This window comes from Burkholderia sp. HI4860 (assembly GCF_002223045.2).
Lineage (GTDB): Bacteria > Pseudomonadota > Gammaproteobacteria > Burkholderiales > Burkholderiaceae > Burkholderia.
Map to the genome: position 1 here is coordinate 1,860,956 of NZ_NKFO02000003.1, position 114,952 is coordinate 1,975,907.

Annotated in this window: 100 protein-coding genes, 2 tRNA genes, 3 rRNA genes and 3 pseudogenes (2 of these 108 cut by a window edge); 64 read left to right on the top strand and 44 right to left on the bottom strand. The window is 63.7% G+C overall.

Translation table 11 applies throughout. The annotated features are described in order from the left end of the window. A protein-coding gene (locus CFB34_RS23885) for a type II secretion system protein N (RefSeq protein ID WP_089438889.1) crosses the window boundary here: on the top strand, positions 1–554 show its 3' portion. Its footprint begins 235 nt before the window's first position; only the last 554 of its 789 coding nucleotides appear in the window; its start codon lies beyond the left edge, outside the window; it ends in the stop codon at positions 552–554. Positions 555–576: 22 nt separating this feature from the next. Here the strand turns inward: CFB34_RS23885 and CFB34_RS23890 are convergent, their stop codons facing one another. Together CFB34_RS23890 and CFB34_RS23895 are read right to left on the bottom strand one after the other, a co-directional pair. Then, the gene (locus tag CFB34_RS23890; protein WP_089438888.1) at positions 577–2,124 is read right to left on the bottom strand and encodes an efflux transporter outer membrane subunit; all 1,548 of its coding nucleotides are present in this window, start codon (positions 2,122–2,124) and stop codon (positions 577–579) included. A 276-nt stretch (positions 2,125–2,400) separates the two neighbouring features. After that, positions 2,401–2,685, bottom strand: a complete 285-nt coding sequence (locus CFB34_RS23895; protein WP_089439027.1) for a multidrug ABC transporter ATPase — start codon at positions 2,683–2,685, stop codon at positions 2,401–2,403. 173 nt (positions 2,686–2,858) lie between these two features. Here CFB34_RS23895 and CFB34_RS23900 point away from each other — a divergent pair, with 173 nt between their 5' ends. Beyond that, a complete protein-coding gene (locus tag CFB34_RS23900) occupies positions 2,859–3,350 on the top strand; it encodes a MarR family transcriptional regulator (RefSeq protein WP_089438887.1) in 492 nt (163 codons plus the stop codon). Between the two features lie 177 nt (positions 3,351–3,527). Then, complete coding sequence (locus CFB34_RS23905; RefSeq protein WP_089438886.1) at positions 3,528–5,087, top strand: DHA2 family efflux MFS transporter permease subunit; 1,560 nt, start codon at positions 3,528–3,530, stop codon at positions 5,085–5,087. A gap of 39 nt (positions 5,088–5,126) precedes the next feature. Here the strand turns inward: CFB34_RS23905 and CFB34_RS23910 are convergent, their stop codons facing one another. Further along, positions 5,127–6,053, bottom strand: coding sequence for a LysR family transcriptional regulator (locus CFB34_RS23910; protein WP_089438885.1), 927 nt, complete (start codon positions 6,051–6,053; stop codon positions 5,127–5,129). Between the two features lie 140 nt (positions 6,054–6,193). Between CFB34_RS23910 and CFB34_RS23915 the strand changes: the two genes are divergently transcribed. The 17 genes from CFB34_RS23915 to CFB34_RS23995 all read left to right on the top strand — a co-directional run bounded on the left by CFB34_RS23915 (position 6,194) and on the right by CFB34_RS23995 (position 24,080). Beyond that, entirely contained in the window at positions 6,194–6,670 is a 477-nt protein-coding gene (locus CFB34_RS23915; protein WP_089438884.1) for a CidA/LrgA family protein, read from the top strand. A gap of 13 nt (positions 6,671–6,683) precedes the next feature. Then, the gene (locus CFB34_RS23920) at positions 6,684–7,406 is read left to right on the top strand and encodes an LrgB family protein (RefSeq protein ID WP_039351943.1); all 723 of its coding nucleotides are present in this window, start codon (positions 6,684–6,686) and stop codon (positions 7,404–7,406) included. A gap of 249 nt (positions 7,407–7,655) precedes the next feature. Beyond that, positions 7,656–8,192, top strand: a complete 537-nt coding sequence (gene fliL, locus CFB34_RS23925) for a flagellar basal body-associated protein FliL (protein WP_089424119.1) — start codon at positions 7,656–7,658, stop codon at positions 8,190–8,192. Positions 8,193–8,214: 22 nt separating this feature from the next. Continuing rightward, the gene (fliM, locus tag CFB34_RS23930) at positions 8,215–9,213 is read left to right on the top strand and encodes a flagellar motor switch protein FliM (RefSeq protein WP_089438883.1); all 999 of its coding nucleotides are present in this window, start codon (positions 8,215–8,217) and stop codon (positions 9,211–9,213) included. Continuing rightward, positions 9,206–9,697, top strand: coding sequence for a flagellar motor switch protein FliN (gene fliN / locus CFB34_RS23935; RefSeq protein ID WP_069246732.1), 492 nt, complete (start codon positions 9,206–9,208; stop codon positions 9,695–9,697). The genes fliM and fliN overlap by 8 nt, the downstream gene beginning before the upstream one ends. Next, the gene (fliO, locus tag CFB34_RS23940; RefSeq protein WP_089438882.1) at positions 9,694–10,257 is read left to right on the top strand and encodes a flagellar biosynthetic protein FliO; all 564 of its coding nucleotides are present in this window, start codon (positions 9,694–9,696) and stop codon (positions 10,255–10,257) included. Before fliN ends, fliO begins: the two co-directional genes overlap by 4 nt. A gap of 36 nt (positions 10,258–10,293) precedes the next feature. Then, positions 10,294–11,055, top strand: coding sequence for a flagellar type III secretion system pore protein FliP (fliP, locus tag CFB34_RS23945; RefSeq protein ID WP_046550042.1), 762 nt, complete (start codon positions 10,294–10,296; stop codon positions 11,053–11,055). Between the two features lie 20 nt (positions 11,056–11,075). Beyond that, positions 11,076–11,348 (top strand): flagellar biosynthesis protein FliQ, encoded by a 273-nt coding sequence (fliQ, locus tag CFB34_RS23950; RefSeq protein ID WP_039351961.1) that lies wholly within the window; start codon positions 11,076–11,078, stop codon positions 11,346–11,348. A 23-nt stretch (positions 11,349–11,371) separates the two neighbouring features. Continuing rightward, positions 11,372–12,154 carry a flagellar biosynthetic protein FliR gene (gene fliR, locus CFB34_RS23955; protein ID WP_089438881.1) on the top strand — a complete coding sequence of 261 codons (783 nt, stop codon included), beginning with the start codon at positions 11,372–11,374 and terminating at the stop codon, positions 12,152–12,154. A 166-nt stretch (positions 12,155–12,320) separates the two neighbouring features. Then, on the top strand, positions 12,321–13,325 hold the full coding sequence (locus CFB34_RS23960; RefSeq protein WP_089438880.1) for an ABC transporter substrate-binding protein: 1,005 nt from the start codon (positions 12,321–12,323) through the stop codon (positions 13,323–13,325). A gap of 121 nt (positions 13,326–13,446) precedes the next feature. Next, positions 13,447–14,244, top strand: a complete 798-nt coding sequence (locus CFB34_RS23965) for an ABC transporter ATP-binding protein (RefSeq protein ID WP_039351969.1) — start codon at positions 13,447–13,449, stop codon at positions 14,242–14,244. Positions 14,245–14,281: 37 nt separating this feature from the next. Beyond that, on the top strand, positions 14,282–15,139 hold the full coding sequence (locus CFB34_RS23970; protein ID WP_089438879.1) for an ABC transporter permease: 858 nt from the start codon (positions 14,282–14,284) through the stop codon (positions 15,137–15,139). 88 nt (positions 15,140–15,227) lie between these two features. Next, the gene (locus tag CFB34_RS23975; RefSeq protein ID WP_089439026.1) at positions 15,228–16,595 is read left to right on the top strand and encodes a sensor histidine kinase; all 1,368 of its coding nucleotides are present in this window, start codon (positions 15,228–15,230) and stop codon (positions 16,593–16,595) included. Between the two features lie 13 nt (positions 16,596–16,608). Further along, positions 16,609–17,286 (top strand): response regulator, encoded by a 678-nt coding sequence (locus CFB34_RS23980; protein ID WP_069246727.1) that lies wholly within the window; start codon positions 16,609–16,611, stop codon positions 17,284–17,286. Positions 17,287–17,567: 281 nt separating this feature from the next. Continuing rightward, positions 17,568–18,698: a porin gene (locus tag CFB34_RS23985; RefSeq protein ID WP_089438878.1), complete on the top strand. Its 1,131-nt coding sequence runs from the start codon at positions 17,568–17,570 to the stop codon at positions 18,696–18,698. A 337-nt stretch (positions 18,699–19,035) separates the two neighbouring features. After that, complete coding sequence (locus tag CFB34_RS23990) at positions 19,036–21,054, top strand: site-specific DNA-methyltransferase (protein ID WP_089438877.1); 2,019 nt, start codon at positions 19,036–19,038, stop codon at positions 21,052–21,054. Beyond that, the gene (locus tag CFB34_RS23995) at positions 21,054–24,080 is read left to right on the top strand and encodes a DEAD/DEAH box helicase family protein (RefSeq protein WP_089438876.1); all 3,027 of its coding nucleotides are present in this window, start codon (positions 21,054–21,056) and stop codon (positions 24,078–24,080) included. Before CFB34_RS23990 ends, CFB34_RS23995 begins: the two co-directional genes overlap by 1 nt. A 105-nt stretch (positions 24,081–24,185) precedes the next feature. Here CFB34_RS23995 and CFB34_RS24000 read toward each other — a convergent pair whose 3' ends face one another. From CFB34_RS24000 to egtB, 4 genes are all read right to left on the bottom strand, one after another. Continuing rightward, positions 24,186–24,440, bottom strand: a complete 255-nt coding sequence (locus tag CFB34_RS24000) for a hypothetical protein (RefSeq protein ID WP_089438875.1) — start codon at positions 24,438–24,440, stop codon at positions 24,186–24,188. 43 nt (positions 24,441–24,483) lie between these two features. Further along, on the bottom strand, positions 24,484–24,786 hold the full coding sequence (locus tag CFB34_RS24005) for a hypothetical protein (protein WP_089438874.1): 303 nt from the start codon (positions 24,784–24,786) through the stop codon (positions 24,484–24,486). A gap of 296 nt (positions 24,787–25,082) precedes the next feature. Further along, positions 25,083–26,096: an L-histidine N(alpha)-methyltransferase gene (egtD, locus tag CFB34_RS24010; RefSeq protein ID WP_089438873.1), complete on the bottom strand. Its 1,014-nt coding sequence runs from the start codon at positions 26,094–26,096 to the stop codon at positions 25,083–25,085. Beyond that, positions 26,080–27,303, bottom strand: coding sequence for an ergothioneine biosynthesis protein EgtB (gene egtB, locus CFB34_RS24015; protein ID WP_089438872.1), 1,224 nt, complete (start codon positions 27,301–27,303; stop codon positions 26,080–26,082). Before egtB ends, egtD begins: the two co-directional genes overlap by 17 nt. Before the next feature lie 563 nt (positions 27,304–27,866). On the opposite strand from egtB, the gene CFB34_RS24020 reads away from it, so the two are divergent. Together CFB34_RS24020 and CFB34_RS24025 are read left to right on the top strand one after the other, a co-directional pair. Further along, entirely contained in the window at positions 27,867–28,343 is a 477-nt protein-coding gene (locus tag CFB34_RS24020) for a carboxymuconolactone decarboxylase family protein (RefSeq protein WP_089438871.1), read from the top strand. Further along, the gene (locus tag CFB34_RS24025; RefSeq protein ID WP_089438870.1) at positions 28,343–29,224 is read left to right on the top strand and encodes a sigma-70 family RNA polymerase sigma factor; all 882 of its coding nucleotides are present in this window, start codon (positions 28,343–28,345) and stop codon (positions 29,222–29,224) included. Before CFB34_RS24020 ends, CFB34_RS24025 begins: the two co-directional genes overlap by 1 nt. A 108-nt stretch (positions 29,225–29,332) precedes the next feature. Here CFB34_RS24025 and CFB34_RS24030 read toward each other — a convergent pair whose 3' ends face one another. Both CFB34_RS24030 and CFB34_RS24035 read right to left on the bottom strand, forming a co-directional pair. Continuing rightward, the gene (locus tag CFB34_RS24030) at positions 29,333–29,836 is read right to left on the bottom strand and encodes a DUF2628 domain-containing protein (protein ID WP_089438869.1); all 504 of its coding nucleotides are present in this window, start codon (positions 29,834–29,836) and stop codon (positions 29,333–29,335) included. Positions 29,837–30,144: 308 nt separating this feature from the next. Next, positions 30,145–30,221: transfer RNA gene (locus CFB34_RS24035), tRNA-Val, on the bottom strand. A gap of 587 nt (positions 30,222–30,808) precedes the next feature. Here CFB34_RS24035 and CFB34_RS24040 point away from each other — a divergent pair. The 4 genes from CFB34_RS24040 to CFB34_RS24055 all read left to right on the top strand — a co-directional run bounded on the left by CFB34_RS24040 (position 30,809) and on the right by CFB34_RS24055 (position 33,417). Next, positions 30,809–30,958: a hypothetical protein gene (locus CFB34_RS24040; RefSeq protein ID WP_179243599.1), complete on the top strand. Its 150-nt coding sequence runs from the start codon at positions 30,809–30,811 to the stop codon at positions 30,956–30,958. Positions 30,959–31,064: 106 nt separating this feature from the next. Then, on the top strand, positions 31,065–31,781 hold the full coding sequence (locus CFB34_RS24045; RefSeq protein ID WP_089438868.1) for a hypothetical protein: 717 nt from the start codon (positions 31,065–31,067) through the stop codon (positions 31,779–31,781). Between the two features lie 76 nt (positions 31,782–31,857). Then, on the top strand, positions 31,858–32,175 hold the full coding sequence (locus CFB34_RS24050) for a hypothetical protein (RefSeq protein ID WP_089438867.1): 318 nt from the start codon (positions 31,858–31,860) through the stop codon (positions 32,173–32,175). A 681-nt stretch (positions 32,176–32,856) separates the two neighbouring features. Further along, complete coding sequence (locus CFB34_RS24055) at positions 32,857–33,417, top strand: hypothetical protein (protein ID WP_242808698.1); 561 nt, start codon at positions 32,857–32,859, stop codon at positions 33,415–33,417. Between the two features lie 247 nt (positions 33,418–33,664). On the opposite strand, the gene CFB34_RS24060 is transcribed toward CFB34_RS24055, so the two are convergent. Together CFB34_RS24060 and CFB34_RS24065 are read right to left on the bottom strand one after the other, a co-directional pair. After that, on the bottom strand, positions 33,665–34,423 hold the full coding sequence (locus CFB34_RS24060) for an anti-sigma factor (protein ID WP_089438865.1): 759 nt from the start codon (positions 34,421–34,423) through the stop codon (positions 33,665–33,667). Further along, positions 34,420–34,941: a sigma-70 family RNA polymerase sigma factor gene (locus CFB34_RS24065; RefSeq protein ID WP_089438864.1), complete on the bottom strand. Its 522-nt coding sequence runs from the start codon at positions 34,939–34,941 to the stop codon at positions 34,420–34,422. Before CFB34_RS24065 ends, CFB34_RS24060 begins: the two co-directional genes overlap by 4 nt. Positions 34,942–35,097: 156 nt before the next feature. On the opposite strand from CFB34_RS24065, the gene CFB34_RS24070 reads away from it, so the two are divergent. From CFB34_RS24070 to rrf, 5 genes are all read left to right on the top strand, one after another. Beyond that, positions 35,098–36,192 carry a catalase family peroxidase gene (locus tag CFB34_RS24070; protein WP_089438863.1) on the top strand — a complete coding sequence of 365 codons (1,095 nt, stop codon included), beginning with the start codon at positions 35,098–35,100 and terminating at the stop codon, positions 36,190–36,192. After that, a complete protein-coding gene (locus CFB34_RS24075; protein WP_171026769.1) occupies positions 36,192–36,722 on the top strand; it encodes a cytochrome b in 531 nt (176 codons plus the stop codon). Before CFB34_RS24070 ends, CFB34_RS24075 begins: the two co-directional genes overlap by 1 nt. A gap of 573 nt (positions 36,723–37,295) precedes the next feature. Next, positions 37,296–38,828, top strand: a 16S ribosomal RNA gene (locus tag CFB34_RS24080). A gap of 397 nt (positions 38,829–39,225) precedes the next feature. After that, a 23S ribosomal RNA gene (locus CFB34_RS24085) occupies positions 39,226–42,107 on the top strand. A gap of 154 nt (positions 42,108–42,261) precedes the next feature. Next, positions 42,262–42,374, top strand: a 5S ribosomal RNA gene (gene rrf / locus CFB34_RS24090). The 16S, 23S and 5S rRNA genes sit together here, the layout of an rRNA operon. A gap of 242 nt (positions 42,375–42,616) precedes the next feature. On the opposite strand, the gene CFB34_RS24095 is transcribed toward rrf, so the two are convergent. Further along, positions 42,617–42,949: a hypothetical protein gene (locus tag CFB34_RS24095; RefSeq protein WP_089438861.1), complete on the bottom strand. Its 333-nt coding sequence runs from the start codon at positions 42,947–42,949 to the stop codon at positions 42,617–42,619. A 328-nt stretch (positions 42,950–43,277) separates the two neighbouring features. On the opposite strand from CFB34_RS24095, the gene CFB34_RS24100 reads away from it, so the two are divergent. Genes CFB34_RS24100 through CFB34_RS24120 form a run of 5 tightly spaced genes read left to right on the top strand, consistent with a single transcriptional unit; the run spans position 43,278 to position 51,147 of the window. After that, positions 43,278–45,668 (top strand): type I restriction-modification system subunit M, encoded by a 2,391-nt coding sequence (locus CFB34_RS24100; RefSeq protein WP_089438860.1) that lies wholly within the window; start codon positions 43,278–43,280, stop codon positions 45,666–45,668. Beyond that, a complete protein-coding gene (locus CFB34_RS24105; RefSeq protein WP_089438859.1) occupies positions 45,659–46,918 on the top strand; it encodes a restriction endonuclease subunit S in 1,260 nt (419 codons plus the stop codon). Before CFB34_RS24100 ends, CFB34_RS24105 begins: the two co-directional genes overlap by 10 nt. Further along, positions 46,915–49,971: an HsdR family type I site-specific deoxyribonuclease gene (locus tag CFB34_RS24110; protein WP_089438858.1), complete on the top strand. Its 3,057-nt coding sequence runs from the start codon at positions 46,915–46,917 to the stop codon at positions 49,969–49,971. The genes CFB34_RS24105 and CFB34_RS24110 overlap by 4 nt, the downstream gene beginning before the upstream one ends. Then, on the top strand, positions 49,961–50,692 hold the full coding sequence (locus tag CFB34_RS24115) for a SprT family zinc-dependent metalloprotease (protein ID WP_089438857.1): 732 nt from the start codon (positions 49,961–49,963) through the stop codon (positions 50,690–50,692). The genes CFB34_RS24110 and CFB34_RS24115 overlap by 11 nt, the downstream gene beginning before the upstream one ends. A 29-nt stretch (positions 50,693–50,721) precedes the next feature. Beyond that, complete coding sequence (locus tag CFB34_RS24120) at positions 50,722–51,147, top strand: DUF3293 domain-containing protein (protein WP_242808699.1); 426 nt, start codon at positions 50,722–50,724, stop codon at positions 51,145–51,147. 327 nt (positions 51,148–51,474) lie between these two features. Here CFB34_RS24120 and CFB34_RS24125 read toward each other — a convergent pair. From CFB34_RS24125 to istB (CFB34_RS24140), 4 genes and pseudogenes are all read right to left on the bottom strand, one after another. Continuing rightward, a pseudogene (locus CFB34_RS24125) lies at positions 51,475–52,020 on the bottom strand (IS66 family transposase); the annotation flags it as partial. A 10-nt stretch (positions 52,021–52,030) separates the two neighbouring features. Continuing rightward, positions 52,031–53,020: a restriction endonuclease gene (locus CFB34_RS24130; protein WP_089438855.1), complete on the bottom strand. Its 990-nt coding sequence runs from the start codon at positions 53,018–53,020 to the stop codon at positions 52,031–52,033. Positions 53,021–53,207: 187 nt separating this feature from the next. Continuing rightward, a complete protein-coding gene (locus CFB34_RS24135; protein WP_218828654.1) occupies positions 53,208–53,732 on the bottom strand; it encodes a hypothetical protein in 525 nt (174 codons plus the stop codon). 117 nt (positions 53,733–53,849) lie between these two features. Further along, positions 53,850–54,296, bottom strand: a pseudogene (istB, locus tag CFB34_RS24140) (IS21-like element IS408 family helper ATPase IstB); the annotation flags it as partial. 217 nt (positions 54,297–54,513) lie between these two features. On the opposite strand from istB (CFB34_RS24140), the gene istA (CFB34_RS24145) reads away from it, so the two are divergent. After that, the gene (istA, locus tag CFB34_RS24145; protein ID WP_027809980.1) at positions 54,514–56,025 is read left to right on the top strand and encodes an IS21 family transposase; all 1,512 of its coding nucleotides are present in this window, start codon (positions 54,514–54,516) and stop codon (positions 56,023–56,025) included. A gap of 4 nt (positions 56,026–56,029) precedes the next feature. After that, positions 56,030–56,818, top strand: a complete 789-nt coding sequence (gene istB, locus CFB34_RS24150) for an IS21-like element ISBmu1 family helper ATPase IstB (RefSeq protein ID WP_012213993.1) — start codon at positions 56,030–56,032, stop codon at positions 56,816–56,818. An 83-nt stretch (positions 56,819–56,901) separates the two neighbouring features. Here the strand turns inward: istB (CFB34_RS24150) and istB (CFB34_RS24155) are convergent. From istB (CFB34_RS24155) to dnaA, 8 genes and pseudogenes are all read right to left on the bottom strand, one after another. Further along, positions 56,902–57,213 (bottom strand): annotated as a pseudogene (gene istB, locus CFB34_RS24155) (IS21-like element IS408 family helper ATPase IstB); the annotation flags it as partial. 16 nt (positions 57,214–57,229) lie between these two features. Then, positions 57,230–58,786 carry an IS21-like element IS408 family transposase gene (gene istA, locus CFB34_RS24160; protein WP_011875599.1) on the bottom strand — a complete coding sequence of 519 codons (1,557 nt, stop codon included), beginning with the start codon at positions 58,784–58,786 and terminating at the stop codon, positions 57,230–57,232. A gap of 220 nt (positions 58,787–59,006) precedes the next feature. Then, a complete protein-coding gene (locus CFB34_RS24165; RefSeq protein ID WP_089441309.1) occupies positions 59,007–60,191 on the bottom strand; it encodes an RNA-binding domain-containing protein in 1,185 nt (394 codons plus the stop codon). 320 nt (positions 60,192–60,511) lie between these two features. Next, positions 60,512–62,206 (bottom strand): restriction endonuclease subunit S, encoded by a 1,695-nt coding sequence (locus CFB34_RS24170; protein WP_089441308.1) that lies wholly within the window; start codon positions 62,204–62,206, stop codon positions 60,512–60,514. Next, entirely contained in the window at positions 62,206–62,388 is a 183-nt protein-coding gene (locus tag CFB34_RS24175) for a hypothetical protein (protein ID WP_143329476.1), read from the bottom strand. The genes CFB34_RS24170 and CFB34_RS24175 overlap by 1 nt, the downstream gene beginning before the upstream one ends. A 144-nt stretch (positions 62,389–62,532) precedes the next feature. Continuing rightward, the gene (gyrB, locus tag CFB34_RS24180) at positions 62,533–65,007 is read right to left on the bottom strand and encodes a DNA topoisomerase (ATP-hydrolyzing) subunit B (RefSeq protein ID WP_039364634.1); all 2,475 of its coding nucleotides are present in this window, start codon (positions 65,005–65,007) and stop codon (positions 62,533–62,535) included. A 193-nt stretch (positions 65,008–65,200) separates the two neighbouring features. Then, entirely contained in the window at positions 65,201–66,307 is a 1,107-nt protein-coding gene (gene dnaN, locus CFB34_RS24185; RefSeq protein WP_039364632.1) for a DNA polymerase III subunit beta, read from the bottom strand. A gap of 168 nt (positions 66,308–66,475) precedes the next feature. Beyond that, complete coding sequence (dnaA, locus tag CFB34_RS24190; protein ID WP_089460201.1) at positions 66,476–68,053, bottom strand: chromosomal replication initiator protein DnaA; 1,578 nt, start codon at positions 68,051–68,053, stop codon at positions 66,476–66,478. 421 nt (positions 68,054–68,474) lie between these two features. Here dnaA and rpmH point away from each other — a divergent pair, with 421 nt between their 5' ends. The 4 genes from rpmH (at position 68,475) to yidC (ending at position 71,101) form a co-directional block, all read left to right on the top strand. Further along, on the top strand, positions 68,475–68,609 hold the full coding sequence (rpmH, locus tag CFB34_RS24195) for a 50S ribosomal protein L34 (RefSeq protein ID WP_004198824.1): 135 nt from the start codon (positions 68,475–68,477) through the stop codon (positions 68,607–68,609). Between the two features lie 15 nt (positions 68,610–68,624). Beyond that, positions 68,625–69,086: a ribonuclease P protein component gene (rnpA, locus tag CFB34_RS24200; protein WP_039364627.1), complete on the top strand. Its 462-nt coding sequence runs from the start codon at positions 68,625–68,627 to the stop codon at positions 69,084–69,086. Positions 69,087–69,161: 75 nt separating this feature from the next. After that, on the top strand, positions 69,162–69,428 hold the full coding sequence (yidD, locus tag CFB34_RS24205) for a membrane protein insertion efficiency factor YidD (protein ID WP_006750110.1): 267 nt from the start codon (positions 69,162–69,164) through the stop codon (positions 69,426–69,428). 8 nt (positions 69,429–69,436) lie between these two features. Beyond that, the gene (gene yidC / locus CFB34_RS24210) at positions 69,437–71,101 is read left to right on the top strand and encodes a membrane protein insertase YidC (protein ID WP_047852381.1); all 1,665 of its coding nucleotides are present in this window, start codon (positions 69,437–69,439) and stop codon (positions 71,099–71,101) included. A gap of 105 nt (positions 71,102–71,206) precedes the next feature. On the opposite strand, the gene CFB34_RS24215 is transcribed toward yidC, so the two are convergent. Further along, on the bottom strand, positions 71,207–71,638 hold the full coding sequence (locus CFB34_RS24215; protein WP_089426622.1) for a transcriptional regulator: 432 nt from the start codon (positions 71,636–71,638) through the stop codon (positions 71,207–71,209). A gap of 343 nt (positions 71,639–71,981) precedes the next feature. On the opposite strand from CFB34_RS24215, the gene mnmE reads away from it, so the two are divergent. Beyond that, complete coding sequence (gene mnmE, locus CFB34_RS24220; protein WP_089441305.1) at positions 71,982–73,376, top strand: tRNA uridine-5-carboxymethylaminomethyl(34) synthesis GTPase MnmE; 1,395 nt, start codon at positions 71,982–71,984, stop codon at positions 73,374–73,376. Between the two features lie 495 nt (positions 73,377–73,871). Here mnmE and CFB34_RS24225 read toward each other — a convergent pair whose 3' ends face one another. Then, a complete protein-coding gene (locus CFB34_RS24225) occupies positions 73,872–75,089 on the bottom strand; it encodes a DUF6402 family protein (protein ID WP_089441304.1) in 1,218 nt (405 codons plus the stop codon). A gap of 472 nt (positions 75,090–75,561) precedes the next feature. Here CFB34_RS24225 and CFB34_RS24230 point away from each other — a divergent pair, with 472 nt between their 5' ends. Continuing rightward, entirely contained in the window at positions 75,562–76,089 is a 528-nt protein-coding gene (locus tag CFB34_RS24230; RefSeq protein ID WP_143329475.1) for a hypothetical protein, read from the top strand. A 217-nt stretch (positions 76,090–76,306) separates the two neighbouring features. Here the strand turns inward: CFB34_RS24230 and CFB34_RS39080 are convergent, their stop codons facing one another. The 4 genes from CFB34_RS39080 to CFB34_RS24245 form a co-directional block, all read right to left on the bottom strand. Beyond that, positions 76,307–76,429 carry a hypothetical protein gene (locus tag CFB34_RS39080; RefSeq protein WP_256976788.1) on the bottom strand — a complete coding sequence of 41 codons (123 nt, stop codon included), beginning with the start codon at positions 76,427–76,429 and terminating at the stop codon, positions 76,307–76,309. Positions 76,430–76,591: 162 nt separating this feature from the next. Next, the gene (locus CFB34_RS24235) at positions 76,592–77,950 is read right to left on the bottom strand and encodes a sensor domain-containing diguanylate cyclase (protein WP_089441303.1); all 1,359 of its coding nucleotides are present in this window, start codon (positions 77,948–77,950) and stop codon (positions 76,592–76,594) included. Between the two features lie 109 nt (positions 77,951–78,059). Continuing rightward, positions 78,060–78,308, bottom strand: coding sequence for a DUF2795 domain-containing protein (locus tag CFB34_RS24240; RefSeq protein ID WP_089441302.1), 249 nt, complete (start codon positions 78,306–78,308; stop codon positions 78,060–78,062). Positions 78,309–78,443: 135 nt separating this feature from the next. Then, complete coding sequence (locus tag CFB34_RS24245; protein ID WP_039364617.1) at positions 78,444–78,614, bottom strand: hypothetical protein; 171 nt, start codon at positions 78,612–78,614, stop codon at positions 78,444–78,446. Between the two features lie 139 nt (positions 78,615–78,753). On the opposite strand from CFB34_RS24245, the gene speG reads away from it, so the two are divergent. The 3 genes from speG (at position 78,754) to CFB34_RS24260 (ending at position 80,891) form a co-directional block, all read left to right on the top strand. After that, a complete protein-coding gene (gene speG, locus CFB34_RS24250; protein ID WP_089426678.1) occupies positions 78,754–79,311 on the top strand; it encodes a spermidine N1-acetyltransferase in 558 nt (185 codons plus the stop codon). A gap of 488 nt (positions 79,312–79,799) precedes the next feature. After that, the gene (locus tag CFB34_RS24255) at positions 79,800–80,147 is read left to right on the top strand and encodes a hypothetical protein (RefSeq protein WP_011353606.1); all 348 of its coding nucleotides are present in this window, start codon (positions 79,800–79,802) and stop codon (positions 80,145–80,147) included. 189 nt (positions 80,148–80,336) lie between these two features. Then, entirely contained in the window at positions 80,337–80,891 is a 555-nt protein-coding gene (locus CFB34_RS24260) for a YaeQ family protein (RefSeq protein ID WP_089441301.1), read from the top strand. Between the two features lie 21 nt (positions 80,892–80,912). Here the strand turns inward: CFB34_RS24260 and CFB34_RS24265 are convergent, their stop codons facing one another. Continuing rightward, positions 80,913–81,326: a VOC family protein gene (locus CFB34_RS24265; RefSeq protein WP_011353604.1), complete on the bottom strand. Its 414-nt coding sequence runs from the start codon at positions 81,324–81,326 to the stop codon at positions 80,913–80,915. A 261-nt stretch (positions 81,327–81,587) separates the two neighbouring features. On the opposite strand from CFB34_RS24265, the gene CFB34_RS39085 reads away from it, so the two are divergent. The 4 genes from CFB34_RS39085 (at position 81,588) to gshA (ending at position 85,907) form a co-directional block, all read left to right on the top strand. Continuing rightward, positions 81,588–81,722 (top strand): hypothetical protein, encoded by a 135-nt coding sequence (locus tag CFB34_RS39085; protein WP_261317643.1) that lies wholly within the window; start codon positions 81,588–81,590, stop codon positions 81,720–81,722. A gap of 37 nt (positions 81,723–81,759) precedes the next feature. Next, entirely contained in the window at positions 81,760–82,851 is a 1,092-nt protein-coding gene (gene ada / locus CFB34_RS24270; RefSeq protein ID WP_089441299.1) for a bifunctional DNA-binding transcriptional regulator/O6-methylguanine-DNA methyltransferase Ada, read from the top strand. Then, positions 82,848–83,807 carry an AlkA N-terminal domain-containing protein gene (locus tag CFB34_RS24275; RefSeq protein ID WP_089441298.1) on the top strand — a complete coding sequence of 320 codons (960 nt, stop codon included), beginning with the start codon at positions 82,848–82,850 and terminating at the stop codon, positions 83,805–83,807. The genes ada and CFB34_RS24275 overlap by 4 nt, the downstream gene beginning before the upstream one ends. A gap of 486 nt (positions 83,808–84,293) precedes the next feature. Then, entirely contained in the window at positions 84,294–85,907 is a 1,614-nt protein-coding gene (gene gshA / locus CFB34_RS24280; RefSeq protein WP_179243666.1) for a glutamate--cysteine ligase, read from the top strand. Positions 85,908–86,009: 102 nt separating this feature from the next. Here gshA and CFB34_RS24285 read toward each other — a convergent pair whose 3' ends face one another. Continuing rightward, entirely contained in the window at positions 86,010–86,321 is a 312-nt protein-coding gene (locus CFB34_RS24285) for a DUF4148 domain-containing protein (protein WP_089441347.1), read from the bottom strand. A 472-nt stretch (positions 86,322–86,793) separates the two neighbouring features. On the opposite strand from CFB34_RS24285, the gene CFB34_RS24290 reads away from it, so the two are divergent. Continuing rightward, positions 86,794–88,434 carry an L-lactate permease gene (locus CFB34_RS24290; RefSeq protein WP_089441294.1) on the top strand — a complete coding sequence of 547 codons (1,641 nt, stop codon included), beginning with the start codon at positions 86,794–86,796 and terminating at the stop codon, positions 88,432–88,434. A 96-nt stretch (positions 88,435–88,530) separates the two neighbouring features. On the opposite strand, the gene CFB34_RS24295 is transcribed toward CFB34_RS24290, so the two are convergent. Then, positions 88,531–89,448 carry a LysR family transcriptional regulator gene (locus CFB34_RS24295; protein ID WP_089441293.1) on the bottom strand — a complete coding sequence of 306 codons (918 nt, stop codon included), beginning with the start codon at positions 89,446–89,448 and terminating at the stop codon, positions 88,531–88,533. Between the two features lie 228 nt (positions 89,449–89,676). Here CFB34_RS24295 and CFB34_RS24300 point away from each other — a divergent pair, with 228 nt between their 5' ends. Then, entirely contained in the window at positions 89,677–91,851 is a 2,175-nt protein-coding gene (locus tag CFB34_RS24300; RefSeq protein ID WP_089431859.1) for a phospholipase C, phosphocholine-specific, read from the top strand. Positions 91,852–92,024: 173 nt separating this feature from the next. Next, positions 92,025–92,750, top strand: coding sequence for a phosphonate utilization associated transcriptional regulator (locus CFB34_RS24305; RefSeq protein ID WP_089441292.1), 726 nt, complete (start codon positions 92,025–92,027; stop codon positions 92,748–92,750). 55 nt (positions 92,751–92,805) lie between these two features. On the opposite strand, the gene CFB34_RS24310 is transcribed toward CFB34_RS24305, so the two are convergent. Next, positions 92,806–93,078 (bottom strand): hypothetical protein, encoded by a 273-nt coding sequence (locus CFB34_RS24310; protein ID WP_089441291.1) that lies wholly within the window; start codon positions 93,076–93,078, stop codon positions 92,806–92,808. Positions 93,079–93,116: 38 nt separating this feature from the next. Between CFB34_RS24310 and CFB34_RS24315 the strand changes: the two genes are divergently transcribed. Continuing rightward, complete coding sequence (locus CFB34_RS24315; protein WP_222153352.1) at positions 93,117–93,461, top strand: hypothetical protein; 345 nt, start codon at positions 93,117–93,119, stop codon at positions 93,459–93,461. A 392-nt stretch (positions 93,462–93,853) separates the two neighbouring features. On the opposite strand, the gene CFB34_RS24320 is transcribed toward CFB34_RS24315, so the two are convergent. The 5 genes from CFB34_RS24320 to CFB34_RS24340 all read right to left on the bottom strand — a co-directional run bounded on the left by CFB34_RS24320 (position 93,854) and on the right by CFB34_RS24340 (position 100,498). Then, positions 93,854–95,242, bottom strand: a complete 1,389-nt coding sequence (locus CFB34_RS24320) for an FAD-dependent oxidoreductase (RefSeq protein WP_089441290.1) — start codon at positions 95,240–95,242, stop codon at positions 93,854–93,856. Between the two features lie 107 nt (positions 95,243–95,349). Continuing rightward, complete coding sequence (locus tag CFB34_RS24325) at positions 95,350–96,480, bottom strand: 2-aminoethylphosphonate--pyruvate transaminase (protein WP_089441289.1); 1,131 nt, start codon at positions 96,478–96,480, stop codon at positions 95,350–95,352. A gap of 49 nt (positions 96,481–96,529) precedes the next feature. Further along, positions 96,530–98,257, bottom strand: a complete 1,728-nt coding sequence (locus CFB34_RS24330; protein ID WP_089441288.1) for a putative 2-aminoethylphosphonate ABC transporter permease subunit — start codon at positions 98,255–98,257, stop codon at positions 96,530–96,532. Next, a complete protein-coding gene (locus CFB34_RS24335) occupies positions 98,254–99,345 on the bottom strand; it encodes a putative 2-aminoethylphosphonate ABC transporter ATP-binding protein (protein ID WP_089426675.1) in 1,092 nt (363 codons plus the stop codon). Before CFB34_RS24335 ends, CFB34_RS24330 begins: the two co-directional genes overlap by 4 nt. 97 nt (positions 99,346–99,442) lie before the next feature. Then, positions 99,443–100,498 (bottom strand): putative 2-aminoethylphosphonate ABC transporter substrate-binding protein, encoded by a 1,056-nt coding sequence (locus CFB34_RS24340; RefSeq protein ID WP_089441287.1) that lies wholly within the window; start codon positions 100,496–100,498, stop codon positions 99,443–99,445. Positions 100,499–100,706: 208 nt separating this feature from the next. Here CFB34_RS24340 and phnA point away from each other — a divergent pair, with 208 nt between their 5' ends. The 5 genes from phnA to CFB34_RS24365 all read left to right on the top strand — a co-directional run bounded on the left by phnA (position 100,707) and on the right by CFB34_RS24365 (position 105,841). Then, entirely contained in the window at positions 100,707–101,945 is a 1,239-nt protein-coding gene (gene phnA, locus CFB34_RS24345) for a phosphonoacetate hydrolase (RefSeq protein WP_047852694.1), read from the top strand. 29 nt (positions 101,946–101,974) lie between these two features. Further along, a complete protein-coding gene (gene phnY / locus CFB34_RS24350) occupies positions 101,975–103,429 on the top strand; it encodes a phosphonoacetaldehyde dehydrogenase (protein ID WP_089441286.1) in 1,455 nt (484 codons plus the stop codon). A gap of 179 nt (positions 103,430–103,608) precedes the next feature. Continuing rightward, on the top strand, positions 103,609–104,391 hold the full coding sequence (locus tag CFB34_RS24355) for an amino acid ABC transporter substrate-binding protein (RefSeq protein WP_089441346.1): 783 nt from the start codon (positions 103,609–103,611) through the stop codon (positions 104,389–104,391). Between the two features lie 14 nt (positions 104,392–104,405). Next, positions 104,406–105,086 (top strand): amino acid ABC transporter permease, encoded by a 681-nt coding sequence (locus CFB34_RS24360; RefSeq protein WP_071335259.1) that lies wholly within the window; start codon positions 104,406–104,408, stop codon positions 105,084–105,086. Further along, complete coding sequence (locus CFB34_RS24365; RefSeq protein ID WP_089441285.1) at positions 105,083–105,841, top strand: amino acid ABC transporter ATP-binding protein; 759 nt, start codon at positions 105,083–105,085, stop codon at positions 105,839–105,841. Before CFB34_RS24360 ends, CFB34_RS24365 begins: the two co-directional genes overlap by 4 nt. Before the next feature lie 37 nt (positions 105,842–105,878). Here the strand turns inward: CFB34_RS24365 and CFB34_RS24370 are convergent, their stop codons facing one another. Then, complete coding sequence (locus tag CFB34_RS24370) at positions 105,879–106,694, bottom strand: alpha/beta fold hydrolase (RefSeq protein WP_089441345.1); 816 nt, start codon at positions 106,692–106,694, stop codon at positions 105,879–105,881. 81 nt (positions 106,695–106,775) lie between these two features. Here CFB34_RS24370 and CFB34_RS24375 point away from each other — a divergent pair, with 81 nt between their 5' ends. Next, the gene (locus tag CFB34_RS24375) at positions 106,776–107,390 is read left to right on the top strand and encodes a CGNR zinc finger domain-containing protein (protein WP_089441284.1); all 615 of its coding nucleotides are present in this window, start codon (positions 106,776–106,778) and stop codon (positions 107,388–107,390) included. A 54-nt stretch (positions 107,391–107,444) separates the two neighbouring features. Here the strand turns inward: CFB34_RS24375 and CFB34_RS24380 are convergent, their stop codons facing one another. Further along, positions 107,445–108,494, bottom strand: a complete 1,050-nt coding sequence (locus CFB34_RS24380) for a DUF3592 domain-containing protein (RefSeq protein ID WP_089441283.1) — start codon at positions 108,492–108,494, stop codon at positions 107,445–107,447. Between the two features lie 189 nt (positions 108,495–108,683). Further along, positions 108,684–108,759 (bottom strand) — tRNA-Lys (locus tag CFB34_RS24385). A gap of 190 nt (positions 108,760–108,949) precedes the next feature. Here CFB34_RS24385 and CFB34_RS24390 point away from each other — a divergent pair. Then, a complete protein-coding gene (locus CFB34_RS24390; protein WP_006477449.1) occupies positions 108,950–109,354 on the top strand; it encodes a PaaI family thioesterase in 405 nt (134 codons plus the stop codon). Between the two features lie 8 nt (positions 109,355–109,362). After that, positions 109,363–110,229, top strand: coding sequence for a patatin-like phospholipase family protein (locus CFB34_RS24395; protein WP_089441282.1), 867 nt, complete (start codon positions 109,363–109,365; stop codon positions 110,227–110,229). Positions 110,230–110,279: 50 nt separating this feature from the next. On the opposite strand, the gene CFB34_RS24400 is transcribed toward CFB34_RS24395, so the two are convergent. After that, the gene (locus tag CFB34_RS24400) at positions 110,280–111,293 is read right to left on the bottom strand and encodes a D-2-hydroxyacid dehydrogenase family protein (protein ID WP_089426599.1); all 1,014 of its coding nucleotides are present in this window, start codon (positions 111,291–111,293) and stop codon (positions 110,280–110,282) included. A 426-nt stretch (positions 111,294–111,719) separates the two neighbouring features. Here CFB34_RS24400 and CFB34_RS24405 point away from each other — a divergent pair, with 426 nt between their 5' ends. Continuing rightward, positions 111,720–112,769, top strand: a complete 1,050-nt coding sequence (locus CFB34_RS24405; RefSeq protein ID WP_089426598.1) for a LysR family transcriptional regulator — start codon at positions 111,720–111,722, stop codon at positions 112,767–112,769. Between the two features lie 136 nt (positions 112,770–112,905). Here the strand turns inward: CFB34_RS24405 and CFB34_RS24410 are convergent, their stop codons facing one another. Continuing rightward, positions 112,906–114,952, bottom strand: the 3' portion of a protein-coding gene (locus CFB34_RS24410) for a DNA topoisomerase III (protein WP_089441281.1). Its footprint extends 551 nt past the window's final position; 2,047 of the gene's 2,598 nt are visible here — the last part of the coding sequence; its start codon lies beyond the right edge, outside the window — the gene reads right to left on this strand; it ends in the stop codon at positions 112,906–112,908.

Sequence of the window (114,952 nt, forward strand, 5' to 3'; positions counted from 1 at the left end):
GCCGGGTCGAATGGACCACGCGCTTCTGGCCGCTGCTGACCGGGCGCGTGCAGATGCGCATGCGGCAGACCGAGGCGATGCCCGACGCGGTCACGCTCGATGCGACGTGGCGCGGCGCGGTGCTGTCGGCGGGGACGATGGCCGTGCCGGCGTCGCTGCTCGCCGGGCTCGGCACGCCGTTCAACACGCTTGACCTGCAGGGCGACGTGCGGCTCGGCTGGAGCGACTGGCGCCTGATCGGCAACAACGCGTTCGGGCAACTGACGGTGACGATCGACTCGATGAGTTCGCGCGTCTCGCGCGTGAAGCCGCTCGGTTCGTACCGCGCGGTGCTGCAGGCGAAGGGGGCCGGCGCCGATCTCGACCTGTCGACGACGCAAGGCCCGCTGTTCCTCGATGGCCACGGCACCTTCGGCCCGGGCCAGGGCTCGTTCCGTGGCACCGCGCACTCGGCGCCCGAGCAGCAGGCGAACCTCGCGGGGCTGCTGAACCTGCTCGGCCATCCGATCGGCAACAACGAGGTGTCGCTGATCTTCGGCGACGCGCAGCGCTGACGCGCGCGTCGCCCTTTCCTTCCTACTTCTGCGCGAGCGGTGCGGTGGCCGCGGGCGCGGCCGCACCGGACGCCGGCACGGGCGCCGCGACGTCGCCGTTCTCGCGCGTCATCTCAGCCACGTTCCAGCCGCCGCCGAGCGCCTTCACGAGCCCGACCGACGACGTCATCCGCTGCCCCGCGATCGTCGCGAGCTTCTGCTGCGCGGTGAACGCGGTGGTCTGCGCGGTCAGCACGTTCAGGTAGGCGACCGTGCCGGCCTTGTACTGGTTCGTGACGATCGCGAGCGAATGCTGGGCGCTGTCGACCGCCTGCCGCTGCACGTCGATTTCCTGCGCGAGGATGCGTTGCGACGCGAGGTTGTCCTCGACGTCCTGGAACGCGGTGAGCACCGCGAGGCGATACGCGGCGACGTCCTGGTCGTAGGTCGCGCGCGCGGCGTCGGTTTGCGCGGCGCGCAGCCCGGCGTCGAACAGCGTGGCCGCGAGCTGCGGGCCGACCGTCCAGAAGCGCGCCGGCAGCGTGAACAGCTGCGACCACACCGAGCTCTGGAAGCCGCCGGTGGCCGACAGCGTGAGCGTCGGGAAGAACGCGGCGATCGCGACGCCGATCTGCTCGTTCGCCGCCGCCGCACGGCGCTCGGCCGCGGCGACGTCGGGCCGGCGCTCGAGGATCGCGGACGGCACGTCGACCGGCGTGACCGGCGGCTCGGCCGTGAGCGGATTCGGCGGCAGCGAGAAGGTGGACGCCGGTTCGCCGATCAGCGTCGCAATCGCGTGCTCGTACTGCGCGCGGGCCACGCCGTTGTCGATCGACGCGGCCTGCGCGCTCTGCAGCTGGGTTTGCGCCTGGATCACGTCCGCGCGCGCGGCGACGCCTTGCGCGTACTGGTTCTGCGTGAGTTTCAGCGACTGTTCGTACGACTTCACGGTGTCGTCGAGCAGCTTCTGCAGCGCATCGGACGTGCGCAGCTGGAAATAGGTTTGCGCGAGCAGCGCCTGCTGCGACAGCCGCGCGTTCGCGAGATCGGCCGCGGCGGCCGCTTCGCTGGCGCGCTGCGCGCTGACGGTGCGACTCACCTTGCCCCACAGGTCCGGTTCCCAGCTCGCGTCGAGGCCGACGCTGTAGCTGTTGTTGATCGAGCCGGACGAACCGCTGCCGAAGCTCGACGAACCCGACGACACCGACGTGCGCGGCGTGCGGGCGCGCGAGCCCGACGCGGTCAGCCCGACGGTCGGGAAATACGCGGCACGCGCCTCGGTGACGAGCGCGCGCGCCTGCCGGTACGCGGCCGCCGATTGCGCGATGGTCTGGTTCGACGCGTTGAGCCTGCCGATCAGCGCATCGAGCTGCGGATCGTTGTAGACCGTCCACCACGCGCCGCGGTCGGTGCGGTCGGCGGGCTGCGCGACCTTCCAGCCGGCCGGCGCTTCCTTGTAGGCGGCGGGGATCGACGTGTCGGGCCGGTGATAGTCGGGCCCGACGGCGCAGCCGGCGAGCAGCACGGCCGTCGCGACGGCGACGGCGGCGCTCAGCGGGCGAAGGGCGCGCGGGAGGGAGGCGTACGGCATGGTGGTTTTCCTGTCTGGGCGCGACGTCCGGCGAGCGGCGTCGCGCGATGCGGTCGTCGTGCCGCTGGCGGACAAATGGTAACTGACGGCGGGAAAGCTGCGCAGCCCCAAGGGTACGGCGCGCGGCGACAGGAATGTGTTACCGGCGCGAGCGGCCGGTTTACCGGCCATTACGGCCAGCTGACGGGAAGACGGGGATGCGACGCCGGCCGTGCGGGGCGCGGCCGGCGCTCAGCCGGAGCAGCCAGGCAGGCGGGAGACGCGCGCGGTCAGCGGTCAGTGGCAGCGCGCGGGCAGCGGCAGCGGTTCGGCGGCGGACCGCCATGTCGACGGCTCCGTCGCGGCCGGCTGGCCCGCGCGGCGAGCGCCGTCTTTCGCGTTGCGCTGCCGGCGATGATCGAACCAGGCGAACCCGAGCGCCGCGAGCGAGCCGCCCGGGACCACCAGCATCGTCACGTACAGCGCGATCTTCCAGCCGCGGTGCGGCCCGGAAAACGCATGATGAGCGGTATCGGTCAGGTTGCGGCGCAGCGCGCCGGCGGCATTTTTCAGGAACAGCATCGCGAACATCCTCGGGTGCCCGCAGCGCGGGCGCATCGGTCAGAACATAGTCTCCGGCAGTGCAACATGCACGTCGTAACTGGTTGCTTCAAATAATATTGACTATGCAATCAATTTTCAAGATACTGGGCGCGTCCAAATCTGAAACGCACTATTGCTGCGCGCGCAATCGCATGACCGGCGGCCTCTACGATCCCGAGAACATCGCGCTGGAAACGAGCCTCGGCTACTACCTGTCGAAGGCGAAGCAGGCGCTCGTCGAGCGGATGGACCGTGCGCTCGAGCCGCACGACCTCACCGCGCAGCAGATCGGCGTGATCCTGCTGCTGTCGCGCGGCTATGCGCGCACGCCGTTCGAGCTGTCCCGCAAGATGTCGTACGACAGCGGGTCGATGACGCGGATGCTCGACCGCCTCGAACGCAAGGGGCTGGTCGCCCGCTCGCGCAGCGAGCAGGACCGCCGGATGATCGAGCTGACGCTGACCGAACGCGGCGCCGAAGCCGCGCGTGCGCTGCCGTCGCTGATCGCGAACGCGCTCAACGCGCAACTCGACGGTTTCTCGGCCGACGAGCTCGTGACGCTTACCGGCCTGCTGCAACGCTTCATCGCCAACGGGCCCGGTTCGACCGGTTGCCCGAAACCCGACGAAGAAGCGGACGGCTGATGTGCGCGGAGACCCCATGTCTAGGTTAAGCACTCGCTTATTTCTCTGTCTGGGCAGAAGATGACAGGGCACGCGCTCCCCTTTTCCCTTTATCCGTTCCACCCGGCCGGGCGGCGCTGCGGCGCACACCCGCGCTTTGTGCCGGCGCGTCGCGCGCGCCGCGTCTAGGAGATTCCGATGTCCGCCACCACGGCATCCGCCGCCCCCGCCGCCGAACCCGCGCCGTTGTCCGGCGGTGCGCTCGCGTTGCTCACCGTCGGGCTTGCGCTCGGCACCTTCATGGAAGTGCTCGACACGTCGATCGCGAACGTCGCGGTGCCGACCATTTCCGGCAGCCTCGGCGTCGCGACGAGCGAAGGCACCTGGGTGATCTCGTCGTACTCGGTGGCGTCCGCGATCGCGGTGCCGCTCACCGGCTGGCTCGCGCGGCGGGTCGGCGAGGTGCGGCTGTTTACGCTGTCGGTGCTCGCGTTCACGATCGCATCGGCGCTGTGCGGCCTCGCGACCAACTTCGAGACGCTGATCGCGTTCCGGCTGCTGCAGGGCCTCGTGTCGGGGCCGATGGTGCCGCTGTCGCAGACGATCCTGATGCGAAGCTACCCGCCCGCGAAGCGCGGGCTCGCGCTCGGGCTATGGGCGATGACGGTGATCGTCGCACCGATCTTCGGCCCGTTGCTGGGCGGCTGGATCAGCGACAACTACACGTGGCCGTGGATCTTCTACATCAACCTGCCGATCGGCATCTTCTCGGCGACCTGCGCGTATTTCCTGCTGCGCGGGCGCGAGACGAAGACGTCGAAGCAGCGGATCGACGCGATCGGCCTCGCGCTGCTCGTGATCGGCGTGTCGTGCCTGCAGATGATGCTCGACCTCGGCAAGGACCGCGACTGGTTCAACTCGACGTTCATCGTCGCGCTCGCGCTGATCGCGGTCGTGTCGCTCGCGTTCATGCTCGTGTGGGAGGCGACCGAGAAGGAGCCGGTGGTCGACCTGTCGCTGTTCAAGGACCGCAACTTCGCGCTCGGCGCGATGATCATCTCGTTCGGCTTCATGGCGTTCTTCGGCTCGGTCGTGATCTTCCCGCTGTGGCTGCAGACGGTGATGGGCTACACGGCCGGCAAGGCCGGCCTCGCGACCGCGCCGGTCGGGCTGCTCGCGCTCGTGCTGTCGCCGCTGATCGGCCGCAACATGCACCGGCTCGACCTGCGGATGGTCGCGAGCTTCGCGTTCATCGTGTTCGCCGGCGTGTCGATCTGGAATTCGACGTTTACGCTCGACGTGCCGTTCAACCACGTGATCCTGCCGCGGCTCGTGCAGGGGATCGGCGTCGCGTGCTTCTTCGTGCCGATGACGACGATCACGCTGTCGAGCATCTCCGACGACCGGCTCGCGAGCGCATCGGGGCTGTCGAACTTCCTGCGCACGCTGTCCGGCGCGATCGGCACGGCGGCCAGCTCGACGTTCTGGGAGAACGACGCGATCTACCACCACGCGCGGCTGTCGGAATCGGTGAGCGTGTATGCGCAGAGCACGACCGACTACCAGGGCGCGCTGTCGCAGCTCGGCATCGTCGGCCAGACGGCCAATGCGCAGCTCAACCAGCTCGTCACGCAACAGGGCTTCATGATGGCGACCAACGACTTTTTCCTGCTGTCGGCGTTCATGTTCGGCGCGCTCGCGGCGCTCGTGTGGGTCACCAAGCCGAGGAAGGGCGCGGGGCCGGCGATGGGGCATTGACGGCGCGGCGGGCGGCTGTTGAGCCCGCCTCGGCAGACGTCACTCCCTCGCCCGCAACCCGCCGAACGCCAGATCGTCACCCGGCGCGATCGGCAGCGTCGCTCGCGCCACGTCGAGCCACGCACGCGCCGCGTGCGACAGATACCCCTTCTTCAGCCACCCAAGTGCGATCGCCCACGTGATCTCCGGCTCGACGATCGGCCGGCACGTGAACTGGCCCGCGTCGAGCCGCCGGCAATAGGGCTCGGGCAGCAACGCGATGCCGACCCCCGCATGCACGAGCGCGGCCATGAAATCCCAGTGGCCGCTGCGGCTCACGATCGACGGCGTGAAGCCCGCCTTTCGGCATGCGTCCAGCACCGCATCGTGCAGCGCGAGGCTTTCCGCGTAGAACACGAACGACTCGCGCGCGAGATCCGCGAGCGGCACGGCTGCGTGATCCTCCCAGCGCGACTCGCGCGGCGCGACGAGCCACAGCGGCGCGCGCACCATCGGCAGCCGTTCGAAGGTGCCGGGATCGACCGGCTCCAGCAGCCCGCCGAGCTCCAGTTCTCCCGACGTCAGCGCGGCCTCGATCATCCGCGCGCCCTGCTCGAACAGCTTCAGCTCGATGTTCGGATAGCGCTGCTTGTACGCGGCGATGATCGGCGTGAACAGCGAGCCGCCGAGCGGCGGGATGCCGATCGTCAGCTCGCCCCGCCCGAGCGTGCCGAGATCGTTCAGCTCCGACTGCAGCTGCGCCTGCGCGGCGAGCACGTCCTGGCCGCGCTGGAACACGATCCGCCCCGCGTCGGTCAGCACCATCTGCCGGCCGTCGCGCAGCAGCAGCGGCGAACCGATCTCGTCTTCCAGCGCCTTCACCATCTTGCTGATGGTCGGCTGGGTCACGAACAGCTTGTCGGCGGCCGCCGTGAAGCTCTGCTGGCGAACCACCTCGACGAAGTACCGCAACGCGCGCAATTCCATCGATGACTCCCCAAAGTGGTGCGGCGATCAGAAAGCGAATTCCGAATTGGAATGATAAGGATAGAGACAAGTCATTTTATTTATGGTTAGGGGAAACCCTATACTCCCACCATCAACGGAATATCTGTAGGGAGCCTGCCATGACCAAGCCGACCGCCGCACTCGTCGCCCGCCCCGCCGCTTCGGGCAGCCTGGCCCGCACGGGCCGGATCGCGCTGCAGGCCGCCGCGCTCGGCGTGCTGTGGATGGCGGTCGACTGGGCCGTGCGCAAGATCGGGCTGCCGATTCCGTCCGGCGTGATCGGCCTCGCGGTGCTCCTCGTGCTGCTGTTCTCGGGCCGCGTCGCGCCCGCCTGGGTGAAGGACGGCGCGAACTGGCTGCTGTCCGACATGCTGCTGTTCTTCGTGCCGGCCGCCGTCGCGGCCGTGCAGTACGGCGGGCTGTTTCGCGAGGACGGCTGGCGCATCGCGCTGGTGATGCTCGCCGGCACCGCGTTCGTGATGGTCGCGGTGGCCGTCGCGGTCGATCTCGCCGCGAAGCTCGAGCGCCGGCTCGCCGCGCAGCGCGTGTTCGCCGAACGCCGCCGCACGCGTCTCACCGCCGCGTCCGCCCACTGAGCCGGAGCCTGCCATGCTTGCCGCATTGTCGAACCTGTCCGCCGACCAGGCGAACACCGCGATCTCGTTCGGCTGCTTCGTGCTGACGGTCGTGCTGTATTTCGCGTCGAAGCGGCTCTACGCATACAAGAAGACGCTGCTGTTCTCGCCGCTCGTGTTCGTGCCGGGCGTGCTGGTGCTGCTCGTCCTGCTGACCGGCATCCCGTATTCGGTCTACTTCCACGACACGCGCTGGCTGATGTGGCTGCTCGGCCCGGCGACGATCGCGTTCGCGGTGCCGATCTACGACTATCGCGACCTGATCCGCCGCCACTGGCTGTCGCTGTCGGTCGGCGTCGCGGTCGGGATCTGTGCAGGCGTGTGCGGGTCGCTGCTGCTCGCGAAGCTGCTGCACCTGTCGCCAGAGCTGCAGCGCTCGCTGATGACGCGCTCGGTGTCGACGCCGTTCGCGCTCGCCGTGTCGGACAAGATCCACGCGCCGAAGGATCTCACCGCGCTGTTCGTGATCGCGACCGGCATCTGCGGGATGCTGCTCGGCGAGCTGGTGCTCGCGCTGGTGCCGATGCGCACGCGGCTCGCGCGCGGCGCGCTGTTCGGCGCGGCCGCCCACGGCGTGGGCACCGCGAAGGCGCGCGAGATCGGCAGCGAGGAAGGCGTCGTGTCGAGCCTGACGATGATGATCGCGGGCGTCGCGATGGTGCTGATCGCGCCGCTCCTGACGCTGCTGCCGATCTGACCGGGCGGCGGCGGCCCGCCAAACGCCGGCCCGGCCTGGCGCGATCGTGCCTGCCGCCATCGGCGCGGCAGGCTCCGCGAGGCAAAAACGACGCCCTCTCCCGGCCACGCCCGCCTCAACCGCCCGCCCCGGCGGCCCTTTCCGCCCCCACTTACCCTGCATCGAGCCGACACCCGGCCGACAATCGGCTGAGATAGCCGCAAATCCCCCCTCTTTTCCGCCCATCGGCCACGGCCCGGATGCCGAACAATGCATGCTACGAGACATCACGCACGCATTCACATGGCCTCCACGACCGCAAACCCGACCGCCGACAAGCCGGCTTCCTCCGGCAAGTTCAAGCGCATCGCGCTGATCGCCGTCATCGCGCTGGGCGCGGCAGCCGCCGCAGCCGGCGGCATGTACGTGTTCCTGAGCAAGGAAGGCGTCGGCCATGCGAGCAAGCCCGCCGAGCCGGCGCCGCTGGCCGCGCCGGTGTTCTTCCCGCTCGACCCGCTGACCGTGAACCTGCAGTCCGACGACGGCGCGCAGCACTACCTGCGCGTCGGCCTGTCGCTGAAGCTCACCGACTCGAAGGCCCAGGAGCAACTGACCGCGCGGATGCCGGAGATCCGCAGCCGGATCCTGCTCGCGCTGTCGAACAAGCATCCCGAGGAGCTCGCGACCCCGGACGGCAAACGTTCGCTCGCGAAGGAACTGCGGGAGCTGATCGAGCAGCCGACGCAGCCGGGCAACCAGCGCGCGAAGGTCGACGACGTGTTGTTCACCGAGTTCGTCGTCCAGTAACGCGGCCGCGAAAGGAGCGCGTATGGGTCACCAGGAGTTCATGTCCCAGGAGGAGGTCGATGCCCTCCTCAAGGGCGTCACGGGCGAAGCCGATTCAGTCGACGAACAGCGCGACACATCGGGCGTCCGCCCCTACAACATTGCGACGCAGGAGCGGATCGTCCGCGGCCGGATGCCCGGCCTCGAGATCATCAACGACCGCTTCGCGCGCCTGCTGCGGATCGGCATCTTCAACTTCATGCGGCGCACGGCGGAAATCTCCGTCAGCCAGGTGAAGGTGCAGAAGTACAGCGAGTTCACCCGCAACCTGCCGATCCCGACGAACCTGAACCTGGTGCACGTGAAGCCGCTGCGCGGCACGTCGCTGTTCGTGTTCGACCCGAACCTCGTGTTCTTCGTCGTCGACAACCTGTTCGGCGGCGACGGGCGCTTTCACACGCGCGTCGAGGGCCGCGATTTCACGGCCACCGAGCAGCGAATCATCGGCAAGCTGCTGAACCTCGTGTTCGAGCACTACACGACCGCATGGAAGAGCGTGCGGCCGCTGCAGTTCGAATTCGTGCGCTCGGAAATGCACACGCAGTTCGCGAACGTCGCGACGCCGAACGAGATCGTCATCGTCACGCAGTTCTCGATCGAGTTCGGGCCGACGGGCGGCACGCTGCACATCTGCATGCCGTACTCGATGGTCGAGCCGATCCGCGACGTGCTCGCGTCGCCGATCCAGGGCGAGGCGCTCGAAGTCGACCGCCGCTGGGTGCGCGTGCTGTCGCAGCAGGTGCAGGCCGCCGAAGTCGAGCTGACCGCGAACCTCGCCGAGATCTCGTCGAACTTCGAGAAGATCCTGAACCTGCGCGCGGGCGACGTGCTGCCGCTGGAAATCGAGGACACGATCACCGCGAAGGTCGACGGCGTGCCGGTGATGGAATGCGGCTACGGAATTTTCAATGGTCAATATGCGTTGCGCGTGCAGAAGATGATCAGCGCGGGCGATTCGATGAAGGAAGGTGGATATGAGTGAGCTGAACCAGACGCCCGAGGACGACGCACAAGCGATGGCCGACGCGGCCCTCGCGGCCTCGGCCGCCGCCGCGCAGGCGGCACCGGCCGCGGCGGAAGAAGATCCGGGCATGGACGACTGGGCGGCCGCGCTCGCCGAGCAAAACGAGCAGCCGGTGCCGGCCGGTGCGACGGGCGCCGGCGTGTTCCAGCCGCTGTCGAAAGCCGCGGCAAACACGACGCACAACGACATCGAGATGATCCTCGACATCCCGGTCAAGATGACCGTGGAGCTCGGCCGCACGAAGATCGCGATCCGCAACCTGCTGCAGCTCGCGCAGGGTTCGGTCGTCGAGCTGGACGGCATGGCCGGCGAGCCGATGGACGTGCTCGTGAACGGCTGCCTGATCGCGCAGGGCGAGGTCGTGGTGGTCAACGACAAGTTCGGTATCCGCCTGACCGACATCATCACGCCGGCCGAACGCATCCGGAAGCTGAATCGATGAACGTAGTAAAGCCCGGCCGCCGCGTGCGCGTCGCAAGCGTGGCAGCGGCTGCCGCGGCCATTGCGGCGGCGCTCGCCACCGCACCGGCCGGCGCCGCCGACATGAACGCGGTGAACCACCCCGGGTCGATCGCATCGAGCGTGATGGTCGGCTCGGCCGCACCGTCGCTCGGCGTCGGCGCGGTGCTGCAGACGCTGGTCGGGCTCGCGGTCGTGATCGGTCTCGTGTTCGCGTGCGCGTGGCTCGCGCGCCGCTTCGGCTTCCAGCATGCACGCCGCGGCGGCCCGCTGAAGGTCGTGTCGAGCGTCGCGGTCGGCGCGAAGGAAAGCGCGACGATCGTCGAGATCGGCGATACCTGGCTCGTGCTCGGCGTCGCGCCGGGCAACGTGCGATTGCTGCACACGCTGCCGGCCGGTGCGGCGGCGGCCCCGGTTTCCGCCGACGCGCCCGCCGGCGCTGCACCGTCCGAAGGCGGCCTGCCCGGCACGTTCGGCTCGCGGTTTCGCGACGCGCTCGCGGGCGAAGCCGCGAAGCGCCTCGGTCGCGGCAAGGACCGCTGACATGGCGCCGCGCCCTCTTTCCGACCCCGCATTCCAATGAAACACGCCTTCCTGCATCGCGCGGCGCGCTTCGCGCCCGTGCTGATCCTCTGCCTCGCCCCCGCGCTCGCGTATGCGCAGGCGAACGGCCTGCCCGCGTTCAACGCGAGCCCGGGCCCGCATGGCGGCACCACGTATTCGCTGAGCGTGCAGACGATGCTGCTGCTCACGATGCTGTCGTTCCTGCCGGCGATGCTGCTGATGATGACGAGCTTCACGCGCATCATCATCGTGCTGTCGCTGCTGCGTCAGGCGCTCGGCACCGCGACGACGCCGCCGAACCAGGTGCTCGTCGGCCTCGCGATGTTCCTCACCTTCTTCGTGATGTCGCCGGTGCTCGACCGGGCGTACAACGACGGCTACAAGCCGTTCTCCGACGGCTCGATGCCGATGGAGCAGGCGGTGCAGCGCGGCGTCGCGCCGTTCAAGACCTTCATGCTGAAGCAGACCCGCGAGACCGATCTCGCGCTGTTCGCGAAGATCTCGAAGGCCGCGCCGATGCAGGGGCCCGAGGACGTGCCGCTGTCGCTGCTGGTGCCGGCGTTCGTCACGAGCGAGCTGAAGACCGGCTTCCAGATCGGCTTCACGGTGTTCATCCCGTTCCTGATCATCGACATGGTCGTCGCGAGCGTGCTGATGTCGATGGGGATGATGATGGTGTCGCCGTCCACCGTGTCGCTGCCGTTCAAGCTGATGCTGTTCGTGCTGGTCGACGGCTGGCAGCTGCTGATCGGCTCGCTCGCGCAGAGCTTTACGTAAGCCGCGGAGGAACACGCACGATGACGCCCGAACAAGTGATGACGCTCGCGCACCACGCGATGATGGTCGGCCTGCTGCTCGCGGCCCCGCTGCTGCTGGTCGCGCTCGCGGTCGGCCTGGTCGTGAGCCTGTTCCAGGCCGCGACGCAGATCAACGAAGCGACGCTGTCGTTCATCCCGAAGCTGCTCGCGGTCGCCGCGACGCTCGTGATCGCCGGCCCGTGGATGATGACGACGATGCTCGACTACCTGCGGCAGACGCTGCTGCACGTCGCGACGCTCGGCGTCGGCTGAGCCACGCGCACCACCCGGCGGCGATGTTCTCGGTTACCTACGCGCAGCTCAACGGCTGGCTCACGGCGTTCCTGTGGCCGTTCGTGCGGATGCTCGCGCTCGTCGCGACCGCGCCCGTCGTCGGCCATGCGTCGGTGCCCATCCGCGTGAAGATCGGCCTCGCCGCGTTCATGGCGCTCGTCGTGGCGCCTACGCTCGGCGCGATGCCAGACGTCACCGTGTTCTCCGCGCAGGGCATCTGGATCGTCGTCATGCAGTTCCTGATCGGCGTCGCGATGGGCTTCACGATGCAGATCGTGTTCGCGGCCGTCCAGGCGGCCGGCGACTTCATCGGGCTGTCGATGGGGCTCGGCTTCGCCACCTTCTTCGATCCGCACACGAGCGGCGCGACACCCGCGATGGGCCGCTTCCTGAACGCGATCGCGATGCTCGCGTTCCTCGCGGTGGACGGCCACCTGCAGGTGTTCGCCGCGCTCGCCGCGTCGTTCCAGTCGCTGCCGGTGTCGGCCGACCTGCTGCACGCGCCCGGCTGGCGCACGCTCGCGTCGTTCGGCACGACGGTGTTCGAGATGGGGCTGCTGCTCGCGCTGCCGGTGATCGCGGCGCTCCTGATCGCGAACCTTGCGCTCGGCATCCTCAACCGCGCGGCGCCGCAGATCGGCGTGTTCCAGGTCGGCTTTCCCGTGACGATGCTCGTCGGGCTGTTGCTCGTGCAACTGATGATCCCGAACCTCGTGCCGTTCGTGGCGCACCTGTTCGACATGGGGCTCGACGCGATGGGGCGCGTGCTGACCGGCTGGCGCTGAGCGCCTGCCGCCCCCGTTTCCCGCCTGTTCCGGCCCGCCGTTGCTGGAAAACCCCTAAAGGAACCGCCAACCCGCGAAAGGTTGCAGAAGGTTTCGCCTCCCTATACTCGTCGTGACGATGCAGCAAGCATCGCGCCACATGAATACAACGAACGGAGACGACCCGATGCGACCCATCCTGCGCACCCTCGCCGTTGCAGCCAGCCTGAGCTGCGCGCTTGCCGCTCAACCCGCTTTCGCCGACGACGGCGGCAAGATCACGATCATGGTCGGCGGGATCGCGAAGCTCATCTACCTGCCCGCGCGGCTCACGCAGGAGCTCGGCAACTTCAAGGCCGAAGGGCTCGACGTCGAGCTGCTGTCGCAGCCGGCCGGCGTCGACGCCGAGAACGAACTGCTGGCAGGCGCCGTGCAGGGCGTGGTCGGCTTCTACGACCACACGGTCGACCTGCAGAGCAAGGGCAAGGACGTGAAGGCGATCGCCGTGCTCTGCCAGGTGCCGGGCGAAGTCGAGATGGTGTCGACCAAGGCCGCGCCGACCTTCAAGTCGATGGCCGACTCGAAGGGCAAGACGCTCGGCGTGACGGGCCTCGGCTCGTCGACGAGCTTCCTCACGCAATACCTCGCGCTGCAGCACGGCGTGCAGTCGACCCAGTACACGATGCTGCCGGTCGGCGCCGACGCGAGCTTCATCGCCGCGATCAAGCAGGGCCGCATCGATGCCGGGATGACGACCGAGCCGACGGTCTCCGCGCTCGAGAAGATGGGTGACGCGAAGGTGCTGGTCGACCTGCGCACGCTGGAAGGCACGCGCGCCGCGCTCGGCGGCACCTATCCGGCCGCGAGCCTGTACGTGCAGTCGGCCTGGGCCGATGCGCACAAGGATCAGGCGACCAAGCTCGCGCATGCGTTCGCGAAGACGATGCAGTTCATCCACACGCACAGCGCCGATGAAATCGCCGCGAAGATGCCGGCCGACTACCAGAAGGACAAGGCGCTGTACGTGAGCGCGCTGAAGGCGTCGCTGCCGATGTATACGGCCGACGGCAAGATGCCGGCCGACGGCCCGGCGACCGTGCTGAAGGTGCTGTCGGCGTTCAACCCGTCGGTGAAAGGCAAGCACATCGACCTGGCGCGCACCTACACGAACGATTTCGTGAACGCGAAGTAAGCGAACCCGGCAGTCGCGCCGGCAGCGGCGATCCCGCCGCCGTGCGCGCCCCGTTCCGGCCCGGTTGACCGGCCCGGCGTCGCCACGATGCGACGCCCTCCTCACCCGCAGGATCAATGCGATGAACCAGGCAGTCTCCCCGAGCACACCGGCGATCGAGTTTCGCAATGTGTCGTGCCGCTTCATTTCGCCGGAAGGCAAGGCCACCGTCGCGCTGCGCGACTTCAGCATGAGCGTCGCGCGCGGCGAGTTCATCGCGATCGTCGGCCCGACCGGCTGCGGCAAGTCGACCACGCTGAACCTGATCACCGGGCTGCTCAAGCCCGCAACGGGCGAAGTCCGCGTGATGGGCCGCCCGGTCGACGGGATCGACCCGCGCATCGGCTTCGTGTTCCAGGCCGACGCCGTATTTCCGTGGCGCAACGTGATCGACAACGTCGCGGCCGGCCCGCTGTTTCGCGGCCGCTCGAAGGACGTCGCGTACACGCAGGCCGAGGAATGGATCCGCAAGGTCGGCCTCGACAAGTTCACGAAGCACTACCCGCACCAGCTGTCCGGCGGGATGAGGAAGCGCGTCGCGCTCGCGCAGACCTTCATCAACCAGCCGGAAATCCTGCTGATGGACGAGCCGTTCTCCGCGCTCGACATGCAGACGCGCACGCTGATGCAGGACGAGCTGCTGCAGCTCTGGTCCGCGAACAAGGGCTCGGTCGTGTTCGTCACGCATGATCTGGAAGAGGCGATCGCGCTGGCCGACCGCGTGTTCGTGCTGACCGCACGCCCCGCCACGCTCAAGCGCGTGTACGAGATCGACCTGCCGCGCCCGCGCGTCACGTCGGAGATCCGCTACGACACGCGCTTCATCGAAATTTCCAAGGACATCTGGCACGACCTGCGCGAAGAAGTGCAGATCGGCTGACGCATACGCTCAAGGCAAGGACCGCAAGGACAGGAGCATGACCGACATGACGCTTCCCCCCACCGCCATTCCGGCGACGTCGCTCGAGGACGAGTCGCGCGCCGCTCAAACCCGCCTGCGCCGCCGCCGGCAACTGATCATCGGCCTGCGGATCGCCGTGCTCGTGATCGTGCTGGGCGGGTGGGAACTCGCCGCACGGCTGAAGTGGATCGATCCGTTCTTCTTCTCGCAGCCGACGCTGATCTTCGCGCAGATCCAGGACTGGTTCGTCAACGGCACGTCGCAAGGCCCGCTGCTCACACAGGTGTGGGTCACGCTCGAGGAAACCGGCATCGGCTTCGTGATCGGCTCGGTGGCCGGCGTGATCTGCGGGATCGTGCTCGGCCGCAACAAGCTGATGGCCGACGTGTTCGGCCTGTACATCCAGATCGCGAACTCGATTCCGCGCGTCGTGCTCGGCTCGATCTTCGTGATCGCGCTGGGCCTCGGGATGGCGTCGAAGATCGCGCTGGCCGTCGTGATGGTGTTCTTCGTCGTGTTCGGCAACGCGTTTCAGGGCGTGCGCGAAGCCGACCGCTACCTGATCGCGAATGCGCAGATCCTCGGTGCGTCGCGCCGGCAGATCACCACGTCGGTCGTGATCCCGTCCGCGCTGAGCTGGATTCTCGCCAGCCTGCACGTGAGCTTCGGTTTCGCGCTGGTCGGTGCGGTCGTCGGCGAATTCCTGGGTTCCAAGCAGGGCATCGGCCTGCTAATCTCCACCGCCCAGGGCGCGTTCAACGCGAGCGGCGTGTTCGCGGCGATGATCGTGCTGGCGGTGGTTGCGCTGGCCGCCGACTACCTGCTGACGTGGCTCGAGAAGCGGCTGCTGAAGTGGCGCCCCGCGGCGTTCTGAACGCCTCGGACGGACGCCTGACATGACACACCCGACCGCGCCGGCGACCCCGGCGCGGTTCGGCATTTCGGAGAAGGAGCGCAACGGGATGGCGCACAGCCTGCGCGGACGGCTGCTGTGGTGGCTGCTGCTGCCGCTCGCGGTGTTCGTGCTGATCGCCGGCGCGATGTCGTACGACACCGCGCGGACCACGGCCGCGCTCGTGCAGGACAGCGCGCTCGTCGCGTCGGCGCGCACGATCGGCGAGGACGTCGAGTGGCGCGACGGGCGGCCGGCGGCCGACGTGCCGCCCGCCGCGCTGGAGATCTTCGAATCGCCGTCGCGCGACTCGGTGTTCTACAAGGTGATCGACGGCCACGACGGCCTGCTCGCCGGCAATCCTGCGCTCGACCTGCCGGCGCGGCACGGCGTCGAGCCGACGCTGTACGACACGTCGCTCGACGGCGTGCCGCTGCGCGCGGTGGCCTACGACCGTCAGTTGTACGACGAGGGGCAGATCGAGACGGTGACGGTGGTCGTCGCGAAGACGACGCGTTCTTACGGCGCGATGGTCGCGACGATCTGGCGGCCGCAGCTCGTGCGCCTGTCGCTGATGCTGGTGCTCGCGGTGGTGCTCGTCTATCTCGGCCTCACGCTCGAGCTGCGCCCGCTGATGAAGCTGAAGGACGACGTGGCCGACCGCGGGCCGATGGAGCTGGAGCCGATCCGCCCCGAGCGGCTGCAGCACGAGTTGCGACCGATCGTCGACGCGATCAACCAGTGCATCGCGCGGCTGAACACGCACACGGCCACGCAGCGCCGTTTCATCGCGGATGCCGCGCATCAGCTGCGCACGCCGATCGCGGTGCTCGATACGCAGATCCAGTACGCGCAGCAGCGCGGCAACGACGATCGTGAACTCGCGTCGGTGCTCGACAGCATGCAGCGCAGCAGCCGCAAGATGGCCGACGTGACCGACAAGCTGCTGCTGCTCGCGCATGCGGAAGCGACGCCGTCGACGCTGCTGACCCATCGCGTCGATCTCGCGGCCGTGGTGTCGAGCGTGCTGGAAGAGACGATCGTGCTCGCGCAGCAGCGCAATATCGATCTCGGCGCCGATCTCGGCGAACGGCTCGACGTCGCCGGCAGCGACAGCCTGCTGACCGCGCTGGTGATGAACCTCGTCGACAACGCGGTGCGCTATACGCAGCCGGGCGGCTGCGTGACGGTCTGCGCCCGCCGCGACGGCGACGCAATCGTGCTCGACGTGGTCGACAACGGCCCCGGCATCCCGGCCGAAGCGCGGCCGCACGTGTTCAAGCGGTTCTACCGCGTGTCGGCCGACACCGAAGGCTCGGGCCTCGGGCTCGCGATCGTCCGCGAGATCGCACAGGCGCACGGTGGCAGCGTGTCGCTCGCGCCGGGCGCCGGCAATCGCGGTATCGTCGTAACCGTACGGCTGCCCGCCTACGAATGAAGAGAAGGCCGTCATGAAACTCCTGCTGGTCGAAGACAACGCCGAACTCGCGCACTGGATCGTGAACCTGCTGCGCGGCGAGGATTTCGCGGTCGATGCCGTCGGCGACGGCGAGCGCGCCGATACGGTACTGAAAACCGAACGCTACGACGCGGTGCTGCTCGACATGCGCCTGCCCGGCATCAGCGGCAAGGAAGTGCTCGCGCGGCTGCGCCGCCGCAACGACAACGTGCCGGTGCTGATGCTGACCGCGCACGGCTCGGTCGACGACAAGGTCGACTGCTTCGGCGCGGGCGCCGACGACTACGTCGTGAAGCCGTTCGAATCGCGCGAGCTGGTCGCGCGGATCCGCGCGCTGATCCGCCGGCAGGCCGGCGTCGGCACGACGCAGCTCGTGTGCGGCGATCTCGTCTACGCATTCGGCACGCGCGAATTCCGCTGCGGCGAAACGGTGCTCGCGCTGCGCCGCCGCGAGCATGCGATCCTCGAAACGCTGATGCTGCAGCAGAACAAGACGGTGTCGAAGGCCCGCCTGATGGACAGCGTGTTCGCGCTCGACGACGAGCCGAGCGCCGACGCGATCGACATCTACATCCACCGGCTGCGCAAGCATCTCGCGGGCAGCACGGCCGAGATCATCACGCTGCGCGGGCTCGGCTACATCCTGCGCATGAAGAGCACGCAGGACTGACGGGCCGCTTTGCGCGCCCTGAATACCGATTCGTAGCACGAAACGTCATCGATGCATGCCGGCGCCCCCGGCTTGCCTGCTTCCGTCCGCCTGCCCGATCCGCGATTGTTGCGCGTTCGGTGTTTTCACCGATCCGATTCTTGCGGCCGGGAAAGCGTCGTGAAGGATTGCACCCTCTACGATGCTACGCGTCGGCCCTCTCGCTGTGGCCGGCAAGAGTCGGCATACATTGCGTACTGCCAACGACCAGATTCCAATGCGGCAGCTCGGAGGAGACGATCTTGAGACGAAAAACCATTGCCCTTTCCATCGCGGCGGCTGGCCTGTGCGCCGGCACCCAGGCGCATGCGCAGTCGAGCGTGCAGCTCTACGGCCTGATGGACCTGAGCTTTCCGACCTACCGGACCCACGCCGACGCGAACGGCAATCACGTGATCGGGATGGGCAACGCAGGCGAGCCGTGGTTCAGCGGCAGCCGCTGGGGCCTGAAGGGCGCTGAAGACATCGGCGGCGGCACGAAGATCATCTTCCGCCTCGAAAGCGAATTCGTGGTCGCGAACGGCCAGATGGAAGACGAAGGCCAGATCTTCGACCGCGACGCGTGGGTGGGCGTCGAGGACGAACGCTTCGGCAAGCTGACGGCCGGCTTCCAGAACACGATTGCCCGCGATGCGTCCACGATCTACGGCGATGCGTACGGTTCCTCGAAGCTGTCGACCGAGGAAGGCGGCTGGACCAACTCGAACAACTTCAAGCAGATGATCTTCTACGCGGCCGGCCCGACCGGCACGCGCTACAACAACGGCGTCGCGTGGAAGAAGCTGTTCAGCAACGGCATCTTCGCGAGCGCCGGCTACCAGTTCAGCAACTCGACCGCGTTCGCGACCGGCTCCGCGTACCAGGTCGCGCTCGGCTACAACGGCGGGCCGTTCAACGTGTCGGGCTTCTACAACCACGTGAACCACGACGGTTACCGGAACCAGACGTTCTCGGTCGGCGGCAACTACACGTTCGACATCGTGCGCCTGAACGCCGGCTACTTCCGCTACAACGGCGACCAGGGCTCGCTCGGCCAGCGTCACGACGATTCGTGGACGGTGTCGATGAAGATCGCGCCGAAGGGCGCGCTCGACTATGAGCTCGGCTACCAGCAGATGCGCATCAAGAACGCCGCGAACAACGCCGACGGCTTCACGCCGAACGCCAACCTCGGCGCGTTCAGCCTGACCAACGGCGTCGCCAACGGCTTCAAGGAGACGATCTACGGGTCGGTGTTCTACCACCTGAGCAAGCGCACCGAGGTCTACCTGGCCGGCGACTATATGAAGCTGCATGGCGGCTACACGGTGTCGTCGACGTTCGGCGCAAAGAACCAGCTCGAACTGACGTCGGGCATCCGCACGCGCTTCTGACCCGAAACGGGGCCCGACGGGCCCCGCCCCACCCTCCGTCCGGGGTTCTCCATGCGGGCACGCCGGCGCCGGGCGTCGACCGTGCCCTTTTTTTCGTCCTTTCCGGCGGGCTCCGGCGGATGCCCTCCAGGCGGCCGCCGGCCGACCTTGCGACAACCCGCCCGAAGCCGCTTGCGGCCCGTCCGGCGGGCAATCGCGGCCGATGCCCGCACGATCGCCTCACATCGGCGCTTGACCTCGGCCGGGTGACTCGATAGCGTTTCGGGTTTGCCCGGGTGGCCGTTGCCGCCGCTGCCGTGAGTGCGCCCGATGTCCTGGCGCGCGCGGCCGGGCTCCGATGGAAAAGACGATGCAGAAACTCGATGCGGCCAGCCCGCAGGCGATGTCGACGGATTTCACCGCCGACAACGTCGCGCGCCTGAAGGCGCTGTTCCCCGAACTCGTGACCGAAGGCCCCGACGGCGCGTCGGTCGACGTCGACGTGCTGAAGGCGCTGGTCGGCGACCGCACGGTCGGCGACGCCGACGAGCGCTACGGCTTCCACTGGCACGGCAAGCGCAGCGCGCGCCAGGCCGCGCTCACGCCGTCGACGGGCACGCTGCGGCCCTGCCCCGACGACAGCGTCGCGTGGGACGACACGCGCCATCTCGTGATCGAGGGCGACAACCTCGACGTGATGAAGCTGCTGCACAAGAGCTACGCGGGCAAGGTGAAGCTCGTCTACATCGACCCGCCGTACAACACCGGCAGCGATTTCGTCTATCCGGACGACTTCAGCGACAGCATCCGCCACTACCTGGCGATGACCGGGCAGACCCAGGGCGGCGCGAAGCGCAGCACCAACACCGAGGCGAACGGCCGGTTCCACACCGACTGGCTGAACATGATGTATCCGCGCCTGAAGCTCGCGCACGCGCTGCTGTCCGACGAAGGGCTGATCGCCGTGCACATCGACGAGCATGAGGTGCACGCACTGGTGCTGATGCTGCGCGAGATCTTCGGCGAGGAGAACGAGCTCGGCGTGGCCGTGTGGGACAAGCGCAACCCGAAGGGCGACGCGCGCGGCGTCGCGTACCAGCACGAATCGCTGGTGCTGTTCGCGCGCAATGCCGAGACGCTGCTCGAACAGGCGCCGCTGAAGCGCCCGAAGCGCAATGCGCAGCGCATGCTCGATGCCGCGCACGACGCCGTGTACCGCAGCGGCAACCCGAAGGACGCGCAGAAGGCGTACCGCGCATGGATGAAGGCGCAGACCAACCTGTCCGGCGGCGAGGTGATGTACGACCGGCTGTCGCCGGAAGGCCGCGTGTACCGCCTCGTGTCGATGGCCTGGCCGAACAAGAAGAAGGCGCCGGACGAGTATTTCACGCCGCTGATCCACCCGGTCACCGGCAAGCCGTGCGCGATGCCGGCGCGTGGCTGGCGCAACCCGCCCGCGACGATGCAGGCGCTGCTCGAGCGCGGCCAGATCGAATTCGGCCCGGATGAAACCACGCAGCCGCAGCGGATCTACTACCTCGACGAAAACATGTACGAGAACGTGCCGTCGGTGCTGCCGTTCGCGGGCTCCGACGACGCGCTGCTGAAGACGCTCGGCATCCCGTTCGACCTGCCGAAGCCGGTCGATTTCGCGGCGGCCGTGATCGGCTGGTGCACGCGCGGCGACGACATCGTGCTCGACTGCTTCGCCGGTTCCGGCTCGACCGGCCACGCGGTGATGCAGGTGAACGCGACCGACGGCGGCGCGCGCCGCTACATCCTCGTGCAGCTGCCCGAGGCGCTCGACCGCCGCGACAAGACGCAGACGGCGGCCGCCGATTTCTGCGCGAAGCTGAAGAAGCCGCTGACGCTCGCCGAAATCACGAAGGAACGCCTGCGCCGCGCCGCGCAGCAGGTCGCGCGCGACTATCCGGAAAGCTATGGCGACCTCGGCTTTCGCGTGTACCGGCTCGACACGACCAACGTGATCGAGTGGGACCCGCGCCGCGACGACTTCGACCACGCGCTCTTCGCGTCCGTCGAGCACGTGAAGACCGGCCGCACCGAGGACGACCTGCTCGCCGAGCTGACGCTGAAGCTCGGCCTCGACCTGTGCACGCCGGTCGAGCATCACCAGGTGGCGGGCAAGACCGTGCACCTGATCGGCCGCGCGATCGTCGCGTGCTTCGATGCACGCATTTCGCGCGACGACGCGGGGCCGCTCGCCGACGGCATCGTCGACCTGCTCGATGCGACCGGCACGACGCACGACGTCACGTGCCTGTTCCGCGACAGCGGCTTCGTCGACGACGTCGCGAAGCTCAATCTCGCCGCGCTGCTCGAACAGCACGGCGTGAAGCGCGTGCGGAGCCTGTGATGCGGCTGCATTTCGAAGCGGATCTCGACTACCAGCGCGAGGCGATCGACGCCGTCTGCGACCTGTTTCGCGGCCAGGAATCGTATCGCGGCGACTTCAGCGTGCTCGCGAACGCCGCACCCGGCACGACGGCCGCCGCGCAAGGCTCGCTCGGCTTCGCGGTGTCGGAGCAAGGCGTCGGCAACCGGCTGTCGCTGACCGACGACGCGCTCGCGCGCAACCTCGCCGACGTGCAGCTGCGCGGCGGGCTGCCGCCGTCCGGCCAGCCCGGCTCGCGCGACTTCACCGTCGAGATGGAGACCGGCACCGGCAAGACCTACGTGTACCTGCGCACGATCTTCGAGCTGAACCGCCGCTACGGCTTCACGAAGTTCGTGATCGTCGTGCCGTCGATCGCGATCAAGGAAGGCGTGCACAAGACGCTCGCGATCACCGAGGATCATTTCCGCGCGCTGTACGCGGGCGTGCCGTACGACTACTTCCTGTACGACTCCGCGAAGCTCGGCCAGGTGCGCCACTTCGCGGCGAGCGCGGCGATCCAGATCATGGTGATGACGGTCGCGGCGATCAACAAGAAGGAAATCAACAACCTCTACAAGGACAGCGAGAAGACCGGCGGCGAGAAGCCGATCGACCTGATCCGCGCGACGCGGCCGATCGTGATCGTCGACGAGCCGCAAAGCGTCGACGGCGGGCTCGAAGGCCGCGGCCGCGAAGCGCTCGCCGCGATGGCGCCGCTCTGCACGCTGCGCTATTCGGCCACACACGTCGACCGTCATCACATGGTGTACCGGCTCGACGCGGTCGACGCGTACGAGCGCAAGCTGGTCAAGCAGATCGAGATCGCATCGGCGATCGTCGAGGATGCGCACAACAAGCCGTACGTGCGGCTCGTCGGCGTGTCGAACCGGCGCGGCGCGATCAGCGCGCGCATCGAGCTCGACGTCGCGACGGCGGCCGGCGTGAAGCGCCAGATCGTGTCGGCCACCGACGGCGACGATCTCGAGCGCCTGACCAAGCGCGCGCTGTACGCGGGGCTGCGGATCGGCGAAGTCCATGCGGTGAAGGGCGCCGAATACGTCGAGCTGCGCCATCCGGAAGGCGAGGCGTTCCTGTCGCTCGGCGAGGCGTTCGGCGACATCGACACGCTTGCCGTGCAGCGCGAGATGATCCGCCGCACGATCCGCGAGCATCTGGACAAGGAACTGCGCCTGGCCGAACGCGGCGTGAAGGTGCTGTCGCTGTTCTTCGTCGATTCGGTCGAGCGCTATCGCCGCTACGACGAGAACGGCATGCCCGCGAAGGGTGACTACGCGCTGATCTTCGAAGAGGAATATGCGCGTGCGGCACGCGTGCCGGCCTACCGTGCGCTGTTCGACGGCGTCGACGTCGCGCTCGAAGTCGGGCGCGCACACAACGGCTACTTCTCGATCGACCGCAAGGGCGGCTGGACCGACACGAGCGAAAGCAGCGCCGCGGCCCGCGAAAACGCGGAGCGTGCGTACGGCCTGATCATGCGCGAGAAGGAAGCGCTGCTGTCGTTCGACACGCCGCTGAAGTTCATCTTCTCGCATTCGGCGCTGAAGGAAGGCTGGGACAACCCGAACGTGTTCCAGATCTGCACGCTGCGCGACATCCAGACCGAACGCGAGCGTCGCCAGACCCTCGGCCGCGGGCTGCGCCTCGCCGTCGACCAGGACGGCGAACGCGTGCGCGACCCGGGCGTGAACACACTCACCGTGATCGCGACCGAGCGCTACGAGTCGTTCGCGGAGAACCTGCAGAAGGAAATCGAGGCCGATACGGGCATCCGGTTCGGGATCGTCGAGGAACACCAGTTCGCGGCGCTGCCCGTGCAGGAAGGCGACGGGCCCGCGCATGCGCTCGGCGTCGAGCTGTCGCGCGTGCTGTGGAATCATCTGCACGAACAAGGCTACGTCGACGCGCAAGGCAAGGTGCTCGACCGGCTGAAGGATGCGCTGCGCCAGAGCGCGCTGGTGCTGCCGGAGGCGTTCGAGATGCTGCGCGCGCCGATTGTCGCGACGCTGCGCAAGCTGTCGGGCCGCTTCGCGGTGCGCAACGCGGACGAGCGCCGTGCGATTCCGCTGCGGCGCGATGCGTCGGGCAAGGCCGTCGTGTTCGGCGAGGATTTCCGCGCGTTGTGGGACCGCATCCGCCATCGCACCGTGTACCGCGTCGAGTTCGACAACGCGAAGCTCGTGCGCGACTGCGCGGCCGCGCTGCACGACGCGCCGGACATCGCGCGCGCACGGCTGCAGTGGCGCAAGGCCGAGATCGACATCGGCAAGGCCGGCATCGAGGCAATCGAGGTGGCCGGCGCCGGCACGGTGCTGCTCGACGAAGGCGAGCTGCCGCTGCCCGACCTGCTCACCGAACTGCAGGACCGCACGCAGCTCACGCGCCGTTCGCTCGCGACGATCCTGGCCGACAGCGGCCGGCTCGAGGATTTCCGCGTGAATCCGCAGCAGTTCATCGCGGTCGCGGCCGATGCGATCAACCGCTGCAAGCGCCAGGCGCTCGTCGCGGGCATCGCCTACCGCAAGCTCGGCGAACGCCATGTGCATGCGCTCGAATCGTTCGAGAGCGAAGCGCTGACCGGCTACCTGCGCAACCTGCGGCCCGATGCGCAGAAGTCGATTCACGAAGCAGTCGTGTGCGAGACGGACGCGGAGCGCGCGTTCGCCGATGCGCTCGAGGCGCACGACGGCGTGAAGCTGTACGCGAAGCTGCCTGCATGGTTCCGCGTGCAGACGCCGCTCGGCAGCTATCACCCGGACTGGGCGGTGCTCGCGGAACAGGACGGCGGCGAACGGCTGTACTTCGTCGTCGATACGCCGAATGCGGATGGCCACGTGCCGAGCGAGCACGAGCGTGCGAAGCTCGCGTGCGGTGAAGCGCATTTCCGGGCGCTGGTGGACGGCGATGGCGCGGCGCGCTTCGTGCGCGTCAGGCAGGCGGACGCGTTGTTCGAACCTGCGACGCCACGGGCGGGCGCCGGGCGATAAGACGAAGGGCGGCGATGAGCCGCCCTTTTTTCATGAGGCACGCACCGGGCGCGCCGGTCGAGACAGGCGGCCGCAGCGCCGCCCCGACAACGATGACGATGACGCTTACTGCGCCGGCTGCATGCCCTGCGCGGCGGCCCTGTGTTGCGCGGCCTGCTCCTGCGCCTGCTTCTTCGCCATGTGGTGGCCGACGATACAGCCGCCCACCGCGCCGACGACCGCGTGGTGCCCCGCATAGTGGCCGGCCACACCGCCGACCACCGCGCCCTTCATGCAGCCCGCCGCGTGCGCGCTGCCGATGGTGGCCAGCGCAACGACAGCCGCGGTGGCACACAGCCTGATGTGTCGAATGGGCATCATGTTTTCATTCTCCTCATGTGGCGATCAAGTCGAGCCGCTTCGCTCAATCCCAGCGGCCGCCACGCCAGCCGCCGCGATCGCGCCACTCGTGCTCGCGCCATTCACGGCGGCGCCACTCGTGTTCGCGCCATTCGCGCTCACGCCAGCCGTCGCCGCGCCAACCGTCATCGCGATAGCCGACCGGCGCGTACATGACGGGCGGAGGCGGCGCCACGTAGACGGGCGCCGGCGCCACATAGGTGGGTACGCCGATGCCGACCGACAGGTCGACGTGGGCCGAGGCGACGCCCGAAGCTGCCAGCGCCGCTACACCGAGAACTGCACCGAGAATGAGTTTCTTGTTCATCTCGCAACTCCCTGCACGTGTCGTGCGTCATGTGAATACGGTTCGGAGTCTAGGCACCGGACACAGACACAGGTGAAACGGGTATGCGAGACAGGTAACGGACGTTTACAGGCGCCCGCAAAGCCTTGCGGGACAAGGAAGAGGCGGCATTCCAGACACCGTTGCAGCGGTGCATCGGGTCGGTAAAAACGGGATTTCCGGCCCGAAACCGGGCGATCGGCACGGGCAGGCGAGCATTCGAAAGCGCGGAAAGCGAACCGCCCGCACCATCCGCGAGCGGTTCGCAAGCACGCGCATCACGCGCGAATATCGTCGACGCTGCGCAGCCAGTGCACGCTGAACAGGTTGTCCGCGTCGGTCCACACGGTATCGGGCACGAATCCGGCGCGGCGCGCGATCGCATGGAAACCGTCGATCGTGAACTTGTGCGAATTCTCCGTGTGGATGCGCTCGCCGGCGTCGAACCGGAACACGTGGCCGCGCACGTGCACGGTCTGCGCAACGTCACTGACGAGATGCATCTCGATGCGCTGTCGCACGGGGTCGTAGAACGCGCAATGCGAGAACGCGTCGACGTTGAAATCCGCACCGAGCTCGGTATTCGCGCGCACCAGCAGGTTCAGGTTGAACTGCGCGGTCACGCCCTGCGCATCGTTGTACGCGTCGTGCAGCGTGCGCTCGTCTTTCACGAGGTCCGCGCCGACCAGCAAGCCGCCGCCACGCAGCAGCCGCGCGGCATCGCGCAGGAACGCATCGGCTTCTTCCGGTGTGAAGTTGCCGATCGTCGAACCGGGAAAGAAGCCGATGCGCCGCGCCGGTGTCGCGGTCAGCTCGACCAGTTGCTCGGCCTTCGTGTAGTCGGCCGCGATCGGCGCGACGTCGAGCCACGGATACGCGGCACGCAGCCGCGCGGCCGCGCCGTGCAGGTAGTCGGCCGAGATGTCGACCGGCACGTAGCGCGCCGGCGCGTTCGCATAGTTGCCCGCGAACGCGTCGAGCAGCACACGGATCTTCTCGAGCGAGCCCGCGCCGAATTCGACGAGTTCCGCATGCGGGCCGACACGCCGCACGATCTCGGCCGCGCGATCGCGCAGGATGCCGAGCTCGGTGCGGGTCGGGTAATACTCGGGCAACTCGCAGATACGATCGAACAGCGTGGAGCCGGCCGCATCGTAGAAGTATTTCGGCGGAATGCTGCGCGGCGTACGCGACAGCCCGTCGATCAGGTCGCGCTCGAACGCGCTCGGCCGCGAATCGCGGGCGGGTTGCTGGCCACCGCTCGTGGCCGTCTGGTCAGACGTCTCGCGCAAGTCGCACCCCCGTGAACTGCCAGCGCGCGGCCGGCGGAAAGAAATTGCGGTACGTCGGCCGTTCGTGCCCGGGCGGCGTCGCGATGCTGCTGCCGCGCAGGACTTGCTGGCCGACCATGAACTTGCCGTTGTATTCGGCCGCCACCCCAACGAGCGGCCGAAAGCCCGGATACGGCTCGTAGGACGAGCGCGTCCATTGCCACACGTGCCCGAGCATCTGCCGGATGCCTTCGGCAGGGAACGCGGCTTCCCATTCGAATTCGGTCGGCAGCCGCGCGCCGGCCCATTCCGCATACGCGGCCGCTTCGTAGAAGCTCACGTGGCACACCGGCGCGTCGGGGGCGAGCGGCTCGACGCCGTGCAGGCCGAACGTGCGCCGCACGCGCGTGGCGGCCGCATCGTCGTCGTCGGGCATCCAGTACGCGGGCCCTTGCCACCCTTCCCGCTGCACGGTGGCCCAGCCGTCCGACAGCCAGAACTCGGGGCGCGTATAGCCGCCGTCGGCGACGAACGCCGCGAATTCCGCGTTCGTCACCAGGCGGCTCGCGATCTCGTACGGCCGAACGAGCGCCGTATGGCGCGGCCGTTCGTTGTCGAACGAGAACGCGTCGCCGTCGTGGCCGATCTCCACGAGCCCGCCCGGCTGGTGCAGCCAAAGCTGCGCGCCGGCGTCGCCTGCAGCCATCGCGCCCGCGTCCGTCCCGTTGCGCGGCCGGAATGCCGGCTTCAGCGGGTTGCACGAGAACGCATGCAGCATGTCGGTGACGATCAGCTCCTGATGCTGCTGCTCGTGATGCAGCCCGAGTTCGACCTCGGGCGCGATCGTCTCGAGCAGCGCCGCGTCGGCGCCGGCCAGCGCGCGCAGCATCGCGTCGTCGACGTGCTGCCGGTACGCATGCACCTCGTCGAGCGACGGGCGCGTGAGCAGCCCGCGTTGCGGCCGCGGATGGCGCGGGCCGAGCGCTTCGTAATAGGAATTGAAGAGGAACTGGAAGGCCGCGTTGAACGGCGCGTAGCCGGGCACGCGTCGCATCAGCACGACGGTTTCGAAGAACCAGGTCGTATGCGCGAGGTGCCATTTCGTCGGGCTGGCGTCGGGCATCGACTGCACGGCCTGATCCTCGGCGGACAACGTCGCGGTCAACGCGACGCTATGGGCGCGCACGTCCTGGTAACGGCGCTGAAGCTGTGATGCAAGGAGGCTCATCGGTTTACCGTCCACGTCGCGATTCGCTGCGTTGCGTGTTGCCGGAAAAAGGAAAGCCTTGCGCGTAATGCGCGCGGCTGACGTGCGACCTGCTGCTGCGTCGTCGGGCAGCCGGCGCGCGCGCCGGGCCGCGGATGCGGCGTCACTTCATCTGCCCGTGCAGAACAGTATGGGCCAGAAATGTGAATGTTGCTGACCGAGATGCGGATGAAACGGCAGATAAATGTAAATGAAAGTAATCGATCACCTGCCAATTGCTGACAACGGCGCATATCGAGGGGCATGCGAAGGCCCAAGCGTCGGCCGTTGTGATCGACGCACGCCGCGGACGTTCGCGCGGCCGTGATCGTCTCCCTGACGTGAATGCGGAATCGTCTGACCAGCATGGGCGCGCAAAGCATGCTCGCCGCGTTTGCTGCGTTCGACGAGCACCCTGCCCGCCCTTGCCCTTCAGCCTTCCGCGCCGAACCGCCCGCCGGCTTCGAAAAAAATTTCGCGTCGATGTCACATACGCGGGGGGCTCGCTCGTCATGTCACCGGAATTCATACAAAAGGAGAAGGACATGACTGCGAAACTCAACCCGTTTGCCGCCGCACCCGCGCTGATGAAGCACTGGATGACCGTCTCGGTTGCCGCCGCGCAGAGCCTCGAGCCGACGCTCATCGAGCTGGTCAAGATCCGCGCATCGCAGATCAACGCATGCGCGAACTGCATTAACATGCACGCGGCCGAAGCGCGCGAGCAAGGCGAGACCGAGCAGCGCATCTACCTGCTGTCCGCTTGGCGCGAAGCGCCCTGCTACACCGACCGCGAACGCGCGGCGCTCGGCTGGACCGACGCGCTCACGCGCCTGTCGGAGGACCACGCGGCGCACGAAGCGGCCTACGCGGCGCTGAACGACCACTTCAGCCAGGAGGAACAGGTGAAACTCACGCTGATGATCAACGTGATCAACGGCTGGAACCGGCTTGCAGTCGGCTTCGGGCTGTGGATCGAACCGGCCGATGCAAAGGCCGCCGCCGCGAAGATGGTGGCCTGATGCCGAACCTCGACCCGGCCAACGGCAGCACCGAAGCACGGGCCGATGCGGCGGCGAGCTTCGACCCGCTGCGCCGCACGCTGATCCGCGTCGCGTACCGGATGCTCGGTTCCGTCGCGGATGCCGAGGACATGGTGCAGGAGGCGTTCATCCGCTGGATGGACGTCGACCGCACCGAGGTGCGCGTGCCTGAAGCGTTCCTGCGCCGCATGGTGATGCGCATGTGCCTCGACCAGCTGAAGTCCGCGCGGCACCAGCGCGAGACCTATATCGGCCCGTGGCTGCCCGAGCCGGTCGTCGAGGAAGACGAACAGGAAGACGTCACGCTGCCGCTGCTGCTCGCGCTCGAACGGCTCTCGCCGCTCGAACGTGCGGCGTTCCTGCTGCACGACGTATTCGGCCTCGAGTTCGACGAAGTGGCCACGACGATCCAGCGCGACCCGGCCGCGTGCCGGCAGCTCGCCGCGCGGGCCCGCACGCATGTGCGCGAGGCGCGGCCGCGCTTCCATGTCGAGAAGCAGCGCGGGATCGAATTGGCGGAAGCGTTTTTTGCGGCGTCACGCAGCGGCGACATGCGCGCGCTCGGCGCGATGCTCGCCGAGGACGTGAGCCTGCACGCGGATGGCGGCGGCAAGCGCTCGGCCGCGGGCATCCCGGTGCTCGGCTTCGAGCGAGTGATGAAGGTGCACGAGTACCTGGCCAGGCTGTTCGCCACGCATGCGTCGAAGCTCGTGCGTGCGGGGTTCATCAACGGGCTGCCGGGTTTCGTCACGCAGGAAGCGGACGGCGAGCTGCAGACCACGGCGCTCGAGATCGAGGACGGGAAAATCGTCGCGATCTATGTCGTGCGGAATCCTGACAAGTTGAAGCATCTGCATTGAGTGTGGCGAGATCACGCGTCGGGAGCCGTGCGCATGCGTGGCCGCGATGCGCCCTTTTCTTCGCCCTGCCGCCCTGCTTTACCGGCTACCGGCCGCCGGCTCCTGCGATCAATACGTTCCGGCCACGAGGAAGATCAAGACGCCGAGCAACGGCGTCGCGATCGCGAAACTGGCTGCTGCGAGCCAGTTCGTGCCGCCCTGCGCTTCCAGCAACGCGAGCAACGATTCGCGGGACGTCGCGCTCGGGCGCAGTTTTTCGATCTGGCGTACGACGTGCGTCCTGTAAAGGCTGTTCCCGCACCAGCCGAGCGTGACCGCGATCCCGATGGTGACCGGGTCGAACGTGGCCGATTCGAAGTAACGCGGGAAGAACAGCAGCTCGACCAGCGTGATCGCGAGCGTCGCGCCAAGGACGGCCGCCGCCTGCCAGTACATGCAGCGATACGCCATCCATACCGGGCCGAGGAAACAGGCGGCCCAGTTCCACGACTGCCGGTTCTTTCGCGATGCGGCGATCTCCCACTTCCTTTCGAACCAGGCGGCTTTCTTGCCGACGTAAGCGGCGATTTCGTCGTTGCTCGCGGAGGATGTGGCGGTCGTGACGTCGGACATGGTCGTGTGCTCTCAGTCGCGCGGATCGCGCGTCGTTGTTTTGATGTGTGGGAAATCGGGCGACGGTCGGAACCGCCGCTTTGATGCGCCCACGATTCTACGCGCGGCGCAGTGGCCGTTGTATGGCGGATCGAGGTGTCGACGAGGAAGGATGCGATGCCGCGGATCGCGCAACGCATCGGGGCGACATGCGTTGTTTCGGCCGGAAAAAGAAAAACGCCACGCGATGTTGCCGCGTGGCGTTTGTATGTTGGCGAGCCGCATTGCCTGTAGGCAAGTTGTGCTGCCAGACCCCTTCATTTGTTCGTTGGTAGGCTCGATTGGATTCGAACCAACGACCCCCACCATGTCAAGGTGGTGCTCTAACCAACTGAGCTACGAGCCTAAGAAGCCGCGAATTATAGAGAGGGTTTTTGAGGAGCACAAGCCCCCTCGTGAAAATTTTTTGAATCGGCGTGCGCGGAGGCCGACGATCGATGTTGCGTGGCGATGCCGGGAACGTTGGCTTCACCTGTTCGCATCACAGCAAAACGCGTCGATGCGCTGTGATGTTATCCACATTGCCCTCTGGATAACCATCCGGCAAGCCTCTGGATTCACAGTGGAACGATTGAGGATATGTCGCCGCGGCTGTGAATCGACGAAAAGTTGTTCTGTGCTGTCGGGAGCTGTTCACGTGGCTCACCCAGGGTTATGCATTCTGCTTCCCGCCGAGAATTCATGAGGTTAGGGACGTTATCCACTGTGAGGCACAGGGTTTGTTAACTATCACTACGTATGTATACGAACTCTGTTAACACCTTTGGATAAGCACAGTCCGTCGACTGTGATCCAAGCAGGATATGCACTGCGTGCGGTGATCGGATGAACGAAGCGGCAAGCTGTGAGGGCATCTGACAATGCGCGAGCCGCTGTATCTGTAGAATCGCCGGCATTCAGGATCCGAAGGCGTGACGCACAGGCTCACGACAGATGAGTGATTCTTCGTTGGCCCGGCTAGACGCACTCGAGATCGATGCCGTCGTACGCCGGTTGCAACAACACCCGTGCGACATCGTGTTCGAGCAACGCGTGTCGATGCCGGAGGCCGATGTCCTGTGTTGCCGCTACAAGGGCAAATGATTCAACGTGAAGTTCGATCTCGATTCCAGGGGATGATGACGACCGACACGATGGAACCGAAGCAAAACTTGGGCAACGCGAGCGCTGCCCGCAACCAGAGCGGGTAATGGGCCCCATTCACTGCGGTCGCCACGGACGCGATAACGGGATCACGACATCGAAGGGCATTGCCGCGCGCATCCGGCAGCGCGGGCAGTTCTTGTCCGGCGAGCTCGTGAAGGTTTCGCTCGATCGTCCGAAATACAGCCGGGAAATGTGGATGCTGCGTGCTGAACTTGCCGAGCACGAGGTCGATGCGACCTTCATCGACAACGTTGCGCACGTGAAGGCGTTTCCAAAAATTGCGGCGCTGGAGCGCTTGCGCGCGCATCTGTGTTCGGCATGCCTGGACGAGCTGCTAGTACGCTCCGGCGAAGCGCCCTATAAACCGACGACGAGAGAGCAGGCGTTCGACACGTCGGTCGTCGCGGCGAATGCGAAGTGGTCGCGCGGCGACGCGCGCTGCGAGTTGCATGGCTTGATCCGGCCAACACGGACCTCACCGGATATCGAGGACGCTATCTTGTCGATCGACGTGATCCGCGATTGTCACGTCGTGCGGGTGACCGATGCCAGCGTGGAGCATGGCGTCACGCATTGGTTTGACGAAGCGTTTTTGCGCAAGGTGCTCGGGCCGGACATCGACATCGTTGAATCGACGTTTCGCATCGGTGATCGGGCCACGTTCGTGCAGATGTGGGACGCCGGTGAGCTCGTGTGTCCGGTGTGCCTGCGAGAGGTGTTGGAACGTAGCGGTCTGCGCAAGGACGACACGCGGACGTGAACGCAACGGAGCAATCGTGATGGGCATGATCGCGCAGTACGACATCGGTCCTAACCAGTAATATCCGGAGAACACCATGAGCAAGCTGAATTTCGGCAGGATCGATCGTTGTTCCGTCTGGCTCAATACCGCGACGTTGCTCGGCCTGAAGTCCGCCTATGAGGAATTTGCGAAGACCGGGCAAGACCTGCGCAACTTCGAGATCTGCATCGAGGATGCAAGTGCCGCCAAGGTCGATCCGAAGCCCGAGGACGCCGTCATCCGCGTGACGTTCTCGGCGAAGATGCCGCCGGGCATGCGCGGGCTCGGTAACGCGAGTCCGCTCGGGACGTCGATCGAGTACGTCGTTTCTCCGGAAACTGGCGAGATTCTCAGGGTTTATCTGACCAAGTGACTTCGGAGGTGGTGAAGGTCGTCAGCCTTCACGTGTGGACAACTGCGACACAAAACGACGCGAAACGCTGTGCCGACACAAGGTGAGCATTTGCCCGGACCACAAGCGGGGCGTCGATCTCGGCGAATGTTGCCCTCGACAAGCCGATCAGAATGTTCGCGCACGCGACTGGACGGAGAGAAGCAAGCGCTGAGAACGGGGTGTATGCGGAACGTGCATTGGGTTTCGTGCGCCTGTCCACAGCGCGTATGTGGACAACTCGCATACCCAACCAGTCGAATCGCTGTGCGTCGAACAGGTGAGCGCCATGCATTCGACCATGCGAATCGGCCCGAACGCCTTGTCCGACAGGGATTTTCCGGAATAGCGCAGGCGATGTGGAGCCTGCTCGCGCGATCCGTCATGATGGAATGCCTTGTGGATATCGAGCAGCCAACGCACTCGAAATCCTGTGCATTCAACGGGTGAGGGTACGCGAATTCGGCGAGGATGTTCGCATTACCTCACGGGTCGTGGATATCGCGCTTTCATACAAGTCGACTCCACGATTCCCGACGCGCTTCAGGCACCGACTCGGCGAGCGCCGCGAGAGAAGGCGGCATATGCCAGGACAAAGTCGCCCAGCGAGGATGACCGTTCGCTATGCTGCCCGTGACAACGCACCGATTCCCGCCGATACACATGAGCGCAACTGCACGGACCATTCTCAAAGCCATTCTGAGCATCCCCATTGCCTTTGGGCTTGCCTATCCCGTTGTCCATCCCTCCGAAGACGGCGGCGTTCTCGGCGAAATAGCGGTGCTTGGGACGATCGGAAGCATCGTCGTCATCGCGGTTTTCCTGGCGCTGGTCTACGCCTACGCGAGCGACCTCAGGACTACCCTGAAATCGGTCAACCGAGGATCGCGTGCGGCCGAACCCAACAGCGTCTGGCTGATGTTCCTCTTGCCCTACAACTTCATCGAGGACTTCTTCATTATTTCCAACGTGGCGAAGTCCCTGGAAGCGGAGTCTCGTATCAATCCGGCTCTGTCGGGGTTGCGCTCGTTCGGCCGGATTAGCGGCATCGGGTGGTGTCTCGCCCAGGTTCTTTCGTTGATACCCAATGCCATTGGCTCCATCGCGGGTGGTGTCGCGGTTTTCCTCTGGGTTTGGCACTGGGTGTTCGTGCGCCGGACGAACAAGATGCTTGCCGGCAGCCAAGTCTCGGTGACGACTCTACCTGGACGGACAGGATCGTAGCCCGCCTTGGAAGCCAGATCGCTTACCCGTGATCGATGTGGATATCCCGTTCCACTGCGACTCGAAACCCTGTGATTCCAAAGGTGAGGGAGCTGGCGCGGCGCGATGTGCATAACAGCCAGGGAAAGTCAGTCGAAACGCTGTGCAGGCGAATGGTGAGCGGGCGCCCGTTCAAGCCCGCCGGGCCGCCCCACGAAAGGCGCTGGCGGCCGCCACCATCCGCCAGCCGGGCGCGCATCCTGCCACTTCAAGTCTGCTGGTCGAGCGCCTGCACGACCGCTTTCTCCGCGAGACTCCCGGCCGGCCCGACCACCGCATAGTTGAGCCCGTTCACCGATCCATATCGCGCGAGCAACGCACCATCCACGCGTTGCCCGGCCGGCAGCAGCCGATGTTTCGATTCCGCCGGCCGCATATAGAAGCTCAGCGTCCTTCCGGCTGCATCCTCATAGAGCACCATCGCAGCCGTGGCGCCGCTGTCCGTCGTGAACAACCGCCCACCGACCGGCCTGAACCCCGCCGCGCTCAAATCCGGCAGCTTCGCCGATGCGCCCACGCCTTTGGTGAGCCATCCCTGCAAATCGTCCGCACCGGTCGGCCGGTAATCGACCTTGGCCGTCCGATCGACCACCATCATCTGGTAAGCCTTGACCGCATCGCTCATCGGCGCGATGGGCGGCGGCGCGTTCCACCCGCGCGCCTGCCAGCCGCCGAACGTCCCGAGCCCGACGCAGAACACGAACGAAGCCGCCATCGCGAACCGCATGCGCGCGCGATCGGCCCGCCGGCCACGAATCGCGGCCGGATCCAGCGCGGGGTTATCCGCCGGCATCCGCACGCTTTCGAGCGCGGCCCGCAACCGCTGCGCATCCTGCTGCCATTGCCTGACCTGTTCCGCGCGCGCCGGATGCAGCGCGAGATAGCGCTCGACCGCGGCACGCGCATCGTCGTCGAGCTGGCCGTCGACATAGGCCTGAAGGTCATGTTCGTTCGGAGGCGTGTTCATTTCTTCATCAATCGCAAGGAAGGAGCAGGAAGTTCACCCTCGCTGAGCTGGCGCAGCGCCTGGCGCGCGCGAGAGAGCCGCGACATCACGGTGCCGATCGGAATGTCGAGCAGGTCGGCGACTTCCTGATAGGTGAAGCCTTCGACCGCGACGAGCAGCAGCAGGCTGCGCTGCTCGTCGGAGAGCCGCCCGAATGCTTCGAGCGTCGCGCGCGCCGCGAATTCGCGTTCGGCGGACGGCCAGTGCGCTTCGTCGTCGTCGCGAATGCGCCCAAGCAGCCACGCATAGCGCTTCGCGCTGCGTTCCCCGTCGAGAAACTGCCGGTACAGGATCGTGAAGAGCCAGCTGCGCAGCGACGCGTCGTCGCGGCGGCTCGACCAGCGCGACAGCGCGCGCTCGAGCGTCGATTGGACGAGATCGTCGGCTGCGTGGACGTCGCGCGCCAGCCAGAGCGCGAAGCGTCGCAGCCTGGGGATGAGTTCGCGCAGTGCGTCGTCGTCGAGGGCGGTGGAGGGCATGGCCGGGCCGGTTGCCGAATGGGTCGAGATGCCACGTAGGACGCCGGTCGGCGCCGCTTATTCCACCAGCATACGAAAAAACTTTTCGTGGAATAAAGCGGCGCGGGTGGCGTCCTACGCGGGTTCGACAATGACCTGACGGTCGGGAGCCTATCTATGGAGCGATCTTCTTCCTCTTCTTCGCCGCAGCGCGAGCCCGGGCGCGGGTGGTGGCGCTGGGCTGCGATCGGCGGCGCGGTGGCCGGCGTGGCCGTGGCGTTCGGGTATGTCGGCGGCTGGCTCGCGCCGGCGCGTCTGACCCCGCACCGGATCGTCGACGCGTTGCAGACGGCCGGCGGCGGCATTCACCCGGGCTACCGGCGCAATCACGCGAAGGGCGTGTGCGTGACCGGTTACTTCGAAGGCAACGGTGCGGCGAGCGCGTATTCGGTCGCGCCGTTCTTCCGGGCGGTGCGCACGCCGGTGGTCGGGCGGTTCGCGTTGCCGGGCGGGAATCCGTATGCGCCCGACAGCAGCGTGCCGATCCGCAGCCTCGCGCTGAAGCTCACCGCGCCTGATGGTGAGCAATGGCGAACCGGGATGAACGCGATGCCCGTGTTTCCGGTCGCGACGCCGCAGGCGTTCTACGCGCAATTGGTGGCGACGCGAGCCGATCCGAAGACGGGCAAGCCCGATCCGGCGAAGGTGAAGGCGTTTTTCGGCGCACACCCGGAGACGGCCGCGTTCCGCGAATGGATAAAAGGTGCGAAGCCGAGCGCGAGCTACGTCACCGAAAGCTATTACGGATTGAACGCGTTCTACTTCGTCGACGCGGCGGGCAAGCGCCACGCGGTGCGGTGGCGTGTCGTGCCGGAGCAGACGGCCGGCACCGGCGACGTCGCAACGGCGGCGGACCCGAACGTGTTGCAGCAGGACGTGACGCAGCGCATCGCGGCCAGTCCGCAGAAGTGGAAGCTGCTGGTCACGCTGGCGGAGCCTGGCGACCCGGTGGACGACGCGACGAAGGTCTGGCCCGCGCAGCGCACGACGATCGATGCGGGCACGCTCGTGCTCGACCACGTGGAGGCGCAGGACAGCGGGCCGTGCCGCGACGTGAATTACGACCCGACGGTGCTGCCGCAGGGGATTCAGGTGTCGGGAGATCCGTTGCTGGCGGCGCGGTCGGCGGCTTACGCGGATTCGTATCTGCGCAGGACGAGTGAAGAGGCCGGGGTGGCGGGCGTGGCGCGATTGAGTGGGGAGGGACGGTGATGAAGGCTTCGACGACGTTTGGCTTGCCGGCGCGGGTGCTGCACTGGGTGATGGCCGCGATGATCATCGCGATGCTGTTCATCGGGGTGGGGATGGTGGCGTCTGTCTCTGAGCGGCATGCGCTTCTGGTGGCGATCCACAAGCCTCTGGGTATTGCCGTGCTCGTGCTGGTTTGCGTGCGGATCGTGGTGCGGGTTCTGTCGAAGCCGCCGGCATTGCCCGAGGATCTGCCGTGGTGGCAGAAGGTTGCCGCGCACGGGTCGCATCTCGTGCTGTATGCGCTGATGCTCGCGATGCCCCTGATCGGGTGGGCGATGCTGTCGGCGGGCGGGTATCCGGTGACGCTGGGTGGCGGTGTGCAGCTGCCGGCGCTGGTGTCGGCGGATCCGGTGACGTTCGCGTGGCTCCGGGTCGCGCACCGGGTGCTGGCGTATCTGTTCTTCGCGACGTTCCTCGCGCACTTTGCCGCGGCGCTGTATCACGGGCTGATTCGACGGGACGGCGTGGTGAGGGCGATGGTGGGGCGGTGAGCGACTGCGGGTTGCGTTCGATGCGGCGAGGCGGTTCACGGGCAACCGGGGCTGCTTCTGCCGTGTCGCTTCTATATGACTAATGGAGCGGTTCAGCGCCTCCGGCACCCCATGTCAAAATAACTTCACAAAAGGGGTTGCGGAGACCGGGGGAGGTGCTTAGAATCACGCCTCTTTCGCGCTAACGGAAACGCAGCGCGGAGAAAGAAGGGAAGCGGTGCTGTTGAAGTCGGTTTTATCGATTCCAGTGCTGACGAAATTAAACCGCAGTCGTCGCAACGAAGTAGTTAAAAAAGTTGTTGACGGATTTAAAAAAACGGTTGATAATCTCGCTTCTCTGCTGCTGAAAACGCAGCGCTGCCGGGAAACACGAAGTTCCTCGCAGAATGCTCTTTAAAAATTAACAGCCGATAAGTGTGGGCGCTTGATGAAAGCGAGCTGATCCTCGGATCAGATAGCGAAAGTATCAAGAGTCTCACACTAAAGTAAGTCAGGTTTATGAAGTAATTCATTTACCTGTCAGCTTTGAGTGAGCGACCGGTTCTTAACCGAACCGAAAACAGTAACAGGTTTAAACTGAAGAGTTTGATCCTGGCTCAGATTGAACGCTGGCGGCATGCCTTACACATGCAAGTCGAACGGCAGCACGGGTGCTTGCACCTGGTGGCGAGTGGCGAACGGGTGAGTAATACATCGGAACATGTCCTGTAGTGGGGGATAGCCCGGCGAAAGCCGGATTAATACCGCATACGATCTACGGATGAAAGCGGGGGACCTTCGGGCCTCGCGCTATAGGGTTGGCCGATGGCTGATTAGCTAGTTGGTGGGGTAAAGGCCTACCAAGGCGACGATCAGTAGCTGGTCTGAGAGGACGACCAGCCACACTGGGACTGAGACACGGCCCAGACTCCTACGGGAGGCAGCAGTGGGGAATTTTGGACAATGGGCGAAAGCCTGATCCAGCAATGCCGCGTGTGTGAAGAAGGCCTTCGGGTTGTAAAGCACTTTTGTCCGGAAAGAAATCCTTGACTCTAATACAGTCGGGGGATGACGGTACCGGAAGAATAAGCACCGGCTAACTACGTGCCAGCAGCCGCGGTAATACGTAGGGTGCGAGCGTTAATCGGAATTACTGGGCGTAAAGCGTGCGCAGGCGGTTTGCTAAGACCGATGTGAAATCCCCGGGCTCAACCTGGGAACTGCATTGGTGACTGGCAGGCTAGAGTATGGCAGAGGGGGGTAGAATTCCACGTGTAGCAGTGAAATGCGTAGAGATGTGGAGGAATACCGATGGCGAAGGCAGCCCCCTGGGCCAATACTGACGCTCATGCACGAAAGCGTGGGGAGCAAACAGGATTAGATACCCTGGTAGTCCACGCCCTAAACGATGTCAACTAGTTGTTGGGGATTCATTTCCTTAGTAACGTAGCTAACGCGTGAAGTTGACCGCCTGGGGAGTACGGTCGCAAGATTAAAACTCAAAGGAATTGACGGGGACCCGCACAAGCGGTGGATGATGTGGATTAATTCGATGCAACGCGAAAAACCTTACCTACCCTTGACATGGTCGGAATCCTGCTGAGAGGTGGGAGTGCTCGAAAGAGAACCGGCGCACAGGTGCTGCATGGCTGTCGTCAGCTCGTGTCGTGAGATGTTGGGTTAAGTCCCGCAACGAGCGCAACCCTTGTCCTTAGTTGCTACGCAAGAGCACTCTAAGGAGACTGCCGGTGACAAACCGGAGGAAGGTGGGGATGACGTCAAGTCCTCATGGCCCTTATGGGTAGGGCTTCACACGTCATACAATGGTCGGAACAGAGGGTTGCCAACCCGCGAGGGGGAGCTAATCCCAGAAAACCGATCGTAGTCCGGATTGCACTCTGCAACTCGAGTGCATGAAGCTGGAATCGCTAGTAATCGCGGATCAGCATGCCGCGGTGAATACGTTCCCGGGTCTTGTACACACCGCCCGTCACACCATGGGAGTGGGTTTTACCAGAAGTGGCTAGTCTAACCGCAAGGAGGACGGTCACCACGGTAGGATTCATGACTGGGGTGAAGTCGTAACAAGGTAGCCGTATCGGAAGGTGCGGCTGGATCACCTCCTTTCCAGAGCTATCTCGCGAAGTTGAGCGCTCACGCTTATCGGCTGTTGATAAAGACAGAAAGACTGTCTGTTAGCGGTTTAATCGGTTATAATGCCGGCCGCTTTCGATAATCATCAATGACAAACATTCGAATGAAGTTTGGTTCGAGTTTTTCTCATTGGCGATTGAGCCAGTCAGAGCGGTACGTAGTACGTATCGGCTGTCGTTCTTTAACAATCTGGAAGAAGCAAGTAATTTGGATAGCGGAAGCGTCTTGAGATGGACGTGAAAACTATCCGGGTTGTGATTGTATCGATGTATCTCAAGATGATTCGAACTCTATGTTCGACTCAATTGGAATACGGCACAACGCGAGAACTCAACCTGTAGCGAACTGTCGCGAGACAGACTCGTTATAGGGTCAAGCGAACAAGTGCATGTGGTGGATGCCTTGGCGATCACAGGCGATGAAGGACGCGGTAGCCTGCGAAAAGCTACGGGGAGCTGGCAAACAAGCTTTGATCCGTAGATGTCCGAATGGGGAAACCCACTCCTTTTGGAGTATCCATGGCTGAATACATAGGCCATGCGAAGCGAACGCGGTGAACTGAAACATCTAAGTAACCGCAGGAAAAGAAATCAACCGAGATTCCCAAAGTAGTGGCGAGCGAAATGGGATGAGCCTTGCACTCTTTATTTGTATTGTTAGCCGAACGCTCTGGAAAGTGCGGCCATAGCAGGTGATAGCCCTGTAGGCGAAAACAGTATGAAAGAACTAGGTGTGCGACAAGTAGGGCGGGACACGTGAAATCCTGTCTGAAGATGGGGGGACCATCCTCCAAGGCTAAATACTCGTGATCGACCGATAGTGAACCAGTACCGTGAGGGAAAGGCGAAAAGAACCCCGGGAGGGGAGTGAAATAGATCCTGAAACCGCATGCATACAAACAGTCGGAGCCTCGAAAGGGGTGACGGCGTACCTTTTGTATAATGGGTCAGCGACTTACGTTCAGTAGCAAGCTTAACCGTATAGGGCAGGCGTAGCGAAAGCGAGTCCGAATAGGGCGTTCAGTTGCTGGGCGTAGACCCGAAACCAAGTGATCTATCCATGGCCAGGATGAAGGTGCGGTAACACGTACTGGAGGTCCGAACCCACTAACGTTGAAAAGTTAGGGGATGAGCTGTGGATAGGGGTGAAAGGCTAAACAAACTTGGAAATAGCTGGTTCTCTCCGAAAACTATTTAGGTAGTGCCTCGTGTCTCACCTTCGGGGGTAGAGCACTGTCATGGTTGGGGGGTCTATTGCAGATTACCCCGCCATAGCAAACTCCGAATACCGAAGAGTGCAATCACGGGAGACAGACATCGGGTGCTAACGTCCGGTGTCAAGAGGGAAACAACCCAGACCGCCAGCTAAGGTCCCCAAATATAGCTAAGTGGGAAACGAAGTGGGAAGGCTAAAACAGTCAGGAGGTTGGCTTAGAAGCAGCCACCCTTTAAAGAAAGCGTAATAGCTCACTGATCGAGTCGTCCTGCGCGGAAGATGTAACGGGGCTAAGCTATATACCGAAGCTGCGGATGCGTGCTTAGCACGCATGGTAGGAGAGCGTTCCGTAAGCCTGCGAAGGTGCGTTGAAAAGCGTGCTGGAGGTATCGGAAGTGCGAATGCTGACATGAGTAGCGATAAAGGGGGTGAAAGGCCCCCTCGCCGTAAGCCCAAGGTTTCCTACGCAACGTTCATCGGCGTAGGGTGAGTCGGCCCCTAAGGCGAGGCAGAAATGCGTAGCTGATGGGAAGCAGGTCAATATTCCTGCACCATTGTTAGATGCGATGGGGGGACGGATCGCGGAAGGTTGTCCGGGTGTTGGAAGTCCCGGTCGCTGCATTGGAGAAGGCGCTTAGGCAAATCCGGGCGCGTAATTCAAGGGTGTGGCGCGAGCTCCCTAGGGAGCGAAGCAATTGGAAGTGGTTCCAAGAAAAGCCTCTAAGCTTCAGTCTAACGATGACCGTACCGCAAACCGACACAGGTGGGCGAGATGAGTATTCTAAGGCGCTTGAGAGAACTCGGGAGAAGGAACTCGGCAAATTGGTACCGTAACTTCGGGATAAGGTACGCCCTTGTAGCTTGACTGGCCTGCGCCAGGAGGGTGAAGGGGTTGCAATAAACTGGTGGCTGCGACTGTTTAATAAAAACACAGCACTCTGCAAACACGAAAGTGGACGTATAGGGTGTGACGCCTGCCCGGTGCCGGAAGATTAAATGATGGGGTGCAAGCTCTTGATTGAAGTCCCGGTAAACGGCGGCCGTAACTATAACGGTCCTAAGGTAGCGAAATTCCTTGTCGGGTAAGTTCCGACCTGCACGAATGGCGTAACGATGGCCACACTGTCTCCTCCCGAGACTCAGCGAAGTTGAAGTGTTTGTGATGATGCAATCTACCCGCGGCTAGACGGAAAGACCCCATGAACCTTTACTGTAGCTTTGCATTGGACTTTGAACCGATCTGTGTAGGATAGGTGGGAGGCTATGAAACCGGAACGCTAGTTTCGGTGGAGCCGTCCTTGAAATACCACCCTGGTTTGTTTGAGGTTCTAACCTTGGCCCGTGATCCGGGTCGGGGACAGTGCATGGTAGGCAGTTTGACTGGGGCGGTCTCCTCCCAAAGCGTAACGGAGGAGTACGAAGGTACGCTAGGTACGGTCGGAAATCGTGCTGATAGTGCAATGGCATAAGCGTGCTTAACTGCGAGACCGACAAGTCGAGCAGGTGCGAAAGCAGGTCATAGTGATCCGGTGGTTCTGTATGGAAGGGCCATCGCTCAACGGATAAAAGGTACTCTGGGGATAACAGGCTGATACCGCCCAAGAGTTCATATCGACGGCGGTGTTTGGCACCTCGATGTCGGCTCATCTCATCCTGGGGCTGTAGCCGGTCCCAAGGGTATGGCTGTTCGCCATTTAAAGAGGTACGTGAGCTGGGTTTAAAACGTCGTGAGACAGTTTGGTCCCTATCTGCCGTGGGCGTTGGATATTTGAAGGGGGCTGCTCCTAGTACGAGAGGACCGGAGTGGACGAACCTCTGGTGTACCGGTTGTCACGCCAGTGGCATCGCCGGGTAGCTATGTTCGGAAGAGATAACCGCTGAAAGCATCTAAGCGGGAAACTCGCCTTAAGATGAGATATCCCTGGGAACTAGATTCCCTTGAAGGGTCGTTCGAGACCAGGACGTTGATAGGTCAGGTGTGTAAGCGCAGTAATGCGTTCAGCTAACTGATACTAATTGCCCGTAAGGCTTGATCCTATAACAAGTCTGCCTTGTAGATCGGCGCCGTGCGCAAGCACCGGCCGCGATCCAAAGCGACAAGTTGGATTCTCGTGTGTGATACACACAACTCAAGATTACTGCTTCTTCCCAGATTGGTTGTGCTGCAAAGCTAGCACAACAACCCTCTTTGCCTGATGACCATAGCGAGTCGGTCCCACCCCTTCCCATCCCGAACAGGACCGTGAAACGACTCTACGCCGATGATAGTGCGGATTCCCGTGTGAAAGTAGGTAATCGTCAGGCTCCCTAAGCCAGGAACCCCCGCCCGAAAGGCGGGGGTTTTTGCATTGGCGGGACGGAAATGCGTGCGGAGCATTCGGCATGGCTGCATGTCGTGCTGCACGCATTGAGCCTCGTAATGCTGCCGGATGCGGAGAGGATGGAACGCAACTTTTCGTCCGTTGTGACGATTGTTGAAGTTACTCGTAGCCCCGCTACGGACCATTTCCGTCAACGCGTGTGCCGAAGTGCTTCACGCCGAGCCATCACCAGGCAGCAGAGCCGCGCAAAGCGGCCAGCGCTGCGTAGTCCTCAGCCTCATCCTCTTCTTGGGCAGCTGCACCATAGGGCTGCTCTCGCCAGTTCAGCGCGCTGTAGTCGGGCGTGATGATGACCCTTCGGGAAGCAAAGCTGAACCGAAGATAGACGCGATCACCCGGCTTGAATCCGAACATCTCGAAATGCGCGTCGATGGCGCGCATCCATGGCATGTACGGTTGGCCATCCTGGGGAAGGTCCGGCTTGTTGCCGAGGGTCAGCTCAACCTCGGGATACTGTTTGAGCTTCTTGGGACGTGACTTACTATAGGCGTTAGCCATCTTCCGACTCCTTGTCCGAGTTGGTGGTGGTCAGCGGGTCGTATGGGTGGCAGCCCATGCGGCCCGCGCTTTTTGAGGTGATGCTGTTTGAGTCTACCTATCTGGGCATCTCGAAATATGGAAAATTCGGGGAGTGGCCAAACGGCCTAGGTGTGGGGGTGTCGCGATCCACTACCGTGCTTTTCGAGTGATGACCTCACGTCTGCCCCCTCCTCCTGTCCTGTCGGCGACACCTGTAAAATCCTCGCAATATCTACGGACGTGGACGGGGTATCGCTAGGTCAACCCATGCCAAGCACCCGCACCTTTATTGACCGAATAACCATTTATGGCAATCAAGAAATCCGAGCTTTACAGTTCCCTCTGGAAAGGGTGCGATGAACTTCGTGGAGGCATGGACGCCTCCCAGTACAAGGACTACGTTCTCGTCCTGTTGTTTGTCAAGTACGTTTCCGACAAATATTCCGGGCGGCCTGATGCTCTACTCGATGTACCGGCCGGCGGGAGCTTCGCCGACATGGTTGCCTTGAAGGGCGACAAGGAGATTGGCGATAAGCTCAACAAGATCATCAGCAGGCTTGCCGAAGCAAACGACCTGAAGGGCGTGATCGATGTCGCCGACTTCAACGATCCCGAGAAGCTCGGCAAAGGCAAGGAGATGGTGGACCGTCTGTCCAACCTCGTTTCGATTTTCGACACCTCCGAGCTAGACTTCCGGGCGAATCGAGCCGAAGGCGACGACATCCTCGGTGACGCATACGAGTATCTGATGCGCCACTTTGCGACGGACTCAGGGAAATCGAAGGGACAGTTCTACACCCCAGCCGAAGTCTCCCGTGTCATGGCGAAGGTGATCGGCATCGGGAGCGCCACGAGTTCGGACCAGACAATCTACGATCCCACATGCGGCTCGGGATCGCTGCTCATCAAGGCTCACGACGAAGCCAAGGGCACCGCTGGAGTTGACCTGACTATCTATGGCCAGGAAATGGACAACGCCACGTCCGCACTAGCCAAGATGAACATGATCCTCCACGATTGCCCGACAGCGGAAATCTGGAAGGATAACTCACTGTCTAGCCCTCACTTCGTCCAGGCCAACGGCCTTCTGAAGACCTTCGACTTCGTCGTCGCCAATCCCCCGTTTTCGACGAAAGCCTGGGGTAACGGATTCGATCCTGCGAACGACCTGTATCACCGATTCGACCTAGGCATTCCGCCGGAGAAAAACGGTGATTATGCCTTTCTGCTGCACATCCTGACCTCGCTCAGAAGCACGGGCAAGGGAGCGGTCATTCTTCCTCACGGTGTTCTCTTTCGGGGCGGCGCTGAAGGTACGATCCGGAAGCAGATCGTCCAGCGAGGCTACATCAAGGGCATCATCGGCCTGCCGGCCAACTTATTTTACGGCACGGGCATCCCGGCATGCATCATCGTCCTCGACAAGGAACATGCTGGCGCACGTAAAGGCATCTTCATGATCGATGCCAGCAAGGGCTACGTAAAGGACGGTAACAAGAATCGTTTGCGCTCCCAGGACATTCACAAGATTGTCGATGCGTTCAACAGGCAAACGGAGATACCGAAGTTCTCCCGCCTTGTGCCCGTTTCAGAAATCGCTGACAACGACTTCAACCTGAACATCCCAAGGTATATCGACAGTTCCGAGCCGGAGGATTTGCAGGACATCGCGGCTCACCTGCTCGGCGGCATTCCGAACCACGACATTGACGACCTCGCCCGCTACTGGGACGTACTGCCAAACCTTCGCTCTGCTCTGTTTGGCTCTGGAAATCGTCCGGGCTATAGTGAACTGATGGTTCCGGCGAGCGACATCAAGGCAACGATTTTCGGCCATGCAGAGTTCGACGCATTCATGGAAACAGTGCATACCCACTTCGATGAATGGAAGGAAGGAAACCACTCGCTTCTCACCGGCATCGAGATTGGCGACCATCCCAAGGCGTTAGTCGAGACAGTCTCCGAGAGCTTGCTCGAAACCTTCAAGGCGGTGCCACTTCTCGATGCCTACGACGTCTACCAGCACCTGATGACGTATTGGGTTGAAACGATGCAGGACGATGTGTACATGCTGGCTCATGACGGGTGGACTGCGCTGGCCGACGGCAAGCCGAACACGGATCTGATTCCGACATCGCTTATCGTTGCCCGCTACTTCGCTGACGAGGCGAAGGCCATCGAGCAGCTCGAAGCCGAGCGTGATTCGATCACCCGCCAAATGGAAGAACTCGACGAAGAGCATGGCGGTGAAGACGGGTTGCTGGCCGAAGCCAAGACCGAAAAGGGCAAGCTGACGAAGGTCAGCGTGAAGGCTCGCCTATCCGACATCAAGAAGGATCCTGACGCTACCGGCGAACGAAAGCTCCTGAACGAATACCTCGAATTGATCGAGCAGGAAACGGCGGCGAACAGGAAGGTGAAGGACGCGCAGAAGGCTCTGGATGGCAAGGTCACGGGCCAGTACGGCAAGCTCGCTGAAGCGGAAATCAAAACACTGGTCGTTGATGACAAATGGCTGACTACTCTTGCCGCAGACGTCCAGACCGAACTTGATCGTGTGTCGCAGGCACTGACGGGACGTATTAAGGAGTTGGCCGACCGTTACACAACACCATTGCCGAAGCTTACCGCCGAGATTGATGCCCTCGCTGCTCGTGTCGATGAACACCTGAAGAAGATGGGGTTCGCATGGAACTGAAGCCCGGCTATAAGCGGACCGAGGTGGGGGTAATTCCGGAAGATTGGCAGGATATCCGACTTGGTGATATCGCTGTGATCAGTTCCGGTGGAACTCCAAGCAGACAAAATCCTGCATACTGGAACGGCACTATTCCGTGGATTACGACGTCCGAAATTGATTTCTCTGTTATAAATCAAGCAAATCAGTTCATAACAGAGGCTGGACTCAGAAATTCAGCAGCCAAGCTGTTTCCTCCCGGAACGTTGCTCATGGCCTTGTATGGCCAAGGAAAAACTCGTGGCAAGACGGCGATCCTAGGAATCGAGGCCGCTACAAATCAAGCGTGTGCATCCATCGAAATTAATCAGAAAGTCGATAAGGACTACCTCTTTCACCTGCTGTCTAGCAAGTATGAATTTATTCGGACTTTAAGCAATACAGGAAATCAAGAAAATCTTAACGGAAATATCGTCAGAAATATCTCCGTAGCAGCTCCTCCTCTGAGCGAGCAGCAAGCGATCGCCACTACCCTTTCCGACATCAATGCTCTTATCTCGTCACTAGACCAACTTATCACTAAAAAGCGTGATATTAAGCAGGCCACCATGCAGCAATTGCTGACGGGAAAGCAACGCTTACCGGGGTTTATCGGAAAACGGAAGAAAATGGCTTTAAGCGAGATTGGCGAGTGCATCAGAGGTGTCAGCTACCGAGGCGACTCGGATCTAGCAGCCTATGACATGGAATGGACAAAGAGACTTCTGCGAGCCAACAATGTGCAGCGTAGTGCAGTGGTATTCGAAGACATGCAGTATGTCAATGCTGAGAGGGTAGCTCCGCAGCAAATGTTGCAATTCGGAGATATTCTCATTTGCATGGCAAACGGGAGCAAGGCCCTAGTCGGCAAGGCCGCCCGGTTTTCTCTTAAAAAAAACGACCACTATACGTTCGGCGCATTCATGGGTTGTTTTCGCACACGCCAAGCAACCGCAGACAGCCTTTTTGTATCGCTGCTCTTCCAGTCTCACGAGTACCGAATTCAAATTGGCAATCTTCTTGCGGGATCGAGTATAAATAATTTAACGCCAAAATCGATCGAATCGTTAGAATTCGTCTTTCCAGAACGCTCGGAACAAGCTGCCATTGCCTCGGTCCTCTCCGACATGGACACTGAAATTGCCGCACTCGAACACAAGCGGGACAAGACCCGTGCCCTCAAGCAAGGGATGACGCAAGAACTGTTGACTGGGAGAATCCGTCTCGTATGAGCACTGTCGGCCAAAAAGAGAAGAAGACGCAGGAGCGTGTCGTCAAGCTGTTTCGGGACACGCTGGGGTACGAGTACCTGGGCAATTGGATCGACCGTGTCGGGAACCGGAACGTCGACCACGAGCTGCTGAGCAGTTTCCTCACGCGACAGGGCTACGACGATGCCCTCATCACCCGGGCCATACATCTTCTCGATAAGGCCGCAGGCGACCAAAGCAAGAGCATCTACGACCGGAACAAGGCTGTATACGAGATGCTTCGCTACGGCATTTACGTCAAGCCGGAAATTGGCGAGCAAGTGCAGACTGTCTGGCTGATTGACTGGAAGCACCCCCTCAGCAACGATTTTGGTATTGCAGAGGAAGTGACAGTTAACGGTGCTGATCCGAAAGCCAACACGAAGCGCCCTGACATCGTTCTCTATGTGAACGGTATCGCTCTAGGAGTGCTCGAACTGAAGCGCTCCACCGTCTCAGTCTCACAAGGCATCCGGCAGAACCTCGACAACCAGAAGAAAGTGTTCATTCAGCACTTCTTTTCGACCATGCAATTCGTCATGGCGGCCAACGATACCGAGGGACTTCGCTACGGCACCATCGAAACGCAGGAGAAGTACTACCTTACGTGGAAGGAAGATAGCCCGATCGAGAATCTGCTGGATCGCCACGTCACCCAGGTCTGCAGCAAGGCTCGCTTGCTTGAACTGATCCACGATTTCATCGTGTACGACGCTGGCATCAAGAAGCTCTGCCGCCAGAACCAGTACTTCGGCGTCAAGGCCGCACAGAACCACGTGAGACGCCGGGAAGGCGGCATTATCTGGCACACACAGGGTTCTGGTAAGAGCCTCACGATGGTCTGGTTGACGAAGTGGATTCGGGAGAACGTCAAGGATGCCCGTGTCCTCATCATTACAGACCGGACCGAGCTAGACGAGCAAATCGAAAAGGTCTTCAAGGGCGTCAACGAGGAAATCTATCGCACGAAGAGCGGCGGCGATCTGATCACCAAGCTCAACGCCACGACGCCGTGGCTGCTCTGTTCGCTAATCCACAAGTTCGGCGGCAAAGACGACAGCGAAGAGTTCGGCGATGTTGCGGGCTACGTCGAGGAAATGAAGCGAGCGCTTCCGGCCGACTTCCGGGCCAAGGGCGACATCTACGTTTTCGTCGATGAGTGCCACCGCACCCAATCCGGCGAGCTGCACAAGGCGATGAAAGCAATCCTGCCGAATGCGATGTTCATTGGCTTTACCGGTACGCCGCTGCTCAAGGCTGACAAGGCAACGAGCCTCGAAGTTTTCGGCTCGTACATCCACACCTATAAGTTCGACGAGGCTGTTCGTGACGGCGTGGTGCTTGATCTGCGCTACGAGGCCCGTGACGTCGATCAGCACATCACCTCGCCAAAGAAGATCGACCAGTGGTTTGAATCGAAGACCAAGGAGCTGACCGACCTCGCCAAGGCCCAGCTCAAGCAGAAATGGGGGACCATGCAGCGAGTCCTTTCCAGCCAGTCTCGGTTGGAGAAGATCGTCGCCGACATCCTGCTCGACATGGCAACCAAGGATCGGTTGATGAGCGGTCACGGCAACGCCATGCTCGTATCCGGAAGCATCTATCAGGCCTGCAAATACTACGAGCTATTCAGCAAGACCGACCTCGCAGGCAAGTGTGCAATCGTCACTAGCTATCGGCCAGCTACTGCGGATATCAAGGGTGAAAGCGCGGAAGGGCTCACGGAAAAACTGAGCCAGTACGAGATCTACACGAAGATGCTCAACGGCCAAGATGCGGAGTCGTTCGAAAAGGATGTCAAGAAAAAGTTCATCGACGAGCCCGGACAGATGAAGCTGTTGATTGTCGTTGACAAGCTACTGACCGGCTTCGATGCCCCCTCCGCGACGTACCTGTACATCGACAAGCAGATGCGTGATCACGGACTGTTCCAGGCGATCTGTCGAGTGAACCGACTCGATGGCGACGACAAGGAATACGGGTATGTCATCGACTACAAGGACCTGTTCAAGAGCATCGGTAGCGCTGTCCACGACTACACCTCGGGAGCGCTCGACGGTTACGACAAGGACGACGTAGCCGGCCTGCTGGAAGATCGTTTGGCCAAGGCCAGGGAACATCTCGAAGAAGCGCGTGAAGCCATCAAGGCTCTTTGCGAACCCGTCGAGACGCCAAAGAACACGGCAGCGTATCTCCGGTATTTCTGCGCCAAGGATTCCGGTGACGCTGCGCAGTTGAAAGAGAACGAGCCGAAGCGCCTCGCATTGTACAAATTTGCAGCGGCGTTCATTCGTGCCTATGCGGCCCTGGCCAACGACTTCGAGGAAGCGGGCTATTCATCCGCAGAAATCGATCGCCTGAAGGAAGAAACCAGCCACTTCGAAAAGGTTCGCAACGAGGTCAAACTCGCCAGCGGCGACTATATTGATCTGAAGATGTACGAACCGGCCATGCGCCATCTGATTGACACGTACATCCGAGCTGACGACAGCGAGACGATTTCCGCATTCGATGACACGTCCTTGATCCAGCTTATCGTTGAGCGTGGCGTCGGGGCGGTAGACAAGCTTCCCAAAGGGATTCGTGAGAACAAGGATGCGGTAGCAGAGACGATTGAGAACAACGTCCGCAAGCTCATCATCGACGAGCAGCCGATCAATCCCAAGTACTACGAGAAGATGTCCGAGCTTCTTGACGCTTTGATCGAGAAGCGAAAGGCTGATGCCGTCGCCTACGAAGAGTACCTTGCCGAACTCGTCAAGCTGGCAAAGCAGGCACAAAGTCCATCGTCGGGCTCGACCTACCCTGCGTCGCTGAAATCCGTCGAACAGAAGGCGTTGTACGACAACCTCGACAAGAACGAGAATCTCGCGGTGAGCGTCGATCATGCGATCCTGGTTGCTCGTCAGGATGACTGGCGCAGCAATATCATGAAGACTCGGAAGATCCGCAATGCGATCAAATCAGTCCTGGGCGAAGACGACGCCCGAGTTGATGCAATTCTCGATCTTGTGAAGAGCCAGCATGGTTACTGAGGTTCACCACTACATCACGGTGAGCGGGCTGTCGGTCGAAATCGTCCGGAAGTCGATCAAGAACCTCCACCTCGGAGTCTATCCGCCGAATGGACGAGTGCGTGTGGCTGCTCCGTTCACGGTCAGCGACGACGCCATTCGCTTGGCGGTAATCGGCAAGCTGGGATGGATCCGCAGGCAGCGAGAGAAATTCGAGGCTCAACCTCGTCAATCGAAGCGAGAAATGGTCAGTGGCGAGAGCCATTACTTCCAGGGGCGACGCTACCGAATCAGAGTCGTGTTTCACGACGGACCCGCAACGATCGTGCTGCGCAACAAAACCACGATGGAACTCAAGGTCCGGCCAGGAATGAGCGCCGAGCAGCGCCTGAAGGTCGTCGAGCGCTGGTATCGAGAACAACTGAAGGCGATGATCCCCCCTATGCTTGAGAAGTGGCAGTCGCTACTTGACATCAAGGTTGCTGATTGGGGCGTCAAGAAGATGAAAACCAAGTGGGGTAGTTGCAGTATCGATGCCGGTCGCATTTGGCTGAATCTTGAGCTGGCGAAAAAACCAGCCCAGTGCCTTGAATACATCGTCGTCCATGAATTGGTTCATTTGACGGAACGACACCACAACGATCGTTTCATGGCGTTAATGGACCATCATCTGCCCCATTGGCGCACCTACCGTGAAGAATTGAATCAAGCACCACTGGCACACGAAGACTGGCCTCATTGAACAGACTAGAAAGCAATCGGGAAGCGCTTGTGACCACACATTCGAACATCGACCCAGCCGCGATCCAAGCCTATCGTGAAACCTTATACTGCGTGGAAGGTGAATGGTCCATGACGCTGCGTGTCGGTCAGCGGAGCAAGGCGCTCGCTGCGCTACACGAAGCAGCAGGCGTCAAATCGAGCGCCTTTCTGACGGCATGGAATCCATACAGCCGAAAGTGCGACGACGAGACCAACGCTGAGCGCCAAAAGAAGCTGACCAATGAACTAACAGCGCTCGGCCTGCCCTACTTCGACGGCGTCGGGCGGCACCCATCCAGCGACTGGGCTGAGCCGAGCCTTTTAGTGTCAGGGATCTCGGTTGAAGCGGCGAAACGGCTTGGCATGCAGTACGAGCAGAATGCCATCATCTGGTGCGGAGCGGACGCTGTGCCGATGTTGGTTTTGCTGAGATAAGTAATCTGCGACATTCCGGAGCGAAAGCATCACCCCAACAGCCTGGATGTAGGATGCAACCAAAATCGGAATCGGGTAAGACGGAGATCGGCATATGGCCCAGGACAATCCGTATGAGCATGTAGTTGTAGAAAGCTTTGTGCCAGAGCAGCGGTCCGGACTTCGTGGCAAGGTTCACATTCGTCCAGTCGCAGGCGGTCGGTATCCGGTCACCCTGCACGTCGAGTGTTCAAAGAAGCTCTCTAGAGATTCCCCTGTCGGGACCAAGTTCAAGCTGTGGGCTAAGTTGACCGTAAGCGGCTAGCCAACGCGTCTTGACGAGCGAGTTTAGGCGGCGTTCGAGTATGGCTGCCAGCGATGCGGCAGCAGCGCGTCGATGTCGCTGGCCTTGTGGGTCGGCAAGCGTGTGAGGACGTCCTTCAGATAGGCGAGCGGATCGAGCCCGTTCAGTTGCGCCGATCGAATCAAGCTCATGATGGCGGCCGCGCGCTGACCCGCACGCAGTGATCCGGCGAACAACCAATTGGACCGACCGACTGCCCACGGTCGGATCTGGTTTTCGACCCAGTTGTTGTCGATCGGCACATTCCCGTCATCGAGATAGCGCGTGAGTGCGTCCCATCGTTTCAGGCTGTAGTCCAGCGCTTTCGCAATCGCCGAGCCCTCGGCAACGAGTTTGCGCTGCGCCATCAGCCATTCATAAAGGGCGTCGCACACCGGCTTGGCCCGGCGCTGGCGAAGCCGCTGCCGTTCGTCGGCATCCAGTGCCGCAGCCTCGCGTTCGATGTCGTAGAGCGCGGTAAAGAACGACAGGGCCTGCTCGGTAATCTGGCTGCTGTGATTGGCATGCAATTCAAAGAACTTGCGTCGGGCAAGCCATTAATTAAGCTGGCCAGTAGAGCCGTTTCAGCGGAATGATGCGTTTCGTCTCCGCATCCGTCTTGTCGTAATGCTCGATAAGGGCGCGGACAACATGATCGAGCGTCCACAACGCCAACGGGATTGAGGCGCGGTCGGCCTCGTATTGCGCGTCTTTGCTGAAACCACCCGTACTGACATAGAGACCGCGATCATCCTTGTGCCGGCCTCCGAGAAAGCTCCGGATGTCCTGGCTTCCCATCTGTTCGCGTCGATGTTTGACTTCTACGACGATGCGCGGATGTTCAAAACCGAAGCCGTCAGGCGACGCAACGATATCCTTTCCTCGATCAGAGCCAGGTGGGGAGATCTGGGTTTTGTAGTTCATCGCGCGTAGGATGCCGGCAACCAACTGCTGCATCTCGTCCCAGTCGAGTTCGTTCACGCGATCCTTGATACGTTCCAGTGCTTGCGACTCGACATCGGCTAACGGATCTGCAATTTCCTCATCGTCTTCGTCTTCCGGGACAGTTGTGTTTCCTCCCAACGCAGCCAACACATCGGCCATAGCGCTTGAGGGAACCTCGAAGACAGTCAAGGTTGCGCCAAGGCTGTTCTTGGTCGAGGTTCCCAGTTTGTCGCGCGACAGTTCCTGAGACTGCCACTGTACCTCTCGAGCCAGAGGCATGTTTTGCTCCGCCCAGTCCGGATGGTGTTCAGCAGGCCCTGTAACCGTGCCAACCAGATAGGTGCGGTTGGCCGGTGAATAGGTGACGATCCAGTCGTTCTTTTGAATTTCGTTGACGAACCGCCATACCTGGGATGCACCTGAGACGACTGTCCCGTGCTTTGCTTGCGGCTCGGCCGATTTATACCGATCAATCAGCTGTTTGCGATCAATCCCCGGTTTGGCGTGTGCGGCCAGCTGGTTCCAGCCGATGGCTGCTACGCCGCGCTCACGAAACGCATCGTAGAGGCTTCCGCCCTCACCGCGCACCATCCACATACGGGCCATGTTTCCCTCTTTTTGCCATCTATTATCAAATCGGACCCCAATAATAGCAGGAGGCGCTTCTATTCGAGTTCGGCTGCGGTGCCCGCTGCAACGCCCCCTCTCTGCTATCTCTCTGCAAATTTGGGTGATGGTAAGCTTTTAAGTCATTGATTTGTATGGGTTGTTTGGGGCGGCTCTCTGCGGAGCTCTAATTTTTCTCGGCATGTCTCTCTGCAAGCTGCCAGCACGGTGCCGCGTCCGATCCCGTATTCACGATCACACCGCGGCGACGGAGCTTTGTGATCAGGTTGCTGACCTTGTTGTACTTCTGCTTGTCCGTTAGAGCATCACTAAGTTTGTCGAGCAGCAACTTGTTGATCTCGGTGCGGTTTGCTTCGTCAAACTTTCTGAGGTAGTCGGTCAGCAGCTTCGCATAGAACTCATCGTCTTGCGCACGCGTGCGGATGTAGTCGGCCTTGTTCGCCGTCGCTTCAGCCACAGCTGCAGACACGTAGTAGTTCGGCTTGCGTCCTTCGATAAGTTTCATGCGCTTCAAGCGTGCCACCGCATCGTCGGGAATGGGGAGCTTCTTCTGTATGCGATCCAGTGCCAACACGTCCGCCAGTGGCAGATCGGTCTGCTGGATCAATAAGCGACTGTATGCTGGGTCGACTACACCACCATAGATCGTCAGCTTCACTGCACCGGCCTCGTCCAGATCGTAGTCCGGCATCGGGAAATAACGCCGAGCCTGCGGATTTCGGCGATGGTGATCAATCGTTTCGGCGAACGTGATCAGTCTGGAAGGTGGTGTTGCGCGGTCAATGGATTATAGCGACGGTGATCACGATCAGGCGTCAGCGGACTCGGATTTCGTTTTCTTTCTCATCGAATCGCCCTTGACCGGAAGCTTGTGGGCCTGATGCACGAGCCGATCGAGAATCGCATCGGCGAGCGTGGGGTCCTGCAGCCACGCGTGCCAGTGTTCGAGCGGCAACTGGCTGGTGATCACAGTCGAGCGCGTACCGACACGATCATCAAGTACCTCAAGCAGATCATTGCGCGCCGCCTGGTCGAGATCCTGCAAGCCCCAATCGTCGAGGATCAGCACATCAATCTTCGCGAGTTGCGCAAGCCGACGTGTGAAGCTGCCGTCGCCGTGCGCGATTTTCAGCTCTTCGAACAGCCGCGCGACGCGCACATAGAACACGGAGAAGCCCTGCCGGCACGCCTGCTGGCCGAACGCGCAAGCGAGCCACGTCTTGCCCGCGCCGGTGGGGCCGGTCAGGATCAGGTGTCACGGGGCGGCGCTATGGAGCCAATGCGGGGTCGGCATAAGGGCGCCACTTGAGGGGCGGCACATAGGCGCCAGTCCAAGGGCGGCGTAATGGCGCCACGTTAGGGGCGGCGCATAGGCGCCAGCAGCATCAGGGCGAGAACGCGGTTCGAACTTTCCGAGTCGGTACGCTCCGTTCTTTTTGAACGGAGCGTCCATGGCCAACAGGAGGTTCGAATTGTTTGAATACCGCCAAGTCCTTGTCCGCATGCGGCAAGGCGATTCTGACCGCGACATCGCGCGCGGCGGTTTGATGGGGCGCAAGAAGCTGACGACCGTGCGCCGCGAGGCTGAAGCGCGTAGTTGGCTGGATCCGGTGCAGCCGCTGCCGGACGACGCTACGATCGCGGGTGTCTTCGGGCGCACGCCGCACCTGCCGCACACCTGTGTGTCGACGGTTGAGCCATATCGCGAACAGGTCCGCGAATGGCTTGCCGCCGGCGTTCAGGGCACCACGATCCATGCCGCCCTTCAACGCAATCATGGCTACGCCGGCAGCTATTGTGCCGTGAAGCGCATGCTGCGCCATCTGGCTGCCGAGCGCAGCGTGGCCACCACAACGATCCTCGACTTCGCACCGGCCGACGCCGCGCAGGTCGACTTCGGCGCGGGACCCGTGCTGACGGTCGAGGGCATTGCGGTCCGGACGTGGATCTTCGTGATGACGTTGTGCTGGTCGCGCCACCAGTATGCCGAGATCGTGCTGGACCAGACCGTCGAGACGTGGCTCGCCAGCCACCGGCGCGCCTTCGAATGGTTCGGCGGCTGTCCCGACCGGGTCATCATCGATAACGCGAAGTGCGCGATCATCCGGGCGTGTCGATACGAGCCGGCGGTGCAACGCTCGTACGCCGCGCTTGCCGAGGGATATGGATTCCGGATCGACGCCTGTCCGCCGCACGATCCCCAGAAGAAGGGCGTCGTCGAATCGGGCGTCAAATACGTCAAGAAGTCCTTCGTGCCGCTGCGCGAGTTCCGGGATCTGGCCGACGCCAACCGGCAACTGCGCGAATGGGTGATGCAGCAGGCCGGCACTCGTATCCACGGCACCGTCCACGAACGGCCGCTGACGCGCTTCGGCGTCGAGCGCCCGTTGCTCGCTGCATTGCCGGACGTGCCGCCGGTACTGTCGGTCTGGAAGGAGGTGGCGGTCCATCGCGACGGCCACGTCGTCTACAAGCACGCGCTGTACTCTGCACCGTTCACGCTCGTCGGCAAGTCGCTCTGGCTGAAGGCGACCGATACGGTCATCCAGCTGTTCCATCGGCATGAACTCGTCGCAACCCATCCGCGGCAGCGGGCCGGCGGTCGCCACACGGTGCGAGATCACCAGCCGCCCGAAGCGCAGGCCTGGCTCGAGCACGATCCGCAGTGGTGTCTGGCGCGCGCGAAGGAGATCGGGCCGTCGTGCCACGGCGTGATCCTCGCGCTGTTCAACGACAAGGTGCTCGTCAACCTGCGCGGCGCGCAGGGGATCATCCGGCTGCGACAGAAAGTCGGCGATCAGAGGCTGGAAGCAGCCTGCGAGCGTGCGCTCGCGTTCAGCAGCGCGAAGTACAGCACCATCAAGGGCATCCTCGACAAAGGCCTGGACAGCGAACCGGTGCCGCGTCCCGCGTCGGCCCCGACTGGCGCTTACCAGAACGGCGGCCGCTTCGGCCGTGATCTCCAATCCCTGCTGATCCACTGACACCATGAACCCGAGTCCCGAATTGAATTCCATCCTCAAACAGCTGCGCCTGTCCGGCATCCTCGACTCGCTTGAGCAGCGCAACCGTCAGGCGATCGACGGGCAGCTCGCCTATACCGAGTTCCTTGCCATGCTGCTGCACGACGAGGTTGCCCGTCGCGAACACAAGAAGCTCGGCACCCGTCTGCTGCGCGCCGGCTTCGCGATGGGCAAGACGCTCGAGACGTTCGACTTCGACCGGCTGCCTACGTTGAACCGCTCACACGTTCATGATCTCGCGACAGGCCGGTATCTCGACGAGAAGGTCGCGATCCTGATCGCCGGTCCAACCGGCACCGGCAAAAGCCACTTGGCCCAGGCGCTGGGCCACTGCGCCGCCCGCCAAGGCCGCGATGTGCTGTTCATCTCGCAGACCGAGCTGCTCAAGCGATTGAACGCCGCGCGCGCCACCGGCGCCTATGACCGCAAGTTCCAGCAGTACGCCCGGGTGCCGCTGCTGATCGTCGATGACTTCGCGCTCAAACCGCTACGTACCCCGCAGGACGAGGACTTCCACGATCTCGTCGCGGCCCGCTACGAGCACGCGGCGACCATCCTGACGTCGAATCTCGACTTCGGTGAATGGGGCGCCGCGTTCCCCGACAACCGCATCCTCGGCACCGCCACACTCGACCGACTACGCCACGGCGCCTACCGGCTCGTCCTCGAGGGCGACAGTTACCGCACCCCGAAACCGATGCCAGATCCCCCTCAAAATGCAGTTGCCAAAAACGGCAAAAAACCGCAACCTTGAAACCGTTCGAATCCGCGTTTTACCCCCGGTTCTGCTGGCGCCATTACGCCGCCCATCCCCGGCTCCTTTACGCCGCCCCGCGACATCAGGTTCTGAGCATTGCGCACCCAGTCGCAGCCGGCGAGCGTGGCGACGATGCGCTGGTCCAGCCCACGGGTTTGCCGGTATTCAATGTCTTCGACGCAGGCCTGTGGGTTCTTGAGCTTCGCGGCGCGCAGCAAACGTTCGAGTCGTCGCGTATCACGCCAGGCCAGCTCGCGATCTACGAGCATGCCCACGCGTTCCTCGAATGACAGGCTGGTGCTTGCCGTGAGCGTTGACTGCTCCTCGAACGCGCGAGCCATGCCGTCCAGTTTGAGCGCCTTTAGCTGGGTAAGGGTGTGCTGCATCAACATCGTGACCTCCTTCGGGTCAGTGGTAGTAGTCGGGGCCGCGCACGTTCTCGTGCTCGGGCGAGCGCCATTCGGCGGGCGTGGTCGGGAGCGAGGGCTGCAGGTCAAGTCCCGCTTCCAGGATTGACAGCACGGAGCGACGCGTGGGCGAGCCGATCTTCAATGCACGCTGGCATGCGGCCTCGAGGCGGTGTTTGCCGTACTTGCGCGCGAGCGAGAGAAGACCGAGACAGGCGCGATAGCCCATCTCGGGGTGAGGTTTGTTGGTCAGCAGATGCCGCACGACAGCCTCGGCGCCGGGGCCGACGGATGCGCCCCAGTTGAGCAGGCGCCCAGGCGTCCATTCCATGTGCGCGCGATGCGCAGCCGGCATGTGTTCGGCGATGGTCGTGTGTTTGCCTTTGAGGCGCGAGCGAGCGTGCGCAGCGACACGCTTGCCGCCATGCAGGATCTCTACGCCGTGGCGTGTGATACGCGCCCAGACCTCCTGCCGTGCGAGGCTATGCGGGACGCTGTAATAGTGGCCGCCGACATCGACGTGGTAATCGATGTTCACACGGCACTTCTGGAAGGTGGCGATCTCGTAGCGACGCACGGGCAACGGGCGCAGGACGGGTTGGTCCAGCCGTTCGAACCATTCACGCCGGTTGCCTTCGAGCCGCTTGAACGGGCGCTGGTTTAGGTCGGCGATCAGTTCTGCAATCGCCTTGTTGAGTTCAGCCAGACTGTAGAAGCGATAGTGGCGCAGTCGGGCCAGCACCCAGCGCTCGACGATCTGCACGCCGACTTCGACCTTGGCCTTGTCCTGCGGTTTGCGCGGACGCGCCGGCAGCATCGCGGTGCCGTAGTGGTTCACGAAGTCCTGCGTGGTCGTGCCGAGTCCGGGTTCGTAACGGTCGGGTCGCGCGATCAGCGCCTTCGGGTTGTCGGGCACGAGCAGCTCGGGCACGCCGCCAATGAACTCTAGCGCATCGCACAGGCTGCCGATCCAGTCCGCCATCGTCTCGGTGCGCGTCGCGCACGCGAACGTGTAGTTGGATGCGCCGAGCACGGCAACGAACACGTGCGCCTCGAACTCGACGCCGCCATCGCTCGCCAGGACCGGCACGGTGGGACCCGCGAAGTCCGCGAACAGCTTCTCGCCGGCGCGGTGCTGCTGACGCATCGAGCGCTTGATCGACTTCGCCCAGTCCTTGTACTTCTGGCAGAACTGCGTGTAGCGGTACGTCCGCTGGCCGGGGTTCGCTTCAGCGTATTCTTCCCACAGCAGTTGCAGCGTCACGCCCTTGCGGCGCAGCTCGCGATGCAATGCCGTGTAGTCGGGCTCGATGCGTCGCGTCGTCGTCGCCGCGGCATTGGTTGCCGCAGGCCTCAGGCGCGCGTCCAGTTCGTCGTCGGACATTGCTTCGGCTGCCGCCCAATCGAGTCCCGCCTGGCTGGCTTGGGCCGCGAACTTCGAGACGGCACCGACGCTGATGCCGATAGCCCGGCTGATCTGCCGATGCGTCAGGCCACACGCCCACTTTAGTCGCAGGACTTCCTTCAATTTGCGCATGCTCATCCGAGGTGTCGGCATCGGCACTTCTCCCGCAAAAAAGGGAGCAGGCTAACGCCGTCGGTGAATACATGCGCAACGCCACCGCCAGACTCAAACCCGGATTACGTTCCGGTTACGTGATCACCCGTTTCGGTCCCGTGATCGCTCATTCCGGCATCGTGATCACGCGTTTCGGAAACCTGTGATCAGCGATCACGATCAACCGAAACGGGTGATCACGATCATTCGGAATCCATGATCACGATCCGCCGAAATGCGTGATCACGTTCGCCGGAATACGCAGCCGAGCCTGACGAGCGTACATGTCATGAATGCCGTACCCCATTGTGTCGATCATGTTCAACTCGGCCATGGCTTGCGCCAAGAACGGATTGCGGTAGCGCCTTGGGATCTTGTTGCCCTCGAGGTAGTCGTCCGGCGAGCCTTCAAAGAAGCTGCCTTCGTTTTCGAAAATCAATTGATCCGGACGCTCAGTTACCACGATACGACCGTTGCGAGCATAGTCCTGGTGCGCGATACAGTTGTGCAACGCTTCCAGCACGATCTTCTGGTCATACTTCGAGACCTCGATCGGTAGCAATTCGTCCAGTGGCAATAGTCGAAGTTGGATGTTGCGAATACGCTGATACAGGCGGGATGTACTCAACAAGAAGGGCGGGCCGAAATGCTCGTAGGCTCGTTCTGGGCCGTCCAGCTTCCAGGTCAATTGTGCCGGATGAGGTGACAGGCGCCACGTGGATTCAGCTTTGCCTAACAACAGCAACGTGGTGCGCGTAATCCGACCATTTTGAGTGATACGGGCGCGATCCAGGAACGTCGCCAGAGGCCAGTTCGTAACTTCATCCGGCGCGAAGCGGTTGGCATATTTTTGCCCGAAGGACTCTCGGGCCTTGCGTACCGCAGCCTCATCTAAGTCATCAAGCGTCGCGTCTACAACAACCTGAGCGGTCCAATCTTGCGAGATGGTTTGCTGGCGGATTTCGTCTAGCTTGTCCAAACCCAAAGGAATTCGGCTCTCACCTGCGCGAGCGTAATAGTGGCCCTTCCAAGCGATGGGGATGCCCCGTGGTGCGGCGGGAATCTCGAATAACACTACGCGACCACAATCATCGTTCAGAGTATGAATGTTGCGGAATGTGATGCTCGGCTCAGTGCCTTGTGCGACTTGGTTCTTTAGGTTGTTGAGCCGATCCGGCTCCGGACGATAGTTCGTCCCTACGACGGCACGCGATTTGTCGTTGACGCCAAATACTAACCAGGAGCGTTCAGCACCACGTAGGTTGGCTTCGTTGCACAACGCAGAGAAATACTCGCCGATCTTGTCCGTATGGTAGTCGTTGCCTGCCTGTTTGAACTCCACGACCTCACTCTCCCACGCAGTGATCAACTGCCCAAGTAGGGCCTTCAGCTCTGATTGCTCCATGCCAATGCCCCTTAGATGTGCAGCGGCGCCGTGACCGTAGACGGCAGGTGCCGGCGGTGGATCTTGACGGTCTCGTAATCGAAGTTGCTAACCTGATGGAGCGCGGATTTGAGCCGGAAGGGCATGGGACTGAATTTGGAGCGCGGAGATGCCGTAATCATAGCGTTATAGCGAGTTCGCTCGAGTGACGAAGCAGCTGGGCTGCTGACGTCACTTTGATGCGAGAAAGTCTCATCGCTGGTGACGGGGTTATGTGGGACGTGCCTGATGGCTGAAGCAGTATCCAAGCACGCGGGTTAGCTTTACGCATACGTTAGCCGTTACGCCCCAAACAAATCACCGGTTTTCGAGATTTCCTCCAGTGAGTCAGCTAACAATTGCGCTCGTTCCACTTCTAGCCGCTGAATTTCGACGGTCTTTTCGTTGATGGCCTTCAGCGCATTTACCGCTATTGCGCAGGTGTGGTCAGTGGGGATTGGCACAGCAAGACCATTGAGGTCAGCAATTCGAATGTTACGCACCGTACTCCCGGTCACAATTGACCGTAGTCGTTCAATACCTGTCGGGCTCTTGAGGTAAAGGTAAAGTGCCTTCGCTTCCGCCGGGCTTTTTGCGCGTAGTACCAAGCAGGAATTTGGTAGAAGTATCAACCCGTTGGTTGGTTGCTCAACAAGTCCCACCGCGCCGACCGTCCCCTTCACGACGATGATGATGTCTTCAGCTTCAAGGTCAGCAGCAGTTTCATGAGCTTTACTGCGCTCGCTTTCACCATCCGGCCCGCCCATTGTTTCGACGTAACGAATATATGGGAACGCTTGTAGGATGCTCTCGGTCGTCACTGCCGCGCTTGGTCTGTGTGCTCCTTCAGGCAATGCGGTCGGACGAACAATGCGCACGAGGTCGCGTAGGGCTGTCTGTCCTCCAGCTTGGCAAGCGTCAGCTGAGGTATCTCCAAGTAGCATTCGCGGCAAAAGGGAGCTGACCTCCTGTGCTTGCCGGTATGAAATTAAGCGACCGTTGTCGATATCGTCCACGCATCTATTGACTATCTTTGCTGCGAGCGCACGGCTGGATGCAACCTCTACTCGTCGTCCCCGACCGCGGGTAGCTGGAGAGGCATGTTCGGGCAAATTCATAACGAACACGGACTGTTCCATCACGGGATTCTGAGACGGTCTAAGCACTAACGCGGAATACTGGTGCGTCGCTAGTGGAGTTGTACCGCTAGGAAGCTCGAGTACTGATTCGACAAGTCCCGCAGACAGGAGGTCCCGTCGGAATTCAGCAGCCTTCCCAGTCCGATAGAGCATTGAACTCGGAACGAGCACTATCAGTCGCGTGACAGTGGCCCCGTACCTCAACATCACAGCGTGAAGGTCTTCGCTGGCTGCGTACGGCAGTTGTTTCACATGGGCACCGCCTGAAACTCCTGGTATGAGGGGGAGAGCGGCAATTAGAACGCCGTCATCGCGTTTCGGTGCTGAAGTTTTTTCAGATGGCAGAAGCCCATTCGTTCTTCCGTCTCGTCCTCGATTCGATTCCGAGCTGCCTCCAAAGATCCCTCCCTCGGCGACCGTCCAGGCGGGAGTGCTCGCAATTTCGGCACACAGCTTTGGAACCTCAAAGTCGGAACAGTACTGTTCCACGTAGATGCCTGAGGTAACCAACCTTGACGCCACAAGGCAAAGCGGATCCTGCAGAATGATTGCGCGGGAATGCCCGCCTTCAATGACGAGGTCAGCCAAAAGTTGTGCGATGTCGGGCGTAAGCATCGCTTCCCCGCGACGCCTAGCCGTGTCGGAAAGTGAAATCCAATCAAGAACCTCCGCAAGATGGGCCTTCGTGGATTCGAATGCCGCATCCAGACTTGGCTTCGGCAGAGGCAATTGATTCGATCGCGGCGAGCCGTCGCGTTGTATCTCGGCCAGCAGGGTAAGCGCCGCACGATATGCGTCCGGCACGCCGTCGTTGCTTAAGGTCGAGACTAGCTCTCGAAAGAGATCGATCTTATCCATCACTTCTGCTTTCCGCCATTCTCAGCGCTGCTTCCCTCTGCATGCGGCCGACTATCGACCGTCAGGTGAAAGTCGACCTTTACCGGCGGCAGATTCACAGGGTGCAACGTAAGCACGGTGGCCACAACTACCCAGATGGGCTGCCGGGTATGCCGGCGCATTTCTGAAGGCTGAATTTTCATGTCGGTTCCCCTGGTACGATGTACGAGCAAATCATGACATGAAATGTCTGTCGTGTGCAACATCACGCCCGACGAAAAAGTAAAAAAAGACCCATAAGCTTTCAACTTATGGGTCTGCTTTTCGGTTGCTATCTACGGCATGAGTTAGACGTCAATATTCCCCGCCCGCAACGCGTTCGACTCGATAAACGCCCGCCGCGGCTCGACATCATCCCCCATGAGGGTAGTAAAGATCCCATCCGCAGCAATCGCATCCTCGATCTGCACACGCAGCAGACGCCGCACTGCCGGATCCATCGTCGTTTCCCACAGCTGCTCGGGGTTCATCTCGCCGAGCCCCTTATAGCGTTGTTTGGAGACGTTGCGTTCAGCATCCGCCAGCAGCCACTTCATCGCGCTCTTGAAGTCCGCCACGGCCATGCTGCGCTCGCCGCGCTTGATGACCGCACCTTCCCCAATAAGCCCCTTGAACGTATTCGCGGTGGTCACGAGCTGCTGATAATCCGCCGTGTGCTGGAATTCCTGGTCGATAACCGAAACCCGCACGTTGCCGTGATGCGTCCGCTCGACATGCAGCGCTCGCTGTTCCCGAACCGGATCATACGAAGGCACAACCCGCACTTCGTTCTTCAGCGCTTCATCATGCAACGCAGCGTGCAGCGCCTTAGCCGAAGCCTCGGTCGACTCTTCGTTGGAAAGATCGATCACCACCCCGTCCATGACCGCTTCCAGCGCGGCCGGGTCATACAACCGGCTCAACCGCTCGATCACGCTCTGCGAAAGCAGATACGACCGCGCCAGCTCCCCAAGCGCATCGCCCGAAATCGCCGCCGCGTTCTCACCCGGCACCAGCTCCGACCCTTGCAGCGCCAACCGCAGCATATGCGCGTTGAGCTCCACGTCATCCTTCAGATACCGCTCGTCCTTGCCCGCCTTGATCTTGTAAAGCGGCGGCTGTGCGATATACACGTACCCGCGCTCGATCATGTCCGGCATCTGGCGATAGAGGAACGTGAGCAGCAGCGTCCGGATGTGCGCACCGTCGACGTCCGCGTCGGTCATGATGATGATGCGGTGATAGCGCAGCTTGTCGAGGTTGTAGTCTTCCTTGCCGATCCCGCAGCCGAGCGCGGTCACGAGCGTGACGATCTGCTCCGACGACAGCAGCTTGTCGTAGCGCGCCTTCTCGACGTTCAGCACCTTGCCGCGCAGCGGCAGGATCGCCTGGAACTTGCGATCCCGGCCTTGCTTGGCCGACCCACCTGCCGAGTCACCCTCGACGATATAGATTTCGCACTTCGCCGGGTCTTTCTCCTGGCAGTCCGCGAGCTTGCCGGGCAGGCCGACGCCGTCGAGCACGCCCTTGCGTCGCGTCATCTCACGCGCTTTCCGCGCCGCATCACGCGCACGAGCAGCCTCGACGATCTTCCCGCAGATGATCTTCGCGTCGATCGGCGTTTCCAGCAGGAACTCTTCGAGCGCCTTCGCCACAACTTCTTCAACCGGCGCACGAACCTCGGAAGAAACCAGCTTGTCCTTCGTCTGCGAGCTGAACTTCGGCTCCGGCACCTTCACGGACAGCACGCACGACAACCCTTCGCGCATGTCGTCGCCGGTCGTCTCGACCTTCGCCTTCTTCGCGATTTCGTTGTCGGTGATGTACTTGTTGATGACGCGCGTCATCGCAGCGCGCAGGCCGGTCAAGTGCGTGCCGCCATCCCGCTGCGGAATGTTGTTCGTGAAGCACAGCACGTTTTCGTTGTAGCTGTCGTTCCACTGCATCGCGACTTCGACGCCCACGCCATCCTTCTCGCCGTTGGCGAAGAAAACGGTCGGGTGCAGGTTGGTCTTCGTCTTGTTGATGTACTCGACGAAGCCCTTCACACCGCCGGCGAACGCGAAATCGTCTTCCTTGCCCGAACGCAGGTCGGTGAGGCGAATCCGCACACCGTTGTTCAGGAACGAAAGCTCGCGCATCCGCTTCGCGAGGATGTCGTAGTGATACTCGACCGTACCGAAAATCGTCGGATCGGCCATGAAGTGCACTTCGGTGCCGCGGTTCTCGGTGTCACCGGTCACGAGCATCGGCGACACTTCGACGCCATCGACCACCTCGAGCACGCGATCCTGCGCGACGCCGCGATGGAACTCCATGAACCGCTTCTTGCCGTCGCGGCGCACCGTGAGGCGCAGCCAGCTCGACAGCGCGTTCACGCACGACACACCCACGCCGTGCAGGCCGCCGGACACCTTGTAGCTGTTCTGGTCGAACTTGCCGCCGGCATGCAGCTCGGTCATTACGATTTCCGCGGCGCTGCGCTTCGGCTCGTGCTTGTCGTTCATCTTCACGTCGGTCGGAATCCCGCGGCCGTTGTCGGTCACGGAAATCGAGTTGTCGGCGTGAATCGTCACGTGGATGTCGTTGCAGTACCCGGCCAGCGCTTCGTCGATCGAGTTGTCGAGCACCTCGAACACGAGGTGGTGCAGACCGGTGCCGTCCGACGTGTCGCCGATGTACATCCCGGGGCGCTTGCGCACCGCTTCCAGGCCTTCGAGGATCTGGATCGACGAGGCGCCGTAGCTGCTGTTATCGGGTTGCGAATTGTGCTGTTCACTCATGGATATCTTCCGGTTCTGCGAGGCCACTCTAGTGGCGGCGCGGTGCGTTTCAGCGAGAGAAATCGCCGGGCCGCTCCAGTTTCCTGGCTCGTCCACGGTGCCGGTCAGGCACCGAAAGGACGGGTTGTCGGTTCGCCATAAAAACGCCAAAGGGGCTTGCCGCCCCCTGGTGTGTGTCGTGATGTCGCGCGCGTCAGATGCGCATCGGCATCACGACATACTTGAACTCGTCGTTCTCGGGCACGGTAATCAGCGCGCTCGAGCTGGCGTCGCCGAGGCTCACCTGCACGGTGTCGACCTTCAGGTTCGCGAGCACGTCGAGCAGATACGTGACGTTGAAGCCGATGTCGACGGTATCGCCCTGGTAGGCGATTTCCAGTTCTTCCTGCGCCTCTTCCTGATCGGCGTTGGTCGACATGATCTTCAGCTGGCCCGGCGCGATGATGCAGCGCACGCCCTTGAACTTGTCCGAGGTCAGGATCGCCGCGCGTTGCAGCGAACGCTGCAGCTCTTCACGGCCGATCTCGAACGTGTTCTTGTGCGCCTTCGGGATCACGCGCTGGAAGTCGGGGAACTTGCCCTCGACGAGTTTCGACACGAGCTCGACCTGGCCGAACGTGAACTTGGCCTGGGTTTGCGCGATGTCGATGGTGACGGTGTCGTCGATGTCTTCGAGCAGGCGTTGCAGCTCGAGAATCGTCTTGCGCGGCACGATGACTTCCTGGCGGCCGAACGTGCCGCCTTCGAGCTTCATCGACGAGAACGCGAGGCGGTGGCCGTCGGTGGCCACGGCCATCAGCTGGTCGCCGTCGACGACGAGCAGCATGCCGTTCAGGTAGTAGCGGATGTCCTGCTGCGCCATCGCGAAGTGCACCATGCCGAGCAACTGGCGGAACGACTTCTGCGGGACGGTCAGCGTGGCGCCGAAATCCTTCGCCTGCGCGACGGTCGGGAACTCGTCGGCCGCCAGCGTCTGGAGTGCGAAACGGCTCTTGCCGGATTGAACGGTGAGGCGCTTGTCGGCGAGCGACAGCGTGACCTGGCCGTCAGGCATCGCGCGCAGGATGTCGAGCAGCTTGCGCGCGGCGACGGTGGTCGCGACCTGGTCGCCGCCGACGCCGAAATCGGCGCGCGTGGTGATCTGCAGTTCCAGGTCGGTCGACAGGAACGAAACGTCCGAGCCGTTCTTGGTGATCAGCAGGTTGGCGAGGATCGGCAACGTATGGCGGCGTTCGACGATGCCGCTGACCGTTTGCAGCGGCCTGAGGAGGGTGTCTCGTTCGGTCTTGACCAGTTGCATAGAGTTCCTTCGTTGAGTAACGGCCTGCAGCGCAGCAGCCTCGCAGCGCCCCGCCGGCCGGGCTCTTGGCCCGCCACCACCGGGGCGGTCAAACCAGTATTGTGCCTCAAAACCGAACCGCCCCCCTTAAATTGGGGCGGAGGCCGAATTATCAAGCGCGCCGCGCGCTCAGCCCTTCAGCGTCTGTTCCAGCACGTGCAGCTCGTGGTTGAGCTGCGCGTCCTTGCTGCGTTCGTCGGCGATCTTGCGCACCGCGTGCAGCACGGTGGTGTGATCGCGCCCGCCGAACAGCTCGCCGATTTCCGGCAGGCTCTTCTGCGTGAGTTCCTTCGCGAGATACATCGCGATCTGCCGCGGCCGCGCGATGTTCGCGGGGCGCTTCTTCGAGTACATGTCCGCGACCTTGATGTTGTAGAAGTCGGCGACGGTCTTCTGGATGTTCTCGACCGAAATCTGCCGGTTCTGCACGGTCAGCAGGTCCTTCAGCGCTTCCTTGGTCAGCTCGATCGAGATCTCGCGGCCGTGGAACTTCGAATACGCGAGGATCTTGCGCAGCGCGCCTTCGAGTTCGCGCACGTTCGAGCGCAGGTGCTTCGCGACGAAGAACGCGACGTCTTCCGACAGGTTCACGCCTTCCGACTGCGCCTTACGCATCAGGATCGCGACGCGCATTTCCAGCTCGGGCGGCTCGATCGCGACGGTGAGGCCCGAGTCGAAGCGCGAGATCAGGCGATCGTCGATCCCCGAAATCTCCTTCGGATACGTGTCGCTGGTGATGATCACCTGCGCCTTGTTCGCGACCAGCGCCTCGAACGCGTAGAAGAATTCCTCTTGCGTGCGCGACTTGCCGGAGAAGAACTGAATATCGTCGATCAGCAGCAGGTCGAGCGAGTGGTAGTAGCGCTTGAAGTCGTCGAACGCCTTGCGCTGGTACGCCTTCACCACATCCGACACGTATTGTTCGGCGTGGATGTAGCGGATCCGTGCGCCGGCCTTGTCGAGCAGCAGCTGGTTGCCGATCGCATGGATCAGGTGGGTCTTGCCGAGGCCGACGCCGCCGTACAGGAACAGCGGGTTGTACGAGATGCCAGGGTTGTCCGCGACCTGGATCGCGGCGGCGCGCGCGAGCTGGTTCGCCTTACCGGTCACGAAGTTGTCGAACGTGAGCACGGGGTTCAGCTTCGAGCGCTCGTACATCGAATCGGCTTCGCCGCCGTTGGCCGGCGCGGCGCCGGGGCCCGGGCGCCACGTGCGGCGGCCAGCCGCCGCTTCGTGCGCGGGCAGGCTCGGCAGGTCGATGTCGGCGTCGTCGGCGTTCAGGTGATGCGCGGCGGCGGCCGACGGCGTCATCGGCACGTCGGCCGGCGCGGCGGGCGCGGCCGAAGCATTTGCAGTCAGGTTGGCGGCGATCGCGGCCACCGTTGCGGCGGGGCCGGTCGGGGCCAGCGGCGCGCGCGGGGCGGCCGGTGCTGCGCCGGCGGCGGCGCTGCGCATGCCTGCCTTGGGATCGAGGACGAACTGGACTTCGATCGGCGTGTTCCAGAATTCGCGGGCCAGATCGCTGATCCGTCCCGAAAACTGGCTCTTGACCCAGTCCAGCTTGAAGCGGTTCGGCGCGGCGATGGACAGCGTGTTCGCCGACGCATCGAAGGCCACCGGGGCCAAGGGTTTGATCCACGTCACGTACTGCTGGGGCGTCAGCTCGCGCTCCAGCAGTGCGGAACAGTGTTGCCAGAAATCGTTCATCAAGTAACTGTCGTTTTTTGCGTGCACAGCGCGGCTCGCCGGCGCCCTTGTCGCGGTAGCGCAACAAGGCCCGAAGCGGTCGTGCGAGCGTGCCTCGGACGCCTGCGTCACAGTGTTGGAGGGGCAGGCGCGAGCCGAAGCGGCGTGCGGGATTCTTGGAGATAAGGCGAGATTCTACCGCCAAACGCGGCCACAGAGCGAGTTATCCACAGGCCGGTTGTGTGGGGCGCGGGGCCGGATCGCTCGGGGCGGGCACAGGCGATCGACTCCTAAAGTATTGACCGTCAACGGAAAAACGGTTTAAATAGCGGGTTCCGCGAAAACCAATCCTGTATTCCCGGCGATTGCGTTCGCCCGAATGCCTCCGGTTAAGGGCACGCGGTCCCCTGAATTTCGACATTCTCGAACAAGTGAGAACATCATGAAACGTACTTACCAACCGTCCGTGACGCGCCGCAAGCGCACCCATGGCTTCCGTGTCCGCATGAAGACGGCAGGTGGCCGCAAGGTCATCAACGCTCGCCGCGCGAAGGGCCGCAAGCGCCTCGCCATCTAAGGCAGGTTGCGCGCTGTGTCCGCCGTCCGCAGTCCTGCGGAAGGTGCCGTCGAGCCGGGTGCGAATCCGTCGCAGACGAAAGCCGCCTTCCCGAAAGCTGCGCGACTTCTGAAAACGGATGAATTTTCATCCGTTTTTCGTTTGCGCCCCTGGCGGCGCTCCGCGCACTTCGTGATTTACGGCAAGCCGACCGGTCAGCCCGCGCGTCTGGGGCTCGTCGTCGGCAAGAAGTATGCGCCGCGTGCAGTAACACGTAACCTCGTGAAGCGGCTGGCGCGCGATCAGTTTCGCCTGCGCCGGGCCGAATTCGCCGGTTACGACCTGCTGCTGCGGCAGCACACGCGCTTCGACAAGAAAGCGCTGCCGAGCGCGGCTTCCGCCCCGCTCGCGGCGATGTGCGCGGCCGAGATTCGCGAACTGCTCGACAGGGCAGTCCGGGAGATCGCCCGCCGTGCGTCGAAGCCCGCGTCCGAGTGACGCATCCGTGCCCGGAGCGGCGTTCGCGCCTGCCCGGCCGGTTTTGACGCGGCGCCGAACGGCGTCGCCCAAGGTATGGAAACGGTATTGATCGCCTTGCTGCGCTTCTACAAGGTTGCCGTGAGCCCGATGCTCGGCAACCGTTGCCGTTTTTATCCTTCCTGTTCGGATTACGCGCGCGAGGCAATCCAGTATCATGGCGCCGCGCGCGGCACGTATCTCGCCGTCAGGCGCGTGTGCCGATGCCATCCGTTTTCCGCGGGCGGCATCGACCTCGTCCCGCCGCCCAACTCCGACACTCGCGCTCGCGGCGAAGCCGACGCGCGGTCCCATCGACTCTGAGACAACGCATGGATATCAAACGCACCGTCCTATGGGTGATCTTCTTCATGTCAGCTGTCATGCTGTACGACAACTGGCAGCGGGACCATGGACGCCCGTCGATGTTCTTCCCGAGCGCTACGCAGACGGCCCCCGCGGCCGCTGCCGGCGGTGCATCGGGCACGGGCGCGACGACGACCGCAGGTGAAGTGCCTGCCGCCGCAGCCGGCGCCGCACCGTCGACGACGGCACCGGCCGCCCAGGCGCAGCTCGTGAAGTTCTCGACCGACGTGTATGACGGCGAAATCGACACGCGCGGCGGCACGCTCGCGAAGCTGACGCTGAAGAAGCAGGGCGACGGCAAGCAGCCCGACCTGTACATCACGCTGTTCGACCACACGGCCGGCCACACGTATCTCGCACGCTCGGGCCTGCTCGGCGGCGATTTCCCGAACCACAACGACGTCTACACGCAGCTGAACCCGGGCTCGACGTCGCTGACGGGTGACCAGAACGCGCTGAAGCTGTCGTTCGAATCGCCGGTGAAGGGCGGCGTGAAGGTCGTGAAGACCTACACGTTCACGCGCGGCAGCTATGTGATCGGCGTCGACACCAAGATCGACAACGTCGGCACGGCACCGGTCACGCCGACGGTCTACATGGAACTGGTGCGCGACAACACGGCCGTCGAAACGCCGATGTTCTCGCACACGTTCCTCGGGCCGGCGGTCTATACGGATGCGAAGCACTTCCAGAAGATCAACTTCAGCGACCTCGACAAGAACAAGGCCGACTACGTGACCTCCGCCGACAACGGTTGGGTCGCGATGGTGCAGCACTACTTCGCGTCGGCCTGGATTCCGCAGCAGGGCGTGAAGCGCGACATCTACGCTGAAAAGATCGATCCGACGCTGTACCGCGTCGGCGTGAAGCAGCCGGTCGCCGCGATTGCGCCGGGCCAGTCGGCCGACGTGCAGGCGCGCCTGTTCGCCGGTCCGGAAGAAGAGCGCATGCTCGAAGGCATCGCGCCGGGCCTGGAACTCGTGAAGGACTACGGCTGGGTGACGATCATCGCGAAGCCGCTGTTCTGGCTGCTCGAGAAGATCCACAGCTACGTCGGCAACTGGGGCTGGTCGATCGTGCTGCTGACGATCCTGATCAAGGCCGTGTTCTTCCCGCTGTCGGCGGCGAGCTACAAGTCGATGGCGCGCATGAAGGAAATCACGCCGCGCATGCAGGCGCTGCGCGAACGCTTCAAGAGCGATCCGCAGAAGATGAACGCCGCGCTGATGGAGCTGTACAAGACCGAGAAGGTCAATCCGTTCGGCGGCTGCCTGCCGGTCGTGATCCAGATCCCGGTGTTCATCTCGCTGTACTGGGTGCTGCTCGCGTCGGTCGAAATGCGCGGCGCGCCGTGGGTGCTGTGGATTCACGACCTGTCGCAGCGCGATCCGTTCTTCATCCTGCCGGTGCTGATGGCTGTCTCGATGTACGTGCAGACGAGCCTGAACCCGACGCCGCCGGACCCGGTCCAGGCAAAGATGATGAAGTTCATGCCGATCGCGTTCTCGGTGATGTTCTTCTTCTTCCCGGCCGGCCTCGTGCTGTACTACGTCGTGAACAACGTACTGTCGATCGCGCAGCAGTACTACATCACGCGCAAGCTCGGCGGGGCCAAGAAGAAACCGGCCTGACGCCCGTTGCACACGCGGGGCGGCGCGTTCGCCCCGCGATGCACGAAAAAAAGCCGCATGGTTCGCCCATGCGGCTTTTTTGCTTTTTGCGGATCCGGTGCGGGGTTAGCCCTTCTTCGCTTCACCCGAGTCGCCGTAGAACTGCTCGACCAGTTCCTGCACGAGGTAGCGATGATGCGGCGACAACGCTTCGATCTTCGATGCGAGTTCGATCGTCTCGGGCGTCGGCGGATAGCGCTCGTCGCGTGGCAGCGGTTGCGGCGTCGGGTGTTCGATCACGCTCGGCGACGGGCCGTAATGCAGCCAGTGGACTTCGACGCGCAGCCATTCGGCGAGCGTGACGAGTTTGTCCGACGTCGGGATCGTGCGGCCCGTCAGCCATTTGTGCGCGGTTTGCGGCGAAACGGGCTGCGCTCCGCGGTGGCGCAGATTGAATCGGTTCGCCAGCTCCGTCGCACCGGTGACCTTCTCCGGGCTGCGCCGCAGGGCGAATTTCAGGCGTTCCGAGAACGCGGCTTTTTCTTCGGATGTCGGCATGGGGAGATTGTGCAATTCCACCGTCGTGTCCCAGACAACCATTCAGGATAAACATAACTCGTTCAGACGAATCCCGGTCTTGATTGAGGTGGGTGCTGGAATTAAGGGCCGCAGCGTTAGGCCGCTACAGCAGGCATACTCGTCCGAAATGGTGGCTGCGACATGGCGACTGGCTGATACCTGGCTTATCCCCGGCGGGATAAATTCGAGCGTGTCCGAATCCTGCGCGGCGGCCGGTGACGGGTGTGTCGGCACGCTACAATGCCGGCGTTCCGATGCCCGAAGTGTTGCGCGGGCGCACCATATTCACTGATCACCCGATTCATCCACTTATCCGATTCCCATGCTCGCTACCGATTCCGATCCGATCGTCGCCATTGCCACTGCTGCCGGCCGGGGTGGCATCGGGGTCGTCCGCGTGTCGTTCGGGCGCGGCGGCGAGGCGGCCGCGTTGCCGCTGATCGACGCGCTGTGCGGGCAGAAGCTCGCCCCGCGCCACGCGAGCTACGTGCCGTTCCTCGACGAGCACGGCGCGCCGCTCGACCGCGGGATCGCGCTGTATTTCCCGGCGCCGCATTCGTACACCGGCGAGCACGTGCTCGAGCTGCAGGGGCACGGCGGGCCGATCGTGATGCAGTTGCTGCTGCAGCGTTGCCTGGATGCGGGGCGCGGTTTCGGGCTGCGGCTCGCGGAGCCCGGCGAATTCACGCGGCGCGCGTTCCTGAACGACAAGCTCGATCTCGCGCAGGCCGAGGCCGTCGCCGACCTGATCGAGGCGAGCACCGAAGCCGCCGCGCGTTCGGCCGGGCGTTCGCTCGACGGCGCGTTCTCGCGGCAGATCCATGCGCTCGTCGACGACGTGATCACGCTGCGGATGCTGGTCGAGGCGACGCTCGATTTTCCGGAAGAAGAGATCGATTTCCTGGAGGCGGCCGACGCGCGCGGCAAGCTCGCGAAGATCCGCGCGCAGCTCGCGCACGTGCTGGGCGACGCGCGGCAAGGGGCGTTGTTGCGCGAAGGGCTGTCGGTTGTGCTGGCGGGGCAGCCGAACGTCGGCAAGTCGTCGTTGCTGAATGCGCTGGCCGGCGCGGAGCTGGCGATCGTCACGCCGATCGCGGGCACGACGCGCGACAAGGTCGCGCAGACGATCCAGGTCGAAGGGATTCCGCTGCACATCATCGATACGGCCGGGTTGCGCGAGACCGAGGACGAGGTCGAGCGGATCGGTATCGCACGCACGTGGAGCGAGATCGAGCGGGCGGATGTCGTGCTGCATCTGCTGGATTCGCGCACCGGGATGACGGCGGATGACGAAGTGATCGCCGCGCGGTTTCCGGGCGGCGTGCCAGTCGTGCGCGTGCTGAACAAGACGGATCTGACCGGTGTGGCGGCGTGTGTGGAGCATCCGGCGGCGGAGGGCGATCTGACCGAGGTGCATCTGTCTGCGAAGCGCGGCGACGGGATCGACATGCTGCGTGCGGAGCTGCTGCGGATTGCAGGGTGGCAGGCGGGGGCTGAGGGCGTTTATCTTGCGCGCGAGCGGCATCTGATCGCATTGCGGGCCGCGCAGGAGCATTTGGCCCAGGCGGCGGATCATGCGGAGCAGAGGGCGCAGTCGCTCGATCTGTTTGCCGAGGAGCTGCGGCTCGCACAGGAGCAGCTCAATGCGATTACCGGGGAGTTCACTTCGGATGACCTGCTGGGGGTGATTTTCAGCAGGTTTTGTATTGGGAAATAGAAGCGAAAAGGATTGCAGGCCGGGAATGGCACAGCCATCTCCCGGCAATAGAACGTGCCTGCATCCGCGAGATGACTGCCAGTCAGATCGACACTGTGGCTTTACAGATGTGGGCGGGCCGCTAGCATCCGATCGACCAACGATGGTGGCAGCGATATATATACAGAATCGTCTCCGCCATCACCTTTTGAAAAGGACACGTAGGCCTCGCTATAACTATTCCAGGAAATTTCGGGAATCGGTGTGCTGAATGTATGCTGGGCCATTAACCTCCCGGTTTGTGCGCTATATACGCGACCAACATATCGCGAATCTCCACCCGGAACCCAAGCTAATAGGCACAGGTCTGCAAGGTACATCCCATCTGGAGATGTTGACGATCTGCACACCTCCCCTCGAGGAGTTCGATCAAAGGCAAAGATGCCAATCAGTGCCATGGTGAGCACTGTGTAAGTAAGTCTCAAAGAAATCTTCATGATTTATTATTGAATTTGATTATAGTGAAATTTCTATGGGAGGGGAGATTGGGATGAATTTTTTGTCAGAATAGATGATAAAGTCGCCACCTCTGCCGTGTATCTCAGACCATTTTCTAAAATCGATATTTTCTACCGGATAGTAGACATTCCCCTTGATGAATGAATCGCCTCTCGCGACGGCGTATTTGACATATGGGATGTGCTCGGAGTTCGAAAATGCGGCGATTGCACTATATGGAACAATGATGACGCCGTCGCTACTCCAATGCCCTAAGTATTGGGATCGTTCACCAGATTTGTCGGTGAATGTATAGTTGTCTTTCACGTACACCCATACTCCGGTCACTTCAGCTATCGTTCTGCGTGAATCCACGTTCCACGAGAAACGCGCACTTCCGAGCGCTGCATAGATATTGAAAGATCCGAGCGCTCCGGATAGGTCGTCAGGCACGCCATTGTTGCGAAGTTGCGCATCTAGTTGAGTTTCAATTTTCTGCCCAAATGTGCTGTCTACTTTTGAGTATTGAAATTGGAACCTTCGGTGCAAATCGCGAATATCGTTGTCGCATATGTCGTCGGTATAGAGTCTCGCTGCGCAGTCTTTGTGCGGGATCAGTAGTTTATAAAGCTCGGTTCTGGATTTTGGTGAGCGAATCATTTCATTAATGAGGTGGTCGAATTGCCGCTTCGCTCGAGGAAAGCGCAGAATCCAATCCAATTTGACGGTGGACATGTCGTACATGTCGGGTGGATATGGTGATCCATCTTGATTAATTTCTGATGACTCATCCGAAGAGGTTCGTGAGTAATTCAATTTTCCAGAGAACCATCGCTCCATAAGTTTGGCAGATGTGGGGAGATATATCTTTCGCATTGCTGCGGGAATCTCTTGAATATCGAACGCTGGTACGGAATCGCCCTTTTTTAGTTTCACGATGGCGGGTTTGGGAGCGGGAGAGGCATTTAGCCAAGTTTGAAAGCGCGCCAACGCCTTGCCGGCTCTTTCCAAGTCATCAACCATTTTATCAAGCGTGTCTCGCTTGGGTGTGGCAGAGGAGTGTTTGGGTTTAGTTGCGATCGATTTTGGTTGCACCGGAAGCGGTGGCGCAGGTTTATCCATGGATAACGAGAAGTTTGGAACAATCTTGCATCCATCCGCGCCGTCATGGAGTTTCCACTTCCAAAGTATTTTATTTATCGTGAAATAGGGAATTTTTTCATTGTTCGATGGCATTTCTATTTTCGGATCCGGTCATGTTGGGCGGTATGCGCGATGCCTGTTACGCTAGCGTGATCACGCCGGCAAGATCAATCGGACTAGTTCGAAATGGTTGTTAACGTGACTGGGGTTAGGTCTAAATATTCTTGGGGCTTTCTTGGCCGTCCGGGCGCATGGGGATCGTGAGACCGTCGATAGGTACGCTAATTTTCAAAGGAGTTGCGATTTTTCATTTTTCTTGGCAAGGTGGCGGGCCGAGCGTTAGCTGTTATTGTGCCGGCGTCAACGGTGGTCGGCGGAGCGGGTACTCCAAAGGTAGAGCATCCCGTTGCGGTCGATGATAGGCGAGTCGTGGGAAATATCTATTACTTGGTCCGGAGTAACTCATTTCGCAAGTGCGGCAGCATCATCATCGGGGTGGTGATTTCATTATTCGTTCAGATTGCCACTATGTAACGTTGCAGGAACCCATCAGGCTTCGATTCGCATGAATATGAACATTAATGTGTCGGGCATGTGGTTAATGCTGGGTCTACTGACGATAATATTGCCCGTTATCGTGCTCGCTTCGATGGTGCGGTTGCTGAACGCTTTCTTATCTGGCTCAAGAGGTTGGGCTAATGTTATTGGAAATGAGATTTGGATTTTCGGTCGGCGCGCATTCGTTTCGGCTGTGGTCGTCACTGTCCTCGGGTTTGGCTGGAGCTGCTGGAAAGACGTACAGCTGCGTGCGAATTGCGATTCACGCACGCAAAAAATCGAGCGTTCCCCATACGGAGGCTATTGGGCACGATACTGCTATTTTGGAGATACGATTGTTCTCAGGCTTTACGACAGGGAGGGCGAGTGCCTCGTCGCCGAGCGAACGTATCGGGACGGGTCTCGCACACCCGTTGATCTTCATTGGGCCAAGGAGGCATTGATGTACCCCCAAGGGCTGGAGTTCGGCGAAACATTTGGCGAAATCAGTTTGCCGCCGACTTTCCTTGACCGGATGATGGCGCGGCTTCCCTAGCAGGTAACGTTGGGCGCCTATGCGTCGCAAACAGGTCGCGCTAAAGGGATGGGCCGCCGATTAGGCGACGGTCGATGCAAAGGCATCGACAGCGTGCTAGATGAATGTAGCTGCTGGTATGCCGAGCTGACCACGTTGGCCTGATGGCGGTGCGATCCGGATCATCGACTCTGCATGGGCTCGCATGCCGATCGCCCCATCCGGACCCTCACCCACATCAATCCCAATGACGATGATGGTGGTAATACCCATCCCCGTAATACCCGCCACCATCCGGCACAACGATACAGCCGCTCAACAGCACGGCGACGCCGGCAATCAGCAAAAGGGTCTTCTTCATCGCGTTCACCTGCATGGGTTCAATATGAAACCCAGCATAGCGAGCGCCCGCGACACCGGCTGTAAGCGATCGTTTCCCTGCTTCGCAATCCGTAACGGCGGATTATTCCGGTCACAATGACCGTAACAAATCCCCGAAGAATCCCTGAAACCGCAGACGTTTTCAGGCGGTGACGACCCTGTTTCGCCCCGTATCCTTCGCACGATATAGCGCGGCATCGGCGGCTTCGATCAACGCATCGGGTGTCGACAGATCGTCGGGCGACACCGTCGCGCAGCCGACGCTCACGCTCACGCGTCCGGCGGGTGCGGTCGGCATCGCGAGATCGAGCCGCAGTACCGCTTCGCGCGCTTCCTCGGCGACCAGCCGCGCACCGCGCGCGCCCGTGTTCGGCAGCACGATCGCGAACTCCTCGCCACCGTAACGCGCGACCATATCCGCCGGCCGACGCACCGCGCCGGCGAGCGCATTCGCGACCGCGATCAGGCACGCGTCGCCCTTCACGTGGCCGAACGCGTCGTTGTACGCCTTGAAGCGATCGACGTCGACCATCAGCAGCGACAGCGGTTCGCCTTGCCGTCGCGCCTGCAGGAACAGCGTGTGGAAATGATCGTTGAAGTGCATGCGGTTGAATGCGCCCGTCAGGCCGTCGCGCGCGGACGAACGGATCAGCGTCGCGTGCGCCTCGAACAGCCGCTGGTACAGCATCGTCACTTCCCATGCGAGCACGCATACGAGCACGCCCGGCGTGAACATGCTGAACACGCGCGCGAGATACCAGCCGACCGTGAAGCGATGGGTGCTCATCAGGTTCAGCGTCGTGTCGGTGAGGCACGCGAGCACCGCGATCGCGAGCCACAGGTCGAGCGTCGTACGCAGCCGGCCGGTGGCCAGCACGGCCACGAGCGCCAGCGCATTGAGCAGCCACACGATCAGCGCGACGGTGTTGACGGGCAGCACGGCCGCGTCGCCCGGCGCATGAAACGCGGGCGGCAGCGACACGTTCAGCGCGAACAGGCACAGCAGCCCGGCGACGACCGCCGGGCCGCCGATCAGCACGACCGTCCACCAGCGTGTCTGCTGCGCGCCGATCGGGGCGCGCGCCAGCCGCTCGCGTGTGAGCAGCGCGACCATCACGAATCCCGGGAAGCCGGCATGCCAGAAGATCCACATCCACGCGGCGCTTTGCGGTTGCGCGCCGAATAACCCGTGCGGCGCGAACACGCCGGGAAAGGTGAGCAGCTGCAATGCGACGGCGAGCGCGGTAAACGCGTAGGCGCCGCCGAGCGCGCCGAGCACCGGCTGGCGCGTCACGGTGAACTGCGCGCCGAGAAAGAACGCCGCGATGCTCGCGGTGGTGAACACGGTGAGCGCGCACATCGGCATGAACGGCTCGACGGCCGGCAACTCGACGTTCGCGTGCGGCGCGGCGATCCCGAGCGCGAGCACGATGACGAGCGCCGTCAGTGCGCCGAACCAGAGCTGACGGCGTGTCGTGTGCTGGATCAGGATGCCTTCCATGGAATTCCCCGGGCACGTAGGCGGAAACACCCGGTCTTGCGCCGGGCGACAGGCAGCCGGCCGCTGCGCGACCGATGCGGCCTGATCCTATCGCGTTATGGGTGCGCGCTCAAACCCCGAGGCCGGGGCCGAAGTTGCCGGCGACCCACTGCGTGACGGCGTTGACGTCCGCGTAGTCCTGTTCGGGCAGGCCGTCGAGCATCGCGAGCACTTCGTTGCTGGCGCCGGCGTCGCGCGCGGCATCGACGATCGCATCCTTGTTGGCCGGGTAGCGGACGGCTGCCAGCACGTCGGCGATCTGCAGGTCGATCGTTTCGCTGGGAATGTCGTGCGGAGGGTGGGCGGGCTGGTCGTTCACGGCGGCGTCTCGCGGAGTGAGCGGATCAAGTGGGAATCGGATCGAGGCGAAATTCGGGGGCTTAACAGGGTGCGTCACGCGTTCGCGTGCCAAGGCGGCCAGGCCGGCACGCCTCGCGGATGAACGGCCATCGACTCAATGCCCGCGTCGCACGCGGCGCCACGGATGCTTCCAGTCGATGTGCGGTGCGTTTTCGTCGCGCGGATGCTGGCGCCGATGTTCCTGCCAAAGTTCGTCGGAAAACAGCGCTGCGACGATCACGAGCGGCAGCACGAGGAATATTCCGAGTATCACTTGCTCGAACACGATAGCCTCCTTGCGGTGGCAGGAACCCTTGCTCCCATTCTAGGCTCTGAACGTCGCCCGCGTTCAATTTCTTACTGTGCGAAACAGGCCCGGATGCGGCCTTGCCGTACGTGCGCCGGCATCAAAAAAGGACATGAACATGCAACTCCAGAACGATACCAACACGCTCGCGCTGCGGCCGCTGGAGCGCCAGGACCTGCGCTTCGTCCACGAGCTGAACAACGACGCGAAGATCATGCGCTACTGGTTCGAGGAGCCGTACGAAACCTTCTCGGAACTGTCGCAACTGTACGACCGCCACGTGCACGACCAGCGCGAGCGCCGTTTCGTCGCGGTCGATGCGCAAGACGAACTGGTCGGCCTCGTCGAGTTGATCGAGCTCGACTACATCCATCGACGCGGCGAGTTCCAGATCATCATCGCGCCGCAACGCCAGGGGCGCGGCTATGCGGGCCAGGCGACGCGCCTTGCGATCGAGTACGCGTTCAAGGTGCTGAACATGCGCAAGCTGTACCTGATCGTCGATACGTCGAATGCGGCGGCGATTCACGTGTACGAGAAATGCGGATTCCAGCACGAGGCGGAATTGAAGGAAGAATTTTTCGGAAACGGCGCGTATCACAACGCTTATCGCATGTGCATTTTTCAGCGCGATTATTTCGAGCGCCAGCAAGCTACCCAGAATAAGGCAGGGTAAACGCGCTGGCGAAAGGCGCTTGCGGCGGGGCTTCGCGGGCGCTGAAACCATGCGGAGGACTACGGATAAATACGGATTCGCTTATACCTGGCATTTTTCTTGTATCAGGTAAATGCGATTCCGCGTTGCGGTAAAGTCGAATCGTTTCGGATGACTTTATGTGCGGCGCATCAAAATGATCCGGATAGCGAAATGGATTATCCAAACCGTTCAATCGCCGCATTGTAACTTTGATGAAAGTCTTGCTGAGTAACGCTTTCCGCCCGGCGGCGCGGGCCTGTTCGTCGGGTGGTGCGCGTCGTCATGTTTGCGCAGAGGGCGAAAAACAGGCTGCGCACGGGGGTGCGACAATCCGCCGCTATTGCGGTCGCACAACAAATGTGCTTGCTATCGCTTGCCGGTCTTCTAAAGTGAAAAACGCGGGTTCACGATCACCTTTAAACACATAGCTAACCCAAGCCTGGTGCCCGCAAGCCTGGAGACAGAACATGATGAAGCGTACCGGTATCCTTTTTGCCCTCGTCGGCGCATTTTGCGCGGTGTCGATTGCCCAAGCCGGCGGCGATTCGGCCGTCAAGCCGAAGCAGGAAATCCAGTTGACGAAAAACGCATGGGGCTGCCTGTCGAAAGACAATCTGGACTCCGTACTGAGTCACGAGCGTGACGGCAAGTCGCAGGCGAAGCAGCAATACTTCGACGACTATCGTTGCCTGTCGGTGCCGGAAGGCCAGCGTTTCCGCGTGGTGTCGGTCGACCAGGGCGACGTGCAGTTCGTCAGCGCCGACAACAGCGACCAGCAAGGTCTCTGGACCGATTCGCGCTTCGTCAAGCAATAACCGTCCACTCACCGCGCCGTCACACGACGCGCGAGCGCGCCGGCCCGATGAGCCGGCGGCGCGAACCGAACACGGCCCGGCCCATGCCGGGCCGTTGCGCTGTGGGTGGCGCATGACACGCGCCGGACGGCCCGCATTCGGTATCATCACGGCCCGACCGAACCGAATGCCCGCCCGGGCCGACTCCGCATGGCGCTGAAATCCACGATCTACAAAGCCGAACTGCAAATCGCCGACATGGATCGGCATTACTACGCCGATCACGCGCTGACGGTGGCGCGCCATCCGTCCGAAACCGACGACCGGATGATGGTGCGCATCGTCGCGTTCGCGCTGTTCGCGCACGAGCGGCTCGAATTCTGCAAGGGGCTGTCGGACGTCGACGAGCCCGATCTGTGGCAGAAGGACCTGACCGGCGCGATCGACGTCTGGATCGAAGCCGGCCAGCCCGACGAGCGGCGCATCTCGAAGGCGGCCGGCCGCGCCGGGCAGGTCACGGTGATCGCATACGGCGGCAAGACGTCGGATATCTGGTGGCAGGGCGTGCGCAGCAAGGTCGAGCGCCTGCGCAACGTGCACGTGCTGTCGCTGAACGACGGTGTCGCGGCCGCGCTCGGGAAACTCGCGGAGCGCACGATGCGCTTGCAATGCACGGTGCAGGACGGCGCCGCATGGATCTCGAGCGCCGACCACGATCCGGTGGCGGTCGAGTGGACGGTGCTGAAGGCGCGCGCGGACGCGTGACGGCTCGCGTGCCGGCCGCGTTCAGCCGATAGCGGCCGGCGGCCCCTTGAATTCGAGCATGTTGCCTTCGGGGTCGAACAGGTAGATCGACGGCCCGTAGCCGCCGGCGCCGTAGCGCTCCGCAGGCGCGCCCGGCCGTGCACCATGCGCGGCGAAATGGGCGGTCAACGCATCGGGGTCGAACGGCTCGACGCGCAGGCACAGGTGATCGAGATTGCGTCCCGTGCCGGGCGGGCCGCTGTCGGGACGGTCGATCGGGCCGCCGACCGACAGCAGGTCGATCAGCGCGTCGCCGGCGCGCAGTTGCACGAGGCCCAGATCGGGCTGTTCCTTCTCCACATGGCAGCCGACGGCGTCGCAGTAAAAGCGCGTCATCGCGGCCATGTCGGTCACGCGCAGCACGATGTGATCGATCGCGCGGATGGTCGGTTTCATGGGCAAGGCTCTCCTTCGCGGTCCACGAGCATCGAGTGTAGACGCATCGCGCCTGCGCCGCCGGCCGGAACGCGGCACAATCGACGGACGAAAAAAAGCCCGTTCACGCAGAGCGGAACGGGCTTAATCCATATCAGGAGGAGACATGGAGGAGACAGTTCCAACTATACACACGGCGATGGTGCGACGCAATATTCCGAATGCAAAAAAACGTCAGGACGGCGATTTGTCGCATCCGCAGTGCAGCAAAAGAGTGACGGAATGATGACGAAAACCGCGCCGGAACAGCCGGCGCGCATGTTTTGTCGGATTTATTTTCAGGTGATGCGCCCCCGATTATCGAAGCCCGAATCACAGAGCAAGATTCAGGGCGCGACGGCACGTGCCGATGTCTAGAGTAGGCACCATCTACACTAGAGAGTGCGAGGTTCAGATGAAAACCGCCTATCCGACCGATGATGCCCGCTGGGGCGCCGTCACCGAGCGCGATCCGCATGCGGACGGCGCGTTCTTCTATGCCGTGAGCACGACCGGCGTGTTCTGCCGCCCGACCTGCGCGTCGCGGCTGCCGCGTCGCGAAAATGTAGCCTTCTTCGCCGATACGGCCGCCGCGCGTGCGGCCGGCTTCCGGCCCTGCAAGCGTTGCCAGCCGGAAGGGCTGCCGCGCGAGCTCGAGATCGTCAACCGCGCGTGCGCGGTGCTCGACGCGCAGGCCGAACGGCTCACGCTGCAGCAACTGAGCGATGCCGTGCACGTGAGCCCGTTTCACCTTCAGCGGCTCTTCAAGCGCGTGGTCGGCGTGTCGCCGCGGCAGTACCAGGCCGCGCAGCGCGGCGCCGCGCTACGGCAGGCGCTGCAAAGCGGGCAGCCGGTCACGCAGGCGGCCGTCGACGCGGGCTTCAACTCGCCGTCGCGGCTCTATGCGTCGGTGCCGCGCGAGCTCGGGATGGCGCCGTCGGCGTTTCGCCGGCAGGGCGCCGGTCTGCGGATCGACTATGCAACCGCATCGACGTCGCTCGGCACCGTGCTCGTCGCAGCGACCGAGCAGGGCATCTGCCGGATCGCGTTCGGTGACGAACCGGCCGCGCTGGTCGGCGAGCTGAAGGATGCGTTCGCGCGCGCCGAGCTGGTCGAAGCGTCGGCACGGCTCGCGCCATTCGTCACGCAGATCCGCGCGTACCTGGACGGCACGCGGCACGCGTTCGACCTGCCGCTCGACATTGCGCCGACCGCATTCCAGCAGCGCGTGTGGGAGGCGCTCACGCATATTCCGTACGGCGAAACGCGCAGCTACTCGGAGATTGCCGAGGCGCTGGGTGCGCCGCGCGCGGTGCGCGCCGTCGCGTCCGCGTGTGCGTCGAATCCGGTCGCGCTCGCGATCCCGTGCCACCGCGTCGTACAGAAGGGCGGCGCGCTTTCCGGGTATCGTTGGGGCGTGCGCCGCAAGGCGACGCTGCTCGCGTCCGAAGCGCGTCATGTGCACGACGATCAAACCGAATCCGTTGCGGAGGGCAGCGCAGTTTGAGCATCGCAAAAACAACCATCACCTCCATCGTGAACGGCGGCCATGTGCCGCCGTCCGCGCAAATGGAACTGCGCTTCAATGCGCCTTACGACTGGGCGCGCGTGCTGCGCTTCTTCAGCGGGCGCGCGATTCCGGGTGTCGAGCAGGTGGCGGACGGCGTGTATCGCCGCATCGTCGACCTGCACGGCGATGCCGGCCGGCTCACGGTCGCGAAACATCCGCGCAAGCACTGCCTGGTCGCCACGGTCGAAGGCGCGGTCGCGCGTCACGTCGACGATGCGTTCGCCATGCGCGTCGCGACGATGTTCGACCTCGGCGCCGATCCGGCCGCGATCGGCAGCGGGCTCGCGCGCGATCCGTGGTTTGCGCCGCTCGTCGAGGCCGCGCCGGGGCTGCGTGTGCCGGGTGCATGGTCGGGGTTCGAGCTGGCCGTGCGCGCGATTGTCGGCCAGCAAGTGAGCGTGAAGGCCGCGACGACGATCGTCGGCCGGCTCGTCGAACGGGCCGGCGAGCGTGTGGTTCAGGAGGACGACGGCATGCCCGCATGGCGTTTCCCGACGCCAGATGCGCTGGCCGCGTGCGATCTCGACAAGATCGGGATGCCCGGCAAGCGGGTGGCGGCCCTGACGGGCGTGGCGCGCGCGGTGGCGGCCGGCGACGTGCCGGTCGATCGCGAGCACGCCGATCTCGCGACGCTGCGCAGTGCGTGGCTCGATCTGCCCGGCATCGGCCCGTGGACCGTCGAATACATCGCGATGCGCGCCTGGCGCGATCCGGACGCGTGGCCGGCCTCCGATCTCGTGCTGATGCAGTCGATCGCCGCGCGCGATCCGGCGCTCGACCGGCTCGCGACCCAGAAGCACCGCACCGAAGGCTGGCGGCCGTGGCGCGCGTACGCGGCGCTGCATTTGTGGAATGAGGTGGCCGACCGGGCGGGCGGCGCGCGCGGCGGGTGATCGCGGTGGCCTGCGGCCGGGTGCGACCGGGCGAGGCCGCGATGCAACCCGTTGCGCAGGTCATGCCGACCTGCGTAGGCTAACCGCCGGACACCGGACACCGGACACCGGACACCGGCCGTCACAGCGATTCCGTGCATCCATCGTCGGCAGGATGCCGGGCGCGCGATGCCCACTTACCCCCGCTTTCCGCGATTGGCTCAGCGGCAGGGTTGCACCTGCCGCCACCCGCTCGCGCATCACGTTCCGTCCGACGAATTCGCGTAACCGGCGTGCCCGTGGCCGCCGGATGGAACCGGTCGCAGAGGCGGCGACCGCCGCGACCGGCCCGTCCGGCGGCCCGCTCCGGCCTGCGCATCATGCCCCGCGCCACCTCAAGCGCGTGTTTCGGCGAGATGTTAAAGTGCCCGCTACCAACGAAGCGACCAACAATCCAGCCGGCCGCGCGCGGCGTTCTGCGCGCGGCCGTCACGCACTTGCGTCTCCATGTCGAACACCATGACTCACCGCCAGTCCGAACTGCTGCTGAATCGCCTCGAAGCGCTGAGCTCGGGCCCGACGCGGCAGCATCTGCCCGACGGCCTGCGCGGCATCGAAAAGGAAAGCCTGCGCGTGACGCGCGACGGGATGATCGCGTTCACGCCGCATCCGCGTGCGCTCGGTTCGGCGCTCACGCATCCGTCGCTGACGACCGACTATTCCGAGGCGCTGATCGAGCTGATCACGCCCGCGGAAGGCGACGCCGCGATCACGCTCGAACGTCTCGACGATCTGCATCGCTACGTGTACGCGTCGCTCGGCGACGAGATGCTGTGGAACGACTCGATGCCCGGCCTGCTGCCGGCCGACGACCAGATCCCGATCGCCGACTACGGCACGTCGAACATCGGCCGCCTGAAGACGGTGTACCGGCGCGGCCTCGCGTACCGCTACGGCCGCACGATGCAGTGCATCGCGGGCATCCACTACAACTACTCGCTGCACGAGGAAGTGTGGCGGCGCCTGCATGCGGACGAGGGCTCGACGGCCACGCTCGTCGATTACCAGTCGGAGCGCTATCTCGCGCAGATCCGCAACTTCCGCCGCCGCAGCTGGCTGCTGATGTACCTGTTCGGCGCGTCGCCCGCGCTCGACACGAAGTTCCTGCGCGGCAAGCCGCACCGGCTCGACACGTTCGATGCCGATACGCTGTACCTGCCGCATGCGACGAGCCTGCGGATGAGCGATCTCGGCTACTCGAACACGACCGCCCAGGCCGCGCTGCACGTCGACTACAACACGCTGCCCGGCTATCTCGACGCGCTGTCGAAGGCCGTGAGCGAGCCGTATCCGGCGTATGAGGCGATCGGCACGCATCGCGACGGCGAGTGGATCCAGATCAACACGAACGTGCTGCAGATCGAGAACGAGTTCTACTCGACGATCCGGCCGAAGCGCGTCACGTATTCGGGCGAGCGGCCGCTGCATGCGCTCGCGTCGCGCGGCGTGCAGTACATCGAGGTGCGCTGTCTCGACATCGATCCGTTCGAGCCGACCGGCATCGCACTGGAAACCGCGCGCTTCATCGACGCGTTCCTGCTCGCGTGCGCGCTCGACGAGAGCCCGGCGCTCGACTGCCCCGCGTACAAGGAAGCAAACGCGAACTTCGGCAGCGTGACGATGGAAGGGCGCAAGCCGGGGCTCACGCTGCAGCGCGACGGCCAGCCGGTCACGCTGCAGGCTTGGGCGGACGACCTGATGGCCGATATCGAAACCGTCGGCCGTCGTCTCGACGAAATCCGCGGCGGCGACGAGCACGTGCGCGCAATCGCCGCGCAACGCGAGAAGCTCGCCGATCCCGAACGCACGCCGTCGGCGCGCGTGCTGCGCACGATGCGCGAGCGCGGCCAGTCGTTCCTCGGGTTCGCGCTGGCGCAGAGCGAAGCGCATGCCGCGCATTTCCGTGCGCGTCCGCCGTCGGCGGAGACGCTGCGCACCGAGCAGGCGCTCGCCGCGAAATCGCTGGCCGAGCAGGCCGAGCTCGAAGCGAAGGAGGCCGGATCGTTCGATGCGTTCGTCGCGGCCTATCGCGCCTATACGCTGAACCGCTTCAGCGTGTGATGTCTGCGCACGCGCATCGCGCCGGTCGGCGCGGTGCACGATGCGTCTCTCCGTCGCCGGTCAGCGCGCACCGTTGTGCGCTCGATCCGGTCGATTCTGCCGTCAGTGATGCGCGTAGGTGCCGCGGTCGATCGCGTGCGGCAGCGCCGGCTTGCCCGATTCCACGTTTGCCCCGCCTGCGCTGCCGTAGCCGGAGTCCTCGCCGCGCGCCTGCGCGGCACGTCGCATGATCGCCTGCATGTGGTCCGGAAAGTCGGGACTGCTCGCGAGGCTCGTCCGGTAGCCGGCGGCCTGCAGTTCCACCAGTTCCTGGCGAACCTCGGCACGCGTCAGCGTCGACGCGGCCTGCGCGTGAGCGGCGACGGCCGCGCCGATCAGCACACAGGCGCACGCCGCCCGTTTCATCGTCTTCATCGTGTTCACTCCGTGAGGTTCCGGTGCCGCGCCGGCCATGGCCGGCGCGGGCGGAATCGATGCGACCAGTCTAGGCTTCGGACGCCCAACGAAACATCCCGCCCGCCGTCAGGCACCTTTGCCGCATGTGCAACATTGCGCGGGAGAGCCGCTCATGGCGGGCTTTCTGTCGAATACGACAGCGGGCTGCCTGCCGCGGGTCAGCATGCGGCGGCTGGTCCGTATCGGGTCGGCACGGATCGGGCTTGTCCTCCTTGTACAAGCGCCGCGCGCCTCCTAACCTCTTTTAAGCGACCGATCGGTTGGCCGTGCAACGTCGTTGCGTGCGCAAGCGCCTGATCGTGGTCGTGACCGCAGGACATCGCCTTGTACCGAACCCGGGGCACGCCGTTGCCAGCTCGGGTCGTCAGCGCAAGGCATGGGACCCGAGTAAGCGCTAAAGCGCCAACTCGGGTCGACATCTGGAGACACGATGAACCCCACCGACGCCCTACCGCCCGGCATCGTCTTCGCACAGCCGCTGACGCCGGTCGCCCACTCGCTGCTGCTGTCCTTCCTCGTCGCCGCGATCCCGATCGCGGTCGCGCTGATCGCGCTCGGCGTGCTGCGCCGCCCCGCGTGGCAGGCGTCGCTCGCCGGGCTCGTCGCGGGCCTCGCGGTCGCGATCGGCGCATGGGGGATGCCGGCGGGGCTCGCGTTCAACGCGGTCGGCGCGGGCATGGCGCTCGCGGTCGTGCCGGTGATGTGGATCGTCTTCAACGCGCTGCTGCTGTACAACATCGCGGTGAAGTCGGGCCGCTTCGACCAGTTCCGGCAGTGGATGCTCGACAACCTGCCCGACGATCGCCGCCTCGTGCTGCTCGTCGTCGCGTTCTCGTTCGGCTGCCTGCTCGAAGGGATCTCGGGATTCGGCACGCCGGTCGCGATCACGAGCGCCCTCCTGATCGCGCTCGGCTTTCCCGCGCTCGAAGCGCTCACCTACACGCTGCTGTTCAACACGGCGCCGGTTGCGTTCGGCGCGCTCGGCGTGCCGATCACCGTGCTCGGCGCGGTCACGTCGCTGCCGCCCGCGACCCTCGCGCAGATGGTCGGCCGACAACTGCCGTTCTTCGCGCTGCTGCTGCCGTTCTACGTGGTCGGCGCGTACGGCGGGCTGCGCTCGATCTCGAAGCTGTGGCCCGCGCTCCTCGTGTCGGGCGGCAGCTTCGCGATCGCGCAGTTCGTCACGTCGAACTTCCTCGGCTACCAGCTCACCGACGTGCTGTCGTCGCTCACGTCGCTGATCGTCACGATCGGCTTCCTGCAGGTGTGGAAACCGCAGCCCGATCCGCAATACGCACTCGCGCGCAGCGTGCCGGCAACGGCCGGCGCCGCGCGTGCGGGCTTCGGCGGCTGGCTGCCATGGCTCGTCGTGTCGGTGGTCGTGATCGTATGGGTGCACGCGAACGTCGCGGCGATCGGCGACGTGAAGATCAAGTGGCCGGGCCTGCACAACGCGGTGTTCGTGTCGCTGTATCACAAGCCGTATGCGGCGATCTGGGACTTCCAGCCGCTCGGCACGGGTACCGCGATCCTGCTCTCGGCGATCATCACGGCCGCGCTGACGCGCACCGGCGTGGGCGATTTCTTCGAATGCGTGGTCAAGACCTGGCGGCAGACGTGGATCGCGATCGTCACGGTGATGATGATCGTCGGGCTCGCGTACCTGCTGAACTACTCGGGGATCAGCTACACGCTCGGCACCGGCGTCGCGTCGACCGGCGCGCTGTTCCCGCTGGTGTCCGCGTCGCTCGGCTGGATCGCGGTGTTCCTGTCCGGCAGCGACACGTCGGGCAATGCGCTGTTCGGCAACCTGCAGGTGGTCGCCGCGCGGCAGCTCGGCCTCGATCCGGTGCTGATGGCCGCGACCAACTCGTCGGGCGGCGTGATGGGCAAGATGATCTCGCCGCAGAACATCGCGACGGGTGTATCGACGACGGACCTGAAAGGACAGGAAGGTGTCGTGTTCGCGCGCACCTTCTGGCACAGCGTGATTCTCACGCTGTTGCTCGGTGTGCTGGTGTTCATGCAGCAGCATGTGCTGACGTGGATGATTCCGGCATTGCCGAAGTGAGGTGAGCGCGACGACAGAAGGAAGGCACGAGGAAAAAGCGAGGGAAGGCGCGGGAAAAGCGCCAGTAGTGTGCGGAACCGGCGAACGCGCGGCAGTTCAGCGTGCGTTCGCCCGCGGCGCCGTTCGTCCTGCTTCATCCGTTCCGGCCGCGTCGCTGCCCGCCGGCAGGATGCAGGCGAGGAACGCGTCGATCGCGGGGCTCTGGCGGCGCGCCTTCAGGTAGTACACGTATTCGTCGATCGTCGTGTCGACGCCGCGCAGCGCGATCACGCGCAAATCCGGATGACGTTCGGCCTCGCCGAGCGGAAACAGGCTGCCGCCCACGCCGTGCAGGATCGCCTCGCGGATCGCTTCGCGGCTGCCGATCTCGGCCACCGAGACGGCCGCGACACCGGCCGCCTCGAGAATCGTCTCCGTGCAGCGGCGCGTGACCGAGCCTTCCTCGCGAATCAGCAGCCGCACGTCGGCGAGTTGCGCCGGCTCGATCGCGTCGACACGCGCGAGCGGATGGTTGCGATGCACGACGAGCACGAGCGGGTCGGTCGAGATCACCTTGCGTTCGAGGCCGTCGGCGTCGTTGCGCTGCGACGAGACGGCGAGATCGATGCGGAATTCCTGCAGCGCCTGCAGGATCTCCTCGGAGTTGCCGATCCGGCACGTGAGCGCGATCGACGGATGCGCGCTCGAGAAGCGGCCGACCGCGTCCATGATGTAGTACGGCCCCGTCGCACCGATCCTCAGGTGGCCTTCGAACAGGCCGCCGACGTTGCGCAGCATGATGTCGGCCTGCGCTTCGAGCGCGATCATCTTCTCGACGAGCGGCAGCAGCTCGATGCCGGTCTCGGTGACCTCGAGCTTGCGGCCGCTGCGGTAGAACAGCTCGACGCCGTACACCTGCTCGACCTGCCGGATCTGCGCGGCGATCGTCGGCTGGCTCACGCCCAGGTGGCGCGCGGCGCGCGTGATGCTGCCCTGCCGGACGGTCGCGTGGAACGCCTTCAGCTGATCGAACACGACTCGGCTTCTCCCCTCTGTATCGCGCGTCAGCGTAGCGCATGCATATGTCGGCCGGATGAAAGACGCGTCGTGCGCCGCTTCGAAAGAATTTCTGTGGGTAACCCAAAGAAACCTGCGGTAACCGGTCACGGCCGGGACACGCCGATGCGGGGTAATAACGGCAACGCACCACCGCCGGCCCCGCTCGACCGGCGCCCCACTCCTATCGACAACAGGGTTCTCTTCATGTCCTCGAACAATCGACGCGATTTCCTGCGCCTCGCCGCGCAGTCGGCCGGCGCGATGGCCGCCTACGCGGGCTTCCCGCCCGCGATCCGCAATGCGCTGGCGATGCCGGCCGCCTATCGCACGGGCACGATCCGCGACGTCGAACACGTCGTGATCTTCATGCAGGAAAACCGTTCGTTCGACCATTACTTCGGCGGGCTGCGCGGCGTGCGCGGCTTCAACGACCCGCGCCCGCACCTGCTGCCGAGCGGCGCACCGGTGTGGCAGCAGCCGCCGGCGTCGGTGTTCACGAAGAACTACCATTCGCGGGGCCTCGATCCGTCGGCGCCGTACGTGCTGCCGTTCTACCTCGATCCGAAGCAGACGACCGAATTCCAGCCGGGCACCAACCACGGCTGGAGCAGCGGCCACCTGTCCTGGAACAACGGCCAGTGGGACCAGTGGGTGAACCAGAAGCAGGACGTGCTGACGATGGGCTACCTGAAGCGCCAGGATCTCACGTACCACTACGCATTGGCCGACGCGTTCACGATCTGCGATTCGTACTTCTGCTCCGCGCACGCCGACACCGCGCCGAACCGCATCTACCTGTGGACCGGCACGGTCGACCCGCGCAACATCTACGGCAACCCGCCGAACGGCCCGGGCATCGGCGAGCGCGACGACGTGAACGGCTACACGTGGACGACCTACGCGGAACGCCTCGAGAACGCGAAGATCAGCTGGAAGGTGTACCAGGGCGGCACGGGCATTCCGGGCGACCCGACCGACAACTACACCGACAACTCGCTGATGTTCTTCAAGCGCTTCCAGGTGAAGGAAGGCGCGAGCGGCCCGCTGGTCGACAAGGGCGCGTCGGACCACACGCTCGCCGAGCTGAAGGCGGACGTGCAGGCGAACCGGCTGCCGCAGGTGTCGTGGATCGTGTCGCCGTACAAGTACAGCGAGCACCCGCAGGCGTCGCCGACCGATGGCGCGTTCTACATCAACATGGTGCTCGAGGCGCTCACGTCGAACCCGGAAGTGTGGGCGAAGACGGTGTTCATCCTGAACTACGACGAGAACGACGGGTTGTTCGACCACGTCGTGCCGCCGGTGCCGCCGGTCACGAGCGGCGTGGGCGGCCAGGGCATCGTGTCGTCGAACCTGCTGTCGAATCTCGGCGACGAGCTGCTCGACCTGAACAAGTACCCGGGCGAAATGAGCCCGCTCGTGCCGGGCGCGGACCCGGGCGGCATCCAGCCGATCGGCCTCGGGCCGCGCGTGCCGCTGATCATCATCTCGCCGTGGACGAAGGGCGGCTGGGTGTGCTCGGAGACGTTCGACCATACGTCGGTGCTGCGTTTCCTCGAAGCGCGCTTCGGCGTGAAGGAGCCGAACATCAGCGCATGGCGCCGGTCGATCTGCGGCGACCTGACGTCGGCCTTCGACTTCTCCGCGCGCCCCGACACGCGCACGGTCAGCTTCACGGTGCCGCAGCACATCGCGACGGCCGGCCAGGCGTACCAGGTGCCCGCGCAGCAGTCGATGCCGACGCAGGAGCCCGGCACGCGTCCGGCACGTGCGCTGCCGTACGAGCTGTTCGTGCACAGCCGCGTGAGCGGGCACGACGACAGCGTGTCGCTCGACTTCGCGAATACCGGTGATGCAGGCGCCGCGTTCTACGTGTACGACCGCCGCAACCCGACGACGCCCCCGCGCCGCTATGCGGTGTCCGCGCACGATCGCTTCGTCGACACGTGGAACACGTCGGCCGCGCGCGGCGACTACCATCTCGCGGCGTATGGCCCGAACGGCTATCTGTGCGAGTTCCAGGGCAACACGCGGCTCGCGGCGGACGGCCGCCACGCGAACCCCGAAGCGCGGATCGGCTACGACGTGCGCAACCGCCACGTGTACCTGCAACTGCGCAACAGCGGGCGCGCGACGTGCCGCGTGACGGTCGACAACGCGTATAGCCACAAGCATGCGCGGACCTACACGCTGGAGCCGGGCGAGCGCATCGAGGACCACTTCGAGCTGTCGTCGAGCCACGGCTGGTACGATCTGACGATCACCGCGACGACGCTGCGCGGCGGCGACGACAAGGTCGTGCGCCGCTTCGCGGGCCACGTCGAGACGGGCCGGCCGAGCCAAAGCGATCCGGGGCCGGTGAAGCACCCGACGGCCTGACGGCCGCCGCGCGAGCGCTGCCTGCCGGTCGTGCTTCCGTTGCATTCCGGTAGGCGGAATTGGTTTTTTGGAAACTGAAAACTGTTGACAATGTGTCGGGCCGAGGGTATACAAGGATCATTCGCCGATATGGCGCCCTCGTTTTCTACCGCAGCCCTGCTGCCTGCCCGACCATGACAGCCCCGAACGCGCTCAGCGCCATCGAACTCCTGCAAAGCCAGTCGCTCGCGATGATCGTCCAGGACATGCTCGAGCGCGCGATCGTCTCCGGCGAATACGCTCCTGGCGAGAAGCTCAACGAAGTCGAGATCGCGACCAAGCTGAACGTGTCGCGCGGCCCCGTGCGCGAGGCATTCCGCGCGCTCGAGCAGGCCGGCCTGCTGCGCAACGAGAAGAACCGCGGCGTGACGGTGCGCGTCGTGCCGCTGCGCGAAGCCGAGGAGATCTACGAAGTGCGCGCGATGCTCGACGAGTCGGTCGCGCGCGCGCTCGCGAAGCGCATCTCGCCCGACACGCTGAAGGTGCTGAAGGGCATCATCCAGTCGATGAAGGATGCCGCGAAGACGCACGACGTCACGCGCTATACCGAGCTGAACGTGCAGTTCCACGACGCGATGGTCGTCGGCGTCGGCAATACGCACCTCACCGATACCTACCGCCGGCTCGTGCGCCAGCTCGGCCTGCTGCGCCAGGCGGCGATCGAGGCCGAGGAGGATGCGATCGCCGTGTCCGCGGCCGAGCACGACAAGATCGTGCAGGCGCTCGCGGGCGGCGACGAGGAGCAGGCCGTGGCGCTTGTGCGCGAGCACTTGTCGCACGGCCTCGAGCGGATGCGCCGCACGCATGAGCAGGGGCTGCCCTCGACGGGCAAGTCGGCGCGGGAGAAGGCCGGCGCATGAGCGGACACGGTACGTGTCGCGGTTCGTGTCGAAATTGACGATTGCCGACAGGCGATTATTTGCCGCCGTGTTTATCGAAGAAATCGTCCAGGATCCAACCCGTACCCGATCGGCAATGCACTTGCGTGTATGCATAAATCTTGGCAGCACGATCCGCTAGTGGAACGCAAGACTCGCCTTTTTTGACCGTAAAGATTGGCTGGGATCTATCGTCGTTTGGCTCGGCGAAGGCCGGCATATCCTGAAGTGCCGTCCATTTCTCATCCCCATGTTTCGAGCACGCACCGATCATCGCGGTGAATATCACCAATAGCAGAAAGCGCGTCATTTCTTCGGATATCGTCGGATTCCAATCAATCGTTTCGAATGGCGCAGACCGGTCATCAAATCCGCTGGCGCTATGATACCCGGGAGTTGCCATCTCGGGTCGTAAGCCAGAATTCCCGCTTTGCCAAGTACTTCTGCGATATTCGACGAGCAGTTGTTGTCGATGAGAGAGTAGCGCCTATTTTCGTGCCGCCTCCTTCTTATCTCGGAAATGATAATTCTTTTCTCACCCTCGGATGCATGGACGAGATAGCCGATCGTATCGCGTTGCATCCTGGTTTGCTGGCGATTCAGGTAATTCAACACATTATCGACGTCCCATCCCGGGTGCGCCCTGCCATATACGACTCCATCGATTGCGATCGCGGCATGCCCGAACTGTGATCCCCGCGAGACAGATCGGGAATCGCTAATCAAAACTTCAATGGTGGACGAATGGTGCATGAAATATGTGATGGATTTGTTCTCTTCCGAGTGCGTTAAATCCTATCACGTTGTTTTTATACTTTAAATCGAGATAATGAAATGGCAAAAAAGAAATGAGCGTGCGGTCATGCCTCGTCAATCCCGTCTGCTTTAGGATGTGTCTTGTTGGGGTGCAGTTGTATAGGTAATGAGCTGAGTGTTTTAAATAAAAAGCAGCATCGGCGATTTGACTTGTTCTATTGGGGGCTGCCCTTTCCCGTTATTCGCGTGATGCGGGAGTTAAAAAACGGCGACGCGGTAGCTCTGGCGAACCGATCGCGCGCCTTGTCTCATCGCATTTCACCCGCCGGTCACGCCTTGTCGGCCTTCCCGGCCGCGCTCGCGAATTTCGCGAGCCACGTGTCGACAACTGCCGGCGGCCGGCTTTCGTCCTCCGCGCGCTCCTTGCGGCGGATCGCATTGCGCACGACGTGCGCGCCGACATAGCGGATCGGCTCCGGCGGGAAATGACCCAGCGGGCCGCGCACGATCGGGCTGCGCGTCCACGCGTTGTCGAGGCCGAGCACGAGCGACGACAGGATCTGCCCGCCCATGTACGTCGGCCCCACGCCGTTGCCCGAGTAGCCGAAGCCGTAGAACACGTTCGGCGCGTCGTCGAGGCGGCCGAAGAACGGGAAGCCGGTGACGGAGCGATCCGACGGCCCGTTCCAGCTCGCGGTGACCGGCACGCCCGCGAGCGACGGAAAGAACTCGCGCAGGCTCTGCGTGAGTTGCGCCTCGTACGGCGAGCGCCGGTCGAACACGGGTGCGATGCGGCTGCGCCACGAGAACGTGTTGCCGCCCTTGCCGAGCATCAGCCGCCCGTCGGCGGTGGTGCGGTAGTAGTAGACGAAGATCCGCGAATCGAGCACCGACACGCCGTCCACGAGCCCGGTCTTCTCGAGCAGCTCCGGGCATTTCTCGGTGATGACCATGTCGCTCGACACGACCGCGATCGTCCGTTCGAACTGCGGGAAGCGGCTCGCCATCCACGCGTTGATCGCGAACACGAGCTTGCCCGCACGCACGGTGCCGGACGGCGTGCGCACGACGGCCGGCTGCCCGGGCGTGAAGTCGAGCATCGGCGTGCGCTCGTAGATCCGGATGCCCATCGCGAGCGCGACGCGGCGCAGCCCGCGCACGAGCTTGCCGGGATGCACGGTCGCGGCGATCGGCGAGTAGACGCCGTCGAGATTGCGGGCGGAACCCGAGCGGCGCGCGACTTCGGCGGGCGGCAGCGGTTCGTAGCTGTGGATGCCGCACGCGGCGAGTGCGTCGAGCACCGGCGCGAGCGTGCCGACCTGCGCGCGCGACGTCGCGGTGTACAGCGTGCCGTCGAGCCGCAGCTCGGCATCGATGGCATGCGCGCGGCAGAAATCGGCGATGTGCTGTACGGCCGCTTCGGATGCCTTCACGAGCCGGATCGCCTCGGCCTCGCCGAACAGCCGCCGCAGCGTGAGGAACTTCGCGGACCACGTGAGCAGGCAGCCGCCGTTGCGACCGCTCGCGCCAGCGCCGCACAGATCGGCCTCGACGATCACGATGTCGAGCGCGGGGTTCTGCTGCTTCGCCTGGATCGCGGTCCAGAGCCCGGTGAAGCCGCCGCCGACGATGCACACGTCGGCCTGCGTCGCACCTTGCAGCGCGGGGGCGAGATCGCCGTCGTTGAACAGCGCTTGTTCGATCCAGAAGGGTCGCATGGGAGGGTTCGTCGAAAAGGGGGCGTGCCGCGCACGGCCCGAAAAAATGACGGCCGCCGCATGCGAACGTGCATGCGGCGGGTTACGTCACGTCACATCACGTCACGTCACGCTGCCGCTTCCGCCGACACGCGACGCACGCCCATCGCCTTCAGCGTGTCGGCGATCGCGGCGACCGCGCCCGGGATGCCGGCTTCGCCGAAGTGGCCGATGCAGCCGACCCGGAACGTCTCGACCTCGGTCAGCTTGCCCGGATACAGGATGTAGCCGCGCTGCTTGACCTCCTGATAGAACCGCTTGAAGTCGTAGTTCGGATCGTCCGGCGCATGGAACGTGACGATGATCGGCGCCTGGATCGCCGGATCGAGGAACGGCCGGAAACCGAGCGCGAGCATCCCGTCGATCAGCGCGCGATAGTTGCGCTGGTAGCGGCCGCCGCGCGCCGCGAGCCCGCCTTCGTCGACGTATTGCGCGACGGCCGCGTCGAGTGCCGCGACCACGTGCGTCGGCGGCGTGAAGCGCCACTGCGTCGTGCGTTGCATGTAGACCCACTGGTCGTACAGGTCCATCGCGAGCGAGTGGCTGTTGCCTTCGCATCGTTCGAGCGCGCTGCGCTTCGCGATCACGAAGCCGAGCCCCGGCACGCCTTCGAGGCACTTGCCGGATGCGGCGATCACCGCGTCGAACGGCGTTGTGCGCGCATCGATGTCGATCGCGCCGAACGAGCTCATCGCGTCGACGATCAGCGCGCGGCCGTGCTTCGCGACGACCTGCGCGATGTCGTGCAACGGGTTCAGCACGCCGGCGCCCGTTTCGCAGTGCACGAGCGCGACGTGCGTGATGGTCGGATCGGCGGCGAGCGCACGCTCGACGTCGGCCGGATCGACGCGGCGATCCTCGCTGTAGTCGATCGTCGTCAGCTGGCGGCCGAGCACGCGGCAGATCTTCGCGATGCGCTGGCAGTACGCGCCGTTGTTCGGTACGAGCACGTGGCCGTCGCGCGGCACGAGCGTGCCGAGGGCCGCTTCGACCGAGAACGTGCCGCTGCCTTGCAGCGGCACGCATTCGTGCGTGCCTTCGCCGTGCACGATCTGCAGCAGGCGCTCGCGCAAGCGCGCGGTGATCGCGTTGAAGTCGCTGTCCCACGATCCCCAGTCGCGCAGCATTGCGTCGCGCGTAGTGTCGGAGGTCGTCAGGGGGCCGGGGGTGAGCAGGATGGGCTGGGCGGCGAGCGTCATGGTGTCTCCTTGATGAAGTCGGGACGTCACGTAAGTACGGTCAAAAGAATCAACGGCGATGCGGATTGCGCCAGGCCTGCGTTCGGCGCAACAGTCGATGCGAGATGCACGCGAACAGCACGCACGCGAACGAAGAGGTCGCGAGCACGAGCGTGGCCATCGCGGCGGCCGGGCCCATCTGGCCCGCGTCGTCGAGGTTCAGGATCGCGACCGATGCGGGTTGCGTGTCGGGCGAGTAGAGGAACGCGACGGCCGAGACCGTCGTCATCCCGTTGACGAACAGGTAGCGCGCGATCAGCAGGATCGCCGGCAGGCACACGGGTACGGTCACGCGCACGAAGGTCGTGTAGAACGGCACCTTCAGCGACGCGGACACGGCCTCGAACTCGCTGTCGATCTGCCGGAGCGCGGTGACGGCGGTCAGGTGGCTCGACGCGTAGTAGTGCACCACCGTGACGATCGCGAGCAGCCACAGCGACCCGTACAGCCCGTTCAGCGGATTGCCGGGCGCGTTGAACAGGAAGATGTAACTGATGCCGAGCACGAGCCCCGGCACGCCCATCGGCAGGATCGCGCACAGCGCGATGAAGCCGCGCAGCCAGCGCGCGCCGCGCGTCTTCTCGATCAGGTAGGCGCCGCCGAACACGACGATCGTGCCGCCGAGCGCTACCGTCGCGGCCATCCGCAGGCTGTTCTTGTACGCGTCGAAGATGCCCGCGCCGATCAGCCCCATCTCGTAGTGCTGCAGCCCGAGCGTCATCTGGTACGGCCAGAACTTCACGAACGACGCGAACACCGAGATGCCGACCACCGCGATGAAGAACGCGCACACGATGCCGCAGTACGCGAGCATCGCGGCGTCGAAGCCGCGCGACGGCTTCGGCTGGTACGGCGTCGAACGTGCGCCGAGCTGCGACTGCTGGCGACGGCGGATGAAGAAGTCGACGCCGAACGCGACGAGGGCCGGACACAGCAGCATCAGGCTCACGACTGCGCTGCGGTTGAAATCCTGCAGGCCGATGATCAGCTTGTAGATGTCGGTCGACAGTACGTTGTACGAACCGCCGATCACCACCGGTACGCCGAAGTCGTTGATGCACATCGTGAACGCCACCATCGTCGCGCTGATCAAGCCGTACTTCGCGCCCGGCAGCGTGATCGTGAAGAACTTGCGCATGCGGCTCGTGCCCATCGCGTCGGCGGCCTCGTAGAGCCGGCCGTCGGCCAGCGACAGCGCCGTGACGAGGATCATCAGCACGTGCGGGAACGACGCATACACCATGCTCAGCACGATGCCCGGCAGCCCGTAGATCGAATGGCCGTGCAGCAGCGGCTTGAGCAGCCCCGCGTTGCCGAACCAGTAGATGAACGACACCGCGGACAGCAGCGTCGGCGCGAGCAGCGGCAGCAGCGCGATCGTGCGCGCCGCGTTCTTCAGCGGCATGCACGAGCGGGTCAGCGCGTAAGCGAACGTGAACGCCATCGGCACGACGATCGACGTGACGAGCGCGCCGACCGTCAGCGAGTGCAGCATCGAGCGCAGTACGCCGCTGTCCTCGAGATACTCGACGAAGTTGTGTGCGCCGACGAAGCGCCCGTCCGCATCGACGAAGCATTTCTGCACGACGAGCGCGAGCGGCAGCAGCAGGAACATCGACATCAGCGCGGCCATCGCGACGAGCGCGAGCTGCGCGATGCGGTCGTGCCAGTGCGTGATCTGCCGCACGTCGGCGGGGGCGGAGGCGCCGCGGCGGCGCTCGGTCAGGACGGTGCTCATTGCAGTCGCTCCTTCGCGCTCGGGAACACGCGGACATGCTCGCGATCGAGCGCGAGGTCGATGCGCGCGCCGGCCTGCACGCCGGTGCGGTCGACGTCGTGATACGACAGGTCGGCGACGATCTCCTGGCCGTCGAGCCCGTCGATCCGGAAGCTCACGCGGCAGAACGCGCCGAGGAATTCGAGCTTCTCGACGCGACCGGCCAGCACGTTGTCGGCCGTCTCGCCCGGCACGCGGATGCGCAGGTCCTCGGGCCGCACGTAGACCGACACCGCCGCGCCTTGCGCGGGGCGTGCCGTGCCATGGCGACAGTCGAGGCCGACCGCGCCCGCGCGCAGCGAGCCGTCCTGCGCGACTTCGGCGGGAATCGTGTTGACGCGGCCGATGAAGTCTGCGACGAACGGCGACGCGGGCTGCCGGTAGATTTCGAGCGGCGTGCCGATCTGCTCGATCACGCCGTGGTTCATCACGACGATGCGGTCGGCCATCGACAGCGCTTCTTCCTGGTCGTGCGTGACCATGATCGTCGTCACGCCGAGCCGCTGCTGAAGCGCGCGGATCTCCTGGCGCAGCCGCACGCGCACCCGCGCGTCGAGCGCCGACAGCGGTTCGTCGAGCAGCAGCAGGCCGGGGGAGGTGGCGAGCGCGCGCGCCAGCGCGATGCGCTGCTGCTGGCCGCCGGACAGCTGGCCCGGATGCTTGCGATGGCTGTCGGGCAGGCCGACCAGCGCGAGCAGCGTGTGCACGCGCTCGTGGATCGCGTCGCGCTTCATCTTGCGGTTCACGAGCCCGTACGCGACGTTGTCGTACACGGTGAGATTGGGGAACAGCGCGTACGACTGGAACACGATCCCGTAGTCGCGCAGTTGCGGCGGCAGCCGCGAGATGTCGCGGCCGTCCTGCATGATGTGGCCGGCGTTCTGCGTCTCGAGCCCCGCGATGATCCGCAGCAGCGTGGTCTTCCCGCAGCCGGACGGCCCCAGGAAGCAGATCATTTCGCCCTTCATCACGCTCAGGTTGATGTCGGTCAGGACCTGCGTGTCGTTGTACCGCTTCTCGATGCGTTCTACGCTCAGATAAGGTGCCATGCGCGCCTCCATGCTGGGGCGGCCCGGGGGCCGGATTCGACGATGGAAAGGGTGGCGCGGGGCGGCGCGCGGCGCGGCCCCGCGGCGGGTCGCGACGTTACTGCTGCGCTTTCGCGCCGTAGCGCTTCTGCCACGTATCGAGAATCGACTGGCGGTTCTTCGCCGACCATACGAAGTCGTTCTTCACGAGCAGGTCCGAGTAGTTGTCGGGGATGCCGGCCAGCTTGCGCGCGACTCCCGGGTACGCGACGATCGCCCACCAGCGCGCGGTGATCTGGTTCGCCTCCTTGCTCGCCATGAAGTCGGCGAGTTTCTTCGCGGCGTCGGGCTGCTTCGTCGTCTTCATGATCGCGGTGCCTTCCATGTCCCAGCCGAGCCCTTCCTTCGGGAACACGAGATCGATCGGCGCGCCCTGCGACTGCAGTTCGTGGCCGCGGAACTCGAACGAGATGCCGATCGGGAATTCGCCGGTGCCGGCGAGCGTGCACGGCTTCGAGCCCGAGTGCACGTATTGCGCGACGTTCTTGTCGAGCGCGTCCATGAATTTCCAGCCTTTATCGTCGCCGAAGGTCTGCAGCCACGCGGTCACGTCGAGGTAGCCGGTGCCGGACGAAACCGGGCTCGGCATCACGATCGCGCCTTTATAGACGGGCTTCGTCAGGTCTTCCCACGACGTCGGCTTCGGGATGCCCTTCGCCTGCGCGGCGACGCGGTTGTAGCAGATCGTCGCGCCCCACACGTCCATGCCGACCCAGTGCGGCGGCGTGTTCGCGTCGCTGTACTTGCGCGTGAGCTGGTCGAAGTCCTTCGGCGTGTAGGGCATCAGCATGCCCTGCAGGTCGAGCAGCGTGAGGCTCGACGCGGCGAGGCCGAGCACGACGTCCGCGCGCGGGTTGTTCTTCTCTGCAAGCAGCTTTGCGGTGACCGAGCCGGTCGAGTCGCGCACCCAGCGGATCTCGATATCGGGGTTCGCTTTCTCGAACGCGTCCTTGTAGGGCTTCATTGCCTCGTCTTCCAGCGCGGTATAGACGAGCAGCGACGTCTTCGCGTGCGCCGCCTGCACCGCGCCGAGCGCGACCGCCGCGGCCAGTGCGAAGCGGGCCGCGCCCGCCGCCCATGCGTTCAAACGCTTGTTTACCGGCACTTCGTTCATCTTCAGACCCCTTGACTGTGGCGCCGCGGCACGCGGCGGATGAGTGGAGACCAGCCCTCTTGCTGCACCGTTGTTTTGCTTTCTGTTCTCTGCATGTTGTTGACAATCTACAAATCATCAATTTTAATGTCAAGCATGGAAAACACCTCCCTTCGGCGCGGCGCGGGCGCCGACGGCTCACCCCTTCGACCTGAAAGGAATGAACGTCATGAATGAAACGCCTGTATCCGTGGAAGTGAACGGCCGCCGCTACAACTGGATGAGCCGGCCCGTGGTGGTCGTGTGCGTCGATGGCTGCGCGTACGAATATCTGGAGGAAGCGGCCGAGGCCGGCGTCGCGCCGTTCCTGCGCACGCTGCTGAAGCCGGGCACGGCGCTCAAGGGCGAGTGCGTGGTGCCGAGCTTCACGAACCCGAACAACCTGTCGATCGTGACAGGCGTGCCGCCGGCGGTGCATGGGATCAGCGGCAACTACTTCTACGATCGCGACACCGGCGCCGAAGTGCTGATGAACGATCCGAAGTACCTGGTCGCACCGACCGTGCTCGCGACCTTCGCGGAGCAAGGGGCGAAAGTCGCGGTCGTCACCGCGAAGGACAAGTTGCGCCGCCTGCTCGGCAAGGGGCTGAAGGGCATCTGCTTCTCGTCGGAAAAGGCCGACGAGGCGAGCATCGAGGAAAACGGCATCGACAACGTGCTCGAGCTGGTCGGCAAGCCGGTGCCGAGCGTGTACAGCGCGGACCTGTCCGAATTCGTGTTCGCGGCCGGCGTGCGCCTGCTCGAGACGCGTCCGATCGACCTGATGTACCTGTCGACCACCGACTACGTGCAGCACAAGTGCGCGCCCGGCACGGAAGGCGCGAACGCGTTCTACGCGATGATGGACACCTACCTGCAGCGCCTCGACGCGCTCGGTGCGATCGTCGCGATCACGGCCGATCATGGAATGAACGCGAAGCACGACGATGAAACCGGCGAGCCGAACGTGATCTACCTGCAGGAGCTGTTCGACGAGTGGCTCGGCGAGGACGCGGCGCGCGTGATCCTGCCGATCACCGATCCGTACGTCGTGCACCACGGCGCGCTCGGCTCGTTCGCGACCGTCTACGTGCCGGCGACGGCCGACGCCGAAGCGCTGCGCGCACGGCTCGCCGCGGTCGACGGCATCGAGGTCGTATTGACGGGCGCCGAGGGTTGCGCGCGCTTCGAGCTGCCGCCGGCGCGGATGGGCGACCTGATCGTGATCTCGAAGCAGGACGTCGTGCTCGGCACGCGCCGCATCAAGCATGACCTGTCGGGCCTCGACGTGCCGCTGCGCTCGCACGGCGGGATCTCCGAGCAGATCGTGCCGCTGATCTTCAGCAAGCCGGTCGCCGGCGACGTCTCGGGCCGCGCGCGGCTGCGCAACTTCGACATCATCGACATCGCGCTCAACCATCTGCAGTGATGCGCACGCATCCGTAAGGGGACACACTCATGAACGCCATTGCAGCATCGACGGACGTCCGCGAGATTCGTCGCGAAGCACTGCGAATCGATGGGGAACGGATTCATCGGGACGCGGTAATCGAAGTGCGCAACCCGTACGACGGCGCGCTGGTCGGCACCGTGCCGAAGGCGACGCTGGACGACGTGCGGCGCGCGTTTGCCGCCGCACGTGCCTACCGGCCGACGCTCACGCGCCACGATCGCGCGGCGATCCTGCGCCGCGCGGCCGACATCGTGCGTGCGCGCACGGCCGAGATTGCAGCGCTGATCACGGCCGAGGCCGGCCTGTGCATCAAGGATTCGACGTACGAAGCGGGGCGTGTGGCCGACGTGCTGACGTTCGGTGCCGGTGAAGTGCTGAAGGACGACGGGCAGATCTTCTCGTGCGACCTGACCCCGCACGGCAAGAAGCGCCGCGTGTACACGCAGCGCGATCCGCTGCTCGGCGTGATCTCGGCGATCACGCCGTTCAATCACCCGATGAACCAGGTCGCGCACAAGATCGTGCCGTCGGTCGCGACCAACAACCGGATCGTCGTGAAGCCGTCGGAGAAGGTGCCGCTGTCGTGCTACCTGTTCGCGGACATCCTGTACGAAGCCGGTTTGCCGCCGCAGATGCTGCAGGTCATCACCGGCGACCCGAAGGAGATTGCCGACGAACTGATCACGAACCCGGCGATCGATCTCATTACGTTCACGGGCGGTGTGTCGATCGGCAAGTCGATCGCGTCGCGCATGGGCTACCGGCGTGCGGTGCTCGAACTCGGCGGCAACGATCCGATCATCGTGATGGAAGATGCCGACCTCGACGAAGCAAGCACGCTCGCGGTGTCGGGCTCGTACAAGAATTCGGGCCAGCGCTGCACGGCGATCAAGCGGATGCTCGTGCACGAGTCGGTGGCTGATCGCTTTACGGAGCTGGTGGTCGAGAAAACGCGTGCGTGGTCGTACGGCAATCCGTCCGATCCGTCGGTCGACATGGGCACGGTGATCGACGAGGCCGCCGCGAAATTCTGCGAGCAGCAGGTGAACGACGCGATCGCGCGCGGCGCGCGGCTGCTGGTCGGTAACGTCCGCGACGGCGCGCTGTATTCGCCGACGGTGATCGATCGCGTGACGCCCGACATGCCGCTCGTGAAATACGAAACCTTCGGCCCCGTGTCGCCGATCATGCGCTTCCGTGACATCGACGAAGCGATCCGGATGTCGAACAGCACCGACTACGCGCTGTCGTCGTCGGTCTGCACGAACCGCTTCGATCACATCACGCGCTTCATCACCGAGCTGGAAGTCGGCAGCGTGAACGTGCGCGAGGTGCCGGGCTACTGGCTCGAACTGACGCCGTTCGGCGGCGTGAAGGATTCGGGGCTCGGTTACAAGGAAGGCGTGCAGGAAGCGATGAAGAGCTTCACGAATACGAAGACGTATTCGCTGCCGTGGTAAGTGAGGTGTAAGCCGCGCGCACCGGTTTCGCGGCCGGTGCGCGCGTTATTCGATCGGCTCATATCGATAGCCGATTTGCGTTTTTGCCGGGCCTCGACGCGTCGGTAGAATTCGCGGACCTCTCGAACGGCATGCGTGTGCCGCGGGAATATTTCGTCCAATCATTCGGGGTCCGCACCATGAAATTCCTTCGCTCCATCCTGGTCGTCGCCATGCTGCAGGCCGTTTCGGTCACGAGCGCACTGGCTGCCGACGACCTGTCGCAGATCAAGTCGTCCGGTGTGTTCCGGGTCGGCACCGAAGGCACCTACGCGCCGTTCACGTACCACGACGAAACCGGCAAGCTGACGGGCTTCGACGTCGACATCGCGACCGCGATCGCGCAGCGCCTCGGCGTGAAGCCGCAGTTCGTCGAAGGCAAGTGGGACGGGCTGATCGCGGGCCTCGACGTGAACCGCTACGACGCGGTCGTCAACGAAGTGTCGATCACCGACGCGCGCAAGGCGAAATACGATTTCTCGACGCCGTACATCACGTCCCGCGCGGTGCTGATCGTGCGCGCGGACAACACGACGATCCACTCGTTCGACGACCTCAAGGGCAAGAAATCCGCGAACACGCTGACCAGCAATTTCGGCAAGCTCGCGGCCGCGCACGGCGCGGACGTCGTGCCCGTGCAGGGCTTCAACGAATCGATCGACCTGCTGAGCTCGGGGCGCGTCGACGCGACGATCAACGATTCGCTGTCGTACCTCGATTTCCGCAAGCACAAGCCGGACGCGAAACTGAAGATCGCGGCGACCGACACGGGCGGCGCGAGCGACGCGTCGGGCGTGCTGCTGCGCAAGGGCAGCCCCGCGCTGGTGGCCGCGATCGACAAGGCGCTCGCGGACATCAAGGCCGACGGCACCTATGCGAAGATCTCGCAGAAGTATTTCGGCCGCGACGTGTCGCAACCGTGACGCGAGGCTGAACGATGCCGGCCTGGCTTCACCTGATGGCGGAATCGCTGCGGCCCCTGCTCGTCGCGGGGCTCGTGTTCACGGTACCGCTCACGCTCGCGTCGTTCGCGATCGGCCTGCTGCTCGCCTTCGGCGCGGCGCTCACGCGGCTGTTCGGGCCGCGCTGGGCGCAAGCCGTCGTCCGTTTCTACATCTGGCTGTTTCGTGGTTCGCCGCTGCTCGTGCAGCTGTTCGTGATCTTCTACGGTTTGCCGAGCGTCGGCATCGTGCTCGATCCGCTGACGGCCGCGGTGATCGGCTTCTCGCTGAACGTCGGCGCGTACAACGCCGAGGTGATCCGCGGCGTGATCGAATCGATTCCGAAGGGGCAGTGGGAAGCCGCGTACTCGATGGCGATGACGCGCCCGCAGGCGCTGCGTCGCGCGATCCTGCCGCAGGCCGCGCGCGTTGCGCTGCCCGCCCTGTCGAATTCGTTCATTTCGCTCGTGAAGGACACGTCGCTCGCGGCCGTGCTGACCGTGCCGGAAATCTTCCAGGCCGCGCAGCGGATCGCGGCCGTGACCTACGAGCCGATGATTCTCTATACGGAAGCCGCGCTGGTCTATCTGCTGCTCAGCTCGGTGCTGTCCACGCTGCAGCGTCGCCTCGAAATCCGCTTCGGCCGTCATGCGCTGTTCCAGGCGGAACTGCGATGATCAGGCTCGAACGCATCGACAAGTCGTTCGGTACGCACCGTGTGCTGCAAGGGATCGACCTCGCGTTGCAACCCGGCAGCGTGACGGCGCTGATCGGGCCGTCCGGCAGCGGCAAGAGCACGCTGCTGCGTTGCGTGAACCTGCTCGAAGTGCCCGAGGCGGGTACGCTGACGGTCGGCGACGCACGCATCGACTTCTCGCCGGCGCAGCGGCCGGCGCGCGACGCCGTGTTCGCGGTGCGCCGCCAGACCGGCATGGTGTTCCAGAACTTCCAGCTGTTTCCGCACCTGAGCGTCGTGCAGAACGTGATGGAAGGGCTCGTCACCGTGCAGCGCTGGCCGCGCGAGCGAGCCCGCGAACGCGCGCTCGCGCTGCTCGAGAAGGTCGGCATCGCGGACAAGGCCGACGCGTGGCCCGGCACGCTGTCGGGCGGCCAGCAGCAACGCGTCGCGATCGCGCGTGCGCTCGCGCCGTCGCCGCAGGTGCTGTTGTGCGACGAGCCGACGTCGGCGCTCGATCCGGAACTGTCCGTCGAAGTGGTCGAGGTGCTGCGCCAGCTCGCACGGGAAGGCACGACGATGCTGATGGCGACGCACGACCTGCGTCTGGCCGCGTCGATTGCACACGACGCGGTGTTTCTCGCGGAAGGCCGTATCGTCGAGGCCGGTGCGTCGCGCGACCTGTTCGGCGACCCGCGCGATCCGCGCACCGCAAAATTCATCTCGACGCTCGCGCAGGGCGTGCCGGTGTTCTGACGCGGCACGCGAAGAGCGACATGCGCGACAGCGGGCGTCAACCTTGCCCTGATGCGTCGAGCACTGCCGCGACGATCGCCTCCGGCGCATCTTCCTGCACCAGGTGGCCCGCACGCGGCACCCTGATCAGCCGGCCGTTCGCGATGCGATCGGCCAGCGCCTGCCCCTGTTCGAGCGGAATCCACGCGTCGTCCTCGCCCCACACGATGCGCACCGGAAAGTCCGGCGGCGCGTAACGCGCCTCGGCTTCCTCGATGTAGCGCTGGCGCATCTGCGCGATCTGGCGATAGAACGCGGCCTGCCCGTCGGGCGTGAGCCACGGCGCGCGGTAGATCGACAGCGCGTCGTCGCTCAGCGGCCGCGCGACGGCATTGCCGAGATACGCCGACACGAGCGCGTGATGCGCATACGCAGGCAATCCGGTGAATGCGGCTTCGTGCTGCGCGACATGACGCACGAACGGCGAACCCTGCGGCGCGATGGCGACCGGATTCACGAGCGTGAGATCCGCATAGGCGACGCCATCGAGGAAGTGCGCGCGCAGCACGGTTGCGCCGCCATAGTCGTGAGCGAGTACGCGGGGGCGTGAGATGTTCCACTCGTCGAGCAGCGCGCCGAACAGCCCGTTCTGGCGGCCGAGCGACACGTCCGCGTCCGGCATGTCGGACTGACCGTAACCGAGCAGGTCGTAGAAGAACACGCGATGACGCCGCGCGAGCCACGGTGCGATCCGGCGCCACACCTGCGACGAAAACGGCGTGCCGTGCACGAGCACGAGCGGCGGCCCTTCGCCGATCGTTCCCCACGCAATCCGGTGGCCTTCGAAAATGAAGCGGTTGGCGAGCTCGAGCATCGGCATCTCCGTGCTAACCTGTTTTGGTTGTTAACAGGTTACTCCGGATTGTCTGGGTGTGAAACCGATAGGCGCAAATAAATGGTTACTCGACACGAACCCGCGCAACCCGCGCACGTATGGGACGCAGCCGATTTCGTCGGCGGCCATCCGGCGCTCGACTTCCTCAACACGGTGGCCGACACGGGCAAGACGCGCGACGCCGACAAGCTCGTCGACTGGCCGGCCGTGCATGCGTGGGCGGAACGATCGGGGCTGCTGGCGCCGGCCGATCTGGCGCGGCTGCTGCGTCATGCGCGGCAGGACGACGCGGATGCGCTGGCGGCGCTGCATCGCTTTCGCGAAGATGCGTACACGGCAATCTTGCACCTGACGGCCGGAGGCGGCGGCACGGCCGGCGCGCGTGCGGCGGACCGGCTCGCCGTCGCGATTCGCGACGCGATCGGGCGCAGCGCGTTCGAGGCGGTCGACGGCCGGTTCGCATGGCGGCCCGCCGCGCGCGCCGTGACGCGCTGGGTCGACGCGGCCGCACTCGGCTTCGAGCAACTGCTGCGCAGCGACGATTTCGCGCGGGTGAGGCAGTGCGGCCGGTGCACGTGGTTCTTCGTCGATCGCGGCCGCGGCGTCGGACGCCGCTGGTGCGACATGCGTACGTGCGGGAACCGCGCGAAGGTGGAGGCGTTCAGGGAGCGATGACGCGCGCGCCGTACCGGTTGTCGCGCCGGGCGGTGCGCGGGCGGCGCGCGAGCGTCATGGGGCGATTTCGTGCGGCCGATGCTCCGGCCACAGCGTCGCGGCGACGAACAGCCCGGCCGCGAGGAATGGCGCACCGATTGCGAGCAGGATCGCCGTGAGGCCCCAGCGATCCCAGAAGCGGTCGACGACCGCGCGCTCGGGGGTGACGGGGTCGTACAGCACGTTGACCGCTTCGCCTTCCTGCAGGCCCGGATGCGACGCCGCCGCGCCCTGGGCGAACGTGATCTGGCGTCCGCTGTCGGTCGTGAACGCGACGATCGCCGAATACAGCGACGTGCGCGAGTGGGCCGATCGCGCACTTTTGGCGATCTCGACGACATGGCCGGTTGAGCGCGCGTAGTGGTGGGCGATCTGCCACTGACGCAGGCCGGCCGCACCGGCGCCGGCAATGAAGCCCGTGCCGATCGTGATCGGAATCAGCACGATCGCGATATCCCAGCGGCGTCGCGCCTGCTTGCGCTCGGCGCGGGTGGGCGGCGCATCGGATTGCATGCGGTGGCGCTTGCCGGCGATCAGCAGGGCGCCGATCGCGAACGACGCGACGGCGAGCAGCGCCGCCACCGCCGCCGGAAACCAGCGTTGCGCGAAATCGTCGATCAGCGCGGGGCGCTCGGGATGGACGGGATCGAGCAGGACGTCGACGTTCTCGCCGATGTCGTAGGCGGGGATGGTCGACGCCGTATTGCCGGCGACCTCGCGGCGCTGGCCGTCGGTCGCGAGATACGCGACGATCGGCCGGTACGCGCGCATCGCGTCGCTGTCCTGCACGATACGGACGACCGTGCCCGGCGTGCGCACGAGGTGGCCGGTCGCCTGGCCGGCCGTGACGGCGAGTACGCCTGCCAGTACGAGCAGCAGGGCGCCGAGCGCCAGCGCGACGAGCGCGTCCTTACCCGGCATGACCGGATCCGGTTCGTGCGTCGCACTGCGGATGCCGGTGTGATCGTTGGAGTGGCGTGTCCCGACGGACTCGCCGATATCGGCGCAACCAGGCTCTCTGAATGGTCGCGTCTCGGTTACATGCTTCCATGTCTGACGTCCCATGTTCTCTCAGTGCCGGCGGGCAAACGGCAGTGCCTGCGCCGGTCGTGTGATATTTGTCGGACGATTCTAGCGGAAACGATGCGGAGCGGGCGTGTGGTGGCGTCCTGCGACAGGGCGCGCGCGCCGCGCGTGCGGCGGCGGAAAAGGAAAAAGCCCGGTCAGCTTTCGCTAACCGGGCTTCGGAATTCCTGGTGGGGCGTGAGTGACTCGAACACTCGACCTACGGATTAAGAGTCCGCTGCTCTACCAACTGAGCTAACGCCCCCAACAGAAGAAAGATTATGCACGGGTATTTCTGGTCTTGCAAGCCCTTTCTGCAAATTTCCTGAAAATATTTCGTCACCACGACGGCAACTGTCGGCCCGATAACGAGCGATCGTAGTTTCCGCGCTCCCGGTATGATGACGCCACACGTGTTGCGCGACGGTCGCGCAACGCTTTCTGGGCTTTCGAAGATGGACGAAAATGCAGTCCGCGAATTGCTGGATCGCCTGCTGGCCCCCTGGGTCCGCTCGCTCGGTCTGGTCCCCGTGTCGATCGGCGACGACAGCGTCACGCTGCGCCTGCCGTTTTCCGGCGAATTCCGCCATTCGGGCGGCATCATCTGCGGCCAGGTGTTCACGGCGGCCGCCGACACGGCGATGGTGGTCGCGATCTCGGCCGCGCTCGGCGAGTTCCGGCCGATGACCACCGTATCGCTGAACACGAACTTCATGCGGCCCGTGCGCAAGGGCGACGTGCTCGTCACCGCGCGCGTGCTGCGGATGGGTCGCAATCTCGTATTCGGCGAAGTCGAGCTGTTCGACGAGGACGGCAAGATGGCCGTTCACGCGACGTCGACCTACGCGCTCGTCAGCTGAGCGGCGCGATGTTCGACCAGATCGTCTTTGCGGGCGGCGGCAATCGCTGCTGGTGGCAGGCTGGCTTCTGGGACGTCGCCCAGCCGGCGCTCGGCCTGCGCCCGCGCGTGATCACCGGCATCTCGGCCGGCGCGGCGACCGCGTGCATGCTGTATACCCGCGACGCCGCCTGGGTGATGCGCTATTACGAAGAGGCGCTGCGCCACAACCGGAAGAACGCGTACTGGGGCAACCTGTTCGGGCGCGAGCCCGTGTTTCCGCATTACCGGATTTACCGCCAGGCGCTGCTCGACATCTACGGCGAGCCGTTCGCGAAGCTGGCCGCGGCGCCGGAGATCCGCATCGGCGTGTCGCACGTGCCGCGCTGGCTCGGCGCGCGCAGCGCGGTGGCCGCCGGCCTCGTCGCGTACAACATCGAGAAGTACGTGCGCAAGACGCTGCATCCGACGCTCGGGCGCTCGCTCGGTTTTCGGCCGGAATTCGTGCGCGCGCAGGCCTGTACGCGCGTTGACGATCTCGCCGACCTGATCCTGCAGTCGTCCTGCACGCCGCCGTTCACGCCGGTGCTGCGCCGCGGCGGCCGGCCCGTGCTCGACGGCGGGATGGTCGACAACGTGCCGGTCGACGCGCTCGACCCGACGCCGGGCGACGTGCTGGTGCTCGTCACGCGGCTGTACCCGCGTCCGCAGATGTTCACGGTCGCGCACGGCGAGCAGCGGCGGCTGTACGTTCAGCCGTCGAGCAAGGTGCCGATTTCGAGTTGGGATTACACGAGCCCGTCGCAGATGCGGCATGCGTACGACCTCGGGCGGCGCGACGGCGAGCATTTCCTCACGCGCGTCGGCGCGATGACGGGCGGCCGCGTGGCCGCCTGAAGACGGGAAGCAGGAAAGCGGGGCCGCGCGGCAGGCGCGGCCCGCGGCGCTCAGCGCACGCGGCGCGGCGTCAGGGCTTCCGGGTTGACGACGCTCGACATGTCGCCCTGGTCGAACGCCAGGATGTTCCGGAATGCCGCACTGAAGTAGAGCTCGTAGCTTTCGCGCTCGACGTAGCCGATGTGCGGCGTGCAGATCACGTTTTCCATCCGCAGCAGGCTGTAGCCCTGCAGGATCGGCTCGCTCTCGAACACGTCAATCGCGACCATGCCCGGACGGTTGTGCGACAGCGCGTTGACCAGTGCGTTTTCCTCGAGCAGTTCGGCGCGGCTCGTGTTGACGAGCAGCGACGTCGGCTTCATCCGCATCAGGTCTTCCTGCTTCACGATCCCGCGCGTGTCGTCATGCAGGCGCAGGTGCAGCGACAGCACGTCGCTCTGCTCGAACAGCGCTTCGCGGCTTTCGGCGGCCGTATAGCCGTCGGCGCGAGCGGCCTCGAGCGAATGCTCGCGGCCCCAGATCAGCACGTTCATCCCGAACGCCTTGCCGTAGCCGGCGACGAGCCGGCCGATCTTGCCGTAGCCCCAGATGCCGAGCGTCTGGCCGCGCAGCACCTGGCCGAGGCCGAAGTTCGGCGGCATCGCCGACGTCTTCAGGCCCGACTGTTGCCACGCGCCCTGCTTGAGGTTCGCGACGTATTGCGGAATGCGGCGCTGGGCGGCCATCACGAGCGCCCAGGTCAGTTCGGCGGGGGCAATCGGCGAGCCCGTGCCTTCGAGCACGGCGATGCCGCGGTCGGTACACGCTTCGAGATCGATGTGGCTCGAAATGCGGCCGGTCTGGCTGATCATGCGCAGGTTCGGCAGCTTGGCGAGCAGTTGCGACGAAATCGGGGTCCGTTCGCGAATCAGCACGAGCGCCTCGACTTCCGCCAGACGGCTGGCGAGTTGTCCCAATCCGCGCACCGTATTGTTGAAGACCTTCACGTCGTGGTCGGCAAGCATCTCGAAGCAGTTCAGCTTGCGGACGGCGTCCTGGTAGTCGTCGAGGATGGCAATTTTCATGGTGAGCGGGTGTCGCGCGTTGAAAGCGGCGGTGGCGGCGGCGCACGTCGCGCACCCGTCCCGCCCGGCCGGGGCCGACATGATGCTACGTCGGCCGCCTTCATGGTGCCTTTTTAACAGGTTGTTACGCTCCGCCGCAATTGGCGGCGGCCTGACCCGGCGCCGCTTGCGCGATGGGTGCGGGGGTGCGCTGTTGTGTCGCATCAAATACGTCCTTCCTGATTCGGCCACATACTCGACGAGGTTCACCCAATTGTTGCTCCAATCAGAATAATTGGATCAACTATCCGCAGAAGGCGAGGATTTTTGACTATTTTTATCGTCAACCGGCGCTTTGTTGAGCAACTCTGCATCATTTCCGCTGTCGTAGGAGAATTACGCATTTGCTTCATCTTTTTGAAGTTGTAACAGCGGCAGGAGTCGTTTATGGATCATTTGCAGTCGATGCGCGTGTTCGTCAAGGTTGCAGATCTCGGCAGTTTTGCGCGGGCCGCGAGTGCAATGGATATCTCCAACGCGGTCGCGACGCGTCACGTCGCCGATCTGGAAGGCCGGCTCGGCACGCGTTTGCTGAACCGCACCACGCGCAGCCTTTCGCTGACGGAGTCGGGCCAGGTCTATCTGGAGCGGGCTCGCCAGATCCTCGATGAGCTCGAGGACGTCGAGCAGATGGTCGTTGCGCGCAATCACGAGCCGGTCGGAACGTTGCGAATCGTTGCGCCGGTCGTGTTCGGCCTGCACAATCTCGCGCCCGTATTGCAGTCGTACACGGAGAATTTCCCGAAAGTGGTGCCGGACCTCACGCTGGTCGACCGGCAGGTCGATCTCGTCGAGGAAGGCTTCGACGTCGGCATCGTCGTCACGCGCCAGATGCGTAGCGCAAGCATCGTCACGCGGCGCCTGACCACCGGCTGCATGACCGTGTGCGCGACGCCGAGCTATCTGGAGAAGCACGGCGTGCCGACCCATCCGGAGCATCTCGCCGAGCACCCGAGCCTGAGCCTGCCGACCGAATACTGGGGTGACGAGCGTGTGTTCACGGGGCCGGACGGCGAAGTGCGCGTGCGCCCGACCAACGTGATCGTCGCGAACAACACCGCAATGCTGCGCCAGTTCGCGCTGCTCGGGATGGGGGTCGCGATCCTGCCGAGCTACCTGATCGGCGGCGATATCGCGCGCGGTGCGCTCGTGCGGCTGCTGCCGGATTTCCGGCTGCCGCAGGTCGAGATCAACATCGCTTACCCGAGCCGGCGCCATTTGCCCGCGAAGGTGCGCACGTTCATCGATCACCTCGTCGAGCACTTCAGCCACTCGACCGACGCGACGATGGGCGAGCAGTGGGCCGCGCAGAGTTCGGCGCTCGCGCCGATCGGTGTCGAGACGCGTGCCGAGCAGCCGGAAGCGGCCGACCCGAACCTGTCGCCGCGCCTGCCGCGTTCGCCGCGCACGCGCGTCGCGGCGCCGTCGCCGCTGTAACGACGCGACGGCCTGGCGGCCTGGTAGCGGTTGCCGCCGGCACAAAGAAAAACGCGGATCGAGCAATCGATCCGCGTTTTTTTATGGCTGCCTGCCGGAGTTCGGCATGGCCGGGGGAGCCCCGGCCGTCAGGCCGTTAAGAGCCCGTCTTGCGCGCCGTCGTCTTGCGGGCGGCGGTCTTGCGAGCCGGTGCCGGTTTCTCTTCGGCGCCTTCCGTCACGGTTTCGGCATCCTTCGTCGCCGATTTTGCCGTCTTCTTCGCGGCAGCGGCCTTCGGCTCCTTCTTCTCGAACTCGAAGCCGATCTTGCCGTCCGGCTGCTTCACGAGGAAGGCCTTGAAGTTGCGGCCCGTGCGCGACGACTTGAAGTTCGGCAGCAGATCCGTGCGGCCGTCGGCCAGCAGCTTGCCCATCTGCTCGCGCGTGATTTCCTGCTGCAGGATCACCTTGCCCGAGCGGAAATCGCAGGTCTTCGGGTTGGCCACCGAGTGCTCGCACACGTAACTCATCCCGTGCTCGAACACACGGCCCTTGCACTTCGGGCACGCGCCGACCGGCTCCTGTGCGGAAAAGTCGGGCGCTTCGCCTTCCTCGCCGCCGGTGTCCTGGCCGAAATCGAACTCGAGCTTGTAGTTCTTCGTCTCGTCGTCGAAGGACAGCTTGAGGATCGCCGAGAACGGGCGACCCATCTTGCTGCGGAAGCCGGACAGCGGGCCGATCGTCTTCTCGCGCAGCAGCTCCTCGACTTCCGCGATCTCGAACTGCCGGCTGCCCGGGATCTTCGAGATCGAGAACTCGCACTTCGTGCATGCGAAGCGGCGGTAGTTTTCCTTCACCTGGCCGCCGCAGTTCGGGCACGGCGTCTCGAGCGTCGCGTAATCGCCGGGGATCGTGTCCGAATCGTATTCCTTCGCGCGCTTCACGATCTGCTGCGTCATGCGGGCGATTTCCTGCATGAACGCTTCGCGCCCGAGGTTGCCGCGCTCCATCTGCGACAGCTTGTATTCCCATTCGCCGGTGAGCTCGGGCGCGGTGAGTTCCTTCACGCCGAGCCCGCGCAGCAGTGTCATCAGCTGGAATGCCTTCGCGGTCGGGATCAGTTCGCGGCCCTCGCGCACGAGGTATTTCTCGCCGAGCAGGCCTTCGATGATCGCCGCGCGCGTGGCCGGCGTGCCGAGGCCCTTCGCGGCCATCGCCTCGCGCAGTTCGTCGTCCTCGACGAGCTTGCCCGCGCCTTCCATCGCGGACAGCAGCGTCGCTTCCGAGTAGCGTGCGGGCGGTTTCGTGACGAGCGCGACGGCGGCGATCTCGTCCGTCTTCACCTTCTCGTCCTTCTGCACCGGCACGAGGTTCGCATCCGCGCCTTCGGCGTCACGGCCGTACACCTGCAGCCAGCCCGGCTCGACGAGCACCTTGCCTTCGGTCTTGAAGTGATGGCCGGCGACTTCGGTGATCCGCGTCGTGACGCGGAATTCGGCGGCCGGGAAGAACACGGCGAGGAAGCGCTTCACGACCATGTCGTATAGCTTCTGCTCCGGCTCGGACAGCGACTTCGGCGCCTGCAGCGTCGGGATGATTGCAAAGTGGTCGCTGATCTTCGAGTTGTCGAAGATCCGCTTGTTCGGCTTCACCCAGCCCTTGTCGAGCACCTGCTTCGCATGCGGCAGGTAGTTGTGGCTCTCCTTGAGCATCTCGAGCGTGGACTCGACCGTCGACAGGTAGTCTTCCGGCAGCGCGCGCGCGTCGGTACGCGGGTAGGTCAGCACCTTGTGCTTTTCATACAGCGCCTGCGCGAGGCCGAGCGTGTTCTTCGCGGAGAAGCCGAAGCGGCTGTTCGCTTCACGCTGCAGGCTCGTCAGGTCGAACAGTAGCGGCGACAGCTGCGTCGACGGCTTCGATTCCTCGGAGACCGTGCCGACCTGGTCGCGACACGCGGCGACGATCGTTTCGGCAGCCGGCAGGCTCCACAGCCGGGAGTCGCGCTTTTCCGGATCGAATTCGTCGCGCTTGAATTTCGGGTCGTACCACTTGCCTTCGTAGAAGCCGCCCGCGCACGCGAATTCGGCCTTCACTTCCCAGTAGTCGCGCGGGACGAAACGGCGGATTTTCTCTTCGCGTTCGACGACGATCGACAACGTTGGCGTCTGAACGCGGCCAACTGTCGTCAGGAAGAAGCCGCCGCCC

Coding starts and splice junctions, on each gene's coding strand:
- CFB34_RS23890 (WP_089438888.1), bottom strand. CDS start 2,124: ATGCCGTACGCCTCCCTCCCGCGCGCCCTTCGCCCGCTGAGCGCCGCC.
- CFB34_RS23895 (WP_089439027.1), bottom strand. CDS start 2,685: ATGCTGTTCCTGAAAAATGCCGCCGGCGCGCTGCGCCGCAACCTGACC.
- CFB34_RS23900 (WP_089438887.1), top strand. CDS start 2,859: ATGACCGGCGGCCTCTACGATCCCGAGAACATCGCGCTGGAAACGAGC.
- CFB34_RS23905 (WP_089438886.1), top strand. CDS start 3,528: ATGTCCGCCACCACGGCATCCGCCGCCCCCGCCGCCGAACCCGCGCCG.
- CFB34_RS23910 (WP_089438885.1), bottom strand. CDS start 6,053: ATGGAATTGCGCGCGTTGCGGTACTTCGTCGAGGTGGTTCGCCAGCAG.
- CFB34_RS23915 (WP_089438884.1), top strand. CDS start 6,194: ATGACCAAGCCGACCGCCGCACTCGTCGCCCGCCCCGCCGCTTCGGGC.
- CFB34_RS23920 (WP_039351943.1), top strand. CDS start 6,684: ATGCTTGCCGCATTGTCGAACCTGTCCGCCGACCAGGCGAACACCGCG.
- fliL (WP_089424119.1), top strand. CDS start 7,656: ATGCATGCTACGAGACATCACGCACGCATTCACATGGCCTCCACGACC.
- fliM (WP_089438883.1), top strand. CDS start 8,215: ATGGGTCACCAGGAGTTCATGTCCCAGGAGGAGGTCGATGCCCTCCTC.
- fliN (WP_069246732.1), top strand. CDS start 9,206: ATGAGTGAGCTGAACCAGACGCCCGAGGACGACGCACAAGCGATGGCC.
- fliO (WP_089438882.1), top strand. CDS start 9,694: ATGAACGTAGTAAAGCCCGGCCGCCGCGTGCGCGTCGCAAGCGTGGCA.
- fliP (WP_046550042.1), top strand. CDS start 10,294: ATGAAACACGCCTTCCTGCATCGCGCGGCGCGCTTCGCGCCCGTGCTG.
- fliQ (WP_039351961.1), top strand. CDS start 11,076: ATGACGCCCGAACAAGTGATGACGCTCGCGCACCACGCGATGATGGTC.
- fliR (WP_089438881.1), top strand. CDS start 11,372: ATGTTCTCGGTTACCTACGCGCAGCTCAACGGCTGGCTCACGGCGTTC.
- CFB34_RS23960 (WP_089438880.1), top strand. CDS start 12,321: ATGCGACCCATCCTGCGCACCCTCGCCGTTGCAGCCAGCCTGAGCTGC.
- CFB34_RS23965 (WP_039351969.1), top strand. CDS start 13,447: ATGAACCAGGCAGTCTCCCCGAGCACACCGGCGATCGAGTTTCGCAAT.
- CFB34_RS23970 (WP_089438879.1), top strand. CDS start 14,282: ATGACCGACATGACGCTTCCCCCCACCGCCATTCCGGCGACGTCGCTC.
- CFB34_RS23975 (WP_089439026.1), top strand. CDS start 15,228: ATGGCGCACAGCCTGCGCGGACGGCTGCTGTGGTGGCTGCTGCTGCCG.
- CFB34_RS23980 (WP_069246727.1), top strand. CDS start 16,609: ATGAAACTCCTGCTGGTCGAAGACAACGCCGAACTCGCGCACTGGATC.
- CFB34_RS23990 (WP_089438877.1), top strand. CDS start 19,036: ATGGAAAAGACGATGCAGAAACTCGATGCGGCCAGCCCGCAGGCGATG.
- CFB34_RS23995 (WP_089438876.1), top strand. CDS start 21,054: ATGCGGCTGCATTTCGAAGCGGATCTCGACTACCAGCGCGAGGCGATC.
- CFB34_RS24000 (WP_089438875.1), bottom strand. CDS start 24,440: ATGATGCCCATTCGACACATCAGGCTGTGTGCCACCGCGGCTGTCGTT.
- CFB34_RS24005 (WP_089438874.1), bottom strand. CDS start 24,786: ATGAACAAGAAACTCATTCTCGGTGCAGTTCTCGGTGTAGCGGCGCTG.
- egtB (WP_089438872.1), bottom strand. CDS start 27,303: ATGAGCCTCCTTGCATCACAGCTTCAGCGCCGTTACCAGGACGTGCGC.
- CFB34_RS24020 (WP_089438871.1), top strand. CDS start 27,867: ATGACTGCGAAACTCAACCCGTTTGCCGCCGCACCCGCGCTGATGAAG.
- CFB34_RS24025 (WP_089438870.1), top strand. CDS start 28,343: ATGCCGAACCTCGACCCGGCCAACGGCAGCACCGAAGCACGGGCCGAT.
- CFB34_RS24030 (WP_089438869.1), bottom strand. CDS start 29,836: ATGTCCGACGTCACGACCGCCACATCCTCCGCGAGCAACGACGAAATC.
- CFB34_RS24040 (WP_179243599.1), top strand. CDS start 30,809: ATGAGTGATTCTTCGTTGGCCCGGCTAGACGCACTCGAGATCGATGCC.
- CFB34_RS24045 (WP_089438868.1), top strand. CDS start 31,065: ATGGGCCCCATTCACTGCGGTCGCCACGGACGCGATAACGGGATCACG.
- CFB34_RS24050 (WP_089438867.1), top strand. CDS start 31,858: ATGAGCAAGCTGAATTTCGGCAGGATCGATCGTTGTTCCGTCTGGCTC.
- CFB34_RS24055 (WP_242808698.1), top strand. CDS start 32,857: ATGAGCGCAACTGCACGGACCATTCTCAAAGCCATTCTGAGCATCCCC.
- CFB34_RS24060 (WP_089438865.1), bottom strand. CDS start 34,423: ATGAACACGCCTCCGAACGAACATGACCTTCAGGCCTATGTCGACGGC.
- CFB34_RS24065 (WP_089438864.1), bottom strand. CDS start 34,941: ATGCCCTCCACCGCCCTCGACGACGACGCACTGCGCGAACTCATCCCC.
- CFB34_RS24070 (WP_089438863.1), top strand. CDS start 35,098: ATGGAGCGATCTTCTTCCTCTTCTTCGCCGCAGCGCGAGCCCGGGCGC.
- CFB34_RS24075 (WP_171026769.1), top strand. CDS start 36,192: ATGAAGGCTTCGACGACGTTTGGCTTGCCGGCGCGGGTGCTGCACTGG.
- CFB34_RS24095 (WP_089438861.1), bottom strand. CDS start 42,949: ATGGCTAACGCCTATAGTAAGTCACGTCCCAAGAAGCTCAAACAGTAT.
- CFB34_RS24100 (WP_089438860.1), top strand. CDS start 43,278: ATGGCAATCAAGAAATCCGAGCTTTACAGTTCCCTCTGGAAAGGGTGC.
- CFB34_RS24105 (WP_089438859.1), top strand. CDS start 45,659: ATGGAACTGAAGCCCGGCTATAAGCGGACCGAGGTGGGGGTAATTCCG.
- CFB34_RS24110 (WP_089438858.1), top strand. CDS start 46,915: ATGAGCACTGTCGGCCAAAAAGAGAAGAAGACGCAGGAGCGTGTCGTC.
- CFB34_RS24115 (WP_089438857.1), top strand. CDS start 49,961: ATGGTTACTGAGGTTCACCACTACATCACGGTGAGCGGGCTGTCGGTC.
- CFB34_RS24130 (WP_089438855.1), bottom strand. CDS start 53,020: ATGGCCCGTATGTGGATGGTGCGCGGTGAGGGCGGAAGCCTCTACGAT.
- CFB34_RS24135 (WP_218828654.1), bottom strand. CDS start 53,732: ATGCCGGACTACGATCTGGACGAGGCCGGTGCAGTGAAGCTGACGATC.
- istB (WP_012213993.1), top strand. CDS start 56,030: ATGAACCCGAGTCCCGAATTGAATTCCATCCTCAAACAGCTGCGCCTG.
- istA (WP_011875599.1), bottom strand. CDS start 58,786: ATGCCGACACCTCGGATGAGCATGCGCAAATTGAAGGAAGTCCTGCGA.
- CFB34_RS24165 (WP_089441309.1), bottom strand. CDS start 60,191: ATGGAGCAATCAGAGCTGAAGGCCCTACTTGGGCAGTTGATCACTGCG.
- CFB34_RS24170 (WP_089441308.1), bottom strand. CDS start 62,206: ATGGATAAGATCGATCTCTTTCGAGAGCTAGTCTCGACCTTAAGCAAC.
- CFB34_RS24175 (WP_143329476.1), bottom strand. CDS start 62,388: ATGAAAATTCAGCCTTCAGAAATGCGCCGGCATACCCGGCAGCCCATC.
- gyrB (WP_039364634.1), bottom strand. CDS start 65,007: ATGAGTGAACAGCACAATTCGCAACCCGATAACAGCAGCTACGGCGCC.
- dnaN (WP_039364632.1), bottom strand. CDS start 66,307: ATGCAACTGGTCAAGACCGAACGAGACACCCTCCTCAGGCCGCTGCAA.
- dnaA (WP_089460201.1), bottom strand. CDS start 68,053: ATGAACGATTTCTGGCAACACTGTTCCGCACTGCTGGAGCGCGAGCTG.
- rpmH (WP_004198824.1), top strand. CDS start 68,475: ATGAAACGTACTTACCAACCGTCCGTGACGCGCCGCAAGCGCACCCAT.
- yidD (WP_006750110.1), top strand. CDS start 69,162: ATGGAAACGGTATTGATCGCCTTGCTGCGCTTCTACAAGGTTGCCGTG.
- yidC (WP_047852381.1), top strand. CDS start 69,437: ATGGATATCAAACGCACCGTCCTATGGGTGATCTTCTTCATGTCAGCT.
- CFB34_RS24215 (WP_089426622.1), bottom strand. CDS start 71,638: ATGCCGACATCCGAAGAAAAAGCCGCGTTCTCGGAACGCCTGAAATTC.
- mnmE (WP_089441305.1), top strand. CDS start 71,982: ATGCTCGCTACCGATTCCGATCCGATCGTCGCCATTGCCACTGCTGCC.
- CFB34_RS24225 (WP_089441304.1), bottom strand. CDS start 75,089: ATGCCATCGAACAATGAAAAAATTCCCTATTTCACGATAAATAAAATA.
- CFB34_RS24230 (WP_143329475.1), top strand. CDS start 75,562: ATGAATATGAACATTAATGTGTCGGGCATGTGGTTAATGCTGGGTCTA.
- CFB34_RS39080 (WP_256976788.1), bottom strand. CDS start 76,429: ATGAAGAAGACCCTTTTGCTGATTGCCGGCGTCGCCGTGCTGTTGAGC.
- CFB34_RS24235 (WP_089441303.1), bottom strand. CDS start 77,950: ATGGAAGGCATCCTGATCCAGCACACGACACGCCGTCAGCTCTGGTTC.
- speG (WP_089426678.1), top strand. CDS start 78,754: ATGCAACTCCAGAACGATACCAACACGCTCGCGCTGCGGCCGCTGGAG.
- CFB34_RS24255 (WP_011353606.1), top strand. CDS start 79,800: ATGATGAAGCGTACCGGTATCCTTTTTGCCCTCGTCGGCGCATTTTGC.
- CFB34_RS24260 (WP_089441301.1), top strand. CDS start 80,337: ATGGCGCTGAAATCCACGATCTACAAAGCCGAACTGCAAATCGCCGAC.
- CFB34_RS24265 (WP_011353604.1), bottom strand. CDS start 81,326: ATGAAACCGACCATCCGCGCGATCGATCACATCGTGCTGCGCGTGACC.
- CFB34_RS39085 (WP_261317643.1), top strand. CDS start 81,588: ATGATGACGAAAACCGCGCCGGAACAGCCGGCGCGCATGTTTTGTCGG.
- ada (WP_089441299.1), top strand. CDS start 81,760: ATGAAAACCGCCTATCCGACCGATGATGCCCGCTGGGGCGCCGTCACC.
- gshA (WP_179243666.1), top strand. CDS start 84,294: ATGTCGAACACCATGACTCACCGCCAGTCCGAACTGCTGCTGAATCGC.
- CFB34_RS24285 (WP_089441347.1), bottom strand. CDS start 86,321: ATGAAGACGATGAAACGGGCGGCGTGCGCCTGTGTGCTGATCGGCGCG.
- CFB34_RS24290 (WP_089441294.1), top strand. CDS start 86,794: ATGAACCCCACCGACGCCCTACCGCCCGGCATCGTCTTCGCACAGCCG.
- CFB34_RS24300 (WP_089431859.1), top strand. CDS start 89,677: ATGTCCTCGAACAATCGACGCGATTTCCTGCGCCTCGCCGCGCAGTCG.
- CFB34_RS24305 (WP_089441292.1), top strand. CDS start 92,025: ATGACAGCCCCGAACGCGCTCAGCGCCATCGAACTCCTGCAAAGCCAG.
- CFB34_RS24310 (WP_089441291.1), bottom strand. CDS start 93,078: ATGACGCGCTTTCTGCTATTGGTGATATTCACCGCGATGATCGGTGCG.
- CFB34_RS24315 (WP_222153352.1), top strand. CDS start 93,117: ATGGCGCAGACCGGTCATCAAATCCGCTGGCGCTATGATACCCGGGAG.
- CFB34_RS24320 (WP_089441290.1), bottom strand. CDS start 95,242: ATGCGACCCTTCTGGATCGAACAAGCGCTGTTCAACGACGGCGATCTC.
- CFB34_RS24325 (WP_089441289.1), bottom strand. CDS start 96,480: ATGACGCTCGCCGCCCAGCCCATCCTGCTCACCCCCGGCCCCCTGACG.
- CFB34_RS24330 (WP_089441288.1), bottom strand. CDS start 98,257: ATGAGCACCGTCCTGACCGAGCGCCGCCGCGGCGCCTCCGCCCCCGCC.
- CFB34_RS24335 (WP_089426675.1), bottom strand. CDS start 99,345: ATGGCACCTTATCTGAGCGTAGAACGCATCGAGAAGCGGTACAACGAC.
- CFB34_RS24340 (WP_089441287.1), bottom strand. CDS start 100,498: ATGAACGAAGTGCCGGTAAACAAGCGTTTGAACGCATGGGCGGCGGGC.
- phnA (WP_047852694.1), top strand. CDS start 100,707: ATGAATGAAACGCCTGTATCCGTGGAAGTGAACGGCCGCCGCTACAAC.
- phnY (WP_089441286.1), top strand. CDS start 101,975: ATGAACGCCATTGCAGCATCGACGGACGTCCGCGAGATTCGTCGCGAA.
- CFB34_RS24355 (WP_089441346.1), top strand. CDS start 103,609: ATGAAATTCCTTCGCTCCATCCTGGTCGTCGCCATGCTGCAGGCCGTT.
- CFB34_RS24360 (WP_071335259.1), top strand. CDS start 104,406: ATGCCGGCCTGGCTTCACCTGATGGCGGAATCGCTGCGGCCCCTGCTC.
- CFB34_RS24365 (WP_089441285.1), top strand. CDS start 105,083: ATGATCAGGCTCGAACGCATCGACAAGTCGTTCGGTACGCACCGTGTG.
- CFB34_RS24370 (WP_089441345.1), bottom strand. CDS start 106,694: ATGCTCGAGCTCGCCAACCGCTTCATTTTCGAAGGCCACCGGATTGCG.
- CFB34_RS24375 (WP_089441284.1), top strand. CDS start 106,776: ATGGTTACTCGACACGAACCCGCGCAACCCGCGCACGTATGGGACGCA.
- CFB34_RS24380 (WP_089441283.1), bottom strand. CDS start 108,494: ATGGGACGTCAGACATGGAAGCATGTAACCGAGACGCGACCATTCAGA.
- CFB34_RS24390 (WP_006477449.1), top strand. CDS start 108,950: ATGGACGAAAATGCAGTCCGCGAATTGCTGGATCGCCTGCTGGCCCCC.
- CFB34_RS24395 (WP_089441282.1), top strand. CDS start 109,363: ATGTTCGACCAGATCGTCTTTGCGGGCGGCGGCAATCGCTGCTGGTGG.
- CFB34_RS24400 (WP_089426599.1), bottom strand. CDS start 111,293: ATGAAAATTGCCATCCTCGACGACTACCAGGACGCCGTCCGCAAGCTG.
- CFB34_RS24405 (WP_089426598.1), top strand. CDS start 111,720: ATGGATCATTTGCAGTCGATGCGCGTGTTCGTCAAGGTTGCAGATCTC.